Annotated in this window: 76 protein-coding genes, 1 other RNA gene and 1 riboswitch; of the genes, 20 read left to right on the forward strand and 57 right to left on the reverse strand. The window is 72.6% G+C overall.

All coding sequences use genetic code 11. The annotated features are described in order from the left end of the window. Positions 1-117 precede the first annotated feature (117 nt). From ssrA to ftsE, 6 genes are all read right to left on the reverse strand, one after another. Positions 118-487, reverse strand: a transfer-messenger RNA (tmRNA) gene (gene ssrA / locus M8316_RS09560). A gap of 95 nt (positions 488-582) precedes the next feature. Then, positions 583-1,290, reverse strand: a complete 708-nt coding sequence (locus tag M8316_RS09565) for a maleylpyruvate isomerase family mycothiol-dependent enzyme (protein ID WP_250054075.1) — start codon at positions 1,288-1,290, stop codon at positions 583-585. A 70-nt stretch (positions 1,291-1,360) separates the two neighbouring features. Further along, the gene (smpB, locus tag M8316_RS09570) at positions 1,361-1,840 is read right to left on the reverse strand and encodes an SsrA-binding protein SmpB (RefSeq protein ID WP_250054077.1); all 480 of its coding nucleotides are present in this window, start codon (positions 1,838-1,840) and stop codon (positions 1,361-1,363) included. Between the two features lie 67 nt (positions 1,841-1,907). Then, entirely contained in the window at positions 1,908-3,287 is a 1,380-nt protein-coding gene (locus M8316_RS09575) for a peptidoglycan DD-metalloendopeptidase family protein (RefSeq protein WP_250054079.1), read from the reverse strand. Between the two features lie 34 nt (positions 3,288-3,321). Continuing rightward, positions 3,322-4,233 (reverse strand): permease-like cell division protein FtsX, encoded by a 912-nt coding sequence (gene ftsX / locus M8316_RS09580; protein ID WP_250054081.1) that lies wholly within the window; start codon positions 4,231-4,233, stop codon positions 3,322-3,324. A 65-nt stretch (positions 4,234-4,298) separates the two neighbouring features. Then, the gene (gene ftsE / locus M8316_RS09585; protein ID WP_250054083.1) at positions 4,299-4,988 is read right to left on the reverse strand and encodes a cell division ATP-binding protein FtsE; all 690 of its coding nucleotides are present in this window, start codon (positions 4,986-4,988) and stop codon (positions 4,299-4,301) included. Positions 4,989-5,063: 75 nt separating this feature from the next. On the opposite strand from ftsE, the gene M8316_RS09590 reads away from it, so the two are divergent. Both M8316_RS09590 and M8316_RS20565 read left to right on the forward strand, forming a co-directional pair. After that, entirely contained in the window at positions 5,064-5,789 is a 726-nt protein-coding gene (locus M8316_RS09590; protein ID WP_250054085.1) for a hypothetical protein, read from the forward strand. Positions 5,790-5,881: 92 nt separating this feature from the next. Beyond that, positions 5,882-8,230, forward strand: a complete 2,349-nt coding sequence (locus tag M8316_RS20565) for a fibronectin type III domain-containing protein (protein WP_308195987.1) — start codon at positions 5,882-5,884, stop codon at positions 8,228-8,230. 18 nt (positions 8,231-8,248) lie between these two features. On the opposite strand, the gene prfB is transcribed toward M8316_RS20565, so the two are convergent. The 10 genes from prfB to M8316_RS09645 all read right to left on the reverse strand — a co-directional run bounded on the left by prfB (position 8,249) and on the right by M8316_RS09645 (position 15,319). Beyond that, positions 8,249-9,364 carry a peptide chain release factor 2 gene (gene prfB, locus M8316_RS09600; RefSeq protein ID WP_250054087.1) on the reverse strand — a complete coding sequence of 372 codons (1,116 nt, stop codon included), beginning with the start codon at positions 9,362-9,364 and terminating at the stop codon, positions 8,249-8,251. A 122-nt stretch (positions 9,365-9,486) separates the two neighbouring features. Next, positions 9,487-9,960, reverse strand: coding sequence for a CAP domain-containing protein (locus tag M8316_RS09605; protein ID WP_250054089.1), 474 nt, complete (start codon positions 9,958-9,960; stop codon positions 9,487-9,489). After that, positions 9,957-10,628 carry a hypothetical protein gene (locus M8316_RS09610; RefSeq protein WP_250054091.1) on the reverse strand — a complete coding sequence of 224 codons (672 nt, stop codon included), beginning with the start codon at positions 10,626-10,628 and terminating at the stop codon, positions 9,957-9,959. The genes M8316_RS09605 and M8316_RS09610 overlap by 4 nt, the downstream gene beginning before the upstream one ends. Before the next feature lie 231 nt (positions 10,629-10,859). Beyond that, positions 10,860-11,402, reverse strand: coding sequence for a C40 family peptidase (locus tag M8316_RS09615; protein WP_250054093.1), 543 nt, complete (start codon positions 11,400-11,402; stop codon positions 10,860-10,862). A gap of 23 nt (positions 11,403-11,425) precedes the next feature. Continuing rightward, positions 11,426-11,570: riboswitch (cyclic di-AMP (ydaO/yuaA leader) on the reverse strand. Between the two features lie 350 nt (positions 11,571-11,920). Beyond that, positions 11,921-12,775, reverse strand: a complete 855-nt coding sequence (locus tag M8316_RS09620) for a DNA-methyltransferase (RefSeq protein ID WP_250054095.1) — start codon at positions 12,773-12,775, stop codon at positions 11,921-11,923. Beyond that, positions 12,772-13,662 carry a DNA-methyltransferase gene (locus M8316_RS09625; RefSeq protein WP_250054097.1) on the reverse strand — a complete coding sequence of 297 codons (891 nt, stop codon included), beginning with the start codon at positions 13,660-13,662 and terminating at the stop codon, positions 12,772-12,774. The genes M8316_RS09620 and M8316_RS09625 overlap by 4 nt, the downstream gene beginning before the upstream one ends. Before the next feature lie 64 nt (positions 13,663-13,726). After that, complete coding sequence (locus tag M8316_RS09630) at positions 13,727-14,206, reverse strand: pilus assembly protein TadG-related protein (protein WP_250054099.1); 480 nt, start codon at positions 14,204-14,206, stop codon at positions 13,727-13,729. After that, positions 14,203-14,649, reverse strand: a complete 447-nt coding sequence (locus tag M8316_RS09635; RefSeq protein ID WP_250054101.1) for a hypothetical protein — start codon at positions 14,647-14,649, stop codon at positions 14,203-14,205. Before M8316_RS09635 ends, M8316_RS09630 begins: the two co-directional genes overlap by 4 nt. After that, positions 14,646-15,077 (reverse strand): TadE/TadG family type IV pilus assembly protein, encoded by a 432-nt coding sequence (locus M8316_RS09640; protein WP_250054103.1) that lies wholly within the window; start codon positions 15,075-15,077, stop codon positions 14,646-14,648. The genes M8316_RS09635 and M8316_RS09640 overlap by 4 nt, the downstream gene beginning before the upstream one ends. Next, the gene (locus M8316_RS09645; protein WP_250054105.1) at positions 15,074-15,319 is read right to left on the reverse strand and encodes a hypothetical protein; all 246 of its coding nucleotides are present in this window, start codon (positions 15,317-15,319) and stop codon (positions 15,074-15,076) included. The genes M8316_RS09640 and M8316_RS09645 overlap by 4 nt, the downstream gene beginning before the upstream one ends. Positions 15,320-15,459: 140 nt before the next feature. On the opposite strand from M8316_RS09645, the gene M8316_RS09650 reads away from it, so the two are divergent. From M8316_RS09650 to M8316_RS09655, 3 genes are all read left to right on the forward strand, one after another. Next, on the forward strand, positions 15,460-16,995 hold the full coding sequence (locus M8316_RS09650) for a recombinase family protein (RefSeq protein ID WP_250054107.1): 1,536 nt from the start codon (positions 15,460-15,462) through the stop codon (positions 16,993-16,995). A gap of 170 nt (positions 16,996-17,165) precedes the next feature. Then, positions 17,166-17,396: a helix-turn-helix domain-containing protein gene (locus tag M8316_RS21275; protein ID WP_372490576.1), complete on the forward strand. Its 231-nt coding sequence runs from the start codon at positions 17,166-17,168 to the stop codon at positions 17,394-17,396. A 559-nt stretch (positions 17,397-17,955) separates the two neighbouring features. Beyond that, a complete protein-coding gene (locus M8316_RS09655; RefSeq protein WP_250054108.1) occupies positions 17,956-19,545 on the forward strand; it encodes a hypothetical protein in 1,590 nt (529 codons plus the stop codon). A 137-nt stretch (positions 19,546-19,682) separates the two neighbouring features. Here the strand turns inward: M8316_RS09655 and M8316_RS09660 are convergent, their stop codons facing one another. The 6 genes from M8316_RS09660 to M8316_RS09680 all read right to left on the reverse strand — a co-directional run bounded on the left by M8316_RS09660 (position 19,683) and on the right by M8316_RS09680 (position 26,099). Beyond that, on the reverse strand, positions 19,683-20,327 hold the full coding sequence (locus tag M8316_RS09660; protein WP_250054110.1) for a hypothetical protein: 645 nt from the start codon (positions 20,325-20,327) through the stop codon (positions 19,683-19,685). A 204-nt stretch (positions 20,328-20,531) separates the two neighbouring features. Further along, complete coding sequence (locus M8316_RS21280) at positions 20,532-21,194, reverse strand: protein NO VEIN domain-containing protein (RefSeq protein WP_372490577.1); 663 nt, start codon at positions 21,192-21,194, stop codon at positions 20,532-20,534. A 705-nt stretch (positions 21,195-21,899) separates the two neighbouring features. After that, positions 21,900-22,991 carry a type II secretion system F family protein gene (locus M8316_RS09665; protein WP_250054112.1) on the reverse strand — a complete coding sequence of 364 codons (1,092 nt, stop codon included), beginning with the start codon at positions 22,989-22,991 and terminating at the stop codon, positions 21,900-21,902. Further along, entirely contained in the window at positions 22,988-23,845 is an 858-nt protein-coding gene (locus M8316_RS09670; protein WP_250054114.1) for a type II secretion system F family protein, read from the reverse strand. Before M8316_RS09670 ends, M8316_RS09665 begins: the two co-directional genes overlap by 4 nt. Further along, positions 23,845-25,131 carry a TadA family conjugal transfer-associated ATPase gene (locus M8316_RS09675; protein WP_250054116.1) on the reverse strand — a complete coding sequence of 429 codons (1,287 nt, stop codon included), beginning with the start codon at positions 25,129-25,131 and terminating at the stop codon, positions 23,845-23,847. The genes M8316_RS09670 and M8316_RS09675 overlap by 1 nt, the downstream gene beginning before the upstream one ends. Before the next feature lie 185 nt (positions 25,132-25,316). Continuing rightward, the gene (locus tag M8316_RS09680) at positions 25,317-26,099 is read right to left on the reverse strand and encodes an SDR family oxidoreductase (RefSeq protein WP_250054118.1); all 783 of its coding nucleotides are present in this window, start codon (positions 26,097-26,099) and stop codon (positions 25,317-25,319) included. 137 nt (positions 26,100-26,236) lie between these two features. On the opposite strand from M8316_RS09680, the gene M8316_RS09685 reads away from it, so the two are divergent. After that, complete coding sequence (locus M8316_RS09685; protein ID WP_250054120.1) at positions 26,237-26,812, forward strand: TetR/AcrR family transcriptional regulator; 576 nt, start codon at positions 26,237-26,239, stop codon at positions 26,810-26,812. Positions 26,813-26,820: 8 nt separating this feature from the next. On the opposite strand, the gene M8316_RS09690 is transcribed toward M8316_RS09685, so the two are convergent. Continuing rightward, positions 26,821-27,729, reverse strand: coding sequence for a ribokinase (locus M8316_RS09690; protein WP_250054122.1), 909 nt, complete (start codon positions 27,727-27,729; stop codon positions 26,821-26,823). Positions 27,730-27,842: 113 nt separating this feature from the next. Between M8316_RS09690 and M8316_RS09695 the strand changes: the two genes are divergently transcribed. Next, on the forward strand, positions 27,843-28,910 hold the full coding sequence (locus tag M8316_RS09695; protein ID WP_250054124.1) for an LLM class flavin-dependent oxidoreductase: 1,068 nt from the start codon (positions 27,843-27,845) through the stop codon (positions 28,908-28,910). Here M8316_RS09695 and M8316_RS09700 read toward each other — a convergent pair. From M8316_RS09700 to M8316_RS09735, 8 genes are all read right to left on the reverse strand, one after another. Beyond that, on the reverse strand, positions 28,873-29,265 hold the full coding sequence (locus tag M8316_RS09700; protein WP_250054126.1) for a hypothetical protein: 393 nt from the start codon (positions 29,263-29,265) through the stop codon (positions 28,873-28,875). The two genes, M8316_RS09695 and M8316_RS09700, sit on opposite strands and share 38 nt — an antisense overlap. Continuing rightward, the gene (locus M8316_RS09705) at positions 29,256-29,435 is read right to left on the reverse strand and encodes a hypothetical protein (protein ID WP_250054128.1); all 180 of its coding nucleotides are present in this window, start codon (positions 29,433-29,435) and stop codon (positions 29,256-29,258) included. The genes M8316_RS09700 and M8316_RS09705 overlap by 10 nt, the downstream gene beginning before the upstream one ends. Before the next feature lie 65 nt (positions 29,436-29,500). Continuing rightward, positions 29,501-30,262, reverse strand: a complete 762-nt coding sequence (locus tag M8316_RS09710; protein WP_250054200.1) for an HAD-IIA family hydrolase — start codon at positions 30,260-30,262, stop codon at positions 29,501-29,503. A 109-nt stretch (positions 30,263-30,371) separates the two neighbouring features. Beyond that, positions 30,372-31,076, reverse strand: coding sequence for a response regulator transcription factor (locus tag M8316_RS09715; RefSeq protein WP_250054130.1), 705 nt, complete (start codon positions 31,074-31,076; stop codon positions 30,372-30,374). Between the two features lie 150 nt (positions 31,077-31,226). Then, positions 31,227-31,742, reverse strand: a complete 516-nt coding sequence (locus M8316_RS09720) for a COG1361 family protein (RefSeq protein WP_250054132.1) — start codon at positions 31,740-31,742, stop codon at positions 31,227-31,229. 186 nt (positions 31,743-31,928) lie between these two features. Then, entirely contained in the window at positions 31,929-32,849 is a 921-nt protein-coding gene (gene ligD, locus M8316_RS09725; protein WP_250054133.1) for a non-homologous end-joining DNA ligase, read from the reverse strand. Between the two features lie 3 nt (positions 32,850-32,852). Further along, the gene (locus M8316_RS09730) at positions 32,853-33,704 is read right to left on the reverse strand and encodes a hypothetical protein (RefSeq protein WP_250054134.1); all 852 of its coding nucleotides are present in this window, start codon (positions 33,702-33,704) and stop codon (positions 32,853-32,855) included. A gap of 25 nt (positions 33,705-33,729) precedes the next feature. Continuing rightward, positions 33,730-34,671, reverse strand: a complete 942-nt coding sequence (locus tag M8316_RS09735; protein ID WP_250054135.1) for an ATP-dependent DNA ligase — start codon at positions 34,669-34,671, stop codon at positions 33,730-33,732. Between the two features lie 104 nt (positions 34,672-34,775). On the opposite strand from M8316_RS09735, the gene ku reads away from it, so the two are divergent. Further along, positions 34,776-35,747: a non-homologous end joining protein Ku gene (gene ku / locus M8316_RS09740; RefSeq protein WP_250054136.1), complete on the forward strand. Its 972-nt coding sequence runs from the start codon at positions 34,776-34,778 to the stop codon at positions 35,745-35,747. Further along, entirely contained in the window at positions 35,747-36,517 is a 771-nt protein-coding gene (locus M8316_RS09745; protein ID WP_250054137.1) for a VOC family protein, read from the forward strand. Before ku ends, M8316_RS09745 begins: the two co-directional genes overlap by 1 nt. Before the next feature lie 83 nt (positions 36,518-36,600). Here the strand turns inward: M8316_RS09745 and M8316_RS09750 are convergent, their stop codons facing one another. Further along, on the reverse strand, positions 36,601-38,010 hold the full coding sequence (locus tag M8316_RS09750; protein WP_250054138.1) for an amidase: 1,410 nt from the start codon (positions 38,008-38,010) through the stop codon (positions 36,601-36,603). Between the two features lie 86 nt (positions 38,011-38,096). Here M8316_RS09750 and M8316_RS09755 point away from each other — a divergent pair, with 86 nt between their 5' ends. After that, positions 38,097-38,909, forward strand: a complete 813-nt coding sequence (locus M8316_RS09755) for an META domain-containing protein (RefSeq protein ID WP_250054139.1) — start codon at positions 38,097-38,099, stop codon at positions 38,907-38,909. Positions 38,910-38,974: 65 nt separating this feature from the next. On the opposite strand, the gene M8316_RS09760 is transcribed toward M8316_RS09755, so the two are convergent. The 5 genes from M8316_RS09760 to M8316_RS09780 form a co-directional block, all read right to left on the reverse strand. Beyond that, a complete protein-coding gene (locus M8316_RS09760; RefSeq protein ID WP_250054140.1) occupies positions 38,975-40,153 on the reverse strand; it encodes a glycoside hydrolase family protein in 1,179 nt (392 codons plus the stop codon). Positions 40,154-40,298: 145 nt separating this feature from the next. Then, positions 40,299-42,155, reverse strand: a complete 1,857-nt coding sequence (locus M8316_RS09765) for an ABC transporter ATP-binding protein (protein WP_250054141.1) — start codon at positions 42,153-42,155, stop codon at positions 40,299-40,301. Beyond that, complete coding sequence (locus M8316_RS09770) at positions 42,152-43,996, reverse strand: ABC transporter ATP-binding protein (protein WP_250054143.1); 1,845 nt, start codon at positions 43,994-43,996, stop codon at positions 42,152-42,154. Before M8316_RS09770 ends, M8316_RS09765 begins: the two co-directional genes overlap by 4 nt. A 146-nt stretch (positions 43,997-44,142) precedes the next feature. Beyond that, on the reverse strand, positions 44,143-49,080 hold the full coding sequence (locus M8316_RS09775; protein ID WP_250054145.1) for an NAD-glutamate dehydrogenase: 4,938 nt from the start codon (positions 49,078-49,080) through the stop codon (positions 44,143-44,145). 90 nt (positions 49,081-49,170) lie between these two features. Next, entirely contained in the window at positions 49,171-50,187 is a 1,017-nt protein-coding gene (locus M8316_RS09780) for an LLM class flavin-dependent oxidoreductase (protein ID WP_250054147.1), read from the reverse strand. A gap of 119 nt (positions 50,188-50,306) precedes the next feature. On the opposite strand from M8316_RS09780, the gene M8316_RS09785 reads away from it, so the two are divergent. After that, positions 50,307-50,786 (forward strand): DUF2505 domain-containing protein, encoded by a 480-nt coding sequence (locus M8316_RS09785; protein WP_250054149.1) that lies wholly within the window; start codon positions 50,307-50,309, stop codon positions 50,784-50,786. Positions 50,787-50,867: 81 nt separating this feature from the next. Here M8316_RS09785 and pruA read toward each other — a convergent pair whose 3' ends face one another. The 3 genes from pruA to M8316_RS09800 all read right to left on the reverse strand — a co-directional run bounded on the left by pruA (position 50,868) and on the right by M8316_RS09800 (position 54,538). Next, complete coding sequence (gene pruA / locus M8316_RS09790) at positions 50,868-52,508, reverse strand: L-glutamate gamma-semialdehyde dehydrogenase (RefSeq protein ID WP_250054151.1); 1,641 nt, start codon at positions 52,506-52,508, stop codon at positions 50,868-50,870. 243 nt (positions 52,509-52,751) lie between these two features. After that, entirely contained in the window at positions 52,752-53,078 is a 327-nt protein-coding gene (locus M8316_RS09795) for a DUF6912 family protein (protein ID WP_250054153.1), read from the reverse strand. After that, positions 53,075-54,538, reverse strand: a complete 1,464-nt coding sequence (locus M8316_RS09800; RefSeq protein ID WP_250054155.1) for a WS/DGAT/MGAT family O-acyltransferase — start codon at positions 54,536-54,538, stop codon at positions 53,075-53,077. Before M8316_RS09800 ends, M8316_RS09795 begins: the two co-directional genes overlap by 4 nt. Before the next feature lie 176 nt (positions 54,539-54,714). Between M8316_RS09800 and M8316_RS09805 the strand changes: the two genes are divergently transcribed. Further along, complete coding sequence (locus M8316_RS09805) at positions 54,715-55,098, forward strand: hypothetical protein (RefSeq protein ID WP_250054157.1); 384 nt, start codon at positions 54,715-54,717, stop codon at positions 55,096-55,098. Further along, on the forward strand, positions 55,095-56,432 hold the full coding sequence (locus M8316_RS09810; protein WP_250054159.1) for a hypothetical protein: 1,338 nt from the start codon (positions 55,095-55,097) through the stop codon (positions 56,430-56,432). The genes M8316_RS09805 and M8316_RS09810 overlap by 4 nt, the downstream gene beginning before the upstream one ends. Here M8316_RS09810 and M8316_RS09815 read toward each other — a convergent pair. Together M8316_RS09815 and M8316_RS09820 are read right to left on the reverse strand one after the other, a co-directional pair. Next, positions 56,413-57,945 carry a CpaE/TadZ family protein gene (locus M8316_RS09815; protein WP_250054161.1) on the reverse strand — a complete coding sequence of 511 codons (1,533 nt, stop codon included), beginning with the start codon at positions 57,943-57,945 and terminating at the stop codon, positions 56,413-56,415. The two genes, M8316_RS09810 and M8316_RS09815, sit on opposite strands and share 20 nt — an antisense overlap. After that, positions 57,942-58,652: a hypothetical protein gene (locus M8316_RS09820; protein WP_250054163.1), complete on the reverse strand. Its 711-nt coding sequence runs from the start codon at positions 58,650-58,652 to the stop codon at positions 57,942-57,944. Before M8316_RS09820 ends, M8316_RS09815 begins: the two co-directional genes overlap by 4 nt. A 136-nt stretch (positions 58,653-58,788) precedes the next feature. Between M8316_RS09820 and M8316_RS09825 the strand changes: the two genes are divergently transcribed. Beyond that, positions 58,789-59,028: a helix-turn-helix domain-containing protein gene (locus M8316_RS09825; protein ID WP_250054165.1), complete on the forward strand. Its 240-nt coding sequence runs from the start codon at positions 58,789-58,791 to the stop codon at positions 59,026-59,028. Between the two features lie 80 nt (positions 59,029-59,108). On the opposite strand, the gene M8316_RS21070 is transcribed toward M8316_RS09825, so the two are convergent. From M8316_RS21070 to sigE, 3 genes are read right to left on the reverse strand one after another with little or no spacing between them, the layout of a single operon-like run. After that, positions 59,109-60,500 (reverse strand): S1C family serine protease, encoded by a 1,392-nt coding sequence (locus tag M8316_RS21070; RefSeq protein WP_250054167.1) that lies wholly within the window; start codon positions 60,498-60,500, stop codon positions 59,109-59,111. 51 nt (positions 60,501-60,551) lie between these two features. After that, on the reverse strand, positions 60,552-61,145 hold the full coding sequence (locus tag M8316_RS09835; protein WP_250054169.1) for a hypothetical protein: 594 nt from the start codon (positions 61,143-61,145) through the stop codon (positions 60,552-60,554). Beyond that, the gene (gene sigE, locus M8316_RS09840) at positions 61,142-61,762 is read right to left on the reverse strand and encodes an RNA polymerase sigma factor SigE (RefSeq protein WP_250054171.1); all 621 of its coding nucleotides are present in this window, start codon (positions 61,760-61,762) and stop codon (positions 61,142-61,144) included. Before sigE ends, M8316_RS09835 begins: the two co-directional genes overlap by 4 nt. Positions 61,763-61,996: 234 nt before the next feature. Here sigE and M8316_RS09845 point away from each other — a divergent pair, with 234 nt between their 5' ends. After that, entirely contained in the window at positions 61,997-62,680 is a 684-nt protein-coding gene (locus M8316_RS09845; protein ID WP_272495015.1) for an O-methyltransferase, read from the forward strand. 107 nt (positions 62,681-62,787) lie between these two features. On the opposite strand, the gene M8316_RS09850 is transcribed toward M8316_RS09845, so the two are convergent. The 8 genes from M8316_RS09850 to M8316_RS20580 form a co-directional block, all read right to left on the reverse strand. Continuing rightward, positions 62,788-64,356 carry a leucyl aminopeptidase family protein gene (locus M8316_RS09850; RefSeq protein WP_250054173.1) on the reverse strand — a complete coding sequence of 523 codons (1,569 nt, stop codon included), beginning with the start codon at positions 64,354-64,356 and terminating at the stop codon, positions 62,788-62,790. 11 nt (positions 64,357-64,367) lie between these two features. After that, a complete protein-coding gene (locus M8316_RS09855) occupies positions 64,368-64,535 on the reverse strand; it encodes a DUF3117 domain-containing protein (RefSeq protein ID WP_250054175.1) in 168 nt (55 codons plus the stop codon). A gap of 158 nt (positions 64,536-64,693) precedes the next feature. After that, on the reverse strand, positions 64,694-65,521 hold the full coding sequence (locus tag M8316_RS09860) for a M14 family zinc carboxypeptidase (protein WP_250054177.1): 828 nt from the start codon (positions 65,519-65,521) through the stop codon (positions 64,694-64,696). Between the two features lie 79 nt (positions 65,522-65,600). Beyond that, positions 65,601-66,002, reverse strand: coding sequence for a hypothetical protein (locus M8316_RS09865; protein ID WP_250054179.1), 402 nt, complete (start codon positions 66,000-66,002; stop codon positions 65,601-65,603). 14 nt (positions 66,003-66,016) lie between these two features. Then, positions 66,017-66,352, reverse strand: coding sequence for a DivIVA domain-containing protein (locus tag M8316_RS09870; RefSeq protein ID WP_250054181.1), 336 nt, complete (start codon positions 66,350-66,352; stop codon positions 66,017-66,019). Positions 66,353-66,361: 9 nt separating this feature from the next. Continuing rightward, entirely contained in the window at positions 66,362-67,093 is a 732-nt protein-coding gene (locus M8316_RS09875) for an LOG family protein (protein ID WP_250054204.1), read from the reverse strand. A 28-nt stretch (positions 67,094-67,121) separates the two neighbouring features. After that, on the reverse strand, positions 67,122-68,225 hold the full coding sequence (dapE, locus tag M8316_RS09880; RefSeq protein ID WP_250054183.1) for a succinyl-diaminopimelate desuccinylase: 1,104 nt from the start codon (positions 68,223-68,225) through the stop codon (positions 67,122-67,124). Between the two features lie 246 nt (positions 68,226-68,471). Beyond that, positions 68,472-71,561 carry an Ig-like domain-containing protein gene (locus M8316_RS20580; RefSeq protein WP_272495016.1) on the reverse strand — a complete coding sequence of 1,030 codons (3,090 nt, stop codon included), beginning with the start codon at positions 71,559-71,561 and terminating at the stop codon, positions 68,472-68,474. A gap of 335 nt (positions 71,562-71,896) precedes the next feature. Here M8316_RS20580 and M8316_RS09890 point away from each other — a divergent pair, with 335 nt between their 5' ends. Beyond that, complete coding sequence (locus M8316_RS09890) at positions 71,897-73,339, forward strand: hypothetical protein (RefSeq protein ID WP_250054185.1); 1,443 nt, start codon at positions 71,897-71,899, stop codon at positions 73,337-73,339. Positions 73,340-73,426: 87 nt separating this feature from the next. Here M8316_RS09890 and ileS read toward each other — a convergent pair whose 3' ends face one another. Further along, positions 73,427-76,777, reverse strand: coding sequence for an isoleucine--tRNA ligase (gene ileS / locus M8316_RS09895; protein ID WP_250054187.1), 3,351 nt, complete (start codon positions 76,775-76,777; stop codon positions 73,427-73,429). Between the two features lie 330 nt (positions 76,778-77,107). Between ileS and M8316_RS09900 the strand changes: the two genes are divergently transcribed. After that, positions 77,108-77,641, forward strand: a complete 534-nt coding sequence (locus tag M8316_RS09900; RefSeq protein ID WP_250054189.1) for a DinB family protein — start codon at positions 77,108-77,110, stop codon at positions 77,639-77,641. 229 nt (positions 77,642-77,870) lie between these two features. Then, the gene (locus tag M8316_RS09905; RefSeq protein WP_250054190.1) at positions 77,871-79,796 is read left to right on the forward strand and encodes a DUF6351 family protein; all 1,926 of its coding nucleotides are present in this window, start codon (positions 77,871-77,873) and stop codon (positions 79,794-79,796) included. Positions 79,797-79,847: 51 nt separating this feature from the next. Here the strand turns inward: M8316_RS09905 and M8316_RS09910 are convergent, their stop codons facing one another. Next, positions 79,848-80,849 carry an ATP-binding protein gene (locus M8316_RS09910; protein ID WP_250054192.1) on the reverse strand — a complete coding sequence of 334 codons (1,002 nt, stop codon included), beginning with the start codon at positions 80,847-80,849 and terminating at the stop codon, positions 79,848-79,850. Positions 80,850-81,062: 213 nt separating this feature from the next. Here M8316_RS09910 and dapD point away from each other — a divergent pair, with 213 nt between their 5' ends. After that, positions 81,063-82,031, forward strand: a complete 969-nt coding sequence (dapD, locus tag M8316_RS09915; RefSeq protein ID WP_250054194.1) for a 2,3,4,5-tetrahydropyridine-2,6-dicarboxylate N-succinyltransferase — start codon at positions 81,063-81,065, stop codon at positions 82,029-82,031. A gap of 98 nt (positions 82,032-82,129) precedes the next feature. Then, positions 82,130-83,101, forward strand: a complete 972-nt coding sequence (locus M8316_RS09920; RefSeq protein ID WP_250054196.1) for a VldE C-terminal domain-containing protein — start codon at positions 82,130-82,132, stop codon at positions 83,099-83,101. A 56-nt stretch (positions 83,102-83,157) separates the two neighbouring features. Here M8316_RS09920 and M8316_RS09925 read toward each other — a convergent pair whose 3' ends face one another. Next, positions 83,158-83,658, reverse strand: a complete 501-nt coding sequence (locus tag M8316_RS09925) for a hypothetical protein (protein ID WP_250054198.1) — start codon at positions 83,656-83,658, stop codon at positions 83,158-83,160. Between the two features lie 110 nt (positions 83,659-83,768). Further along, positions 83,769-84,863, reverse strand: coding sequence for a succinyldiaminopimelate transaminase (dapC, locus tag M8316_RS09930; RefSeq protein WP_250054206.1), 1,095 nt, complete (start codon positions 84,861-84,863; stop codon positions 83,769-83,771). Positions 84,864-84,954 lie beyond the last annotated feature (91 nt).

Here is an 84,954-nt window from a genome sequence, read left to right on the forward strand (position 1 = left end):
CCTGCGGGGGGGGGGTTGCCACCACGGCCCGCTGCGCCCCGCCCCCCCCCCCCCGCCCCTCGCACAGCACGACGGCCGCCCCGGACCCGGGGCGGCCGTCGTGTCAGAGGGCTGTCGCTGTGGAGCTGGCGGGAATCGAACCCGCGTCCTGTGGCGCTGGACCAGGTCTTCTCCGGGTGCAGTTCGTGCTGTTCGTTTTCTCAGCCCCGGTGCTCGCACGAACACGTCACCGACAGGCTCAGTCAGGTTTGAGTCCCGGTCAGCCGCCCTGACAGCAGCTGAACAGCAAGTCTCCTAGTCGACGCCAGGGTCCGGGACGGAGACGGATGCCCGGTCTGACGCTTCGATCACCGCTCAGGCGGCGAGAGCGAAGGAACTGCGCTTAGCGTTGGCAGTTATAGGTTTCCAGCGACTTTTACGAGATGGCGCTGGCTTCTCGACCCGCTTCCCCTGGAGACAACGTCCCCAGTCGAAACCGATCAGCCCCTCTTGAGTTGTACGCACCCAGTGTAACGGCCGCCGTCCACCCGTTTGTTCCCGGGCGGTCGCGCGCTCGGGTGCGGGTACCCGCAGGTCAGGACGTCAGCGGGCAATCCAGGCCCGCAGCGGCTCCACGCCCGGGCCGGTGAGCCCGTCGAGGCCCCGCGAGCGCCCGGTCAGCGCCAGCGCGACCCGGTGGGCCGGGCCCTCGACGCGGGGGCCGGTGCCGTGGGTCCAGTCGACGTCGGTGGTCGTGAGGGTGACCGCCGGGCGACGTCCGCGGGTGAACGCCCCGAGACGGGCCGGCGTGCCCACCAGGAACCCGAGCACGTGCGGCCACACGGCGGGGTCGTGGGCCACGTCCAGCCCGAGCGGCACCGCCATGTCGAGCGTGTGCACCCGCAGGTCGGTCAGCGGGGCGAGCGGGCCGAGGCCGGGCGGGGCGAAGCGGTTGCCGCACCCGGTGCGCAGCCGGTCGGCCACGATCTCGGCGCCCTCGTCGTCCGGCAGCGCGGCCGCACGCTCCTTGACCAGCGCGTTCATCGCCTTGTCGTAGGAGAACCAGTGCGTGGCCACGGCCAGCGCCAGGTCGGGCACCGAGATGGTCATGGGGGCGGTCAGGTGCACCGCCACCTGGCCCACGGTCCACGCCCGGCACAGGGACGGGGTGCTCCACTGCGCAGGCGTCAGCGACTGCACAAGGTCCGCCACGTACCGCCGCTCGCGCGCGACGGCGCTCCAGGTCTGCTCGGTCGTCAGCGGCAGGGGTGCAGAGACCGGCTCGGGGGTGCGCTCGGGGTCCACGGGCACCGATGATCCCAGGAACCGGTCGTCGGTGCGGCCGTGTCCACCGGTTTCCCCCAGGATGAGCCGGCTGTCGTCAGTCCGCGTGGCCCTTGAGCCGGCGGCCGACGGCGATCTCGGTCTCGCGCTTGGCGGTGCGCTCGGCGATGGCCTGGCGCTTGTCCCAGCTCTTCTTGCCTCGGGCGGTGGCGATCTCGATCTTGGCGCGGCCGTTGACGAAGTACAGGGCCAGCGGCACGACCGTGAGCCCCTTCTCGGCCACGCGGCGCTCGATCTTGTCGATCTCCGCCTTGTGCAGCAGCAGCTTGCGCTTGCGGCGGGCGGAGTGGTTCGTCCAGGTGCCCTGGAGGTACTCGGGGATGTGCACGCCGTGCAGCCAGGCCTCGCCACGGTCGATGTCGATGAACCCGTCCACGAGGGAGGCGCGCCCCTCGCGCAGCGACTTCACCTCGGTGCCCATGAGCACCAGACCGGCCTCGTAGGTGTCCTCGATGGCGTAGTCGTGTCGCGCCTTCTTGTTCTGCGCGATCATCTTGGTGCCCTGCTCCTTCGCCATGCCCCCAGTCTCCCTGATCAGGTCAACCGCATTCACATCCGGCAGGCGGGACGGTGCAGGACGAGGCTCAGGAGAGCCAGTTCATCGGGTCCACGGCGGTGCCGTCGACCAGCACCGTGAAGTGCAGGTGGCAGCCGGTGGACCAGCCGGTGGTGCCGGCGCGGCCCACGACGTTGCCGCGCTGGACGTAGTCGCCCACGTCGTAGCGGTAGCCCTGGGCGTGGTTGTAGACGACGGTCAGCGACCGGCCGTTGACCTTGCCCAGCGAGAGGTAGAGGCGGTTGCCGTAGACCGAGGAGTAGTACTTGGCGATCACGGTGCCCGAGCCCGCGGCCCGCATGGGCTCGCCGCAGTAGACGCCGAAGTCGGTGCCGTCGTGCAGGCCCCAGTACCCGTAGATCGGGTGGATGCGGTAGCCGAACGGGGAGGTGACGGCGCCTGGCACCGGACGGGTCAGGTAGCCGGACGCCTTGGCACGCACGTTCGTGCCGGAGCGCTGCGCGGCCCGCTCGATGCGGCCCTGGAGCCGACGCTCGCGAGCCTTGAGCCGGCGCAGGGTCCGCAGGTCGCGCTGCTTGACCGTGGCGGCCCGCTGCTTCGCGCTGATCCGAGCGGAGACGGTGGAGGCCACCCGGTCCCGGGCGGCCTCGGCCTGGGCCTCGAGGGAGGTGACGGTGGAGAGGTGGTCGGCGGCGGCCTCGCGCTGGGCGGCGACCTCCTCGCGAGCGGCGGAGACCTGCTCCTCGCGGACGCCGAGCAGCACCGCGGCGGCGTCGAGCTCGTCGTACATCCGGGTCTGGTGGCCGACCATCGCCTCGGCGGCGGCCTGCTGGCGCGCCACGTCCTCGGCGCTGCCGTCGGTGAGCAGACCCATGATCGCGTCGAGCTCGGCCGGGCCGTCGAGGTAGGAGTCGATCATCGAGTCCTTGACCTGGTCCTGCTGGCGGGCGAGGTCGCGGACGCCGGAGGCCAGGTCGGTGCGGGCCCGGTTGAGCCGGGCCTCGGCGGCGTCGAGCCGGTCCTGCATGAGGGCGTCGCGCGAGCGCGCGTCACGCAGCTTGTCGCGGACGACGGTGAGCTCGGCGCGCGCCTCGTTGAGCGCGGCCCGGGCCCGGTCGAGCTGGTTGATCGCCCGGCGCAGGCCGCTGGAGGCCTCCTCCAGGTCGTCCTCGGCCCCGTCGATCTTCTTGCCGACGTCCTTCTTCTTCTTCTTGAGCTCGTCGGAGTCGGCCGCGGAGACGAGGCCCGCGGGGGCGGCGCTGGCCGCCTGTCCGGTCACGACGGCCGCGGTGCCACTGACGGCACCGGAGCCCACGACTCCGAGCGCCAGGGCCCCGGCCGTGAGGGCCGCGGCGAGGCGCTGTCGGCTGGCGCTGGGGAAGAAGCGCACCGGGTGTCCTGCCTGTTCGAGGGTGGTACGTGCTGCGATGCGTCGCATGGTGCTCATGTGACGCATCGGCAGCGACGGTACGCGCCCGGAGTCAGACCTTGAGGTATTTCGACGTGAGCAGGAGTGTCGGGACGAGGCTGAGCACCGGCCCGAGGATCGCGACGACGATCGAGGCGAAGGCCCAGTCCTCCCAGCCGATCCACGGGATGAAGCCCAGGTACTGGCTGAAGACCCGCTGCACGCCGAAGAACATGAAGCCGGCCAGGGTGCCGACGGCGAGGCCGACCGCGACCAGCGTCGTGACCAGCACCTCCAGCAGGAACGGCAGCGCGATGTAGGCGCCGGAGGCACCCACCAGGCGCATGATGCCGATCTCCTTGCGGCGGGCGAACGCGGTCAGTCGGATGGTGTTCGCGACCAGCAGCAGGGCCGCGATGATGAGCGCGACGGCGATGGCCAGCGAGCCCACCTGCATGCCGCTCATGATCTTCAGCAGCGGGTTGATGGTCTGGCGCTGGTCGCGCACCGACGACACCCCGTCCAGACCGGCGACGGCGCTGGTGACCGCCTCGAACTGGTCCGGCGACTTCAGCGTGACCCAGATCGACTCCGGCATGTCGTCCTCGGTGAGAACCGCGTTCTCGCCCTCGAAGCGGTCGGCGTCGTCGGAGTAGAGCTCCTTGACCTTCTCGAACGCCTCGGCCTTGGACTCCAGCTCCCACGAGTCGACCTGGGCGCTGTCGTCGAGCACCTGCCCGATCGCGCGCTTCTCCTCGTTGCTGACCTCGCCGAGGCAGCGGGCGTTGGAGTCGTCCGCGCGGCACAGGTAGACGGTGATCTGGAGCTCGCTGCCCCACTGGTCGACGGTCTTCTCCGCCTGGCTGCGGACCATCAGCGCGGTGCCGACCATCGTGAGCGAGACGAAGAGCGTGAGGATCACGGCCAGGTGCATCGACGTGTTGCGTCGCAGGCCCTGGCCGAGGTTCGAGAGGACGTAGCGCATGGCGGGAGGAGTGCCCTTTCAGTGCTGCGCGGGCGGGGAGACGTGCGGGAGGGGAGGCGGGGGCGTCAGTGCTGGAAGCCGTAGACGCCGCGGTCCTGGTCGCGGACGACCTGGCCGTGCTCGAGCTCGACGACGCGCTTGCGCATCTGGTCGACGATCCCGTGGTCGTGGGTGGCCATCAGCACGGTGGTGCCGGTCCGGTTGATCCGGTCCAGCAGCTTCATGATGCCGACGGTGGTGCCGGGGTCGAGGTTGCCGGTGGGCTCGTCGGCCACCAGGATCATCGGCCGCGTCACGAAGGCGCGCGCGACGGCGACGCGCTGCTGCTCGCCGCCGGAGAGCTCGTCGGGCATCCGGTCGGCCTTGCCGTCCAGGCCGACCATCTCCAGCGTCTCCGGGACGCGGGAGCGGATCTCCTTGGGCGAGTAGCCGGTGACCTGGAGGGCGAACGCGACGTTCTCGGCGACGGTCTTGTTCGGCAGCAGCCGGAAGTCCTGGAACACGGTGCCGATCTGGCGGCGCAGCCGCGGGACCTTCCAGCCGGCGAGCCGGTTGATCTCCTTGCCGGCCACGTAGACACGACCGGACGTGGGCCGCGCCTCGCGCAGCACGAGCCGGAGCGCCGTGGACTTGCCGGAGCCGGAGGCGCCGACGAGGAACACGAACTCGCCCTTCTCGACGTCGATCGAGACCTGGTCGAGCGCGGGGGCGCCCCCGCCCGGGTAGGACTTGGAGACCTTCTCGAAGCGGATCACCCGAAGGAGGTTACGCGGACCACCTGAGCGTCCCCGGCATCCGCACGCGTGGCGCGCATCCGTACCCTCCCTCACATGCGTGCCCGGCTCCCCCGCCCCGTCAGCCTCGTCCTGGCGGCCTGCGTGCTCCTGGGGGGAACGCTCACCGCGTGCACCTCCGGCGGCACCACGGACGACGGCGGCGCCGCCGTGCCCGGCGAGACGGTCTCCGCCTCCGACCTCGTCCCCTCCCCCTCGTCCGTGGCGGGGCTCTCGGCGCAGCAGCCCGACCTGGTGGTCGAGCGGGCGTCGTTCTGCGACCAGGTGCCGGACGCCGCCGTGCTGGCCGCCCTGGGCCGTCGCGAGGGCGGGCGGGTGCCCAGCCTGGCGCGGTGGGACGACGGCGACACCACCGTGCTCACCCAGGGACTGGCCGAGGGCACCAGCGACGTCGCGCACGAGTACGGCTGCCGCTGGACCACCGGCCGCGGCGCCGCGGTGGTGCCCGGCGTCCAGGCGTGGGTCTACGCGCCGGCGGTCGGCACCGGGCGGGCCCGGAGCCTGGCGCGGGGGCTGGCCGACTCCGTCTCCGGCGACGGGGTGACCTGCCAGGAGCGCTCCGACGCCGACGTGCTGGGCACGGTCGGCGCCACCGCCGTGTGCTCCTCGGACGCCGGCCGGGCCGTCGTCCGCGCGGGCCTGCTCGGCGAGGCGTGGCTGACCTGCACCGTGACCGCGCCCAGCGACGTGGCCACGGGAGCCCTCCTGCGCCGCTCGGACGCCTGGTGCGCCGCGGTGGCGCTCGCCGGCGCCGCGGACTGATCCTGACCTGCACGGACAACGCCGGCGACGGGTATCGACAAGAGTCGGTGAAGACCGCCTCCGCGGTGCGCGCGCGCCCCTAGCCTGCCGACGTGGACTCCCCCCGCTCCCTCCGCCGTCCTCGTCGCGCCCGCCTGCTCGCGCTCGCCGCCGCGACGGTGGCCGCCGCCGCCCTGGCCGCACCCGTGGCCGGGCCCCTGGCGCCGGCGCAGGCCGCGGACGAGCCCGCCTCCGACCTCACGGTGGTCGACGCCGACCTGCTGCCCGCCCCGGCCCGGGGCACGCGGGCTGTGCGGCTGCTCGGTGAGGACCTGGGCACCGCGGCAGCGCTCAACGACCTGACCGGCCGGGCGCTGGCCGAGGTGCTGCGCGAGGACCGCACGGCCTGGCTGGACCCCACGGGCCGGCTGTTCTACCGCGACGAGCTGGCCGCAAACCGCGACCAGGCCTCCCCGCAGGCCACGGCGGCCGACCTCGTCGTCCCGGCCGAGGACACCTTCACCCTGCACTCGCTGCCGGGCGCTCAGCGCACGATCTTCATCGACTTCGACGGCGGCACCGTCTCGGGCACGGCCTGGAACGCCTGGAAGCTGACCACCACGAGCGTCCTCGGGTTCTCCTACGACGCCGACTACTCGACCTTCAGCACCGCCGAGCGGGCGCTGATCCAGCAGGTGTGGCAGCAGGTCGCCGAGGACTTCGCGCCGTTCGCCGTGGACGTGACGACGCAGGACCCGGGGGCGGCGGCGCTGACCCGCTCCGGCTCCGGAGACCAGGTCTACGGCGCGCACGCCATGGTCACCGACGACCTGGTCGCGCACGCCGCGCTGTGCGTGAGCAGCGGCTGCACCGGCATCGCCTACGTCGACGTCTTCGACGACACCAGCAGCGCCTACTACTCCCCCGCCTGGGCGTTCACCGGCTACTACGACGACGTGGAGACCATCACCGGCACCGTCAGCCACGAGGTCGGCCACAACCTGGGGCTCTCCCACGACGGGGTCTCCGGCGGCACGGCCTACTACGGCGGCCAGGGCATCTGGGGGCCGATCATGGGCTCGACGTGGCGCCCGCTGGTGCAGTGGAGCAAGGGCGAGTACCCGAGCCCCAGCAACACCGAGGACGACCTGTCGCTGATCGCCGCCAACGGCGCCCCGCGGCGCACCGACGACGTGGGCGACACGGTGGCCGCCGCGTCCGCGACCGCGCTGCCGACGTCCGGGGTGATCGGCACGCCCACCGACGTCGACGTCTTCGCCCTCGGCACCTGCACCGGCGAGGTCACCGTGAGTGCCGCGACCGCCGAGACCAGCCCGAACCTCGACCTCGAGCTGCAGGTGCTGGACGCCGGCGGCGCCACGCTCGCCACGGCCGACCCGGCCTCCGCGGCCGGCGACGGCGTCACTGCCTCGGGCACCGGAGCCGCGGCCACGGTGAGCGTGGTCGACGAGCCCTTGTTCGCGCGCCTCGACGGCGTCGGCAACGGCAGCTGGGCCGCCGGCGGCTACGGCGACTACGGCTCGCTCGGCGGCTACACGCTCGCGGTCTCCGGCTGCGAGACCTCCTCCGCCACGGCCCCCGGCACGCCCACCGGCGTGAGCGCCACCGCCACCGGCACGACCACGGCGACCGTCTCCTGGGCGGCACCGGCCTCCGACGGCGGCAGCGCCGTGACCGGCTACGTGGTCAGCCTCGACGGCGCCGACGTCGCGACGGTGTCCGCCGGCACGACCAGCCGGGCGCTGACCGGCCTGTCCGCGGGCACCACGTACACGGTGGGCGTGCGCGCCACCAACGCGGTCGGGGACTCCCCCGTCGCCACCACCGGTCTCACCACGGACGCCGGCACCGCCACCGTGCCGGACGCGCCGAGCGACCTGGTGCTGACCTGGGACGCTGACGCAGGCCTGCTGCTGCTCGCCTTCACCGAGCCCGCCTCCGACGGGGGCGCCCCCGTCGAGGCCTACCGGGTCTACGAGTCCGGTGGGCTCATCGGCACGGTCTCGAGCGGAGCCGGTGGCGCCATCTCCGGGTTCGCCCCCGGCGACGTGGCCGTGATCGCGGTGACGGCGCTCAACAGCGTCGGCGAGTCCGCTGCCGCGTCCGCGACGCTGGTGATCCCCCGCGCCGCCACGACACCGGGGCGTCCGCGCATCGGCGCCGCCTCGTCCGGGCGTCGGGGTGGGGCGGTCACGGCCGTGGCGCGCTGGAGCGCCCCGTCCTCCGACGGCGGCGCGGCGCTGACCGGCTACCGCGTGGTGGCGCGGAAGTGGGACGCGGCCGGCCGGGTGGTGCAGGTGCGACGCGTGGACGTGGCGGCGTCGGTGACACGGAAGGCCCTGCGGCTCACGCGGGGCCGGTGGTCCTTCCGCGTGCAGGCGCGCAACACCGAGGGCCTCTCACGACCCTCGGCCGCCTCGGGCGTGGTGCGGGCGCGCTGAGCCCCCGCGGGGCGAGGCTCAGGCCTCGACCTTCTCCGCGCCGCGGCGCCAGCGGATGCCCGCCTCGAGGAACCCGTCGATCTCGCCGTCGAAGACGGGCTGCGGGTTGCCGGTCTCGAAGCCGGTGCGCAGGTCCTTGACGATCTGGTACGGGTTGAGCACGTAGTTGCGCATCTGGTCGCCCCACGAGGCGGCGACGTCGCCCTTGAGGTCCTTCTTCAGCGCGGCCTCCTCGGCCTTCTTGCGGGCGAGGAGCTTGGCCTTGAGGACGATCATCGCGGCGGCCTTGTTCTGCAGCTGCGACTTCTCGTTCTGGCAGGAGACAACGATGCCGGTCGGGATGTGCGTGAGGCGCACCGCCGAGTCGGTGGTGTTGACCGACTGGCCGCCGGGCCCACCGGAGCGGAAGACGTCGGTGCGGACCTCGTTCTCGTCGATCTCGATCTCGTCGGTCTGCTCCAGCTGGGGCACGACCTCGACGGCGGCGAAGGACGTCTGGCGGCGGCCCTGGTTGTCGAAGGGGCTGATCCGCACCAGGCGGTGGGTGCCGACCTCGACCGAGAGGGTGCCGTACGCGTAGGGCGCGTGGATCGCGAACTCGGCGGACTTGATGCCCGCCTCCTCGGCGTAGGAGACGTCGAAGACCTCGACGGAGTACTTGTTGCGCTCGGCCCAGCGCGTGTACATGCGCATCAGCATCTCGGCGAAGTCCGCCGCGTCGACACCACCGGCGCCGGAGCGGATCGTCACGATCGCCTCGCGGGCGTCGTACTCGCCCGAGAGCAGCGTGCGGACCTCGAGGCTCTCGACCGCCGTCTTGACCTTGGGCAGCTCGCGCTGCGCCTCCTCCATGGAGTCGGCGTCGTCGGCCTCGACCGCGAGCTCGACGAGGACGCCGAGGTCCTCGATCCGGTTGCTCAGCCGCTCGAAGCGCTCGAGCTGGCCCTGGAGGTCGGAGAGCTTGCCGGTGACGCGCGTGGCGTTCGCCTGGTCGTCCCAAAGGTCGGGCGCGGCGACCTGCTCCTGGAGGGAGGCGATCTCCGCCTTCATCGTCTCCAGGTCCAGCACCTGCTCGATGGTGTGCATCGTCGCCTGGAGCTGCTTGATCTCGCTGTCGAAGTCGGGGCCTGCCACATGCGCAGACTACGGCCCCCGTCCAGCCGGGGCCTACTCGTGGGTCGCCCGCGGCCCCGGCAGCGCGTCGTCCCCGCGCCGGCGCCGGGTCATGGCCGGGTCATGGCCGGGTCACCGCCGGCTCACCGCCGGCAGCGTCCGAAGACCTGCGCGGCCCACCAGCGGCCGTCGTCGTCCTTGACCGCGGCCATGCCCAGGAGGCGGAACCGCTTGTTCAGGATGTTGGCGCGGTGGCCCTCCGAGCGCATCCAGGCCCGCACGACCTGGCGGCCGGTCGAGTAGCCCATGGCGATGTTCTCGCCGGCGGTGGAGAGCTTGCAGTCCTCCATCACCGGCGTGAGGTCCTGGTGCTCCAGGCTGTTGTTCCTCGCCATCCACCGCACGTGCCGCTCGGCCTTGCGCTGCACGCAGCGCTGCCGGCGCAGCTTCACCAGGTCGTGGTTCGCGCGGGCCTTGTTGGTGACCTGGCGCGCCACCTTCTCGTAGCGGTCGCCCACCGCGGCGCCCGCGGGCGAGGCGGGCCCGAGGGGCCCGGCCGTCAGCACGAGCGCGAGCAGGGCGAGGACGGCGGCGCGCAGCCGCGTCGGGGCGCTCATCGCAGGTCCACCAGACCGGGCACGTGCAGCCGGTCCGAGGAGTAGGCGGGGGCGTCGCTGCGCCACAGGGTCGTGAACGAGGCCAGCCGCACGCGGCCGGGCCGGTCGGGGACGCAGCGCTCCGGCACGTTCACCGTGAGGCGGCCGGCGCTGCGGTCGACACCGAGGCGGGGCGTGCAGCTGCGCGAGGTGGTGCCCTCGTCGAAGAAGGCGAAGACCTCGCGGTCCTGCACCCCGAGGTCGAAGCCGGCGGACCAGGCGCTGCCCTGGCGCGGGGTGACGCGCAGCTGGAGCACCTGGTCGAAGGCGTCGCTGCGGGTGATCCGGCGCAGGGTCATGACGAACCGCACCCGGGAGCGCTGCGGCAGCGCCACGACGCGCATCTTGCGCAGGTCGATGCTGGCCTTCTGCCGGCGCGTCAGCGTGCTGGACACGCCCTCCTCCCAGTCGCCGCGGGCGTCGGTGACGGTCAGCGGCAGCCCCAGGACGCCGGTGTCGCCCGCCTGGGCTGGGGCACCCAGGCCGGGCAGCAGGAGCCCGGCCAGGACCAGCGGCAGGGTCAGGAGCGCACGCTGGCCGGGGACGCGGCGGCGTGCCGGGCTGTGTGCCGGTGCTGGTGGCTGGGCCCCGGCGGTGGGCACGGCGGTGGCGGTGGGGGTGGCGGTCATGGTGGGCCTCCGAGCGAGCCGACGGGATGACGTGACGGGCACCATAGCCCGATCGCGGAGCCCTGCCGAGTGGTTCTCCCCGGCGTCCCCGCCTCGCCGAGGAGCGGGGTTCGGGCGGCGCCTCCGGACGCGCCACGACCCCGCGCCGGACACAGGCGGGGCGGGGTCGTGGGGCTCTGCCCCGGTGCGGGGCGGGCGACGCGGCCGGCGAGGCCGGGTGCGCGTGGGGGGTCAGCGGCGCCGGAGCGTCCCGCCGTACCACTTGTGCGTCCACACCTTCTCGACGCGGACGCGGCCGTTGCTGTAGGGAGCGTGCAGCACCATGCGGTGGCCGTTGCGCCAGCCGGCGAAGATGCCGACGTGGTAGACGCCGCTGGAGCCGTAGAAGAACATCATGTCGCCGCGGCGCATGTTCGACTTCTTGATGCGGCCGGTGAACTTGGCCTGGGCGCTGGACGTGCGCGGCATGCGCTTGAAGCCGGCCTTGCGGAACGAGAACATCGTCAGGCCGGAGCAGTCGAACCGGTTCGGGCCGTCGGCGCCGTACTGGTAGGGGTCGCCCTTCTGGTTCGAGGCGACCCGCGTGCCCTGTCGGACGTTGCGGAGGGTCGCCTTGCGGTGGGCGGCGGTGCGCTTCTGTGCCGCGTTGGCGGCGGCGGGACCGTTCTCGGTCGTGGTGACGGCGGAGGTGACCGCGAGGAGGCCGAAGGCGAGGGCCGAGACGACGACCAGGCGGGTGGTGAGGTTCCCCAGGGCGCGCAGCGCCGAGGGCATGGCAGCAAGCTTCAAGACGTGAGTCCCTTCCACGCCTGTGAGGTGAGCTGTCGGGTTCGGGCGGAAAGGTGCCCGGCCGTGCACGCACGGCTTCACCCCGAGCGGTAGCCCGGTTCGTCGGGACCGCGATAGGTGGGTCCCCCACTCCTGCCCTGGTGGTGCTCGGCCGGCCGCGACGGGCCGGGTACGTGGACCGGTCGACAGGCGGGGCAAGGACTCGGCGTTCGCCCGTGGACCGGTGGTGCTCTTCGTTGCGATGTGTCCCGAGGACCGTAGGCAGGCTCCCTGAAGGGAACCCAAACCATCACGGGGGTTCTCACGTCTTCCTCACAGCCGGTTGCGGGGAAGACGGGGGCATCGCTGTGCATCCGTGCTGGTGAGAGCACTTCTGCACGATGCAGATGTGACTCCACACACTTTTACCGAAGAGACCTTTCTTCACACGACTGCCGTGCGCTAAAGGCACGTCATGCGGACGGCCACGTCCGCCATCTGCGAAGAGGCGCGTGCTCGACCTCTTACGGACCGTCCACGTCCGCCGAGCGGACGCCCTTGCCGGCGTCCCCGCGCCCCGGGGGCTCGTAGGCCGTCTCCTGCCCGGTGAGCCGACGGACGATCGGGTCGACGTCGCCCAGCTCGATGCCGGCCCAGTGCCGGTGCATCCGTTCCGCGACGGCGAACGTGGTGCCGCTGCCGCCGAACGGGTCGAGGACGACGTCGCCGGGCTCGGTCGAGATCGTCAGCACCCGCTCCAGCAGCTTCTCCGAGAGCTGGTTCGGGCCACGGTTCTTGGTGCCGCGGTGCCGGACCGGAGTGATGTCGGTCCACACGTCCGAGAGGTTGATGCCGTCAGGGTGCAGCTTGGCCCGGTGACCGCCGTAGTCCTTCACGTCCCCGCCGCAGTGCCGACACGTCTCCACGGGCAGCCGTGGGCGCTCGAAGCGTCCTGGCTTGCCGCGCGTGTAGTAGAGGAGCGAGTAGTGGGAGGGGTACAGGCGCCCCTGGATCGGCAGGCTCATCTTCAGGTCCACCGCGACCCAGTGGCGGAAGGTCAGGCCGAGGCCGTTGAGGACGTGGCCGAGCTCGATGTTCCAGCGCGGCACGTGGTAGAGCCACAGCGCGCCGCCGGGCTTGAGCACCCGCGCGCACTCGCGCAGCCACTGCTCGCACCAGGCGAGGTACTCGGCGTCGTCCAGGCGGTCGGTGACGCCGGCGCCGTAGTCCTTGTCGAGGTTGAAGGGCGGGTCGGCGAAGACCACGTCGACGCAGGCGTCGGCGACCGTCGGCAGCCAGGCCAGGCAGTCGCCCTGGTGGAGGGTGCCCAGGTCGGTGCTGAGCACCGCGCGGGCCTCCCCGTGCGTCGGGCCGCTCACCGGATGGACGCCCGCCGGCGCGCCGCGGCCCGGTCGTGCTCGATCCACTCCTGCTCGGTGCGCGGCTGCACGTTCTCCAGGCGCTGCACGGCCCAGGCGTTGTACTCGGGCTCGAGCTCGCAGGCCAGCCACCGGCGGCCGAGCTGCTCGGCGACCACGGCGGTGGTGCCCGACCCGGAGAAGGGGTCGAGGACGACGTCCCCCGCCGCGCTCGAGGCGAGCACGAACTTGCGCACGAGCTCCTCCGGCTTCTGCGTCGGGTGCGGGGTCTTCTCCCCCATGCCGTTGCAGGTGGTCGGGACCTCGATGACGTCCTTGGGCTTCGCGCCGAGCGGGTGCGGCTGCCAGGCCTCGGCCCGCTGCTCGCGCCCCTGGCTGAAGGCGCTGGTCTCGGCCTGGGCGCGGCCGGGGTACTTCAGGGTGTGCGCGCCGTAGGGGATGCGCACCGGGTCCTGGTCGATCCGCGTCGCGCGGGACTTGCGGAAGTGCAGGATCGCCTCGTGGCTGCGGCCCCAGTCGCTGCCCAGGTTCGCCTTGTTCCTGTAGTGCCACACCAGCCAGCGCACCGAGTGGAAGTGCCGCATCGCCGGGTGCTTGAGGTCGGCCAGCACCTCGGGGAACCCGCAGACGTACAGGCTGCCGGTGGGCTTGAGGACGCGGGACGCCTCGACCATCCACTCCATCGACCAGGAGATGTAGGCCTCGGCGGACTCGAAGGAGTCCCACGCCGCCTTCTTGATGTTGTACGGCGGGTCGGCGAAGACGAGGTCGACGCTGCTGTCCGGCAACGTGCGCAGCCAGGCGATCGAGTCGCCCTCGAACAGGGCGCTCTCCCCGGTGCGGTGGACCTCGCGCGGGGCGGGCAGCGGCTCTGCCGGGGCGCTCATGCCCGCTCCTCCCGCTCCCGCTCGTCGACTCTCGACGGCGCGGGCATCCTACGGTGCGCCGCCCTCAGTCGTCCGTGGTGGTGGAGGCAGAGCCCTCCGCCGCGACCGTCGCCTCGCCGGGTCCGCCCGGCACCGTCAGCGGCAGGTCCAGCGGTGCGCGCAACCGCACCAGGACGGTGTCACCACTGACCGAGACCTCCGCGCTCAGACCCGGGTACTCCGACGTCGCCCCCACCTGGTCCAGGTAGGACGCCACACCCGCCCGCGCCGCGTCCGCGTCCACCGGCAACGCACCCTCCGGCACCCCCTCGGTGTACAGCGACGTGCCGGCCGCCCCCGCGTCCGCCCCGTACAGCGCCGCACCGTCGGCCAGCGTCGAGAGCCCCGAGCGCTGCAGGTAGGCCGCGCTGGCGTCGGTCACGATCGCCACCGCCCCCAGCAGCACCACCAGGAACCCCACCACCAGCACCGTGGTCTGGCCGGCGTCGTCCTTCCTCCTCGCCCGAGGCTCGCCCACCGTGCTCACCCCACTGACAGAGTTCACGGGGTCACCTCCTGGTAGCGGCCCACCGGCACCGCATGCGTGGCCGCCACCGCGAACGTGGGACCGACACCGAACACGTCGGGGAAGGGCAGGTCCACCCGGCTCTCCACCACCACCGTCACCACCGCGGTGCCCGAGTGGCAGTCGGCGTAGCCGCCGCAGTCGAAGGCCACGTCCGCGCTGTTCTCCACGCCCTGGTCGGCCAGGGCCCGGACGGCGGCCGCCCGCCCCGCCTCGGCACCGGCCGCGTCGTCGGCCGCGAGCACGTAGGCACGCGCCGACGAGCGCGCCGCGGACTCGACCGCGAACGCACCGCGCTGCACCTCGAAGACCGAGAGCAGGAACCAGATCAGCGGCACCAGCAGCAGGATCACCAACCAGGTCAGCTCGATGACGGCGCTGCCGCGGTCACCGCGGCCTCGACGCTCCCCGCGGGCGATCACTCCTCCGTCTCCTGCACGGCGCTCCCCGAGACCTCGAAGGCCACGGCCGGCCCGCCGATGCCCAGCGCGGGCACCTCGGCCCGCACGGTGACCACGACGGTGGGTGCGCCGTCGACGGACACGACGTCAGCGCTCACGTCGTCGGCGAACCGACCCGAGACCACCGAGGACGCCTGGCTCACCGTCCGGGCGCGCGCGTCCTCGGGCCCACGCCCGACCACGGCCCCGTAGCGGGCCCCGTCAGAGGCGGCCGAGGCGAGCGTGTTGCGCACGAACAGCGTCAGCGCCAGCTGGAGGATGCCGAGCACGAGCGGGAGCACCACCGCGAGGACCAGCACGAAGTCGACGACGGCGGAGCCACGCTGGCCGCGACGCCTCCCCGGCGTGGCCCGGTGTCGGGCGGGGCGCCGGACGTGCGGTGCGCTCACTGCACCGAGTCGAGCGCCGCCCGCACCATGTCGGCCATGACCGGGCCGGCGAAGGCGCTGATCGCTGCGACGATGCCGGCGGTCATCACCGTCACCATGACCCAGCCGGGCACGTCACCGCGGTCGTCGCGGCGGGCGCGGCCGTCGGAGGCTGCGGCCAGGACCAGCAGGCCGGCCAGGGCGACCCGCAGGGTGGTGAGGAACGCCGCGGAGCGGCGAGGGGCGGTGCGGTCGTCGTGCATGGGGTGTTCCTTTCCCGAGAGACGCCCCGCGAGCGGGGCCGGACAGAGAGAGCCAGGTCAGGTGACGCTGAGGCTCAGGCCGATGAGGCCGGGGTAGAAGGCGAACGCTCTGTGACCTTTACAGGTGTTACGGTACGTCCGTGAACGACTCTCCTGCCAAGCGCGCCCTCATCTACACCCGCGTGTCTCGCGACGACTCAGGCGAGGGCCAGAGCAACCAGCGTCAGGAGGAGTCGTGCCGGACGTTCGCCAACCTCCGGGGCTACGAGGTTGTGGACGTAGAGGCCGACATCTCGACATCGGCCTACTCGGGCAAAGTGCGACCCGCCTGGAGCCGAGTTCTAGAGAGGGTCCGAGCCGAAGAGGTCGACATCGTGTTGGCCTGGAAGGTCGACCGAGTTACCCGCACGGTCCGAGAACTCGTCTCGATCATCGACCTGTTTCGTGAGCACAACGTCAGCGTCGTGACCGTCGACGGCGACCTTGACCTGTCCACGCCGCAGGGAAGAGCAGTCGCAACCATCCTCGGTTCTGTCGCTCAGATGGAGGTCGAGCGGAAGGGAGAGCGTCAGCGGGCTGCCAACGCGCAGCGTCGAGCCGAGGGGCAGCCCTGGAAGAGCGGTTGGGCATCCTTCGGGTACGACCTCGACAAGAACCTGATCCCGGAGCAAGCCGAGATGATCCGCAAGGCGGCAGCAGATGTGCTGTCAGGACAATCCCTGAAGGGGATCGCAAGAGAATGGCGGGCGTCGGGAGTCACCACGCCACGGAGCAGTCAGGGCGCAGACGGTTGGACACACAACGGGGTTAAGACCATCCTCTTGAACCCAGTCAACGCAGGCATCAACACCTACCAAGGCAAGGAGATTGGCCCTGGGGCTTGGGAACCAATCCTCCCCGAGTCGACTCTGCGTCAACTACAAGCCCTGCTCGGTGATCCAGCGAGGCGGACTGGCAAGGCTGCGGGTAGCGGGCGACGAGCCGAGAACCTCCTCTCAGGCATCGCCAAGTGCGCCACCTGTGGCCACAAAGTCCAGGCAGGTTCCAGTAACGGCAAGAAGGTCTACAAGTGCAGCAACCCGTCCGGCGACCATCTCACTACTGAGCGAGAAGCAGCCGACACGTTCGTGCTCAACGCGCTCACATCCTCGGCGGGCGAGATCTTCGATAGCAGCAGAGTGCTGCCGGACGTTGGCGAGACAGAAGCGGCCGATCACCTCGTCGCAGAGATAGAAGCTCTCGACCGTCGGGAGCGACTCATCACGGAACGGTTCACTGACGGTTCCATATCGGAGGAAACGTGGAGTCTTGCTCTGGCGGCAGCCGGAAAGCAGCGCGAAGACCTGCAAGCGAGGCTCGCAACTTCAGGGGGAGATACCCGAACCGCAGCAGCCCTCGCCAAGGCGAGGATCGACAACTTCCTTGCCCTCTCACTGAGTGACAAGCGCTTGGCCCTGCAAGCCATCGTGGACATCGAGTTGCACTCTCGTCAGCGACGCCGCAACCGCCCCATCTCTGAACAGGTTTCCGTCTGGTCACGTAACCCTGACCGCCTGAGCCCCCTAGTAGCCGGTAACAATCCGGCAAGCCTTTCAGTAAAGCAAGAGATTTTGGCTGAGCGCGACGCCAAGGTGCTAGCAATGCTCGGCGATGACTACGCAGACGACGACGCCTGAGAACGCCCAAGAAAAGGAAGCCGACGTTGGCAACACTTCACCGCCCCTCAGACAACCCCGAGTACGACCATGACGCTGAGGTGCTGAAACCAGAGCAACGGGTCGCGTCTACCCCCGCTAACAAGTTGATCTGGCAGACGACCCTGATTGCCCGCTCGATCGACGAGGGCATGACTCCTGGCTGCCAGCACGTGGCACTTGTCCTATCGACGTACACCAACGCGGACGGGTCCAAGGCCCACCCATCCAACGCTCTGCTGGTCGAGAGGACCGGGACCAGCAAGTCAACCGTGTCCCGATCTCTGAAGTACCTGCGGGAACATGGATGGGTCACACAGGAGAGTCGAGGCACGGGAGGCTCAGGCAAGGCCAGCGTCTACCGATTGACCATCCCGTCATAGGTGTCACCAGAGGGGCACTACCAAGCCAGTTAAAATCTAACTCCTTACTTCCTAACTCCTTACTTCCTAACCCCTTACTTCCTAACTCCTTACTTCCTAACTCCTTACTTCCTAACTCCTTACTTCCTAACCCCTTACTTCCTAACCCCTTACTTCCTAACTCCTTACTTCCTAACAGGTTTACTTCCTAACAGGTTTACTAGCTAACAGGTTTACTTGCTAACAGGTCTACCTGGTAGCAGCAGATACCCCCTCGCCACCACCTCTGCCGATGCCAGGCAAGGGCCGCTGACGCGGCCACCCAAGGCCCACCTGCCACCACCTCCACCGATGCCAGGCAGGGCCGCTGACGCGGCCACCCAAGGCCCACCTGCCACCACCTCCACCGATGCCAGGCAAGGGCCGCTGACGCGGCCACCCAAGGCCCACCTGCCACCACCTCCACCGATGCCAGGCTCGGCCGCTGCCCAAGAAGGGCTGTTCGGGCGATCTTTACCGTTTCCACGCCGGGACCTACCCTTTGGCACTAAGTTGATTGTGCCCAAGGAGAGGGGACCTCGTGACAGAAGCACTTCTTGACGACGCGCGCATGGCAAGTGCCGTCAGTAACATCGTGTCTCGCTCGGAACGCCAGCAGAAAACCGATGTCCTTCGCGAGACCTACGTCGAGACCGGGGTTATGCCTCAGGTGAACAACTTTGGCAACCAAATCCTTTACGGACGCCGTGGCACTGGGAAGACTCACGTACTGCAGGTCCTTGGCGCCGAGCTTGAAAACGATCCCGGCACCTACGTCATCTACCTAGATATCCGACTGCTCGGCAGCGCCCACCTGTTCACTGACACTAGCCAGGCTCCGGCTGACCGATGCGTCGCCGTCTTCAAAGATCTGTTGTCACTGGTCCAGAGCCGTCTCCTCGACATCGCCACGGATCCTGCCGGTGACGGCGCGGGCATCGAGGAGGTAAGTCGGCTTGCAGAATTCATCACGCAGAAGACTGCCCAGGTAAACCAGAGGACCATCCGCAACGCCACTTCCCAGAGCAACTCCACTGCAGCCGGGATACAAGCCGGACTGAGCCAAACCGGACCCACCGCTGGTCTCGACCTCGGGAGCACGCGAACCAGCTCCGGGCAGCAAGAGGTCGAGTTCACCGAGGCCCTACGAGAGACCATCGTCTTCAGCGAGATTTACCAGGTTCTCGATCAGGCCCTTGCCGCGATGGGCGTCGAGCACTTGGTGCTGATGATCGACGAGTGGACTTCAATCCCCACCGACCTACAGCCCTTTATTGCGGAGTTTCTCAAGAGGTCCATCTTCCCGAGCAACCGCATCACCGTAAAAATCGGTTCGTTGGAGTATAGATCCCGCTTCAGCGTTCCACAGCCGCAAGGCGGCAACGTTATTGGCTTCGAGCTTGGCCCTGACATCACCGCAAACCTAGACCTCGACGACTACTACGTGTACGAGCGGAACCAAAACAAAGTTGAAGAAATCTTTGCCGCACTGCTTTTTAAGCACGTGACTTCCGGCCTCAATAGCGAAGCCACCGACGAGCACTCCCTGCGCGACGCAGCCTCCTTCAGGTCTCGGATGTTCAGCGAGCGCGGGACCTTTGTCGAACTGGTGAGGGCAGGCGAGGGGGTGGTCCGAGATTTCTTGGGCATCTTTGGATCGGCGTTCTTCAAGGCGAAGTCTTCTGGCCGCGCGCGTATCGACATGCACTCCGTGGAAGAGGCCGCACGAGACTGGTACGAAACTGATAAGTCGGCCTCGCTGTCCGACGTGCAGAGAGTTGCACTCCACAAGATCATCACAGACGTGATCGGAAACCGCTCCACCAAGATGTTCATGCTGTCTCGAGAACGGGCCGATCACCCGATGATCCAGTCACTCTTCGATTTACGATTGATCCACTTGATCGAGCGAGGCTACAGCGACAAAGAAAACCCTGGGCAGAGATACAACATCTACGCTCTTGACTACGGCACCTACGTAGACCTAAAGCGAACGAAGGCTTCCCCTGAAGCGTTTCTCTTCAGCGATGTAGAAGAAGCCCCCGCACCCGACCGCATCGTGCCTTTCGCAGACAAGCGGAGCATCCGCCGGGTCATTCTCGATACGGCAATCTTCGACAACTTGCGATGAGCGCCTTCGCTGGAGATTCCGAACCTCGGGATCGGCCAGAGAGGCAAGTCGACACGGCTGACGAGGCCAAACTAATGGCACCCGCAGAGCGCGCGAGTCTCGGATCGCACCCCCATAACTGCCAGCGCCAGGCGCCCTTATTCGTCGTCCCAGCGATCAGTGGTTTTGTTCCACCTCACCGTGGGCTGAGGCGCGCTACCGCCCAGCATCTGCTCGGCAACCTTGTCGAACGACTTCAGGGCCAGTTCAACAGCAGCCGGGCTTTCACTCTCCACAGTCGCGATCGAGGTTCTGTCTCCCTCGGAGATCTTGATAGTGATCCTGGTCGACGCCGAACTTCGACTCCCGAGCGCCAGTCTCCCGCTTAGCAACATCTTGATCGCGTCCCAGAGCAAGTTGCCGCCGATCAAAGACCAGGCACTCCCAAGCACGTCGATAACGACGTTCGGGTCAGGATCGAAGGAGTACTCGTACAGCCTTCGGACAGTCACATCCGGGATCACAGCCGACAAGACCCCGCGTGCATCAGCTAAGGCATCGTCTGGGAACCACGCTGCATTGCCCGCGATCAGGAGTCGACCGCTGGGCCGACCTCCCGACTCCCCAGCAAGCGGCGCGGTCATCGTCAACGAAATGCCGGACATCTGCTCCAGGGCGCCGACATCCTCAGGGTGGATCTCGGCACCGAAAGCTAGCCCGAACTCCCCGTCCTCAAGATCCTTGACGAACGCGCGAAAGTTCTTGGTCCTGAGCCGCCTGCTCTCGTCATGGTTCTGCGACATAGGCAAGCCACGGTGATTGATATCAACTGCTAGTTGCTCAAGAAACGCTTTGGGGAACCTGGTTCCGCCATAGGCCTCGATCCGATGGGTTGTCGCAAGTACACCATGGATAGGAATCCAGCTACTAAATTCACTCACCGCCACAAATCCAATCAGTAGGACTCCTACTTATAGAGCAGCAGCACGCACTCTCCATAAATCCCGTTACCATGTAACTCTACCCTGGAACGTGAGCACCTTCAGGTCAGCATCAGGGGCTCGGTAGTTAGCAACATGCTTCAGCTCACCACCGGTAGCCGTGACTGCGCCGTCATCATCAAGGGTTAGCTCGATATCGCGAACGACAATAAGGTCCGCCCCATGCGGGCACCGTCTGAAATGAGCAACTTCATTTCTTGTGTAGATGACCGAACCCGTGGCACCCGATGACCCCTTTACCTCCACGTGCTTCTCTTGACCGTCGTCACGCCGACAAACGAGATCGTACGGCTTCCCAAGGGGAATAACTTCAGTCCAGCCATGCTGGAGCATGTGAGCAGTTGCAAGTTCAACAGCACGACGCTCCGTAGCACGATTGAGATCGGCGTCCGTCTGCCTTCCTTGCCCACCCGCACGTCGTTCGTCCGGGCTAGGCATGCCCACACCCACGGGTGCAGTTTGCGCTGCCCCTGCACCGATGCCCATCCCAGCCATCAGGTCTGCGATGTCAACGTCCCGAGCAACCTTCACGTAGCCGCTAACACCAGACTGCCGGAGAGTTTCGCTCACCGCAGGAGGGAGGGGTCCGCCCCGAGTGTTCACTCGCTGAAGATCACCGATGTAAGAGATCCCAAAGCGTGGGTTGTACTTGACCTCTCCAGTGGCCATCTCGTCTGGCCAATGAGGAGCGCGACCCGCAAACGGACTGGACGTCACCTCGCACAGAACAACGTCGATCCTTGACGTATCCCACTGTCCGCCGCGAGGACCGCCAGCAACCTTTTCTCCAAAGATGACAAAGTCACCCAGCACAGGCTCGCCGCCTGAGAAGCCCCTCGCGAGTCCCCAGGTTGACGTGGCGATACCGTGCTTCAAGTTGTTTCGAGACACTTGGTTATCAGCAGAGTAGATGCACCATATGTCCGACACAGGGGGTAACTCCTTTTAGGATACCTGAGATGGATAACGCCAGGCACTTTCATGAAACGACAGGGCAACCCTACTCACTGAGCCTCGCGCGTGCTCTGTAAGACGAAAAGAAGCTAGTCCCCCGCCTGCGGATGGGCCGGCCCACCTGCTCATGCATAACTTTACCTGCAGCAAAACGTCTTCGAGGCCGTGGGATGAACCCAAGAACCTGCGCACGCTCAGAGACGTCAAGACCCTGCGGTCCCCCGCGGAGTCGCGTGGGGGTCATACCCCACCCTGTCGCGACCGCAGAACCGTGGCACAACCCTGAGTGCCATGACGTAGCGGTCCCACCACAGGGCGAGACGGGGTTACACCCCCTACCGCCTGGCAGCCAGGCTGCCCTCCATCCCGTCAGGGAGCACTGAGCGCAGCAAGGATGCCCATAGGAGCCCCTCTCGCGCCCTAACAGGTGGCGAGTGAATGGAGCCACCACTCCGATCCCCTCAGGCCCTTAGAGGGGCGCTCAGTCGCTCCGAGCCACCTGACCGCAAGATCTTCGGTCCGATGGACCATCCCAGTTACCCGTCGTATTACCCATAAAGGCCATAAGGCGAAGAGCACCGTGACGGGCAGGACGAGGAAGACGACCGGCACCATCATCAGCACCTCGCGGCGGGCGGCCGACTCGATGAGGGTGCGGCGCCCGGACTCCCGCACGTCGGCGGCCTGGGCGTGCAGCACGTCGGCCAGCGGCGTGCCGCGCTCGACCGCGGTGGCGATGCCCTGGGCGAACCGGGCCACGGCCGGCAGCCCGGTGCGGGCGGCGAGCCGGTCGAAGGCCTGGGCGACGGGCGCGCCGGTGCGGATCTCGCCGAGCACCCCGGCGAGGTCCTCGGAGAAGGCGCCGCGGGAGCGGGCCACCACGCGGGACAGTGCGCCGACGGGGCTCTCCCCCGCCGCGACCGCGAGCGAGAGCAGCTCGGCCAGCGTCGGCAGCTCCGCGAGCACCAGTCGCTCGCGCTTGGTGACCTGCTGCCCCAACCACCAGTCGCGGCCGAGCACGCCGAGGGCCAGCGCGACGGCGCACAGGGCCACCGCACCGAGCACCGAGCCGGGGTCCGCCAGGGTCCGCACGAGCCCGACGCCGGCCGCGACGGTGAACGCGGCCAGGCCCCACAGCACCTGCTCGACGCGGAAGTCGTGCACGCTCTGCTCCAGGCCCGCCCGGTCCAGGCGCCGCCGGACGGACGCGCTGCCACCGAGCACCCGCTCGACCAGCGCGGCCGCGGAGCGCACCGGCGGCCCGAAGACACCGACCAGGGCCGACGTCCGGGACGCCGGGGCGACGCCGGGCAACGGCGCGCGGCCGACCTGCGGCAGGTCGCGGACGTAGGGCAGCACCCGCACGGAGAGCTGCGGGCGGCGCAACGCGCGCACCCGGCCCACGGCGAGGATGACGCCGGCGGCGGCCGTGCCGCCGAGCAGGCCCCCGACGACGGCCGGGTCGAGCACCACCAGCGGAGCCAGCAGCGGGACCAGGAGGGAGTCGGTCATGCCAGCACCCGCTTCTCCCGGGGCAGCCGGCCCACGCGCATCATCACGCGGTAGGCGAGCACGCAGGCGCCCGCCCCGACCGCCAGGATGATCGCGCCGGTCGGCGTGGAGTAGGCGCGCATGAGGTCGGGGTTGCCCGACATCAGCAGCAGCACCAGCCACGGCGCCGCGACCGCGAGGCGGGCGCCGTTGACCGTCCAGGCCTGGCGGGACTCCAGCTCGGACCGGGTCCGGGCGTCCTCGCGCAGGAAGGTCGAGAGGTTGCGCAGCAGGCGACCCAGGTCGCCGCCGCCCACCTCGCGTGCGACGCGCAGGCCCTCGAGCACCCGGTCGCCGACGGGGTCGGCCAGGTCGGCCTTCAGCCGGTCGAGGCAGTCCCCGAAGCGTCCGGAGACCTGGTAGTCGAGCGCGAAGGAGGTGAACGCGGGGCGCAGGGCCTCGGGCCCGCGGACGCCGAGCGCGCCGAGGGCGTCGGGCAGCGACATGCCCGCGCGCACGGCGGAGGACAGGTCGTCCACCGCCTCGGGCCAGACCTCGGCCAGCTCGCGCTGGCGGCGGGTCGCGCGCCCGGAGACGATGCCGACCGGCAGGTAGGAGGCCAGGGCGCCGAAGGCCAGCGCCACGGGCGGGGTGAGGGTGACGACCCAGACGACCAGGGCGACGACCAGGCCGAGCCCGGCGCACAGCGCCACGAACCCGCGCGGCGAGACCTCCCGCAGGCCGGCGGAGGCCAGCAGCCGCTCGACGCGCCCCGGACCCGGCGGCTCGCTCGGCTTCTCCGCGCGCGGCACGGCGAACGCCGACCAGACGAGCAGCAGGCCCAGACCCACCCCGAGACCGACGAGGGCGCCCATCAGCGACCACCCGCCAGCAGCGCGTGCACGTCGATGCCCAGCCGCTCGAAGCGCTCCGGACGGGGCGGGGTGCCGTGCGCCCGCACGAGCTGCCCGCCACGGCGGGTGAAGATCGGCTCGGTCTCGATCACGTCACCCTCGGCGCGGCCCGGCACGGCGACGATCTCGTTGACGTGCCGTCGTCCGCGGGGGTCGAGGCCGAGGTGGACGACGAGGTCCACCGAGGTGGCGACCGTGGGGACCACGAACCGGCTGGAGATGTTCTCGCCGGCCAGCAGCGGCAGCGTGCACATCTTGAGCAGAGCCTCGCGGGCGGAGTTGGCGTGCAGGGTGCACATGCCGGGCAGCCCGGCGTTGAGCGCCAGCACGAGGTCGAGGCACTCGGCGGCGCGCACCTCGCCGACGATGAGCCGGTTGGGGCGCATCCGCAGCGCTTCCTTCACCAGGTCGCGCAGGGTCACCTCGCCGGTGCCCTCGAGCCCGGCCTGGCGGGTCTGCATCGGGACCCAGTCCGGGTGCGCGAACCGCAGCTCGAAGACCTCCTCCGCGGTGATGACGCGCTCCCCTCCCGGGATCGCGGCGCTCAGGGCGTTGAGCATGGTGGTCTTGCCAGCCTGCGTTCCACCGGCCACCAGGATGTTCAGCCCCGCACGCACGGACGCCTCGAGGAAGGCGGCTGCCTCGCTGGTGAGGCTGCCCAGCTCGACCAGGTCGGCGGTGCGCGCGGCGCGCAGCACGAACTTGCGGATGTTCACCGCCGAGAACCCGCGGCTGATGCCCTCCAGCACCACGTGCAGCCGGTGCCCCTCGGGCAGCATCGCGTCCACGAACGGCCGGGACAGGTCGATCCGGCGCCCGGAGCTCTTCAGCATCCGCTCGACCAGCTCGTCGACCTGCCCGCGGGTCAGCCGCAGGTTGGTCAGCTCGTGGCGCCCCCGGCGGGCCACGAACACCCGGGAGGGGTCGTTGATCCAGACCTCCTCGACCTCGGGGTCGTCCAGCAGCGGCTGCAGCGGACCGAACCCGCTGACCCGCGCCACCAGCTCGGCCACCAGCGCCTCGACGTCGTCGACCGGCGCCACCGCGCCCGTCAGTGAACGCTCGTCGTGGGCACGCACGAGCGAGGTCGCGAGGCGCCGCACCACGGCGGACTCCACCTGCGGGTCCACGCCCTCACGGCGCACCAGCACCCGCAGCTCGGCGTCCAGCTGCTCCACCAGCGCCGCGTCCGTCCGCGCAGGGGCAGCCGCGGAGGAGGCGAGGTCGGTCGTGGTCGAGGGGGTCATGCGGCTCCGTCCCGAGAGGAGTCGTCGGTCTCCCCGTCAGGAACAGGGCGACGCCGTGCCCGACCCTTCTACCCCGGGTAAAGAACGCCTACACACTTGATCCCCAGGCCTGGGGACAACGCGCTCCGCAAGGATCGCGGAGCCCGGCACGCACCTGGTGCGTCCCCGGCTCCGCGATGACCACCTCAGTACTTCTCGGACTGCCCGCCGTCGACCGGGATGGTGGTGGCGTTGATGAACGCCGCGTCCTCGGAGAGCAGGAACGCCACCACGGAGGCGACCTCCTCGGGCTGGCCCCAGCGCTGCTTCGGGTTCACCTGCACGAAGGCCTTGCCGGCCTCCTCGGGGTTCTCCGGGTCGAGCTGGCGGAAGGACGCCTCGACCATCGGCGTGAGGATGACGCCGGGGGCGATCGCGTTCACGTTGACGCCGAACTTGCCGTACTCGACGCCGGAGTTGCGGGTCAGGCCGACCACGCCGTGCTTGGCGGCCGCGTAGCCCGACTGGTTGCCCACGCCGCGGATGCCGCCGACCGAGGCGGTGTTGAGCACCATGCCGGAGCCCTGCTTCTTCATCTGGGCGAGCACGTGCTTGAGGCCGAGGAAGACGCCGCGCAGGTTGATGGAGACGACCTTGTCGAAGACGTCGACGCCGAAGTCCTCGGTGAGGTCCTGCTTGCCCTCGATGCCGGCGTTGTTGAAGAAGCCGTCGATGCTGCCGAGCTCGGCGACGGTGCGGTCGACGTAGGCCTTGACCTGCTCCTCGTCGGAGACGTCGGCGGTGATCGTGAGGACCCTGGCGTCCGGGGCCACCTTGGCGACGGCCGCGGCGGTCTCGGCCAGGCCCTTCTCGCTGACGTCGACGAGGGCGAGCGAGGCGCCCTCCTCGGCCAGCCGGACGGCGGCCGCGCGGCCGAGGCCGGAGCCGCCACCGGTGATCAGGACGGCCTTGTGGGTGAAGCGCTGCATCGCTGGAACCTCCTGGGAAGACGGGCTCGTCACCGTGACGGGCCCCACACAGAGAGATTAACGAGACAGTCAGTCTCGATATTCCGGAGGTCCGGACCAGCGGCCGCAGGCACAGCGAGCGCCTAGGCTGACCTGCGATGCAGACACCACCCAGCGCCCGGCCCGGTCGAGGGCGCCCCCGTGACGCCGCGCTCGACGAGAAGGTGCTGGAGGCGACCCGCACGCTCGTGCGCGACCTCGGCTACCACGCGGTGACCATGGACCGGATCGCCGCCGCGGCCGGGGTCGGCAAGGCGTCCCTCTACCGGCGCTGGCCCCACCGAGCCGCCGTCATCACCGCCGCGTTCACCCCGGAGCTGACCACGGTGCCCGCCATCGACACCGGCGACGTGGACGGGGACCTGCTGGCCCACCTGCACGACACCCTGGGCATGCTCCTGCTGCTCGGCGACCCCTCGGTGGTCGCGAGCGCGATCGCCGAGTGGGGCGACGAGGGTCAGCGCCACCTCGGCGACCTGCTGCGCCGCCGCAGCGAGCACGGCATCGAGGTCGTCCAGCGCTGGCGCGAGGCCGGCGCGCTCGGCGACGGCTGGCGGGCCGACCTGCTCATGGACTCCTGGTCCGGCTACCTGCTGCTGCGCGTGCTGCTCGACCGGTGCGTGCCCACCGAGGAGGAGCTGGTCTCGCTCGTGCAGCAGGTGCCGCGGGGGTAGGCCGCAGGTCAGTCGTCGAGCTCGGCGCGGGTGGGCATCGCGGGCTGCGCACCGTGCCGGCCGACGCAGAGCGCGGCGGCGCGCGCCGCGCGGTCCAGGACGCCGGGCAGGTCCGAGGCGGCGTCCGCGCACCGGGCGAGGCCGTCGCACAGCGCCGCCACGAAGCAGTCCCCGGCGCCGGTGGTGTCGGCCACCTGGTCGGCGGCGACGGCGGAGAACTCACCGGTGACGACGCCGGCGTAGAGCCCGCCACGGCTGCCGAGGGTGACCACTGCCAGCTCGCGCACCTGGGCGGCGAGACGGGTGACCGCGCGGGTCGGGTCGGCCAGCCCGGTCAGCTCGCGCGCCTCGTGCTCGTTGACGACCAGCACGTCCACCAGCCCCAGCAGCTCGTGGGAGAGCTCGGTGGCGGGGGCGGCGTTGAGCACGATCCGCTGCGTCATGCCACGGGCCTCGCGGGCCACCTTCTCCACGGCGGCCACGGGCAGCTCGAGCTGGAGCAGCAGCACGTCGACGGGCCCGGCGCCGGCGAGCCGGCCGAGCACCTCGTCGGCGTCCACCTGGGCGTTGGCGCCCGGTGTCACCACGATGACGTTCTCGCCCGCCTGGTCGACCAGTACGGTCGCGCCGCCACTGGGGCCGGCGACCTCCTGGAGCCCCTCGACGTCGATCCGCTCCTGGCGCAGCGCCGAGCGCAGCAGCGTGGCGTCCGGGTCGTGGCCCACCGCCCCGAGCATCCGGACGTGGCACCCGAGCCGCGCCAGCGCCACGGCCTGGTTCGCCCCCTTGCCGCCGGGCAGGGTGCGGGTGCGCAGGGCGGTGACGGTCTGGCCGCCGCGCGGCAGGTCGGGCACGCGCAGCACCCGGTCCGCGTTGAGGCTGCCGACGACGGACACGACGGGGGCTCCGGTGCTCACGTCCCCCACCCTAGGCAGGGCGGTGGTGACGCACCGCACTCACCGAGGTGACCGGCGCGGCGCCACGACGGGGTGTCCGCCACGTCCACGACACCGGCGTAGAGTCGTTGAATGTGAACGCACTTGATCTGTCGGTCCTCGGCTCCCCCGAGCACCCCACGCTCGGGCTGGACACCTTCGGCGACGTGGGCCGCGAGGCCGACGGGTCGCCCCAGCACCAGGCCGAGGCCATCCGCGAGACCGTTGCCGAGGCGGTGCTGGCCGACCAGGTCGGCGTCGACTACCTCGGCCTGGGCGAGCACCACCGCCCCGACTACGCGATCAGCGCGCCCGACGTCGTCCTGGCCGCGATCGCCGGGCAGACCGAGCGCCTGCGGCTGGGCACCGGCGTCACCGTGCTCTCCTCCGACGACCCGGTGCGCGTCTACCAGCGCTTCGCCACGCTCCAGGCCATCTCGCACGGCCGCGCCGAGGTGCAGCTGGGCCGCGGCTCCTTCATCGAGTCCTTCCCGCTGTTCGGCTACGACCTGGACGACTACGAGGTGCTCTTCCACGAGAAGGTCGAGCTCTTCCACGCCCTCCAGCGCGAGCAGCCGGTCACCTGGAACGGCTCGAAGCGGGCACCGCTGAGCAACCAGACCGTGCACCCGCGCACCGAGGCCGGCGTGCCGGCGTGGATCGCCGTCGGCGGCTCACCGCAGTCGGTCGTGCGGGCCGCGTCCTTCGGGATGCCGCTGGTGCTCGCCGTGATCGGCGGCTCGCCCGGCCAGTTCGTGCCGTTCGCCGACCTCTACCGTCGCGCGCTGGCCGAGTCCGGGCAGGAGCTGCTGCCGATCGGCATGCACTCCCCCGGCCACGTGGCCGCCACCGACGAGCTGGCCCGCGAGCAGCTGTTCCCGCACCAGAAGGACCTCTACGAGCGCCTCGGCCGCGAGCGTGGCTGGGGCCCGTACTCGCGGATCGCCTTCGAGCAGGGCGCCTCGCCCACGGGCGCCATGTTCGTCGGCTCCCCCGAGACCGTGGCCCAGAAGATCGCCTGGGCCTGCCGCGAGCTGGGGCTCTCCCGCTTCCAGCTGAAGTACTCCGTCGGCGCGCTGCCGCACGAGCAGCGGATGGAGTCGGTGCGCCTCTACGGCACCGAGGTCATCCCCCGGGTGCGGGAGCTGCTGGCCCAGGGCTGACCAGCCGCGGGTCGACCGGGCGGGCGGCGGCCCGCCAGAGGTAGCTCACGAACCAGACCACCTCGACCAGGATGAACGCGGCCGCGCCGAGGCCGACCACGACGTCGCCGCCCGGGCCCAGCGGGGCGACGGCGCCGTCCAGCAGCACCACCGGTGACAGCAGGACGAGGGTGCCGACCGAGTACCAGCGCAGCACCCGTCCCTCCCCCGCGAGCGGCGGCACCAGCGCCACGACCGCCGTCGCCGCGGTCCACACCAGGGCGGTCTGCGCGAGCGAGTCGAGCACCCCGACCAGCGCCCCGCCGTCGAGGCCGACGTACTCGAGCAGGCTGAGCGCGCCGGCGGTCAGCGCCACCCACCCGGCGGCGGTGAACCAGGCCTGGAACGACCCGAGCGAGAGCAGCAGCGCGCCCGCGACGACCAGCCCAGGGCGTCGGGCAGCAGGTCGAAGCCGTTCACCCGGAAGTCGGCGACGACGAGCAGCAGCCAGGCGAGCACCCAGCGCAGGGGCGTCAGGACCATCATGTCGAGCACGGTAGTGCACCCGGGGGCGACGCCGGGTGCACCGGGCGCACCGGGTGCACCGGGTGTCAGTCGGTGGGGAACGGCTTCCCGACGAGGTCGACGAGGTCGGCCACCGAGTCGAAGACCCGGGTGGCGCCGTAGGGGTGGATGTCGGCCTCCTCCTGGGTGGTCGATCCGGAGAGCACCAGCACGGTGCGCAGGCCCGTCTCCAGGCCGGCCTTCACGTCGGTGTCCATCCGGTCGCCGACCATCACCGTGGTCTCCGAGTGCGCGTCCAGCTTGTTCAGCGCCGAGCGCATCATCATCGGGTTCGGCTTGCCCACGTAGTAGGGCTGACGACCGGTGGCGGTCGCGATGAGCGCCGCGACGGACCCGGTGGCGGGCAGCTTGCCCTCGCGGCTCGGGCCGGACGCGTCGGGGTTGGTGGCGATGAAGCGGGCGCCCTTCTCCAGCAGCCGGATCGCCCGGGTGATCGCCTCGAAGGAGTAGGTGCGGGTCTCGCCGAGCACCACGTAGTCCGGGTCCTCGTCGGTGATGACGTAGCCGACCTCGTGCAGCGCGGTGGTCAGGCCGGCCTCGCCGACGACGTAGGCCGAGCCACCGGGCCGCTGCTCGTGCAGGAACTGGGCGGTGGCCAGCGCGGAGGTCCAGATCGCCTCCTCGGGCACCTCGATGCCGCTGCGCGAGAGGCGGGCGCACAGGTCGCGCGGGGTGAAGATCGAGTTGTTCGTCAGCACCATGAAGGAGCAGTCGGACTCGCGGAGCCGGTCGATGAAGTCCGCCGCCCCGGGGATGGCCTCCTCCTCGTGGACGAGCACGCCGTCCATGTCGGTCAGCCAGGTCTCGACCGGTCGGGTGCCGCGGTCGCTGCCGTCGTCCTTCTTCTCGCTCTTCGTCACGGGCGCGACGCTAGCGACTCCGCGCGCGGCGCAGGCATCACCCCGAGGTGGCCTGGACCTGCCCCGCCTCGAGCCGGAAGCCGACCCCGCGGACCGCGACCACCTTGTCGGTCACGCCGACCGACTCGAGCTTCTGCCGCAGCCGCCCGATGGTGACGTCGAGGGTCTTGGTGGAGCCGTACCAGTTCTCGTCCCACACGTCGGCCATCAACCGGCCGCGGGAGACCACCTTGTCGCGGTGGGAGGCGAGGATGCTGAGCACCTCGAACTCCTTGCCGGTCAGCGGGACCTCCTGGTCGCCCGCGTACACGCGGCGCGCGGCCGCGTCGATGCGCAGGCCGTTGGGGTCCTCGGGCACGGAGGGCGCGAAGCCGTTCTGGGTGCGGCGCAGGAGCGCGCGCACGCGCGCCTGGAGCTCGGCCAGGCCGAACGGCTTGGAGAGGTAGTCGTCGGCGCCGTAGTCGAGCCCGACCACGCGGTCCAGCTCGGCGGCGCGGGCCGTGACGATCATGATCGCCCCACCGAAGCCGCTCTCGCGGGCGCGGCGGCAGACCTCGAGGCCGTCCATGTCGGGCAGGCCGAGGTCGAGGATCACCACGTCCGCGGCGACCCCCTCGAGGTCGGCCAGCGCACGCTCGCCGGAGTCGACCCAGGAGACGTCGTAGCCCTCACGCTCCAGCGTCCGGACGAGGGGGAAGGCGATGTCCTCCTCGTCCTCCACCACGAGCACCCGCTGAGCCATGGCCCGAGCATAGAGGCACGCGGCGTCGGCCGGGCCACGTACGCCCGATCCGAGACCGCCTCCGACGCCGTTGCGACGTCGCATCGTGCCTGGTCAAGACGCCCTTGCCGATACTTTCCACCGCCGGGCGGGGTCTGCTGGCACCGCCTCTCAGGAGGTCGTCCCGAGGGTGTAGCGGACGACGGCGGGGGCGTCGTCCTCGGTGAGCGCCGGTGCGCTCTCCGGCAGCGAGACGGTGAAGGTGAACGTGGCCTCCGCGCCCGCCGCGAGCGTGCCCTGGTCGGTGGTGAAGTCGGCCATCGCGCCGAACGCTCCGGCGTACACCTGCTGCCCGTCGCGGCGGATCTCCAGCCACAGCGCGCCGTCCGCGGCGTCCGTGGCCGCACCACTCTCGGTGAGCGAGAGGCGGGCCTCCTCCGGGCCGGCGTTGCTGATCGAGACCGACCGCGTCATCGACTCCCCCGGCTGGAGGGCCGCGACGGTGAGGACGGCGGCGGAGCCCTCCGTCGCCAGGGTGACCGCACTCTCGGGCGACCCGGGGGCGCGCAGCGGGGTGCCGGAGATCCACACGGCCAGCGCGAACACCGCGACGACGGCCGCCGGGACGGCGAGCACCCGGAGCGTGCGGGCGTGGAGGACCTGGCCGGGAACGGGCACGGTGGTCATGGGGGACACCTCCTGCGGCCGACCTCGCCGGGCGTCTCCCGGTCTGCTGCCTGGTCGGTACGACCACGCTAGGAGCCGACCCCGCACAGGGCCGCCACGTGGGCGCCACCACCGGTCCACGGTTCGGTAACACGTGTGCGCAGGTGTGCTCCGAACCGCGCGAGCGGGCCGCGCCGTGCCGCGCCCTCAGCGGGTGGGGACGAGCGCCGTGGCGAGGTCGCCGTGCTCGGCGACCCGGGCCAGCGCCTCGCCGAGCGTGACCTGCTCCAGGCCCAGCGGGTCCTCCGCGCCGGCCTCCACCTCGGCCCACGTGACGGGGGCCGCGACGGTCGGCCGGTCCCGCCCGCGCAGCGAGTAGGGGCTCACCGTGGTCTTGGACGCGGCGTTCTGCGACCAGTCCAGGAAGACGCGCCCGACTCGGCGTGTCTTGGTCATCGTGGCCGTCACGAGGCGCGGGTGGTCGCGGGCGAGCCCCTCGGCCAGCTCCTTGGCGACGGCCGTGGCGTCCTCGGAGGCCCGGCGCGGCCGCAGCGGCGCGTACAGGTGCAGGCCCTTGCTGCCGGAGAGCACCGGCACCACCTCCAGGCCCGCGCCGCCGAGCCGGTCGCGCACCTCGAGGGCCACCTGGCAGCACTGCTGGAGGCCGGCGTCCTCACCGGGGTCGAGGTCGACGACCAGCCGGTCAGCCCGGCGGGGACGTCCGGTGGCGGAGACCTGCCACTGGTGCGCGTGCAGCTCCAGCGCGGCCAGGTTGGCCAGCCAGGTCAGCGTGGCGAGCGAGTCGACGACCGGCATCTCCAGGGTGTCGCCGTGCCGGGACTCCCCGCGGGACCCGGTGGTCGGCACGCTGACGACCCGGACCCACGACGGCGTCCCGCGTGGTGCGTTCTTCTCGTAGAAGGAGGCGTCGCCGACGCCGTGCGGCCACCGGATGCGGGTGATGGCGCGGCCGGCCAGGTGCGGCAGCAGCACGGGGGCGACCTGGGCGTAGTAGTGCAGGACCTCGCCCTTGGTGGTGCCGGTGCGCGGGTAGAGCACCTTGTCGAGGTTGGAGATCCGCAGGGTGCGGCCCTCGACCTCGACGTGCAGCTCCTCGCCACCGGCCACGCGTCAGCCCCCGATCGCGATCACGGGCGTGCCGCGGTCGTCGAGGCGGGCCAGGGCGCCGCGCAGGAACCAGCGGGGGGCGCTCACGCAGCCGGCCGTGGCGCCGTCGCCGTTGACGTGCAGGAAGATCCCGGCGCCGCGGTGGCGCACCTTGCCCGCGTTGTAGTTGACCACCACGGCGTACTCGTACTCGGTCGGGTAGTCGGCCAGCCGCTCGGAGCAGTCGGGGTCGGAGCAGCTCAGCCACCAGCGGAAGCCGCCGCGGCGCTTGTTGCGGTACTCGTTGTAGTAGTCGGACTCGTTGTCCTGCACCCAGTAGTCGCCGGCCTTGATCCTGCGGTAGTCCAGCTGCCAGTTGTCCCGCTCCTTGCGGGTGCCGAACGCGAACGGCAGCCGGTAGGTGCCCACCGGCGTGGTGCCGGTGCCCTGCTCACGCTTCGTCGGGCCGACCAGGCCGCCGTAGCCGATCCGGCCGTCGCGGGCCTTCATCCGCCGCTGCCAGCCGTCGTCGGTGCGGCGCCAGAACGCGACGGTCGCGTGGATGCCGGAGCGGCGGTTGACCGTGATCACCTGGGTCGTGCCGCGGCGCAGGCGCACGCGCACCCCTCCCAGCCGGACCGTGCGGTTCTTCCTGGCCGACGTCAGGGTGTCGGCCGCGGCGAGGTCCGTGGCCGCGAGGTCGGTGGCCGCGACCGTGCCCGAGGGCGCGGTCGGGGCGGCGGAGGTCGGCGCGACGGGGCCGGCGCCGAGCAGGCCGGCCACGAGGGCCAGCAGGACGACGGCCCGGCCGGTACTGCGGCCGGTGCTGCGGCCCGTGCCGCGCCCGGGGTGGTGGCTGGTGCGGGGGGTGCTCATCGTGTCTCCCGAGATCGGAGGGGGGTCAGAGGTCGTCGGGCGCGAGGTCGGTGCGGACCGCGACCAGCGACGGCTGGCGCAGCCGGGTGTGCCCGGAGCCGTGGGTCTCGACGTCGACGACGAGCACCGGCTCGACCCAGGTCGTGCCGGTCGCGTCGACCCGCGGGACCTCGTCCGCGAACGGGCTGGTGCCTCGTCCGAGCCCGGTGACGAGCGCGGTCAGTCGCCGGCTCGCCCGCGGTCCGATCCCACTGCCCACCCGCCCACGGTAGGCCAGTCCGTCGGGGGTGGGCTCGCCCACGAGGAGCGCGGCGAGCCGGTCGGTGCTGCCCTCCTGCGGCCGCCAGCCGCCCACGACGTAGCTGCCCCGGTGCCGGTGGGCGAGCTTGCGCCAGTGCGGGCTGCGCTCGCCGGGCCGGTAGGTGCTGGTGCGGCGCTTGGCGACGACGCCCTCCAGGCCCTGGCTGCGCGTGGCCTCGAGCAGCATCGCCCCGTCGTCGTAGTGCTCGGGCACCGCCCAGCCGCTGCCCGCCAGCGCCTCGGCGAGCAGCGCCCGGCGCTCCAGCAGCGGGCGGCCGGTGAGGTCCTCCCCCTCCAGCCGCAGCAGGTCGAAGACCATGAACGTCGCCGGCAGCCCGGAGGCCAGCCGGGCCGCCGTCGCGGCACGGCGCACGTGCATGCGCTCCTGGAGCACCCGGAAGTCCGGCAGGCCCGCCCCGTTCAGGGCGATCACCTCGCCGTCGACGACGAGATCGGCGTCCGGGGCGGCCGCGACGACGTCGGGCCAGGCGAGCGTGGAGGAGTTGCCGTTGCGCGTCCACGTCGCCACGCCGTCGTCCGCGCCCGGGCCGGAGGCCCCGACCTGCGCGATGGTGCGCACCCCGTCCCACTTGACCTCGTGCACCCACTCCTCGCCGACGGGCACCGGGTCGGCCTTGGTGGCGAGCATGGGGAGGTACGGGATCACCCGCCCATCCTGCCCCTGCGCCCCAGCCTCCCGGCAGCGGCCGGGAGGGCGAACCCCTCGGGTGGACGGTGACGTGGTCGGCGGGACCGGGCAGACTGCCGTGCATGCGAGCGATCTGGAAGGGTGCGGTCTCCTTCGGCCTGGTCAGCGTGCCGGTGAAGCTGTACTCGGCGACCGAGAGCCACGACGTGTCCTTCCGGCAGGTGCACGCGAAGGACGGCGGACGCATCCGCTACCAGCGGCTGTGCTCGCTGGACGGCGAGGAGGTCGCCTACTCCGAGATCGCCAAGGGGTACGAGACCGAGGACGGCGAGATGGTCGTGCTCACCGACGACGACCTGGCCGACCTGCCCGTCACGTCCTCCCGCGAGATCGCGGTGGAGAAGTTTGTGCCCAGCGACCAGATCGACCCGCTGCTGCTGGAGAAGTCCTACTACCTCGAGCCCGAGAAGACGGGCGCCAAGCCGTACGCGCTGCTGCGCGAGGCGCTGCGCGAGTCCGACCGGGTGGCGGTGGTGACGGTCGCGCTGCGCCAGCGCACCACCACCGCGGTCCTGCGGGTGCGCGAGACGGACGCCGGCGACGTGATCGTGCTGCAGACGATGATGTGGCCCGACGAGATCCGCACCCCCGACTTCTCGGTGGAGACCGGCGAGGTCAAGGACGCCGAGGTGCAGATGGCTCGGATGCTCGTGGAGACCCTGGCCGGCGACTTCCACGCCGAGGACTTCTCCGACGACTACGCCGAGGCGGTCGAGGCGGTCGTGAAGGCGAAGATCGAGGGCGGCGAGGTGCAGCGCACGGAGACGTCCACCAAGACCTCCGGCGAGGTCGTCGACCTGCTCGCGGCGCTCCAGCGCTCCGTCGACGCCGCCAAGGCCTCCCGCGGGGAGGACGACTCGACCGACGCCTCCGAGGACTCCGCCGACGACGGCGCCGGCGCGAAGCCGACCGCGAGGAAGAGCACGACCAAGAAGGCCGCCACGAAGAAGACCGCGGCCAAGAAGGCGGCGGCGAAGAAGACCGCCACGAAGTCCACCTCCAAGAAGTCGACGACCAAGAAGGCGGCCAGCTGATGCGGCACACCGACCCGGGGCCCGGCGCCCCCACCTGGATCGAGCTGTTCACGACCGGCGCCGACGAGGCGGCCACCTTCTACGCCGACCTGTTCGGCTGGACGGTCGGCGAGGCGTCCTCCGACTTCGGCGGCTACCGGATGCTGCTCCTCGACGGCGAGCCGATCTGCGGGCTGATGCCGCACGACGGCAGCGACGCGGGCGCACCCAACGCCTGGACCGTCTACCTGGCCACCCCGGACGTCGACGCGACGCTGGCGAAGGTGACCGAGACCGGCTGCCCCGTCCTGATGGGTCCGGTCGACATCGCCGACCTGGGCCGGATGGCGATGGTCCTCGACCCCTCCGGGGCGGCGTTCGGCCTCTGGCAGGCGGGCACGTTCGCCGGTTTCTCCCGCGTCGCGGAGCCCGGAGCCCCCGGCTGGTTCGAGACGCTGACGAAGGACTACCCGATGACGGTCGCGTTCTACCGCGACGTGATCGGCTGGCCGGCGCACACGATGGCCGACACCGACGAGTTCCGCTACACCACGCACGGCAAGGACGAGGCAGCGGCCGCCGGGATCATGGACGCCTCCGCGTTCCTGATCGACCAGACCTCCCGCTGGCAGTTCTACCTGGTCGTGGAGGACGCCGACGCCACCGTCGCGCGGGCCCTCGAGCTCGGCGGCTCCGAGGAGCAGCCGGCCGAGGACACGCCCTACGGCCGCATCGGCTCGCTGCTGGACCCGAACGGGGTGCCGTTCCGCGTCATGCAGTCGCTCGCCTGACCTCTCCTCCCCCGCCCACCACACCCAGCGAGTCGGCAGTACCGTGCCGCCGACTCGGCGGTGAGTCGGCAGCACCTTTCAGGTCAGCGTAGGAGGGGCCAGGGGCGTGCCCGCTCGAGCTGCGCCGCCAGCGAGAGCAGCACCGGCTCCCCGTCCGTGGGCCCCACGAGCTGCACGGCGAGGGGCAGCCCGTCGGCCCCGAGCCCCGTGGGCACGGACGCGGCGGGGTTGCCGGCCACGTTCCACAGCGCCGCGTAGGCGATCGACGGAGTGGAGGCCAGCGAGGCCCGCAGCGGCCCGACGCCGTCGAGCACCCCGACCTCGCGGGGCCGGTGGGCGACGGTGGGGGTGAGCAGCACGTCGACCTGCTCGAAGACGGCGTTGGCGCGGCGCGAGACCTCCTCGCCGCGGCGGATGGCCCACTCCCGGACGCCGGGTCGTACCCACGCCCCCAGCCGGACCGTCGCCCGGGTGCGGCGCTCGAGCCTCTCGGGGTGCTCGACGCCGGCCGCCTCGCTGCGGATGCCGGCGAAGAACTGCGGCACGAACGCGAGCGTCGGGTCGGGGTAGCCCGGGTCGACCTCGCGGACGTCGTGGCCCAGCTCCGCCAGCACGGCGGCGGTCTCGGTGACGGCGCGGACGTGGGCCGGGTCGGGCCTCACGCCCTTGGTCACCGGCGCCGTCGACCAGCCGATCCGCAGCCGCCCGGGCTCGCGGGCGGCGGCCTCGACGAAGGAGCCGACCTCGCCGGCGCGGAACCGGTCGACCTCGGTGTGGCCGCGCACGACGTCGTAGACGAGCGCGCTGTCGGCGACCGTGCGCGCCAGGGGCCCGGCCGTCCCCAGGGCCCACCACAGGTGCTCGTGCGGTGCCGTGCTGACCCGGCCGCGCTGGGGCTTGAGGCCGAAGAGCCCGCAGGCCGCCGACGGGATGCGGATCGAACCGCCGCCGTCCCCGCCCATCCCGACGGGCACGACGCCGGCCGCGACGAGGGCGGCCGTGCCGCCCGAGGAGCCGCCCGGCGTGCGGCGGGGGTTCCACGGGTTGCGGGTGATGCCGCGGGCGACCGACTCCGTGAAGGGCCAGGCCCCGAACTCGGGCATGGTGGTGCGGGCGAGGATCACGGCGCCGGCCTCGCGCAGCCGCCGCACCACCTCGGCGTCCGCGGGCGCGGGGGTGCTGTTGCCGTCCCCGCCGAAGGTGGTGACCTGCCCCGCGGTGTCTATCTCCTCCTTGATCACCACCGGCACGCCGTGCAGCGGCCCGGGCGTCTCCCCCGCGGCCAGTGCCGCGTCCCGGCCGGTGGCCTCGGCCCGCGCCTGCTCGGCCAGCAGGACGCTGATCGCGTTGAGGTGCCCGGCCCGCCCCGCCCGCACCAGCGCCGCCTCGGTGACGGCCGCCGCCGTGACCTCTCCGTCGACCACGGCCGCGCGGGTGCGCACCGCGCTCCAGGTCTCCGTCTCCGCCACCAGCTGCTCGCTCACGTCGGCCATGCCGAGCAACGTAGCGAGCGGGGCCCCCTTCCGGCAGGGGAAGCGGTCGGTGGGAACCAGGGCGCGACGCACCGCGTCCCACCTGCATGAGAACCCGGCTCCGCTCCCTCGTCCTCGTGCCGGCCGTCGCGCTCCTCGCCGTCGGGTGCGGCACGCAGCAGGGGCAGACCGACGGCGGCCTGGGCACCGACCCGCGCCTGTGGGTGACGCTCGCCGACCTGGACGGGAGCACCTGGACCAGCACCCGCGTGCGCGCCGACGAGGCACCGGCCGACACCGAGGTCCGGCTGACGTTCGAGGGCGAGCAGCTGGGCGCGAGCGTCGGCTGCAACAGCCTCGGGGGTCAGGTCTCGCTGGTCGAGGGCGTCCTCGAGGTCGGCGACCTCGCGATGACCGAGATGGGCTGCCCGGCCGACCTCGCCGCGGCCGAGACGTGGCTGGTCGACGTGCTGTCCTCCGGCCCGTCCCTCGCCCTGGACGACGGCCTCCTGACCGTCACCTCGGACGCCGGCGTCGTGGAGCTGACCAGCCCGGCCGACGTCGCCCTGGAGGGCACCACCTGGCGGCTGGACGGCATCGGCAGCGGTACCGGCGAGTCCGGTGTCGTCAGCAGCCTCCCCGCCGGGGTCACCGCGCCCGAGCTCACGCTCCAGGACGGCCGACTCACCGGCAGTGACGGCCTCGACGACATCAGCACCGACTACACGCTCGACGGCGACACCCTGTCGCTCGGTGGCCTGGTCAGCACGCAGGTCGGCACGACCGCCCCCGCGCAGGCCGACATCAGCGAGGCCGTGCAGGGCGTGCTCGGCGCCGGGACGCTGACCTGGGAGGTCACCGAGTCCTCCCTGGTGCTCGACGCGGGCTCCGCGCAGCTGTACCTGGTGGCGGTCGGCTGAGCCGTCCGGACGCCACGGCGCCCGCCCCACCGTGGTGGGACGGGCGCCGCAGGTGGGACCAGCCGCTACTGGAGCAGCTTCACGTCCAGGTCGTCCGGGAAGCCCCGGTAGATGTTGTTCCGGAGCTGGAAGATGCGGGCGTACTTGTGCTTGAAGTCCGCGTTGCACTCGATCGTGCACCCGCTGCCCTCGACGTCGCCGAAGAACCCGGCGGCGACCAGCTGGATCTTCACCTTGCCGTTCGCGTCCGGCATGGTGGCCACGCCCATGCCGGCACCGATCGAGAACGACCTGCCGACCCGGGACACCAGCTGGTTCTTGCGCGGCTTGGTGCACGTGCGCGCGGGCATCGCCTTGTTGCCGCAGACGATGTAGCCCATGCCGTAGCTGTCGCTGCGCCAGTCTCCGGCCGAGTAGAACATCACCCAGTAGCCGCTGGGCAGCCGCAGGAACGCGGGGCCCTCGATGGGGCAGTTCTTGTGCGGCCGCTCGTCGGCGCCGGAGCAGCGGGCGTCCTCCCACGTGCGGGTCGAGCTGATGTCGACCGGGACCCAGCTGGAGCCGCGCTCGAAGCGCAGCAGGCCGGCGCCCATCTTGCGGTAGGCGATACCGGTCTTGCCGATGGTGGCACCGCCGGCCGTCTTCTTCCCGTGAGTCTTCGCGAGCAGGTACAGACCCTTGGACGACGTGAACCACTGCGGGGCGTAGGCGTCACAGACGAGGCGACCGTTGGTCTCGGTGGACGTCGTGTAGGGGCCCATGGCCTTCTGCGCGGTGGCCACGTACAGGCAGCGCTTCTTCTGCCGGCAGGGTCCGGCGTTCCCCTCCTGGTCGACGGTCCGGAAGTTCGACTGGTACACCATGACCCACGGGTCCTGACCCGAACCGCGTGCGACCTTGCGCTTGACGATCGCCGGGTTCCAGAAGTTGCCGCAGGCGTTCTCCGCCAGGCCGTCCTCGGTGTCGATGGCGTACTGACGATCCTCGACCTGGTCCTGCTCCCACGACAACGCCCCGGGCTCCGACGTGTAGACCCGTCCGTCACCGGTGCAGAACATGAGGCGCTTGGCCCGCCAGATGAAGACGGTCGCCCCGCCGCACTGGGCGATCCGGGCGAAGCTGGCTGGTGCGTCCTCGTACTCCGAGGCCACATGAGCAGAGCTCTGCGCCTGGAACAGCGGGACCAGGCCGCCGGCCAGCACCAGCGACAGCAGCAGGCTGAGCAGACTTCGTCGTTTCCTCACACGTCACTCCCGAGAGCTCGATACGTCAGGTTCGGCCTGATGGTGCCACGGAGGGCGGAACGAGCGCGACCCACCCCGACCGGTGGGCCGGGGTGGGTCGTGGGGTGCCGTGCCGCCGGCTCAGGGGGTGCGAGGCAGCAGGCCCTCAGGCCAGCGAGGCCTCCCAGGCCTCGTGCAGGCCGGCGTACCGGCCCTCGCCCGAGGCCACCAGCTCGGCGGGCGAGCCGTCCTCGACGACGACGCCCTTCTCCATGACGAGCACCCGGTCGGCGATCTCCACGGTGGAGAGCCGGTGGGCGATGATCACGGCGGTGCGGCCGGCGAGCACGGTGCGCAGCGCGTTCTGCACGAGCCGCTCCGAGGGCACGTCCAGCGACGAGGTCGCCTCGTCGAGGATGAGGACGGCCGGGTCGGCCAGGAACGCGCGGGCGAAGGCCACCAGCTGGCGCTGACCGGCGGAGAGCCGGCCACCCTGGTTGGCCACGTCCGTGTCGTAGCCCTCCGGCATGGCGGCGATGAAGTCGTGCGCGCCGAGCGCCTTCGTGGCGGCGACGACCTCCTCCATGCTCGCCTCGGGGCGACCGAACCGGATGTTGTCCGCGATGGAGCCGGAGAAGAGGTAGTTCTCCTGCGTCACCATGACGACGTGCCGGCGCAGGGTGTCGGAGTCGAGCTCGCGCACGTCCACGCCGTCGAGCCGGACGGCGCCGGCCGTCGGGTCGTAGAACCGCGTGGCGAGCTTGGCCAGCGTCGTCTTGCCGGCGCCGGTCGTGCCGACGACGGCGACGGTCTGCCCCGCCGGCAGCGTCAGCTCCAGGCCGGGGATGACCGGCCGGCCCTCGACGTAGGAGAAACCGACCCCGTCGAAGTGCAGCTCGCCGCGGGCCTCGGGCAGCGGGCGGGGCTGCTCCGGCTCGGGGACGCCGGGCTCCTGCTCGAGCACGCCGGCCAGCTTCTCCAGCGCGGCGGAGGCCGACTGGAACGTGTTGTAGAACTGGCTGATCTCCATCATCGGCTCGAAGAACTGCCGCAGGTAGAGCAGGAAGGCGGCCAGCACACCGACGGTGACCTCGCCCTGGGTGGCCAGGTAGCCGCCGTAGCCGAGCACCACCGCGATGGTGACGTTGCCGATCAGCCGGGTGCCCGGCATGAACCAGGTGACCAGCCGGAACGCGCCGAGGTTGGCGACGCGGTACTGGTCGTTGACGTCGTCGAAGATCTCCTGGTTGCGGGGCTCGCGGCGGAACGCCTGGACTGCGCGGATGCCGCCCATGGACTCCACGAAGTGGACGATCACCAGCGCGACCTTCTCGCGGGTGGCGCGGTAGGACTTCGCCGAGGCCTTGCGGAACCAGTTGGTGAGCAGCACCAGGAACGGGAAGCACAGCAGCGAGACCAGGCCGAGCTTGAGGTCGAGCCAGAGCAGGATGCCGGCGGTGCCGAACAGCGTCAGCGCGGCCTTCACCAGGCCGTCGAAGCCGGTCTCGAGCATCTCGTAGATGGCCTCGACGTCGGAGGTCTGACGCGAGATGACGCGGCCCGAGGTGTAGGTGTCGTGGAAGGCCGGGCTGAGCGCCTGGAAGTGTCGGAACACCCGCCGACGCAGCTCGTAGAGGACGTCCTGACCGATCCGCCCCTGGAGCACCAGGAACCGGTTGCGGCTGATCGCCTGGATCACGGTGGCGACCAGCACCACGCCGACGATCTCCGTCAGCGGCCCGATGTTGCCGTCCTCGGTGATCGGCGGGATGCCGACGTCGATGCCCTCCTTGACCAGGTACGGGATCGCGAGCCGGGCGGCGTTCTCGATCACGACGACGCCGGTGAGCAGCCAGAGCATCCTCGTGTACGGACGCAGCAGGTCGATCAGCAGGCGCTTGGCCCCGCCGCCGAGGGTGCCGGCGGTGAGCCGCTCGGCGGCCTCGTCGGCGTCGACGGAGGCCTCGCCGCGCCACGCCTTGGTGCTGTCCTGGGAGTCGCGCTGGGGGGTGGTGGTGCTCATGCGCTCATCTCCTCGGCGCGCTCGTCCTCGGCGGCCAGCAGCTCGCGGTACTGCGGCACCTCGGCCAGCAGCTCGCGGTGGTCGCCGACGTGGGTGATGACGCCGTCCTGCAGGAGGGCCACCTTGTCGGCCAGCAGGACGGTGGAGGCGCGGTGGGCCACGATCAGGCCGGTGGTGTCCGCCAGCACCCGGCGCAGCGCGGCCTCGACCAGCGTCTCGGTGTGCACGTCGAGCGCCGAGAGCGTGTCGTCGAGGACGATCACGCTGGGCCGGGCCAGCACCGCCCGGGCCAGGGCGAGGCGCTGGCGCTGACCGCCCGAGAGCGACATGCCCTGCTCGCCGATGCGGGTGTCCAGGCCCCAGGGCAGCTCGTGGACGAACTGCGCCTGGGCGACCTCGAGGGCCTCCTCGATCTCGGCCTCGGTGGCGTCCGCGCGACCGAGCGTGAGGTTCTCGCGCGCGCTCATCGAGAACAGCGTCGGGTCCTCGAAGGCGGTCGCGACGAGCGTGCGCAGGTGGGTCAGGTCGAGGTCGCGGACGTCCTCCCCGTCCACGGTCACGCGGCCGCCGGTGACGTCCCACAGCCGCGGGACGAGGGCCGTGAGCAGCGTCTTGCCCGAGCCGGTGGCGCCGACCAGCGCCACCGTCTCCCCCGGCTCCAGCTCCAGGTCGACGCCCTTGAGCACGTCGTCGGAGGGGTTGTCGGGGAACGCGAACCGCACGCCCTCGAACCGCAGGTGGCCGCGCGGGGCGGGGATCGTGCGGGTGCCACCCACGATGGCGGGCTCGGTGTCGAAGATCTCCAGGATGCGGGCCGAGGCGGTCATCGACTCCTGGGCCATCGCGAGGATGACGCCCAGGGAGGAGACCGGCCAGACCAGGCTCAGCATCAGGGTGATGAAGGCGACCAGCTGGCCGGGGGTGAGCCGGTCGGTGCCCACGCCCCACGCGCCCAGCGCCAGCACGATCACGACGGCCACGTTGGGGATGCCCTCGAGGAAGGTCCAGAACGTCGCCGACATCCGCACCTTGCGCATGGACGTGGCGCGCAGCTGCTGGGCGGCGCCCTCGTACTGCGAGGAGACGTGCTCGCTGCGCCCGAAGGACTTGATGACGCGGATCGCCACCGCCGCCTCCTCGGCGCGGGTGGCGAGGTCGCCCTGCTCGTCCTGCACCTGGCGGGAGACCACCACGTAGGACTTCTCGAACCGCATCGAGAGCCAGATGATCGGCACCGAGACCGCCGCCACGACGAGGCCCAGCGGCCAGTACATGAACAGCAGGATCACGGTCGTGACGACCAGCTGGACGATGTTGGTGAGCAGGAACAGCAGCCCGAAGCCCGAGAACCGGCGGATGAGGCTCAGGTCCGTGGTCGCGCGCGAGAGCAGCTGGCCCGACTGCCACCGGGTGTGGAAGCTCATCGGCAGCTGCTGCAGGCGCGCGTAGAGGTCGTGGCGCAGCGTCGTCTCCAGGCCGAGCACCGCCTTGTTCTGCACCCAGCGCCGGGCGAAGATCAGCACCGCCTCGAGCACGCCGAGGGCCAGCGCCAGGCCGGCCAGCGGCACGAGCAGCGACACGTCGCCCTCCGCCACGGGGCCGTCGATGATCGCCGCGGTGACCAGCGGGATCGCGAGGGCGAGGCCGACGCCGCCGAGCGCGGCGACCAGCATGAAGAGCAGCTGCCAGCGGTAGGGGTACAGGTACCCGCGCAGGCGCCACAGGGAGCGGACGCCGGCGGGCGGCGCGACGTCCGGGTCGGGGCCGAGCAGGCGCTGCTGCTCGGGCTGGGCAGGGGTGTCCGCAGGGCCGGCGGACGCGGGGGGAGCACTCGATGACATCAGCAACGAGCCTAGGCCCGCCCTCCGACACCCGCGAACGATAAAGCGCATCCCTACATCTGCGAGGGAACCCCGTGAAAGTTGCTGCCGACTCACCGCCGAGTCGGCAGCAACTCACTGCCGACTCGGCGGTGGGAGGGGCGGGGTCAGCGGGCGGCGGTGAGCGAGCGGACCGTGCGCAGGCCCACCGAGAGGCGCGCCAGGTCGGCGCCCTCCTCCGCGCAGAGCTGGGTGACGGTCGAGGAGGCCCGGTCGACGAGCCCCTCCCGGCCGGCGCGCCAGGCCTCGACCCGCTCGTCGGCCGAGCGACCGTCGTCGGAGGCGGCCAGCACCTGCGCCGTGAGCTGGAGGTGGACGCCGGCGAGGTCCTCGCGCAGCGCGGCGCGCGCCATGGACTGCCACCGGTCGTGCCGCGGCAGGGCGAGGATGCGCTGCTCCAGGCTGGAGAGTCCCAGCCGCTCGGCCAGCGCGAACCAGACCCGGGTCACCTCGGCCGGGTCGCGCTCCTGCTCCAGCGCCAGCTCCACCAGGGCCGGGACGGCGGCGGCCGGCCCGAGCACCGACAGCGAGCGGGCCAGCTCGTCGGGGACGCCCGCCTCGGTCAAGCGGGACAGGTGCTCCTCGCAGCTGGTGCGGACGTGGCCGCTGACCAGCTCGGGCAGCGCGGCCATGGTCGCGCGGACGGGCTCGGCCAGCCCCGCCACCACGGCCTCGGCTCCCCCGCCGCCCTCGCCGACCCGGTGCTGGCCGACGAGCCAGCGGGTGGTCCGCTCGACGAGGGTGCGCAGCTCGATCCGCAGCCGCGTCTGCAGGCCGGCGTCCACCGTGAAGTCCAGCGCCCGCACCCCGTCGACCAGCGCGCGGCTGCCGACGACCTCCTCGGCCACGAGCATCGCCACGACGAGCTCGGGCACGGTGGCGCCGGTCTCGGCGGTGAGCCGGTGCACGAAGGTGATGCCGGCGGCGTTGACCACCTCGTTGACCACCTGCGTCACCACGATCTCGCGGCGCAGCGGGTGGGTGGCGATGGCGTCGGTGAACTTCTCCCGCATCGCGCTCGGGAAGTAGCCGGGCAGGCCGCGGTGCAGGAAGTCCTCGTCCGCGACTCCGGAGGCCAGCAGGTCCTCGGCGAGCACGATCTTGGTCCAGGCGAGCAGCACGGAGAGCTCGGGGGCGGTGAGCCCCTCGTTGTTCTCCGCGCGGCGCTGCACCTCGGCCGTGGTCGGCAGGCCCTCCACCTCGCGGGAGAGCACGCCGTCGTCCTCGAGCCGGAGCATCTGGTCCTCGTGGACGTTGACCAGGGCCGGGGCCCCGAGCAGCGAGTTGGCCAGCGCGAGGTTCTGCTCGCGGTTGTCGCGCAGCACCAGGGACGCGACCTCGTCGGTCATCTGCGCGAGCAGCTGGTTGCGCTGCTTGCCGGTCAGGTCGCCGTCGGCGACCACCCGGTCGAGCAGGATCTTGATGTTCACCTCGTGGTCGGAGGTGTCCACGCCCGCGGAGTTGTCGATGAAGTCGGTGTTGATCGCCCCGCCGGCACGGGCGTACTCGATGCGGCCGGCCTGGGTGAGACCCAGGTTGCCGCCCTCGCCGACGATCTTGGCCCGCAGCTCGCGGCCGTCGACGCGGATCGCGTCGTTGGCCTTGTCGCCGGCGTCGGCGTGCGACTCCGTGGAGGCCTTCACGTAGGTGCCGATGCCGCCGTTCCACAGCAGGTCGACGTCCGCGGTGAGGATGGCGCGCAGCAGGTCGTTGGGAGCGAGGTGGGTGACGTCGTCCGCGAGCCCGAGCAGGGCCCTGACCTGGGCCGAGACCGGCACCGACTTGGCCTGGCGGGAGAAGACGCCGCCGCCCTCGGAGATGAGGGAGGCGTCGTAGTCGCGCCAGCTGGAGCGGGGCAGCTCGAAGAGCCGCTTGCGCTCGGCGTAGGAGACGGCCGCGTCGGGGTGGGGGTCCAGGAAGACGTCGCGGTGGTCGAAGGCGGCCACCAGCCGCGTGTGCTCGGAGAGCAGCATGCCGTTGCCGAAGACGTCGCCGGACATGTCGCCCACGCCGACGGCGGTGAAGTCCTCGCGCTGGCAGTCGACGCCGCGCTCGCGGAAGTGCCGCTGCACCGAGACCCAGGCGCCGCGGGCGGTGATGCCCATGGCCTTGTGGTCGTAGCCCACCGAGCCGCCGGAGGCGAACGCGTCGCCCAGCCAGAAGCCGTAGTCCTGCGCCACGCCGTTGGCGATGTCGGAGAAGGTCGCGGTGCCCTTGTCGGCCGCGACCACCAGGTAGGAGTCGTCACCGTCGTGGCGCACCACCCGCGGGGGCGGCACGGTGGCGCCGTCGACCAGGTTGTCGGTGATGTCGAGCAGGCCGGAGATGAAGGTGCGGTAGGCGGCCTTGCCCTCGGCCATCCAGGCGTCGCGGTCGACGGACGGGTCGGGCAGGTCCTTGGCGTAGAAGCCGCCCTTCGCGCCCACCGGGACGATGACGGTGTTCTTCACCATCTGCGCCTTCACCAGGCCGAGGACCTCGGTGCGGAAGTCGTCGCGTCGGTCCGACCAGCGCAGGCCACCGCGGGCGACCGGCCCGAACCGCAGGTGCACGCCCTCCACCCGCGGGGAGTACACGAAGATCTCGAACCGCGGCCGCGGCTGCGGCAGGTCCGGGATCGCCTTCGGCTCCAGCTTCAGGGACAGGTAGCTCTTCGGCCGACCGTCCTCGTCGGTCTGGAAGTAGTTGGTGCGCAGGGTCGCCTGCACGTGGGTCAGGTAGGAGCGCAGGATGCGGTCGTGGTCAAGGCTGACCACGTCGTCCAGCGCCCGCTCCACGTGCCCCGCGATCGTGCGGGCGGTGTGCTCGCGCTTGTCGGGGCTCGGCCCGCCGGCCTCGCTCGGCTCGAACCGGCAGGTGAACAGCCGCACCAGCAGGCGCGTGATGTCCACGTTGACCGCGAGCGCCTCCTGGATCGTGTCGCCGCCGAACGGCGACCCGCCCTGACGCATGTACTTGGCGTAGGCGCGCAGGATCGCCACCTCGCGCCACGTCAGACCGGCGGCCAGGACGAGGCGGTTGAACCCGTCCGTCTCGGCGTGCCGGTCCCAGATCGCGCGCAGCGCGTCGGTCACCAGGGTCTTGGCCGACTCCGGCAGCTCGGCGCCGTAGCGCAGGCCGAACTCGTAGACGTAGGTCGGCTCGTCCAGGTCGTCCAGCTCGTAGGGCCGCTCGTCGACGACCTCGACGCCCAGCGACGAGAGCATCGGCAGCACCCGCGAGAGCGAGAGCCCGGGGCCGACCCGGAAGACCTTCAGCCGCACCTCGCCACGGCCGGCGTCCAGGCGCTCGTACAGCGCCAGGTCGAGGCCCTGGCTCACGCCCGCGGCGGCGTTGGCCGCGCGCACCTCCTCGAGGCGACCGAGGTCGACCGCCGCCGTCCGCGGGGAGAAGTCCTCCTTGTAGGCCTCGGGGAAGGCGTCGCCGTAGCGACGGACGAGGCGGGAGCCGGCGTGCTCGCCGTGCTCGGCCAGGACGGCGGCCACGAAGTCGTCGCGCCACGAGCGCGAGGCGTCGACCAGCCGACGCTCGAGGTCCGCGGGGTCCAGGACGCGCAGCGTGCCGGTCACCGTGGGGTCGTGCTCGCCCTGCGGCAGGTGCACCACGAAGTGCACCCGGGCCGTGGTCGACTCGTGGATGCGCACGGTGAACTCGACGCTCGAGCCGCCCAGCTGGTCGAGCAGGATCTGGCTGAACCGCTCGCGGACGGCGGTGTTGTACCGGTCGCGCGGCAGGTAGACGAGCACGCTGACGTAGCGCCCGTAGGTGTCGGCGCGCGTGATGGCGCGCACCGAGCGCCGCTCGCGGGCGTGCATGGCGGTGGTCGCCATCGAGGCGAGCTCGGCGACCGGGGTGTGGAACAGCTCGTCGCGCGGGTAGCTCTCGAGGGTGTCCATGAGCGCGCGACCGGCGTAGGAGCGCGGGTCGAAGCCGCTGCGCCGCAGCACCTCCTCGGCCTTGTCGCGCAGCAGCGGCACGCGCATCAGCGACTCCGCGTAGGCGCTGGAGGAGAACAGGCCCAGGAAGCGGCGCTCGCCGGTGACGTTGCCGGCCTCGTCGAAGGTCTTCACCCCGACGTAGTCGAGGTAGGCGGGGCGGTGGACCGTGGCGCGGGAGTTGGCCTTGGCCAGCACCAGCAGGGTCTTCTCGCGGGCCTTGGCGCGCACCGGGCCGGGCATCCGCGCGAAGCTGGTGCTCCGGTCCTCGTCGGCGCGCAGGATGCCGAGGCCACTGCCGTCGACGGCACGCAGCACGTCCTCGCCGTCCACGACGTCGAGGTCGTAGTCGCGGGCGCCGAGGAAGGTGAAGTGGTCCTCGGTGAGCCAGTCGAGCAGGTCGGTGGCCTGGCGGACCTCGTCGGCGTCGATGCCGGTCGGCGGCTGCTCGCGCAGGGTGAAGGCCAGGTCGCGCAGCCGTGCGCGGCTCGCGCCCCAGTCCTCCACGGAGAGCCGCACGTCGCGCAGCACCCGCTGGAGCTGGGCGACGATCGCGCCGGCGCCCTCGTCGGGGTCGTTCTCGGGCACCCGGTCGATCTCCAGGTGCATCCAGGACTCGCGCTGCCAGCCGTCGTCGGGCGCACGGCCGCTGTCGGCGACCGGCACGACCTCGAGCAGCGTGCCCGCGTCGTCCCGGCGGACGTCGAAGTGGGGGTGGACGACGAGGTGGACGTCCCGCAGCTGGCGGGCCAGCTCCATGGTCACGGAGTCGACCAGGAAGGGCATGTCGTCGGTGACGATCTCGACCACGCTGTGCCCGCCGGCGGACCATCCCTGCTCGGCCAGCGTGGGGGTCAGGACGCGGATCCGCGCCTCGCCCTCGCTGCGTCGCGCGGCCAGCCGGTGGTGGCTGGCGAGGGCGCCGAAGACGTCGGCGTCACTGCGTTCCCCGAGGTCCTCGGGAGCCACGTAGCGGAAGTACGCGCGCAGCAGCGCGCCCACGGTCTCGTGCGGTGGCCCGCCCGTGCCCTTGCCCGCGCAGGCGAGCTCGGTGGCCCGCGCGAGGAGGTCGGACTTGCCCTGGTCTGAGGTCTGCGTCGCCGTTGACACACTCCGACACTAGGGGCCCTGCGCGTGCCCGCCAACACCACCCGCCCGGGCTTGCGTCACTCTTGCCCGGACGGGTGGGTCACCACCTGGTCAGCGCCAGCCGAGGGCCGGCGCGACGTGGGTCATCAGCGACTCCAGCACGTGCGCGTTGTACTCCACGCCGAGCTGGTTGGGCACCGTGATGAGCAGCGTGTCGGCGGTGGCGATGGCCTCGTCCTCGCGCAGCTCCTCGATGAGCTTGTCCGGCTCGCCGGCGTAGGTCTTGCCGAAGCGGGAGCGGACGCCCTCGAGCATGCCGACCTGGTCCTTCGAGGAGCCGGTGCCGAAGTAGGCGGCGTCGGTCTCGTCGACGATCGGGAAGATGCTGCGGCTGACCGAGGTGCGCGGCGTCCAGTCGTGGCCGGCGTCCGCCCACGCCTTGCGGAACCGCTCGATCTGCTCGGCCTGGAGGGCGTGGAAGGGCACGCCGGTGTCCTCCGAGAGCAGGGTCGAGGACATCAGGTTCATGCCCTGCCGGGCGGTCCACTCGGCCGTGGCGCGAGTGCCCGCGCCCCACCAGATGCGCCGGCGCAGGCCCGGGCTGTGCGGCTCGACGCGCAGCAGGCCGGGCGGGTTGGGGAACATCGGCCGCGGGTTCGGCTCGGCGAACCCCTGGCCCTCGAGCACCTGGAGGAACACCTCGGTGTGCTGGCGGGCCATGTCGGCGTGGTCGGACCCCTCGCTCGGCTGGTAGCCGAAGTACCGGTAGCCGTCGATCACCTGCTCCGGGCTGCCCCGGGAGATGCCGAGCTGGAGCCGCTCGCCGGAGAGCAGGTCGGCCGCGCCGGCGTCCTCCGCCATGTAGAGCGGGTTCTCGTAACGCATGTCGATGACGCCGGTGCCGAGCTCGATCGTCGACGTCTTCGCGCCGGCCGCGGCCAGGAGCGGGAACGGCGAGGCGAGCTGACGGGCGAAGTGGTGGACGCGGAAGTACGCGCCGTCCACGCCCAGCTCCTCGGCGGCGACCGCGAGGTCGACGGACTGGGTGAGGGCATCGGCGGCCGACCGCGTCCGGGACTGCGGCGACGGCGTCCAGTGCCCGAAGGACAGGAACCCGATCTTCTTCATGTCTCTCCCAACAACGTTGAGGCTTCAATAATCCCGGGGGCGGTGGTCGGGTGCGGCGATCTCGAGGCTCGTCGCCAGGACTCCTCACACCTCGATCGCCGGTGGGGGAGGATGCGCCCATGACGACGCACATCTCCCACTCGATGACCTACAACGGCGACATGGAGACGGTCCGCGCGATGGTGCTGGACAAGGGCTTCCGCGAGGAGGTCTGCGAGGCCCAGCGCGTGCTGCGCCACGACGTCAGCGTCACCGAGGACGCGGAGGCGACCGTCGTCCGCGTCGAGCAGGTGCAGGGCGCGGCCGGGCTGCCGTCGTTCGCCACCAAGCTCGTCGGCGAGGAGATCACCATCATCCAGACCGAGACCTGGCGCGGCGTCTACGCCGACGTCGAGGTCGTCATCCCCGGCAAGCCGGGCGAGATCCGCGGCACCGCCACGCTGGTCGAGGACGGCGCCTCGATCACCGAGGACGTCGAGCTGGACGTGAGCGTCCGCATCCCGCTGGTCGGCGGCAAGGTCGAGAAGCTCATCGCCGACATGCTGGTCAAGGCGCTCAACAAGGAGGAGAAGGTCGGCTGCGCCCGCCTCTCCTCCTGAGCAGCACCCCCGACACGAACAGCGCCCCCGTCGTCCACCTGTGCTGAGGGGACGACGGGGGCGCGGTGCGTGACAGGACGCTCAGCCCATGTAGGGGTAGCGGTAGTCCGTCGGCGGCACGAAGGTCTCCTTGATGGAGCGCGGGCTCGTCCAGCGCAGCAGGTTGACCGCGGCGCCGGCCTTGTCGTTGGTGCCCGACGCGCGGCCGCCGCCGAAGGGCTGCTGGCCGACGACGGCGCCGGTGGGCTTGTCGTTGACGTAGAAGTTGCCCGCGGCGAAGCGGAGCGCGTCGCTGGCCCAGGCGATGGCCTGGCGGTCCTGGGAGATGACCGCGCCGGTCAGGGCGTAGGGCGCCACCGACTCCAGCTGGCCGACGATGGTCTCGAAGGCGTGCGGCGCCGAGTCGTCGTAGACGTGGACGGCGAGGATCGGCCCGAAGTACTCGGTGGAGAAGATCTCGTCGTCGGGGTCCTCGACGGTGATGACGGTCGGGCGGACGAAGTAGCCGACCGAGTCGTCCGTCTGCCCGCCGGCCACGACCTCGAGGCCCTCGGTGGACCGGGCACGGGCGATGGCCGCCTCGTGCTTGGCGAAGGCCCGGTCGTCGATGACGGCGCCCAGGAAGTTGGAGAAGTCGGTCGGGTCGCCCATGGCGATGCCCTCGACCTCGGCGACCAGCTCGTCCTTCATCTCGGCCCACAGCGAGGCGGGCACGTAGGCGCGGGACGCGGCGGAGCACTTCTGGCCGGAGAACTCGAACGCGCCGCGGACCATGGCGGTGCGCACGACGTCCTTCTGGGCCGAGGGGTGAGCCACGATGAAGTCCTTGCCGCCGGTCTCGCCGACGATGCGCGGGTAGGACTTGTAGCCCGAGATGTTCTCGCCGACCTGCTTCCACAGGTGCTGGAAGGTCGGGGTCGAGCCGGTGAAGTGGATGCCGGCCAGGTCGGGGCTGGAGAGCACCACGTCGGAGACGTCGAGGCCGTCGCCGGGCAGCATGTTGATGACGCCCGGGGGCATGCCGGCCTCCTCGAGCAGCTCCATCGTCAGGGACGCGGCGAGCTGCTGGGTCGGCGAGGGCTTCCAGATGACGGTGTTGCCCATGAGCGCCGGAGCCGTGGGCAGGTTGCCGGCGATGGCCGTGAAGTTGAACGGCGTGATCGCGTAGACGAAGCCCTCGAGCGGACGGTGGTCCGTCCGGTTCCACACGCCCTTGCTGTTGGCGATGGGCTGGTCGGTGAGGATCTGCTTGGCGTAGTGGACGTTGTAGCGCCAGAAGTCGATGAGCTCGCACGCGGAGTCGATCTCGGCCTGGAAGGCGGTCTTGCTCTGACCCAGCACGGTGGCGGCGTTGAGCTTCTGGCGCCACGGGCCGGCGAGCAGGTCGGCGGCCTTGAGCAGGATCGCGCAGCGCTCGTCGAAGGGCATGTCGCGCCAGGCCGGGCCGGCGGTCAGCGCGGCGTCGACGGCCTTCTGCGCCTCGTCCTTGGTGGTGTTGCGCAGGGTGCCGAGCACCTTGGCGTGGGCGTGCGGCTGCACGACCTTGATCTCGGCACCGCCGCCGGTGACCCACTCGCCGCCGATGTAGGCGGGGAGCTCACGGGGGCCGGCGGCCTGGAGCTCCTCGATCGCCGCGGACAGCTCAGCGCGCTCGGGGCTGCCGGGGGCGTAGTGCAGGTTGGGCTCGTTCAGCGGGGCCGGGGGAAAGCTGATGGCGTCCATGGGCGGTCCTCTCCAGTGGTGGGCCGGCGGTCTGGTCCCACGCTAGGAGCGTGGACGTCGCGGCCACATCGGACAGATGTCACACACTCACGCGGGCGGCGTCAGACGTCTGACACCAGGTCGTGCGCACCCGGGCGCGAGCCGGCCCGAGGTCCAGGCCGGCTTCGACCGTAGCGAGGCCAAGCGGCGAGGGCACATCCCCCGGTCGGTGCAGATCACGGCGGGACGCCGCAGCACGCCGCCTCAGAGCAGGTGCTCGACCTCCTGCGTGGCGTACCACAGCAGCTCGTCGTCCAGGTCGGCGTACGGCTCGGTGTCGACGTGCACGGCCGCGACCTGGCGCATCGCGGCCACCTCGCCCTCGGAGGCGACCTCGGCGACCACGACGACCCGGCGGCGGTCGTCCCCGGCCAGCTCGGCGGAGGCGTCCGCCGCCCCCATGAGGGCGCCGTACTCGGCCTCCTCGCCGTCGTCGGCCGCCACGAGGGCTCCCTCGGTCGGCACCTGGCCGGTCTCGTGCCACTGGCGCAGCAGCTCGTAGCTGCCCGGCACGTAGACGCGCACGCTCACTTCTTCTCCTTCTCGGTGGTGGCCTTGCCGCGGCTGGGCCGACGCCCGCGGGGGGCCCGGGGCCGCAGACCGGTCGCGGTGTCGACCAGCTCGGCCAGCGCCTCGGTCAGGCACTGGCCCAGCACGTCGGCGTCGGGCACGTGGTCGCGGTCCGCGGTGATCCCGTAGGCGACCTGCCCGTCGTAGGAGGTCACACCGACGGCCACCAGGTGGTGCGGCAGCAGCGGCGGCACCGGGTACGTCGCGACCATCCGGGCACCCGCGGCGTAGAGCGGGGACTGCGGCCCGGGCACGTTGGTCACGGCGATCTGGAAGCCCCGCTGCGGCTCCCCCGCGGCCACGCGGCCGGCCACGGCGTGGAAGGTCGTGGGCGCGAAGCCGGACAGCCCGGCGAGCCGCTCGGCCGCCACGCCGCGTCCCGTCTCGTGGTGGGCGGTGAAGGAGTAGGAGACCTGGTGCAGGCGGACGACGGGCGAGGGCTCGCCCACGGGCAGGTCGACGTAGTGCGGGGCGATCTGGGAGCCGAGGATGGTCGCCTCCATCTCCTCGTCGATCACCGAGACCGGCGCGAGCGCCCGCACGCGGCGCAGGCCGCCCAGGGACTCGTGCCGCGTCATCAGCCACGAGCGCAGCGCCCCGGTGACCGTGGCCAGCACGACGTCGTTGACGGTGCCGCCGTGCACCTCGCGGACGAGGCGGTAGTCGGCGAGGTCGGTGAAGACCGGCACCACGCGACGCTGGGAGGAGTGCCGGCCGCTGATCGCCGTCTCCCGGTCGGGGCGGCCGGCGGTGACGGCGTCCAGGAGCACGCCGCTGCGCTGGAGGCCGGTCTCCAGGGCGCGGCCGGCGTCGTCGACCCGCGACTGGAGCGTCTGCACCAGGGTGCGGGCGTCGAGCAGGTTGTCGGTGACGGCCTCGCGCACCAGCGAGACGGCGCTGCGGCGGGGCGCGGGGCGCCACTCGTCGCCGCCGAGGTCGCGGTGCTCGGGGTCGGGGTCGAGCAGCACCTGCCCGAGGTCGACGGTGGTCACGCCGTCGACGAGGGCCTGGTGGCTCTTGCTCAGCAGCGCCACCCTGCCGTCCTCGAGGCCCTCGACGACGTAGAACTCCCACAGCGGCTTGGAGCGGTCCAGCGGGCGGGAGACGATGCGGGCGACGAGGTCGCGCAGCTGGTCCTGGGTGCCCGGGCGCGGCACCGCCGAGCGGCGCACGTGGTAGCCGAGGTCGAAGTGCGGGTCGTCGACCCACATCGGGTTGGCCAGCATGCCGGGCACGCGCTGCACCCGCTGCCGGTAGCGGGGCACGAAGCTGATCCGCTCGGAGACCAGGGCCAGCAGCCGCTCGTAGTCCAGCCCGCCCTCCCCCGGCTCGACCACCTGCACGGTGGCGTGGTGGCGTGGGGTCGACGACGTCTCCCCCGCCAGGAGGGCGAGGTCGCGGGCGCGGAGCCGGTCGGGCACGGGGGGCATCCCTTCTCCAGCGGTCCTCGGTTCGCGGGCCCGTCCACCGATGGGTGAGGACGAGCACCGCAGCCGCCCCGGTGGTTCTCACCGGTCGGTGGCTGCGTGCGATTCTGTCAGAGCCCGGCCACCCCTGAGCGCCGCGGCGCACCGTCGAAGGACCCAGGACACCCACGATGCCAGCTCTCCGCCACCGCCACGCCGCCCTCCTCGCGCTCCCGCTGCTGGTCGGGCTGGTCGGCGGGCTGTCCGGCTGCGGTGAGGGCTGGTCGGCACCCGTGAACACCTCCGACCTGGCACCCGAGGTCGTCAGCGTGCGGATCACCGCGGACTCGGTCGAGCCGAACGGCGACCGGGTCGTGGTCGAGCGCGGCCAGACGGTGGTGCTGGAGGTGGACGCCGACGAGGCCGGCGAGCTGCACGTGCACGCCGAGCCCCAGCAGCACCTCGACTACCCTGCCGGTGAGAGCGAGCAGGAGGTCGTGATCACCATGCCGGGCGTCGTCGAGATCGAGTCGCACTCGCTGGAGCAGACCATCGTGCAGCTCGAGGTGCGGTGACCCTGCTCCCCCGCTCCCTGCTTCCCGGCTCCCCGCTGACCGTCACCGCCCACGGCCTCGGCGGCACCCAGGACCTGCCGCTGCCCGCCGGCCTGGCCGTGCTGGGCGGCGCGCTGGCGCTGCTGGCGTCCTTCGTGGTGCTCGCGCGGGCCTGGCGCACCCCACGCTGGCACCCCACCCGCGTCGGGACGCCGGCCCCGCGCCCGCTCGCGACGCTGGTCGCCTCCCCCGCCTGGCGGTGGGGGCTGCGCGGCCTCGGGATGCTCGGGCTGGCGTGGGCGGCGCTGGCCGCCTTCGGCGGGCCCGACCAGCTCACCAACCCCCTCTTCGGGATGGTCTACGTGTGGTGGTGGGTCGGCGTCCCGCTGGCCTCGCTGCTGCTCGGGCCGGTGTGGCGGGCGATCAGCCCGCTGCGCACGCTGGTGGAGCTCCTGGCCCGGGCCTCCGGCACCGACGCCGAGCGCGGGCTCGTGGACCTGCCGGGCTGGGTCGGCCGCTGGCCGGCCGCCCTGGGGCTGCTCTCCTTCGCCTTCCTCGAGCTGGTGCACCCGCACTCGACCGAGCTGGTGCCGGTGCGCGTGTGGTGCGCCGGCTACGTCGTCGTCCTGGTCCTCGGCGGGGTGGTGGCAGGCACCCGCTGGCTGGACGCGGCCGACCCGATGGAGGCGTTCTCGGGGCTCCTGGCCCGGCTCTCCCCCTGGCTGGTGCGCGACGGGCGGCTGCACGTCGTCTCGCCGCTGGCCAACCTCGGCGCCGCGCCGAGCGGCCCCGGCGTGCCGGCCGTGGTGGCGGTGCTGCTGGGCAGCACCGCGTTCGACTCGCTCTCCGACACCCCGTCCTGGCTGCGGCTGGTGCAGGACCCGGCGGTGACCGGCACCGCGGGCGGCGCCGTGCTGCTGGGCACCGCGGGCCTGGTGGGCCTGTGCGCGCTCGTGGGCGCCCTGCTCGCGCTCGGTGCGCGGAGCCTCGGCGTCACCTACCTCGCGCCCGCCGCGGTGCCCCTCGTGGCCGGGTACCTGGTGGCGCACTACCTGACGTTCTGGTGGGTCGTCGGCCAGGCGACCCTGGTGCAGGCCTCCGACCCGCTCGGCACCGGCGCGAACTGGCTGGGCACCGGCACGCTCGGCGTCGACCGCTGGCTCCAGTACCACCCCGTGCTGGTGGCGAACGTGCAGCTGCTGGCGGTCGTGGGCGGCCACGTGCTGGCCGCCGTGGCCGCGCACGAGCGCGCCGTGCGGGTGCTGGCCTCCGGACGCGCGGTGCGCGGACAGGTGCCGATGCTGCTGGTGATGCTCGTGCTGACCGTCGGTGGCCTCAGCCTGCTGCTCGCCTGAGCCGGCCTCGGGCGCGGCGACGGGCGCCGCCCCGGCCGGCCACCGTGCGAGCTCCCGCGCCGGTGGTCAGCGCACCGGTGGGGGCGGCACCCAGCGCGTCGTCGGCCAGCCCGGCCAGCGCCTGCGTGAGGGCCGCGTCGCGCTGCTCCGCCACGGACCGCCCTGCGACCAGGGCCCGGTCGACCGCCTCGGTGTCGGCGGGCAGGAAGTGCAGCGAGGACAGGTGCCCGAACCCGCGGACCATGTCGGCCAGCTCCTCGCGGGACCAGCCGAGGCTGCTGCGCACCCGGTTGACGGCCACGTGCGGGCGCACGCCCGGCCGGACCTCGGCCAGGTCGACCAGCCCGCGGGCCAGCCGCGAGAGCCCCACCGGGTCGGCGGACCCGACCACCACGACCTCGTCCGCCGCCTCCAGCGCGGCCAGGGTGGTCCCGTTGCGGGCACCGCGGCCGGCCAGCTCGGCGCCGGGGTCGTCCTCGAGGCTGGCGCCGGTGTCGACGACCACGTCGCCGACCGTCGAGGCCGCGGTGAGCAGCTGCTCGAGCACCCCGGACCGCACCTCCACCCACCGGTCGGCACGCGGCAGCCCGGTGAGCACCGACAGGGTCGGCGAGAGCGCCCGGGCGGCGGTGCGCCACCGCTCGGGCAGCGCGCCGGCGGCGGCGAGCCGGGCCGTCGCGAGCAGCCCGGAGACCTCGTCGAGCACGCCCAGGTGCTGGCCCACGGCCCCGCCCCAGGGGTCGGCGTCGACGAGGAGCGTGTCGGTGCCCCGGGCGGCGCCGAGGGTGGCCAGTCCGGCGGCCACGGTGGTGCGGCCCGGCGCGCCCGTGGGGCCCCAGACGGCCACGACGCGGCCGGGTCGCCCGGGGCGCGTCCCGCGGCGCGGCGGCTCCTCGTCGAGCAACCGCTCGAGGTCGTCCAGGTCACCGTCGTCCCTGCCGGCGGCGGCGTCGTCCGCCGCTCCGTCGAGGGCCGGGCCCGGGTCTCCCGTGTCTCCCGGGGCCCTGGCGCCCTCGGCCGCCTCACGCTCGCGGGCCGCGGCGGCCAGTGCCACCAGGTCCAGGCCGGGCGGCAGCCGCGGGCCACCGACCGTGGGGGCGGCGCCCGGCTCCCCCGGCCCCGAGCCGGGTTCGTCGCCGGGCTCGTCGCCCGGCTCGGGGGCCGTCACGGCGTCGGCGACGTCGGCGACGGACGCCTCGGCCACCAGCCGGCGCAGGCCGACCCGGCCCGCCCGGAGCCGGGCGGACTCGGGGTCCACGCCGGTCGGGACGACGGCGACCGGGCGGACCCCGTACCGGCGCAGCTGGTCGACCGAGCCGGCGTCGAGCCCGTGCGCGTCGAGCCCCAGCACGGCGGAGTCGGCCTGGCCGGAGGCCGCCGAGGCGAGCAGGTCCTCGACGTCGTCCATGCAGCGCTTGAGGACGACCACGCCCGCGCGCTCGTCCAGCGCGGCCAGGGCGGCGTCCTCCCACTCGGCGCCGGCGGCCGCGACCAGCACGACCCGCGGGTTCACGGGCGCACCGCCACGGAGACGACGGCGTCGGTGAACGTGGCGCGCAGGGCGAACCAGCGCTCCGCCTCGTCCTCCTCGACGCGGAGGACCAGGCCCGACTCGGCACCGGCGAGGCCCGAGGAGCCGGACTGCTCGACCACCAGCGCGTCCGCGAGCACGGGGGTTCCGGGACGCCAGCCGGCGGCGCGGGCGTCGGCGACGGCCGCCTCCGTGGCCCCCGTGCCCGGAGCGAGATGCACGTCGACCCGGGCGCCGGCGCGGACGCTCGCGGGCAGCAGCGCCCCGCCGACGCTGACGGGCACGTCCACCAGGCCGGACTCGATGCCCTCACCCACGGCGGCGCGGGGCAGCAGCTCGCCGGCGCCGACGTCGCGCAGGAGCACGCCCTCGGCCGGCAGGGCGGCGTCGGCGGTCCAGTACGCGTCCAGGTCCTCGCCGTCGGCGAAGCGGACCTGCACCGGGATCAGGTCGTCCGGGTCCAGCGCGGAGCCGGCCGCAGCCGTCGAGCCGGCGGCCCAGACGGTCACCGTGTCGTCGGCGGCGGCCAGGACGCGGGCGCCCAGCAGGACGGACGCGGCCACGATCGCCACGCCGACCCACAGACGCGGGTCGCGCCAGCCGGGGCGGCGGGCGCGGGTGGCCGGCGGCGCGGCCGGCAGCGCGGGGTCGACGGTCGGGTGCTCGCGGGAGGGGGTCTGGAGTGCCACGGGAAGCAGCCTTCCCCGTCTGCGTCAGTTCTCACCTGTCGTCCACAGGGCCGTCCGAACCGCTCCGCGACGCGCTCGTCCACAGGCCGCGGCGGTGCGACGCACGCGTCCGGGCCGTCGATGACACCATGGGGGCATGCCCGGCAGCCCCCGCTTCCTGACCCTCGCCGACGTCGCCGAGGTCCTCAACACCTCCAGCGCGCAGGTCTACGCCCTGGTGCGGCGAGGCGACCTGCCGGCGATCAAGATCGGCGGACGCGGCCAGTGGCGCGTGGAGTCCGAGCAGCTGGAGTCGTTCATCCAGCGCATGTACGCGCAGACCCGGACGTTCGTCGACGAGCACCCGTTCGTCGAGGCCGACCAGCCGGAGGCGTAGCAGCGGACCCGGCCGGTGGCCGGCCCCGTCAGCCGACGACGCCCGTCAGGATCGTCAGCCGACGACGCCCGTCAGGATCGTCAGCCGACGACGCCCGTCAGCGTCACGTCGGCGGTCGCCTCGTCCCCGTCGCGGCGGTAGGTGAGGGTCACCGTCTCGCCCGGCTGGTAGGTGCGGATCGCGACGATGAGCGAGATCCCGTCCGTCACGCGGACGTCGCCGACCCGGGTGACGAGGTCCCCGGAGCGCAGCCCGGCGTCCTCGGCCGGGCTGCCGCCGTTGACGCCGCGGATGCGGGCACCCGCGCCGGTCGCGCTGGCGGTCTGCACGTCGGCGCCGATGATCGGGTAGCGGGCCTCGCCGGTGCGCAGGATCTGGTCGACCGTGACCCGCACCTGCTCGACCGGGATCGCGAACCCGACGCCGATGCTGCCGGCCTCGCCGGTGAAGCTGCCGCCGGCCGTGGCGATCGCGGAGTTCACGCCGACGACCTGACCGACGAGGTTGACCAGCGGGCCGCCGGAGTTGCCGGGGTTGATCGCCGCGTCCGTCTGCACCGCGTTGATGTAGGACGAGGCGTCCTCGCCGCCGCCCACGGTGACCGGTCGGCCCAGCGCCGAGACGATGCCCGAGGTGACGGTGGAGGAGAGCCCGAGCGGCGAGCCGATCGCCACCACGGTCTCGCCGACCTGGAGCGCACTGGAGGCGCCGAGGCTGGCCGGGGTGAAGGCGCCGGCCATGTCGGGGGCCAGCAGCACCGCCAGGTCGTAGACCGCGCTGCGCCCGACCAGCTCGGCCGGGTAGCGGTTGCCGTCCGCGTCCACGACGACGATGCGGCCGTCGTCGACCGCGGCGTCGATGACGTGGTTGTTGGTGACGACGTGCCCGTCGCGGTCGAGCACGAAGCCGGAGCCCGTGCCGCCGCTCCCGGCGCCGTCGCTGGCCACGATCTGCACCGTCGAGGGCAGCAGCTCGGCGGCCACCGCCGCGACGCTGCCGTCCTCGGGGGCGATCGGGGCGCCGGTCACCACGTCGACCGGGGGCAGGCCGCCGGACACGGTGCCGCCCCCGACCACCAGTGCCCCGCCGAGCACGCCACCGACGGCGCCGAGCACCAGCGCGAGCACGCTGACCAGCGGCCAGGTCCACCGGCTGGCCCGCACGCGACGGGGCTTCTCCCCCGGTGCCCCCGGTGCCGGTGCGGCAGCGGGGTACGGCTGGGGGTAGGCCTGGGCGAACGGCTGCTGACCGGGCTGCTGACCGGGCTGCTGACCGGGCTGCCCACCGGGCTGGACGGGCCCCTGCTGCGGCGCGCGCACCGGGTACGGCAGCGGGCCGTGCGACGGCGGGACCCAGGAGTCCCGCGGAGCCGGCGCCGGGGTGGACGCCGGGGTGGAGGCCGGAGTGGACGCCGGGGAAGGGCCGGACGAGGGATCGTCGGCGGGCGGCGGGGTCGGCTGCTCGTCGGTCACCACGCCATCATGGCGGAGACCTCCTGAAACGGGTTCCCCGACGTGGGTGGCCTAGTCGCCGGCGGAGGCCTGGCGCACCGCGCCCGAGGTGCGGGCGAGGTGGTGGAGGACCGGCAGGCTGGCCGGGGAGACCGCGGTCGACGACCCGGTCGGGGTGGTGCTGGACTGCGAGACCGGCTGGTTCACCGACGTGGCCGGGGTGGGCTGCCCACCGGGCACGACCCCCATGGTGACCGCCGCGAAGCCGAAGACCGCGGCACCCGCGGCACCACCGACGCCGGCCGCCAGGCCCACGTGGCGCCACGGACGCGGCGGGCGGCCGTCATCCGTGCGTGGGGGCAGGCCGGCGGACATCGCCAGCAGGGCCTCACCGGACGGCGGGGCGAGGTGCGCGTCGACCCCGAAGCCGGGCCGCGGCGCGCAGGCGCCGCCCTTGAGCAGGCCCTTGAGGGAGTCCGAGGCGCCCATGCCGGTCTCGGTGCGCGCCAGGCCGGAGAGCCGGTCCTTGACCCAGCCCTCGCGCTCGACGAGGTCACGGCAGGCGTGGCAGCCGTGGACGTGCGTCCACCACCGCTCGGCCTCCGCCTCGGGCAGCTGGCCGTCCAGCAGGGCGCTGGCCCGGTTGCCCAGGTGGCCGCCGATCACGTGGTCCCCCGCACGACCGGCTGCGCGCCCGTCAGCGGGGGCAGCAGCGGCCCGGAGTAGCGCAGGCGGCCGGCGCGGGGCGCACGGTGGGCCAGGGCGGAGCGCAGCATCGAGCGGCCGCGGTGGATGCGCGAGCGCACCGTGCCGAGCTTCGCGCCCAGGATCTCGGCGATCTCCTCGTAGGAGAGGCCCTCGACGTCGCACAGGACGACGGCGGCGCGGAAGTCCGGCGGCAGGGTGGCCAGCGCGCTCTCGACGTCGTCGTCGAACTGCTGGTCGGCGAAGGCGACCTCGGGGGCCGGCGCGCTGCTGGTGAGGCGCTCGGCCCGCTCGTCGGAGAGGGCGTCGAAGCGGATGCGCTGCTTGCGGCGCGCGCCGTCGAGGAAGAGGTTGGTGGTGATGCGGTGCAGCCAGCCCTCGAAGGTGCCGGGCGTGTAGGTGTCCAGCGACCGGAAGACGCGGACGAAGACCTCCTGCGTGAGGTCCTCGGCGTCGTGCCGGTTGCCCGTCAGCCGGTAGGCCAGACGGAAGACGCGGTCGGAGTGCTCCTCGACGATCTGGTCCCACGAGGGCGTGGCCGCACCCGGGTCCGTGATCGTCGTGGTCTGCGTGCTCATCGTGCTCCTGGGTCAGGTGCGGTGTGGTGGCGGCCCCGGAGGGGTGCCGCGTCCTCCCTCACGCTAGTGCAGCGTGCTGAGAGAAGCCTGTGACCTGGCCCGGAGGTGCCGGCAGGTCGAGGGCTCTCCCGGTGGGTGGCTCTCGACCTGTGCAACGCCGCGCGCGGCCCGGAAGTTCCCGACCTGGGGCCCGCACGCGTGCCGGGGCCCGGGCGCGCCGGGCGAAGGTATAGGTTGACCAGCAACGATCCACGCCGGTGGACGACGGAGGAGGACGTCATCAGCACGCCGATCTCGCCCACCGCCTGGGCGTTCACCGAAGGATTCGTCCCCGAGGACGAGATCCTCGCCGAGGCCCGCTCGCGCGCCCAGGAGATGGGCGTCGGCGCGATCGACCCCGGCACCGGGGCCACCCTGCGCTTCCTCACGGCCGCGCTCGACGCGCGTGCCGTCGTCGAGATCGGCACCGGCACCGGCGTCTCCGGGCTGTGGCTGCTGCGTGGCATGCGTGCCGACGGCGTGCTCACCACCGTCGACGTGGAGGCCGAGCACCAGCGCCTGGCCAGGCTCGGCTTCACCGAGGCAGGCTTCCCGGCCCAGCGCGCCCGCACCATCCCGGGCGCCGCGCTCGAGGTGCTGCCCCGGCTCACCGACAGCCACTACGACCTCGTCCTGTGCGACGCCGACCCGCACGAGGCCGGCGCCTACCTGGACGAGGCGCTCCGGCTGCTCCGCCCGGGCGGCGTGGTCGTCGTGGTCGACGCCCTCTCCGCCGGCCGCGTGCCGGACCCCGCCCAGCGCGACGAGCTCACCGTGACCCTGCGCGACCTCGGCCAGCGCGTGCTGGACGACGAGCGGCTCCTGCCCGTGCTCCTGCCGGTCGGCGACGGCCTGCTCTGCGCGCGCCTCGTCGGCTGACGCAGCCAGCTCGGAAGCAGCACCCGGACACAGCACCCGGACACAGCACCGGCCCGGACGGAGTCTCCGTCCGGGCCGGTGTCGGTCCTGGTGGTGCCGGTGGGCGCTCAGTCCTGCCCGACGCCCGCGAGCGGGTCCTGCGAGCCGAGCCAGGTGAGCAGCGTGCGGGCGCCCCAGCCGGTCGGGCCGGTCGTCCACTCGTGGTTCTCCACCGGCGAGTCGCCGACGGAGGCCACGTCCAGGTGCGCCCACGGGAGGCCACCCGTGAACGGCTTCAGGAACAGCGCCGCGGTGATCGCGCCCGGGCCGCCGCCGGCGTTGTCGGCGTCGGCCACGGTGGAGCGCAGCCGGTCGGCGTAGGTGTCGTCCAGCGGCATCCGCCACAGCGGCTCCCCCGCGGCACCGCCGGCCTCGCCGAGCAGGTCGGCGAGGGCGTCGTCGGAGGCGAAGTAGCCGCCGGTGCGCAGGCCGAGCGCCACCTTCATGGCGCCGGTCAGCGTGGCGACGTCGACCATCGCGGCCGGCTTCACGTTCTCCACCGCGTAGGCGAGGGCGTCGGCCATGACCAGGCGCCCCTCGGCGTCGGTGTTGGTGACCTCGGTGGTGCGGCCGCCGTAGTGGCGCAGCACGTCGCCGGGGCGCATGCTCGCGGCACCGACGGCGTTCTCGGCCGCGGCGATCAGGCCGACGACCTTGACCGGGCAGCCGACGGCCTCGAGGGCCGCCATCGTCGCGAGGACGACGGCACCGCCGGTCATGTCGCGCTTCATCGAGACCATGCCCTCGGCGGGCTTGATCGACAGGCCGCCGGAGTCGAACGTGATGCCCTTGCCGACCAGCACCACGGTCGGGGTGCGGCGGGTGGCGCCGGGCGGGGCGTAGTCGAGCCGGATCATCCGCGGCGGGGTGACCGAGCCCTGGCCGACGCCCAGGATGCCGCCGAAGCCCTCGGCGACCAGGCGCGGCTCGTCCCAGACCGTGCAGTCCAGGCCGGCGGCGTCGGCGACGGCCTCGGCCTGCGCGGCCAGCCAGCCGGGGTTCTTCAGGTTCGAGGGCACCGTGGCCAGGAAGCGCGCCGTCCAGCCGGCCTCGGCGAGGGCGAGGCCGCGACGCAGCGCGTCGGCCCGCTCGTCGGGGCAGCCGGCCAGCACGACCAGCGGCGGCGGGAGGAACGGCGGCGGGCCCGAGCGCCAGGTGAAGGCGAACGAGCCGAGCACGAGGCCGGTCACCAGGGCCTGGAGGCCCTCGTCGTCCACGGCGGCGGCCAGGGACGTGGCCACGGGCCCACCGTCGCGGGTCGCGCGCGCCAGCGTGGCGCCGGCGCGGCGGACGTCGGTGGGGGCCCCGGCGCCGAGGCCCACGAGCAGCACGCGCCGCAGCGCGGGCTGGGCGGTGCTGCCGCCGGGCACGGGGACGCTGACGACCTCGCCGACCGCGCCGGTGGCGCGCTCGGACTCGAGCACCCCCAGCAGGTCGAGCCCGAGGGCGTCGGCGACGGTCTCGCCGTCGGGCCCCAGCAGGGGCACGGCGGGGCCGTCGCCGTCACCGGCCACGGGGGCCGGGAAGGTGGGGAGGGCGATGACCTCCGCCTCGTCCACGCCCAGCACGGAGGCGGGGTCGAGGACGACGGCGGGAGGCGTCACCTGGATGGGCAGCTCCGGGATGTCAGGAAGCATGCAGTGCGGCGTCAGCCGACGACGGCGTTCAGGGCCTCGCCCAGGGCGCCGGCCTCGTCCGCGTTGAGCTCGACGACCAGACGGCCGCCGCCCTCCAGCGGGACGCGCATCACGATGCCGCGCCCCTCCTTGGTGACCTCCAGCGGGCCGTCGCCGGTCCGCGGCTTCATGGCCGCCATCTCGTACCTCTTCCCTCATCGGCAGATGGTTCGTGGCCGGACCTCCGGCGCACGGCGGTCGACACCGCCGGACCATTATCCCCCATCGCTGGTCGTGCGCTTGCACGGCGCCGCCGGTCGCGGCGCGTCGGGGCACCCGCGGGCGCTGTCGGACGCGGTCAGGCCGCCTCGTCCGCGCCCCACTCGAGCCCGCCGTAGGCGGCCCCGAAGATCCGCAGCACCTGGCGCGGCGCCCGCTTCACGAGCCGCTTGCGGGTGGGCGTGCGGCCGTACTCCACGGTGAGCGCCGAGCCGTCGAAGTGGTGGTTGTACCAGGACGTCATGGTGCCGTAGCAGGTGCCGCCGCAGTCGAAGGTCTTCTCCGGCAGGTGCAGCTTCTTCGCCACGCGGCGGGCGAAGGCCCGGTCCTTGGTGTCGGTGTCGACGCCCTTGAGCGGCTGGTGGAAGGAGAGGATGCGCTGCGGCTGCACCTTCTTCAGGAACGCCATCACGGCCTGGGTCTCGGGCTCGCTGGCCGGCCCGCTGCCGGACTCGTAGCGGCCGTCGAGGTCACGCCACCGGTAGGGCCAGTTGCGGTTGAGGTCGACGCCGTTGGCGTTGGCGCGGGTGTCGGCGGCGAGGCCGTCGGGGTTGAAGGTCGGCACGACCCACAGGTCGATCCCGACGACCGGGTCGCCGTCGCGCAGGGTCTGGAGGAGCCAGCGGGTGCGGCGCTCGTCCCCGTGCATGGTGGCGATGAGGACGACGCTGGGCACGCCGCGCCGGGCGGGCTCGCCGAGCCGGTAGGCCATGATCGGGCGGCCCTCCACGGACTCGCCCAGCTTGCGACGTGCCACGACGGCTGGCTGGTCCTCCCGAGCCAGGGCGGCGGCGAGCACCTGCCCGGTCCGGGTGGTGTCGGCGGTGGCCGGTGCCGGGAGCGCCAGGAGCGTGGCGGTCAGCAGCAGCGCGACCAGGACGGCCGTGCGGGTGGTCGGTGTCGGCATGGGTACTCCCTCGTCGCGGGGGCGACTCGTCGGCGGTGCGGCCTGGCGGGGAGAGCGGGACGGTCGGGCGCCCGAGCCCTCAGACCAGAGCCAGAGCGTAGGCGACGGTGAGGGCCGTCACGGCGAGGACGGTGCCGACGTGTCCCGCCCGGGAGAGGGCGCGGCTCTCCTGCCCGGCGGCGTGCCGGGCGACCCGCCGGCCGACCTCGGGCCGGCGCCAGCGGGCCAGCAGGGCCAGGCCCGCCAGGGCCGTGAACCAGTAGCAGCCCAGGCCCACGATGCCGACGCCCGCGCTCCCGGGCGCGCTGTCGGCGGGGAAGGCCAGGAAGACGGCCCAGACGAGGGTGCCGACCAGGCCGGTGACGGTGTGCAGGAGCAGCCAGGAGCGGGTGCCGGGACGACCGGCGAGCCGTACCCGGGTCACGAGCACGACCACCGCGACGAACGCGGTGAGGACGGCGGCGGCGACGGGGGCGAGCACCGGGCGAGTGTGCCTCATCCCCCCTGAAGGGGTGAGGTCGGGCCGTCGGCCGGGTCGGGGTCGTCAGGGTCTCGTTGCGGCCCCTCGTCGGTCTCGACCTGGGCCGCCCGCGCCTGGTCCCGCTCGGTGGCCAGGCGGTCCAGGAGCGCGTCGACCTCGCTCATCCGGTAGCCGCGGAAGGCGAGGGAGAAGCGGACGCGACGCAGGTCGTCGCCGGTGACCTCACCGGCCGGGACCGAGGCGTCGGGCCGGTCGTCGAAGGCCGGCGCCAGGGGCTCGCCCTTGCCGGCTGCCAGCAGGGCGACCCCGCCCATGGCGAGCACGACCAGGGCCGCCAGGAACCACATCATCGCGGTCGCTCACTCCCCCAGCAGGCCGCCGAGCGGGGCGCTGGCCTCGCGCATGAGGCTCACCGCCAGCTCGACGTCGTCGGTCACGGTCATCATGTCCAGGTCGGACTGCTTGATCTTGCCGGACGCCAGCACGGAGCCGCGCAGCCACTCCAGCAGCCCGCCCCAGAACTCGGTGCCCAGCAGCACGATCGGGAACTGCGTGACCTTGCCGGTCTGCGCGAGGGTCAGCGCCTCGAACAGCTCGTCCAGGGTGCCGAGGCCACCGGGCAGCACCACGAAGCCGCGGGCGTACTTGATGAACATGGTCTTGCGGACGAAGAAGTAGCGGAAGTTCACGCCGTGCTCGACGAACTCGTTCATGCCGGTCTCGTACGGCAGCTCGATGCCGAGCCCGACGCTGAGGCCACCGGCGCTGCGGGCGCCCTTGTTGGCGGCCTCCATGGCGCCGGGCCCGCCGCCGGTGAGCACCGTGAAGCCCTCCTCCGCCAGCCGCCGGCCGACCTCCTGGGCGGCGGCGTAGGACGGGTCGTCGACCGCCGTCCGGGCGGAGCCGAAGACGGCGATGGTGGGCCCGAGGTCGGAGAGCTGGCCGAAGCCCTCCACGAACTCCGCCTGGATCTTCAGCACCCGCCACAGGTCGGTGTGGGTGTCGAGGCGGGCCCCGGGGTCCAGCAACCGCTGGTCGGTGGTGCCGTCGCCGCGGCTGCCTCGCCGGGGAGCCTGCCGCGCCGGGGACATCCCGCTGCGCTCGATCTTCCGCTCCTGCTCACTCACCGCTCAGCCACCCCCGCAGCACGTCCTCGCACCGGTGCAGGTCGGCCAGCGGCACGTGCTCGTCGGCCTTGTGCGCGAACAGCGGGTCTCCGGGGCCGTAGTTGACCGCCGGGACGCCCAGGTCGGTGAAGCGGGCCACGTCCGTCCAGCCGAACTTGGGCGCCACCCGGCCGCCGATCGCCTCGACGAACGCGGCCGCGGCCGGGCGGTCCAGGCCCGGCAGGGCGCCGGGCGCCAGGTCGGTGAGGGTGACGTCGTAGCCGGAGAAGAACTCCCGCACCCACGCCTCGGCCTCCTGCGTGGAGAGGTCCGGGGCGAAGCGGTAGTTGACGGTCACGACGCACTCGTCGGGCACGACGTTGCCGGCCACTCCCCCGCTGATCCGCACCGCGTTGAGGCCCTCGTGGTACTCGAGGCCGTCGATGACGGGCTTGCGCGGCTGGTAGGCGTTGAGCCGGGCGAGGACCTCGGCGGCGCCGTGGATGGCGTTGACGCCCTTCCACGACCGCGCGGAGTGGGCGCGCTCGCCGCGCGTGCGGACCTCGACCCGCAGCGTGCCCTGGCACCCGGCCTCCACCGCGGCGTTGCTGGGCTCCATGAGGATCGCGAAGTCGGCCTCGAGGAGGTCGGGCCGCGCCTCGACGAGCCTGCGCAGCCCGTTGTGCTCGGCCTCGATCTCCTCGGCCTCGTAGAAGACGTAGGTGACGTCGCGGACGGGCTCGGGCACGCTCGCGGCCATCCGCAGGATGACGGCGTCCCCGCCCTTCATGTCGCAGGTGCCGAGGCCGTGCAGGAGACCGGCGGCCTCGTCGAGCCGGCTCGGCAGGTTGCCGTTGACCGGCACCGTGTCGAGGTGGCCCGCGATCACCACGCGCTCGCCGCGCCCCAGGTCGGTGCGGGCGACGACGTTGTGGCCGATCCGGGTCACCTCCAGGTGCGGCAGCGCGCGCAGGGCCGCCTCCACCGCGTCCGCGATGCGGGCCTCGTCGAGGCTGACGGACTCGATGTCGACGAGGCTGCGGGTGAGGGTGACGACGTCGGTGGTGAGGTCCAGCGCGTCGAGGGCCGCGCCGGCGGGGGTCGTGGAGCCGGTCATGGGGCCAAGTCAACCAGCCTCCCCGCCCCGTCGGCCCGGAGGACGCGCGTGCCGGACGCGGGCGACCCGGGCCGTCCCTCGCAGCGGCAGCAGGGACGACCCGGGTCGCGTTCGTGGCCAGGCGGGGGCAGCCCCCGGTCACCGGGGCGGGTGGCCGGGGGCTGCGGGGCCTGGGAGCCCACCCGGCCCGGGGCGGAGGAGGTCTCCACCCCGGGCGCGGGGTCGGGGGGTGTGGACGCGTACCGGTCAGCGCACCCGACGGATGCCCGTCTTGGCGAACGACGTGGTGTCGGTCTTGGCGACGCGGATGAAGTACGCGGTCTTGCGGCGGCCGTTGAGGTCCTTGACCTTGAAGATCGCGAGGCCGGAGGCGTTGACGGCCTTCGACTTCAGGATGACCTTGCGGCCGTTCTTGCGGACCTTCACCAGGGACGCGGTCGCGCCCTCGGCGGCACCGGCCGGGCGGGTGCGGACGGCGAGCTTGTCGGCCAGGCGGCCGGTGTTCTTGCCGCGGATGACCGCCGAGATCTTCGTGACCGGGTCGTCGGTGCGGAAGGTGACCACGTCCTCCACGGTGACGGCCTGGCCGTCGTAGGTGACGGTGGCGGTGACGGTGGCGTCACCCTCCTCGTCCGAGGTGAAGGTGTAGAACGCCTTGCCGGCGGCGCCGGTGGTCTTCTCGGCCGAGGAGTCGTTGCTCTCCGAGCCGGCACCCGAGCGGACGAAGTTCACCGTGGCCCCGCGGACCGGGTTGCCGTTCTGGTCGAGCACCTGGACGGTCTCGGTGACGGTCTCGCCGACCACCGGGTCCGCGTCGGAGCCGTCGGAGAGGGTCACGGTGCCCGCCTCGAGGTCGGGGGCGTACCAGGTGACCGTGTAGTCGTCGGTGACGTCCTCGGAGTCGTCGACGCGGGAGCCGCCGGCGCCGAACTCGGTCGTGGGGGCGTCCCACGTGGCGGTGACGGTCTGCTCGACCTCCTGGCCCGAGTAGTTGTAGGCGGTGCCCTCGTAGTCGCCGTCGTCGTAGTCGGTGTCGCCGTCGACGGTGGTGTCCGCGAAGGGCACGTCGTCGGAGAGCATGAAGCTCTCGTCACCGACCCGGTTGCCGAACTGGTCGGTGGTCACCACGGAGAAGAAGACCTCGTCGGTGGAGCCGACGACCACGTTCGGCAGCGTGCTCGGGTTGAACTTCGCCGTCGGCTCGAGCATCACCTCGCCGGCGTTGAGCGGGTCCTCGCTGGTCCAGTCGACGTCGCCCTCCTCGGTGACGTCGCCGGCGGTGGCGGAGACCGTGCCCATGACCATGCCGTCGTCGTCGAAGTCCTCGTCGCGACCGATGGAGACCCACGCGGTGGCCTCGCCGGAGCCGTCGGTGGTGACGGTCATGGTGTCGCCCTCGTCGGCCCACTCGCCGGCCATGGTGCCGGCGGCGCCGGCCTTGCCGTCGGTGAAGTAGCCGTGGTCGAGGGAGAGCTCGACCTCGGTGTTGGCCAGCGGGTCGTCGGCGTCGCCGTTCTCGTCGGCGCTGGAGACGGTGACGGTGATGCGCTGGAGCTCACCGGCGCTGTCGCCGCCGAAGGCGCCGGGCATGTCCACGTCCACGTCGACCACGCCGGGGGTGAGGTCGAGGAGGAACTCGACCGAGACGGCCTCGTTGTCGAACTGCGGGTCGCGGAAGGTGAGGGTGCCGGACTCCTCGGTCTGCGGGTCCGTGACCGGGTCGCTGACGGTCGCCGTGGCGACGCCGTCGGCGTCGGTCGTCAGCGCCACGCTGGCCTGGGGGTCGCCGTCGGCGTCCAGCACCATCGCGTCGTCGCCGACGTAGTCGGCGGACAGGTCGCGCTTCGGGAGGGGGGTGCCGTCCTCGAGGGCCAGCACGGCGTCGACGTCGACGTCGCCGCCGGCCATCGCCTGCACGGTGTCGGGGTCGCTGGTGAACGCGGCCTCGCCCGCCTTGACGGTGAGCACGTCGGAGGCGGCGATCGCGCCGTTGCCGAAGCCGTCGCCCTCGAGCTCGGCGACGAGCGTGTAGGAGCCGGAGGGGCCGCCGGTCGGGAAGGCGATGGTGGCGGTGCCGGTGCCGTCGGTGCTGGCGGTGGCCTCGGTGGTCTCGCCCGGGTCCACGGCGCTGTCGAACGGCGTGTACTCCCAGTGGTAGGTGACCGTGCGGCCCGCCTCGTCCACGGGGTTGCCGTTCTGGTCCTTGACCTGCACGGTCACGTCGCCGGGCGCGTACTCGTCCATGTCGAACGCGGCGCCGTCGGCGCTGGTGGCGTCGAGCTCGGTCTCGGCGGGCAGGTACTGGTCGACGGTGACGGTGTCGGACTTCTTGTCGCCCAGCACCGACTGGTAGCCGGCGGCCGCCGTGGCGTCGGCGTAGTAGTAGGCGTTGGAGCCGGCGGCCTGGGAGAAGGTCGCCTGGCCGTCGGCGTCGGTGAGGAAGGAGTCCACGTCGGAGGAGTCCGAGACCCGGGCGCCGGCGATCGGCATGCCGTTCTGGTCGGTGACGGTGACGGTGACGTCGGTGCTCTCGCCGGTCGGCAGCACGGCGTCGGCGGCCTCGGCGGTCACCGTGGTGATCGTCTGCTCGTACAGGCCGAACGCCTCGGTGTCCTCGGTGGCGCCGGAGGCCCGCAGCAGGAGCTGGTTCGGCGCCCCGTAGACGTAGGGCGAGGCCATGGTGGCGGTGCCGGAGATGTCCACGACGCCGGTCCAGCTGCCGGTGGAGGCGCCGGCGGCGGTGGTGTCGTCGGCGGTGCCGCCGTCCTGGAACATGCCGTCGGCGAAGTAGGCCAGGTCGGGCGCGGACGAGGTGGAGCCGGTGCCGTGGACGATCACGTGGTCGCCGCCGTAGGGGGCGCGGAAGACGCCGAGCGCGCCGCCGTCGGTGATGTTGGTGGTCTCGGCGGAGTTGAGCACCGTGACGCCGGGGACGGCGTCGTCGGTGGTGCCGCCGCCGGCCAGGGTCGCGGTCGCCCGGACGGTGAGCAGCGCGCCGGAGAGGGCGCCGGGGCTCCACTCGTAGGCGAAGGTGCCGTTGTCGCCGGTCGCGGTGCCGATCGTGGTCCACGAGGCGCCGCCGATGGAGTACTCGAACGTCACGCCGGTGACGTTCGCGCCGCCGATCGCGGTCAGGCGCACCGAGGTGTTCTGGCCGTCGTCCTTGGTGGAGACGACGCTGCCCGGGTCGACCATCATCACGTCGTCGGCGGTGACGCCGGCCGAGGTGGCGACCGACTCCGCGCTCGCGCTGCCGGCGAGGAGCGGGAGACCCGCGATCGCCAGGGCGGCGACGGCCGTGGTGGCCAGCCCCCGCTTGATGCCGCTGCTGTTCATGTCTGAAGACCTTTCGCACGTGGAACGCACCTCGGCCGGAGGGGATCTCAGAGCGATCCCGGCGAGGTGGTCACCGGCACCGGAGCCGGCGAACGCGGAGAACGTAAGGAGACCCCGACGTTGCACGAGCGTTTTGTGTTCTTTACCTTTAGCCCGGCAACAAGTGATCCCTGACACTCTCGACGTGAGAGACAAGTCACGCGTTTCGCCGACGCCCGCACCGCGCGGGCCGCGTCGTCTCGCCGCCGGCAGGCGCCCCCAGCGCCCGCCCGGAGCCACGGACCGCCCCAGCGGCCCGTCGTTCCCGCCAGCGACCGAGACACCCCCGAGGAACCGTGAGCATCACCGTGCGCCGACCTCTGCCCGGACCCGACGGCAGCGCCGCCCCTGGTCCCCGCCGCCCCGAGGTCCCCACCCGAGCCCGACGTCGCCGTGGCCGACCGCCGCAGCTGCCGGTGGACACCACCGGCCCCACCTCGTCCGGCCTCGACGCCGGCGTGCGCGTGGCGTGGCTGCTGGCCACCACCCGCAACCTGCACCCTGACGAGGACCACGACGACCGGTCGGCGTTCAAGCAGGCCGTGGTGGCGCAGGGCGTGCCCGCCGACCTCTCGCGGCTCTCCCGGTGGGAGTCCGGCCAGCTCCACGCCCCCGAGCGGCTGCTCGCCGCGTACGAGGCGGTGCTGGGCACCCGGCCGCTGGGCCTGCGGGGCCCGGACCGGCTGCTCCACCGCTACGACCTCGCGCAGCGTCCGCCCGCCGACCGCCGCTCCGGGCGGCCCGAGCCCCGACCCGAGGCGCTCGTGCCGCTGCTGGAGCAGATCACCGACGCACCCCGGGTCACCGGCGTGGACTGGCTGGCGGTGGCCCGCGAGCTGTCCCGCTTCGACTTCGTCTTCCTGCGCCCGGAGGAGTGGACGGGGCTCACCTCCCGCCTCGTCGCGGAGACCGTGGGCAGCCACGGGCTCGACCAGGCGCTGCGCTTCGAGGCGCTCGCCTCGCTGCTGGAGGTGCCCTCCACCCGCCGCCAGGTGCTGCACGCCCTGGGCCTGCGGCTCACCGACGCCTCCACCAGCACCGCCGGCCCCCTCCTGGCCCTGCTCGCCCAGGTGCCCGACCCGGCGGCCGCCCGCCTCGCCCTTCGTTTCCTCGACGACCCCCGCCCGGCCGTGCACCGCGCGGCCGTGGACGTCGTCGCCGACCTGGTGGCCACGGAGCAGGTGGACGCGGTCGGGCTCGGCGTGGCCGAGCAGCACGCGGTCCGCGGCCTGCTGTCGGAGGAGGACCGCGGCACGGCCGAGCTGGCGAACCTGCTCGCCGCGCTGCCGTCCTCCCGCTTCAGCCGGGTGCTCGAGCCCGTGCGCGGGCAGCACGTGCGCACCTGGGCGCTCACCGCCCGCGAGACCGGCCTGCTGCTGCCCGAGGAGGTGGTCCGGGTGCTGGTGCGCCGCGTGGCCGGCGAGGTGCAGGTGGCGACGCCCAGCCGCTACGTCACCGAGCCCGACCAGATGCTCGCCACGCTCGTCACCGAGGTGCTCGTCCACGTGAGCGGCCAGCGGCGCCGGCTCGCGGCGTGGACCCTGGCCGCCAGCCCGTACGCGCCGGCCTGCATCGAGGTGCTCGCGGCACTGGCCGACACCAGCGCCGAGCCGGTCCGCGAGCGCGCCCGGGAGGCGGCCCGGCTGCTCGCCGGCCCCGAGGCTGCGTGCGGCCGAGGCCTGGTGGACGGCACCCGGTGCGACCGGCAGTCGGACCTGGTGACGACACCCCTGGTCTGAGGGCTGTCCTCACCCTCCACCCGGGACGTCATACGGAGCGGACGCAGTGTCCCTCAGAGGTATGACGTCCCGGGTGCCGGTGCGCGGTCAGGCCTTGGCGACGAGGACGGCGGCGGTCTCGCCGTCGCCCACGGCCACCTCGGTCGCGGCGGCCGGGGCGGTGCCCGTGACCTCGAAGGAGGTCGCCAGCGTCTCGGAGGTGAGCAGGTCGCCGTGCGCGGTCGCGGCGGCCTGGACGGCGTCGCCGCCGGCCACGGTCAGCGCGATCCGGTCCGAGACCTCCAGGCCGGCGTCGCGGCGGGCCTGCTGGACGGCGCGCACCAGGTCGCGGGCCAGCCCCTCGGCCGCCAGCGCCTCGGTCACGGTGGTGTCCAGCACGACGAAGCCGCCGCCCGGCAGCACGCCCACGGCCACGCCCTCGTCGGCGGAGCCGGCCACGGTCTCGAGCGTGTACTCGCCCGCGACCAGCGCGATGCCGCCCGCGGTCACGACGCCTGCCGCGTCCACGGACCAGTCGCCCGACTTCGAGCCCTTGATCGCCTGCTGCACCTGCTTGCCCAGGCGCGGGCCGGCGGCACGCGCGTTGACGGTGAGCTTCTGCTCCACGCCGTAGGCGGCGGCCTCGTCGGCGTCGGCCGCCAGGAGCCGCACGGACTTCACGTTCAGCTCGTCGGCGACGATGCCGGTGAAGTCGGCCAGCGCCGCCTCGTCCGGCACCACGACGGTGAGGCTGGACAGCGGCAGGCGGGTGCGATGGCCGGCGGCCTTGCGCAGCGCGGAGGCGGCCGAGCAGACCTCGCGGACGGTGTCCATCGCGGCCACGAGCGCGTCGTCGGCGGGCAGGTCGTCGGCGGACGGGAAGTCGGTCAGGTGCACCGAGCGTCCGCCCGTGAGCCCGCGCCAGATCTCCTCGGTGACCAGGGGCAGCAGCGGGGCCGCGACCCGGCAGACCGTCTCCAGCACCGTGTAGAGGGTGTCGAAGGCGGCGGTGTCGTCGGCCCAGAACCGGTCGCGGCTGCGGCGGATGTACCAGTTGGTGAGCACGTCGAGGAACGAGCGCACCGCGTCGGTGGCGTCCGAGACCGCGTACTCGTCCATCGCCTGCGTGGTCTCGGCGACCAGGTCGCGGCACTTGGCGAGCAGGTAGCGGTCCAGCGGGTCGCTCGAGGTGGTCGAGGACGAGGCGGTGTGCCCGGCCCCCTCGTTCGCCGCGTTCGCGTAGAGGCTGAAGAAGTACCAGCTGCTCCACAGGGGCATGAGGACCTGGCGCACCGAGTCGCGGATGCCCTGCTCGGTGACGACCAGGTTGCCGCCGCGCAGGATCGGGCTCGACATGAGGAACCAGCGCATCGCGTCCGCGCCGTCGCGGTCGAAGACCTCGGAGACGTCGGGGTAGTTGCGCAGCGACTTGCTCATCTTGTTGCCGTCGCTGCCCAGCACGATGCCGTGGCTGATGCAGTTGCTGAAGGCGGGCTTGCCGAACAGCGCCGTGGCCAGGATGTGCAGCGTGTAGAACCAGCCGCGGGTCTGGCCGATGTACTCGACGATGAAGTCAGCCGGGAAGTGGCCCTTGGTGGCCGCGGTGCCGTCGAACCAGTCGGCGTTCTCGAACGGGTAGTGCACCTGGGCGTAGCTCATCGAGCCCGAGTCGAACCAGACGTCGAGCACGTCGGTGACGCGGCGCATGGTGCTCCTGCCGGTCGGGTCGTCGGGGTTCGGGCGGGTCAGCTCGTCGACGAACGGGCGGTGCAGGTCGGGGTTGCCCTCCTTGTCGCGCGGCAGGTCGCCGAAGTCGGCCTCCAGCTCGGCGAAGGAGCCGTAGACGTCGAGGCGCGGGTAGGCCGGGTCGTCCGACTTCCACACCGGCACCGGGGAGCCCCAGAAGCGGTTGCGGGTGATCGACCAGTCGCGGGCGTTGGCCAGCCACTTGCCGAACTGGCCGTCCTGGATGTGGTTCGGCACCCAGTTGATCTGGGCGTTGTTCGCCAGCATCTGGTCCTTGATCGCCGTGACCGAGACGAACCAGGACGAGACGCCCTTGTAGATCAGCGGCTGCCGGCAGCGCCAGCAGTGCGGGTAGCTGTGGTCGTAGGTCTCGCGGCGCAGCAGGATCGTGCCCGGGGTCGCGGAGCCGGTCTCGGCGGTCTCGAGGCTCGCCTCGCTCGCACCTCGACCACCGGAGGCCCCACCGTAGGCACGCGTCACCGCCTTGAGGTGGTCGATGACGTGCGGGTTCGCGTCGAAGACCTGCATGCCCGCGTACTCGGTGACCGGCGCGGTGAACGTGCCGTCCTTGCCGACCGGCATCACGGCCTCGATGTTCTCGCGGTCGGTGACCTCCTTGTCGACCTCACCGAAGGCGCCGGCGGTGTGGACGAGGCCGACACCGTCGGTGGTGGTGACGGCGTCGTCGGCGGCCACGACGCGGAAGGCGTTCTCGCGGCCCTCGTAGTAGGAGAACGGCGGGGTGTAGGTGCGGCCGAGCAGCTGGGCGCCGGTGTAGCGGCCGAGCACGGTGGGCTCGTCGGCGTCCGGGTACAGCTCCTTCTTGTAGGAGCCCAGGCGGGCCTCGGCGATGACGTACTTGGCGGTCGCCTCGGTGCCGGGCACCGGGCCCTCGACGACGACGTAGTCGATCTCGGTGCCGACCATGACGGCGAGGTGGCTCGGGAGCGTCCAGGGCGTCGTCGTCCACACGAGGAGGTGGGCTCCGTCCAGGACGGGGTCGTCCCCGGTGGCGTCCATCTGCAGGCCGACGGTGACGGCCGGGTCCTGGCGGTTCTGGTAGACGTCGTCGTCCATCCGCAGCTCGTGGTTCGAGAGCGGGGTCTCGTCCTGCCAGCAGTACGGCAGCACGCGGAAGCCCTCGTAGACGAGGCCCTTGTCGTGCAGGGACTTGAACGCCCAGATGACCGACTCCATGTACTCGGGGTTCATGGTCCGGTAGTCGTTGTCGAAGTCGACCCAGCGCGCCTGGCGGGTGACGTAGTCGCGCCACTCGCCGGTGTACTTCATCACCGACTCGCGGCAGGCGGCGTTGAACGTGTCGATGCCGAGCTCGACGATCTCGTCGGTGGTCTTGATGCCGTTGAGGCGCATCGCCTCGAGCTCGGCGGGCAGGCCGTGGGTGTCCCAGCCGAAGCGACGCTCGACGCGCTTGCCGCGCATCGTCTGGTAGCGCGGCACCAGGTCCTTCACGTAGCCGGTGAGCAGGTGGCCGTAGTGCGGCAGGCCGTTGGCGAAGGGCGGGCCGTCGTAGAAGACGAACTCGTTGCTCCCGTCGGCACCGGGGTCGCGGGCCTCGACGGAGGCGCGGAACGTGCCGTCCGCCTCCCAGTAGGCGAGCACCTTCTCCTCGATGCCCGGGAAGCGCGGGGACGAGGGGACGCCGGCGTGCTCGGCGTCGCCGCCGGTCGAGACCTGGGGATAGGTCGCCATGAGGTGAGCTCCTGGGAGGTGGTGGTGTCGTCTCTGCGTCGAGGACGACCACCCCTGTGCCGGGACGACCGCGGTACCACCTCGGTTGCCGCGCCCGGTGCTGCGTGGGTGCGGCCGCTCTTCACGGCTGTGACGGGCCTACCCGTCCGGTTCTACTGAGGCCGGTCTCGAGACGGTCGCTGCGCGACCTCCTCGACCACCGGTACCCGTTCTTCCGGAGGCTCGCCGCTGATGACGGCTCGAGCGCCTGTGCGTCGATGGTAGCCACGCGGGAGGCCTGCGCGTAAACCGGATTGCCTGCACGCCCGCCGGCGGGGTGGGGTGGGCGCCATGACCGGACTGTGGCTGCCGCCCGAGGACGACCCCCGCACCGCGCTCCCCCAGGAGCGCGGCGAGAAGCCGACGGTGCTCGGCTACCTGGCCCACTACCGGCTCACGCTGCGCCTGAAGTGCGCCGACCTGACGCCCGAGCAGCTCGCGACCCGGTCGGTGCCGCCGTCCTCGATGTCCCTCCTGGGCCTGGTGCGACACCTCGCCCGGGTGGAGCACCACTGGGCCCGGCGCTGCGTCGAGGGCCACGAGGAGCTGGATCGTCTCTACCGCACCGAGGAGCAGCCCGACCTCGACTTCGACGGCGTCCAGCCCACCCAGGGGTGCGTGGACGAGGCGTGGGCGTCGTGGGAGCGGGAGGTCGCGCACGCCGAGACGGTCTACGCGGCCGCCGAGCCCGACGCCGTGGTCACGTTCCGCGGGGAGCCCCTGGAGGTGCGCGACGTGCTCGTGCACATGGTCGAGGAGTACGCCCGGCACCTCGGCCACGCGGACCTGCTGCGCGAGTGCGTGGACGGCCGCACCGGCGTGTGACCGACGCGTGACCGGCCCGGCCGCCGCCCGGCCATGACGTTGTGACCGGCGTCACTCTGCGGTAGACACGGATCACCGATTCCGTCTGGAACCGGTTACATCCCTGGTCCACTCGGGAGGACCCATGACGCACCCCGCCCTGCCCACGCACGCCTCAGCACCACGTCCACCCGGCTCACCCGGCTCACCCGGCTCACCCGGGCGCCGCCGGCGCACCGCACTCATCGCCGTGGCCGCCGTCCCGCTGGTGGCAGCCCTCGCCGCGGTTCCCGGCCAGGCGCTGGCCGGCACCACCGGGGCCGCGCCCGCCGGCACGTCCGCGGACGCGGCCGACCGGGACACCGACCCGCTGGCCTTCGCCGGACCGCGCGAGACGCCGTTCGCCTGCGAGACCAGCGAGTTCCGCACCGCCGACGGGTCGATGCTGCCGGCGTCCGAGGGCCCCGACTGCGTCGTGCCCACCGAGGTCGACCACGTCTACCGCACCACCGACGGCCGGTTCGAGCCGCTGCCCGCGGGGCAGGACCGCCCCGCCGACCTCGCCTACACCCGCGTGGACGGGGAGCGCGTGCCCTACGTCGTGCGGGTCGAGACCGGCGTCGCCGACCGCGGCATCTACGAGATCGCGATGCTCGACGACCCCGCCGACGACGTGGAGCCCGCCCCCGGCACCCGCTCGCCCGGCTGGAACGGTCGGCTCGTCTACACCTTCGGCGGCGGCTGCCGCGCCGGGTGGTACCGGCAGGGCCCCGGCACCGGCGGCGTCCTGGTGCCCACCATGCTCGACCGCGGGTTCGCCGTGGCCTCCTCCTCGCTCAACGTCTACGGCCACAACTGCGACGACCTGCTCTCGGCCGAGGTCATGGCCCAGACGAAGCGGGTCTTCGAGCAGACCTACGGCGCGCCCCGCTGGACGATCGGCTGGGGCTGCTCGGGCGGCAGCTACCAGGCCCACCAGATCACCGACAACTACCCGGGGCTGCTCGACGGCATCGTCTCGGGCTGCTCGTTCCCCGACGTCGGGTTCGGCACCTCGCAGATGCTGTTCGACTCCCGCGTCCTCCAGAACTACCTCGAGGGCCACCCCGACGCGCTGACGGCCGCACAGCAGCAGGCCGTCGCCGGCTTCGGCGACCCCGCCGCCCTCGCGGCCATGAGCGACGGCGCGAAGCGGCTCGACCCCGACGCCGAGTTCGACCCCTCGGTGCCCGCGGCCCTGCGCTACGACGCCGCCACCAACCCCACCGGCGCACGCGGCACGATCTGGGACCACGCGGCCACCTCCTACGGGGTCGACCCGGGCACCGGGTTCGCCCGCGTGCCCAGCGACAACGTCGGCGTCACCTACGGCCTCGCGGCCTGGCGCGAGGGCGTGCTCGACGCCGACGAGTTCCTCGACCTCAACGCCGGGGTGGGCGGGCTCGGCGTGGACGCCGAGCCGACCGCGGCGCGCACCGCCGCCGACCCCGTCGCCCGGGAGAACGCCTACCGCACCGGCCGCCTGCTCTGGGGCGGCAACGGCCTGGGCGACGTGCCCGTCGTCGACTACCGCGCCTACACGGACGAGGCGGGGTACGGCGACATCCACATGCGCTACCAGTCCTTCTCCACCCGGGCCCGCCTGGTGGCGGCCAACGGCGACGCCGACAACCAGGTGATGCTGGTCGAGGACGACAGCCGCGGGCTCTTCGACGCCTCCTCCCCCGTGCTCGTGCGGGCCCTGGAGGGCGTGGACCGCTGGATCGCGGCCACCCGTGCCGACCAGCGGCCCGGCTCCGCCCACGCCCGGGTCTCCCGCAACCGCCCGGCGGGCCTCACCGACGCCTGCTGGACGCCGGCCGGCGAGCAGGTCCGCGAGCGCCAGGTGCTGCGCGGCGACACCCGCTGCAACGACCTCTACCCGAGCTACTCCTCACCGCGGATGGTGGCCGGCGGCCCCGTCGCCTCGGACGTGATCACCTGCCGCCTGGCCACCCCGGTGCGCAGCGACTACCCCCGCACGACGCGGGCCCAGTGGGCGCGGTTCGCCGAGGTCTTCCCCGACGGCGTGTGCGACTGGACCGAGCCGGGCGTGGACCAGCAGGCGCCGGACGGCACCTGGCTGCGCTTCAGCGCCCCGGGCGCGTGGCAGGTCGGTGCGCGTCCGACCTCCTGAGGACGCCGGACGGCCTGGCCGGTCGTGTGCTCCCCGACGGTGTCGGGGTGCTCAGGCCGGCCAGGTCGCCGTGACGGCGGAGGGCAGCGAGCGGACCAGCGCCAGGCCGGTGCGCTCGGCGGCCACGCCGAGCAGGCGCTGGGCCTCGGCCCGCAGCTGCCAGGGCAGGGTGTGGGTGAGCAGGCGGCCCACGGCGCCGTGCCGCGGCTCGGGGGTCTCGGCCTCGACCTGCACGAGCAGGCCGCTGGCCAGCACCTCGTCGAGCCCGTCGTGCCCGGCCGCGCCCTGCACGAGGGCCAGGGGGGCGTGCGGGCCGGCCACGAGGACCACGGCCAGCGCGGTCTGCCCGGCCAGGGTGAGCGCGCCGACGCGGGCGAGCACGCTGCGCTCGAGCAGGCCGGCGAACTCGGGCGCCAGCTCCTCGGGGTCCTCGGTGTCGGCGGCCCGCACGAGCAGGTCGTTGATCTCCGGCAGGTCGAGCAGGGCGGTCAGGCGCCCCGGGTTGCCGGCGCAGGCCCGCTGCAGGCAGGCCGCCGCGCCGCCGTCCGCGTCGAGGACCTCGCCGCGCAGCGAGGAGGCGAGGTGGGCGACGGAGGCGCGGTCGAGGCCGTCGAGGTCGATGACCGAGGCGCTGGGGTCCTGCGAGACCAGCGGGACGTCGGCGTGCGCGCCGAGCACGAGGGACACGCTGGAGCGCCAGGCGGTCTCGGCGAGCAGCCGCAGCTCCTCGGGCGAGCACAGGTCCGCGTCGTCGACGACGAGGCTGGTGCCGCGTCGGGCGGCGAGCGGGATGAGGTCGCGGGCGCTGGCGGGGGTGATGTCGACGTCCGTGCCGACCTCGGCCCACGGCGACCCGGCACCGCGACCCGGGCGACGGCCGGAGACCTCGAGGCGACGCGCGACCTCCTGGAGCACCGCGCTCACGCCCACCCCGGCGCGGCCGCGCACGAGCACCGGCCGACCCTCGCGGGCCGCGGCCTCGATGCGGGCCAGCTCCCGGTTGCGGCCCATGAGCAGGGGCGTCCGGGAACCGGCGGTGACTCCGGAGATCACGGTCGGCTCCCCCTGGCCGGTGCGCCGGCCACGTCCTGCGCCGCGACTCCCCCGTCGTCGGCCTGTGGCCCGAGGGTAGGTCCCGTCTGGTGGCCCGCCAAGGCATGCACCGCCGTTTCACCTGCGGTGGGTAGGACGCGGCGGGCGAGGCACCGCGTCCATCGCGTGGCACGGTTTCCGCCGGCGTCGGTGGGGCCTCCTAGGCTGGCCCGCGTGAGCGAGCAGAGCACCCCCGAGACCACCTCCCCCGGCGCCTGGGCCCACGGCCTGGTGACCCGCACCGAGGACGGCACCGTCCTGGACGCCTGGTTCCCCGAGCCCCGCCTGGGCGCCATGCCGCTGGGCGACGAGGCGCCCGTGGAGCTGACCGAGCTCACCGGCCCCGACGACGCCCGCCGGGTGCGACGCGACCTGGTGACCGTCGAGGTCGCCGACCTGGCCGCGCCGCCGGCCGACACCGTCGACGCGTGGCTGCGGCTGCACCTGCTCTCCGCCCGCCTCGTGCGGCCGCACGGCCTCAGCATGGACGGCGTCTTCGGCAAGCTGACCAACGTCGTGTGGACCACCGCCGGCCCCTGCGCCGTGGAGGGCTTCGAGCTCACCCGCGCCCGGCTGCGCGCCCGCGACGGCCACGTCACCGTGCTCGGCGTCGACAAGTTCCCGCGGATGGTCGACTACGTGCTGCCCGCCGGCGTCCGCATCGCCGACGCCGACCGCGTGCGCCTGGGCGCGCACCTGGCCGAGGGCACGACCGTCATGCACGAGGGCTTCGTGAACTTCAACGCCGGCACCCTGGGCGCCTCGATGGTCGAGGGACGCATCTCGGCCGGCGTGGTGGTCGGCGACGGCTCGGACGTCGGCGGCGGCGCCTCGATCATGGGCACGCTGTCGGGCGGCGGCAAGGCCGTCATCTCCGTCGGCGAGCGCTGCCTGCTCGGCGCCGAGTCCGGCCTGGGCATCCCGCTCGGTGACGACTGCGTCGTCGAGGCCGGCTGCTACATCACTGCCGGCACCAAGGTGACCGTGCTCGAGCCGGGCGCCGAGCCGCGCCTGGTCAAGGCGCTGGAGCTGGCCGGCTCCTCCAACGTGCTCTTCCGCCGCCACTCGGTGACCGGGCGCATCGAGGCCGTTCCGTGGAAGGGCGAGGGCATCACCCTCAACGCGGACCTGCACGCCAACTGAGCAGCCCCTCCCGACGCGGCGGCCGCGTCGGGAGGAACGGGCCCGGCCGGGCGGCGAGTCGATTCGCCCCGGCTTGGCCCGACCCGGACGATGTCCTCATGCGGAAGGTGGCGGTGGGCGTCGTCGTGCTCGGCGTCGTCGCCGTCGCGGCGTTCGTCGGCGTGCGCGTGCTGCTGGACCGGGTGGTCTCGCCGTTCCTGGCCTCCCCCGAGTGCACGGCCACCGTCGACGACACCACCGTCACCCTCAGCCCGGAGCAGGCGCAGAACGCGGCCCTGATCGCGGCCATCGCGGTGCGCCGCGACCTCCCGGCCCGCGCGGCCACCATCGCCCTGGCCACCGCCTACCAGGAGTCGGACCTCTACAACCTCTCCACCGGCGACCGCGACTCCCTCGGGCTCTTCCAGCAGCGCCCCTCGCAGGGCTGGGGCACCGAGGACGAGGTGCAGAACCCCGCCTACGCCACCAACGCGTTCTACGACGCGCTGGTCGCGGTGGACGGGTGGCAGGAGCTGCCGATCACGGTGGCCGCCCAGGAGGTGCAGCGCTCGGCGTTCCCGGAGGCCTACGCCGACCACGAGAACGACGCCCGGGTCCTCGCCTCGGCGCTGACGGGGTGGTCGCAGGCCGCGTTCACCTGCGTGGCCGGCGACGCCCCCTCCGCCGGCCCCACCCGGCTGCTGGAGTCCGGCCTGACCCGACGCGCCGACCGGGTGCGCCGGGAGGTCCTGGCCGTCTTCGGTGACGTGCCGCTCGGCGGGTTCGCGCCCGGCGGGGTGACCGACGGCCACTCCGAGGACTCGGCGCACTACGACGGCCGGGCCGTGGACGTCTTCTTCCGCCCCGTGGACGAGTCCTCGAAGGTGAGCGGCTGGGCCGTGGCCCAGTACCTGGTGGCGCAGGCGGACCGGCTCGGGATCGCCACCGTCATCTACGACGCGCGGATCTGGACCGCGCGCCGCTCGGAGCAGGGCTGGCGCGACTACGACATCGACACCGGTGACGCCGACGCGGCGACGCGTCAGGTGCTGCTGCACCGCGACCACGTGCACGTCGACGTCTACCCCTGACCCGAGACCTGAGCCGACACCTGAGCCCCGCCCGTGCGGGCGCGTCAGCAGGCCCGTCAGGACGTGAACACCTGGTAGGTGACGGTGGTGGACGAGCCGTCCGTCTGCGCCGCCACGTCCACCTGGCCGTCCCCGCCCATGAGCAGGTAGCCGGTGCCGCCGGGCAGCTTCGTGCCGACCTCCCAGCCGGCCGTCTCGAGCCGCTTCACCGCCGCGGCCGCAGCGTGCTTCGCGGTGCCCGTGGCCGAGACCGTGACGTCGAAGGACTCCGAGGACCCCGATCCGGTCGTGCTCGACGCGGTGACGTCCCCGTCGAGCAGGGGCACCGTGTCGGTCGGGAAGTCCGCGGGCAGGGCGGGCGACGAGGAGCCGGCCGACGCGCTGCTCTGCGCCGTCGCGGCCGAGGAGGCGGAGGCGTCGGTCGAGTCGTCGCTGCCGCAGCCGGTGAGGGAGCCGAGGCCCACCAGGGCGAGCACGGCGCAGCCGGCGACGGCGCGGGTGGAGCGGGCGCGGGCGGAGCGGGCGGAACGGCTACGGGCGGGCTGGGCGTGCGTCATGCCTGCAGCGTCCCTCCGCCGCCTGAGCGGCGGGGAAACGCATGCCAAGGATCGCCTGCGAGACACCGCCCGAGGAGGCTCCCGACCGGTCCGCCCCTCCCAGCAGTGGCTCAGCGGGCGGTGAGGCGCTCGACGGCCGCGTCGACCCGCTCGTCGGTGGCGGTGAACGCCACGCGCACGTGCGTCGAGCCGGCAGCACCGTAGAAGGTGCCGGGGGCGACGAGGATGCCGCGCTCGGCCAGCCAGGCCACCGTCTCCCAGGCGTCCTGCTCGACGCCGTCGACCACGCGGGTCGACCACAGGTAGAGCGAGGCCTCGGAGTGGTCGACGCGGAAGCCGGCGGTCTCCAGGGCGGCGCGCAGCCTCGCGCGGCGGGCGGCGTAGCGGGCGTGCTGGTCGACGGCGTGCTCGTCGTCGTCCAGCGCTGCCTTCATCGCCTCCTGGACGGGGCCCGGCATGATCAGGCCGAGGTTCTTGCGCACGGCCAGCAGCTCGGCCACCAGCACGGGGTCGCCGGCGACGAACGAGCAGCGGTAGCCGGCGAGGTTGGAGCGCTTGGAGAGCGAGTGCAGCGCGAGGATGTTCTCGTGGCTGCCGCCGCACACGTCGGGGTGCAGCACCGAGACCGGCGAGGCCTCCCACGAGCACTCGACGTAGCACTCGTCCGAGACCACGACGGTGCCGCGCTCGCGGGCCCAGTCGACGACCTTCTTCAGGTGCTCGGGCGGCAGCACGCGGCCGGTGGGGTTCGAGGGGCTGTTGAGCCACAGCAGCGCGGGTGCCTCGGGGCCCAGCGCGGTCAGCGAGTCGGTCGCGACCGGCGTCGCCCCGGCGAGCACGGCGCCGACCTCGTAGGTCGGGTAGGCGAGCTCGGGGAAGACCACCGTGTCGCCCGGGCCCACGCCCAGGTGCAGGGCCAGCTGCGCGACGAGCTCCTTGGAACCGACGGTGGGCAGCACCTGGTCGAGGCCGAGACCGGTGACGCCGAGGCGGCGCTCCATCCAGTCCAGGCACGCCTGCCGGGTCGAGGCCAGGCCGATCGTGGTCGGGTAGCCCGGCCACTGGGTCGCCGCGGCGAGCGCGTCGGCCGCCACGTCCGGGGTGGGGTCCACGGGCGTGCCGACGGAGAGGTCGACGATCCCGCCCGGGTGCGCCCGCGCCGTCTCGGCGTGGGCGCGCAGGCCGTCCCACGGGAAGTCGGGCAGCCTGCTGGAGACGGACGCGGGGCCCCCCCCCCGCGGGGGCGCGGTCGCGGCGGTGACGCGCCGGGGGCAGCCCCGGGTCTGCGGCGGCCGG

The sequence above is a fragment of the Nocardioides bruguierae genome (assembly GCF_023554635.1).
Taxonomy (GTDB): domain Bacteria; phylum Actinomycetota; class Actinomycetes; order Propionibacteriales; family Nocardioidaceae; genus Nocardioides; species Nocardioides bruguierae.

Bases quoted from the DNA above. Each gene is read 5' to 3' on its own strand.
- smpB (WP_250054077.1), bottom strand. From the start codon at position 1,840: ATGGCGAAGGAGCAGGGCACCAAGATGATCGCGCAGAACAAGAAGGCG.
- M8316_RS09575 (WP_250054079.1), bottom strand. From the start codon at position 3,287: ATGAGCACCATGCGACGCATCGCAGCACGTACCACCCTCGAACAGGCA.
- ftsX (WP_250054081.1), bottom strand. From the start codon at position 4,233: ATGCGCTACGTCCTCTCGAACCTCGGCCAGGGCCTGCGACGCAACACG.
- M8316_RS09590 (WP_250054085.1), top strand. From the start codon at position 5,064: ATGCGTGCCCGGCTCCCCCGCCCCGTCAGCCTCGTCCTGGCGGCCTGC.
- M8316_RS09605 (WP_250054089.1), bottom strand. From the start codon at position 9,960: ATGAGCGCCCCGACGCGGCTGCGCGCCGCCGTCCTCGCCCTGCTCGCG.
- M8316_RS09610 (WP_250054091.1), bottom strand. From the start codon at position 10,628: ATGACCGCCACCCCCACCGCCACCGCCGTGCCCACCGCCGGGGCCCAG.
- M8316_RS09615 (WP_250054093.1), bottom strand. From the start codon at position 11,402: ATGCCCTCGGCGCTGCGCGCCCTGGGGAACCTCACCACCCGCCTGGTC.
- M8316_RS09625 (WP_250054097.1), bottom strand. From the start codon at position 13,662: ATGAGCGCCCCGGCAGAGCCGCTGCCCGCCCCGCGCGAGGTCCACCGC.
- M8316_RS09645 (WP_250054105.1), bottom strand. From the start codon at position 15,319: ATGCACGACGACCGCACCGCCCCTCGCCGCTCCGCGGCGTTCCTCACC.
- M8316_RS21275 (WP_372490576.1), top strand. From the start codon at position 17,166: ATGACTCCTGGCTGCCAGCACGTGGCACTTGTCCTATCGACGTACACC.
- M8316_RS09660 (WP_250054110.1), bottom strand. From the start codon at position 20,327: ATGTCGCAGAACCATGACGAGAGCAGGCGGCTCAGGACCAAGAACTTT.
- M8316_RS21280 (WP_372490577.1), bottom strand. From the start codon at position 21,194: ATGGCCACTGGAGAGGTCAAGTACAACCCACGCTTTGGGATCTCTTAC.
- M8316_RS09665 (WP_250054112.1), bottom strand. From the start codon at position 22,991: ATGACCGACTCCCTCCTGGTCCCGCTGCTGGCTCCGCTGGTGGTGCTC.
- M8316_RS09670 (WP_250054114.1), bottom strand. From the start codon at position 23,845: ATGGGCGCCCTCGTCGGTCTCGGGGTGGGTCTGGGCCTGCTGCTCGTC.
- M8316_RS09675 (WP_250054116.1), bottom strand. From the start codon at position 25,131: ATGACCCCCTCGACCACGACCGACCTCGCCTCCTCCGCGGCTGCCCCT.
- M8316_RS09680 (WP_250054118.1), bottom strand. From the start codon at position 26,099: ATGCAGCGCTTCACCCACAAGGCCGTCCTGATCACCGGTGGCGGCTCC.
- M8316_RS09685 (WP_250054120.1), top strand. From the start codon at position 26,237: ATGCAGACACCACCCAGCGCCCGGCCCGGTCGAGGGCGCCCCCGTGAC.
- M8316_RS09705 (WP_250054128.1), bottom strand. From the start codon at position 29,435: ATGATGGTCCTGACGCCCCTGCGCTGGGTGCTCGCCTGGCTGCTGCTC.
- M8316_RS09710 (WP_250054200.1), bottom strand. From the start codon at position 30,262: ATGGACGGCGTGCTCGTCCACGAGGAGGAGGCCATCCCCGGGGCGGCG.
- M8316_RS09715 (WP_250054130.1), bottom strand. From the start codon at position 31,076: ATGGCTCAGCGGGTGCTCGTGGTGGAGGACGAGGAGGACATCGCCTTC.
- M8316_RS09720 (WP_250054132.1), bottom strand. From the start codon at position 31,742: ATGACCACCGTGCCCGTTCCCGGCCAGGTCCTCCACGCCCGCACGCTC.
- M8316_RS09730 (WP_250054134.1), bottom strand. From the start codon at position 33,704: ATGAGCACCCCCCGCACCAGCCACCACCCCGGGCGCGGCACGGGCCGC.
- ku (WP_250054136.1), top strand. From the start codon at position 34,776: ATGCGAGCGATCTGGAAGGGTGCGGTCTCCTTCGGCCTGGTCAGCGTG.
- M8316_RS09745 (WP_250054137.1), top strand. From the start codon at position 35,747: ATGCGGCACACCGACCCGGGGCCCGGCGCCCCCACCTGGATCGAGCTG.
- M8316_RS09750 (WP_250054138.1), bottom strand. From the start codon at position 38,010: ATGGCCGACGTGAGCGAGCAGCTGGTGGCGGAGACGGAGACCTGGAGC.
- M8316_RS09755 (WP_250054139.1), top strand. From the start codon at position 38,097: ATGAGAACCCGGCTCCGCTCCCTCGTCCTCGTGCCGGCCGTCGCGCTC.
- M8316_RS09765 (WP_250054141.1), bottom strand. From the start codon at position 42,155: ATGAGCACCACCACCCCCCAGCGCGACTCCCAGGACAGCACCAAGGCG.
- M8316_RS09770 (WP_250054143.1), bottom strand. From the start codon at position 43,996: ATGTCATCGAGTGCTCCCCCCGCGTCCGCCGGCCCTGCGGACACCCCT.
- M8316_RS09780 (WP_250054147.1), bottom strand. From the start codon at position 50,187: ATGAAGAAGATCGGGTTCCTGTCCTTCGGGCACTGGACGCCGTCGCCG.
- M8316_RS09785 (WP_250054149.1), top strand. From the start codon at position 50,307: ATGACGACGCACATCTCCCACTCGATGACCTACAACGGCGACATGGAG.
- pruA (WP_250054151.1), bottom strand. From the start codon at position 52,508: ATGGACGCCATCAGCTTTCCCCCGGCCCCGCTGAACGAGCCCAACCTG.
- M8316_RS09805 (WP_250054157.1), top strand. From the start codon at position 54,715: ATGCCAGCTCTCCGCCACCGCCACGCCGCCCTCCTCGCGCTCCCGCTG.
- M8316_RS09825 (WP_250054165.1), top strand. From the start codon at position 58,789: ATGCCCGGCAGCCCCCGCTTCCTGACCCTCGCCGACGTCGCCGAGGTC.
- sigE (WP_250054171.1), bottom strand. From the start codon at position 61,762: ATGAGCACGCAGACCACGACGATCACGGACCCGGGTGCGGCCACGCCC.
- M8316_RS09850 (WP_250054173.1), bottom strand. From the start codon at position 64,356: ATGCTTCCTGACATCCCGGAGCTGCCCATCCAGGTGACGCCTCCCGCC.
- M8316_RS09855 (WP_250054175.1), bottom strand. From the start codon at position 64,535: ATGGCGGCCATGAAGCCGCGGACCGGCGACGGCCCGCTGGAGGTCACC.
- M8316_RS09860 (WP_250054177.1), bottom strand. From the start codon at position 65,521: ATGCCGACACCGACCACCCGCACGGCCGTCCTGGTCGCGCTGCTGCTG.
- M8316_RS09870 (WP_250054181.1), bottom strand. From the start codon at position 66,352: ATGATGTGGTTCCTGGCGGCCCTGGTCGTGCTCGCCATGGGCGGGGTC.
- M8316_RS09875 (WP_250054204.1), bottom strand. From the start codon at position 67,093: ATGTCCCCGGCGCGGCAGGCTCCCCGGCGAGGCAGCCGCGGCGACGGC.
- dapE (WP_250054183.1), bottom strand. From the start codon at position 68,225: ATGACCGGCTCCACGACCCCCGCCGGCGCGGCCCTCGACGCGCTGGAC.
- M8316_RS20580 (WP_272495016.1), bottom strand. From the start codon at position 71,561: ATGAACAGCAGCGGCATCAAGCGGGGGCTGGCCACCACGGCCGTCGCC.
- ileS (WP_250054187.1), bottom strand. From the start codon at position 76,777: ATGGCGACCTATCCCCAGGTCTCGACCGGCGGCGACGCCGAGCACGCC.
- M8316_RS09900 (WP_250054189.1), top strand. From the start codon at position 77,108: ATGACCGGACTGTGGCTGCCGCCCGAGGACGACCCCCGCACCGCGCTC.
- M8316_RS09920 (WP_250054196.1), top strand. From the start codon at position 82,130: ATGCGGAAGGTGGCGGTGGGCGTCGTCGTGCTCGGCGTCGTCGCCGTC.
- M8316_RS09925 (WP_250054198.1), bottom strand. From the start codon at position 83,658: ATGACGCACGCCCAGCCCGCCCGTAGCCGTTCCGCCCGCTCCGCCCGC.